Source organism: Shewanella sp. M-Br (assembly GCF_036245925.1).
In the GTDB taxonomy this organism is placed as follows: Bacteria; Pseudomonadota; Gammaproteobacteria; order Enterobacterales; family Shewanellaceae; genus Shewanella; species Shewanella oncorhynchi.
In genome coordinates this window covers 57,672-173,014 of the sequence record NZ_BJBV01000001.1, presented here as the reverse complement: position 1 = coordinate 173,014, position 115,343 = coordinate 57,672, and the positions used below count along the sequence as shown (strand labels likewise).

Annotated in this window: 102 protein-coding genes and 1 pseudogene (2 of these 103 cut by a window edge); 62 read left to right on the top strand and 41 right to left on the bottom strand. The window is 45.6% G+C overall.

All coding sequences use genetic code 11. The features are described 5' to 3' along the window. From AAA952_RS00765 to AAA952_RS00740, 6 genes are all read left to right on the top strand, one after another. Positions 1-203, top strand: partial view of a phosphatase gene (locus tag AAA952_RS00765; protein WP_028760589.1) — the 3' portion only. It extends 562 nt beyond the left edge of the window; the window shows 203 of its 765 coding nt (coding positions 563-765); the start codon falls outside the window, past its left edge; it ends in the stop codon at positions 201-203. Positions 204-209: 6 nt separating this feature from the next. Beyond that, positions 210-1,319, top strand: coding sequence for a dTDP-4-dehydrorhamnose reductase (rfbD, locus tag AAA952_RS00760; protein WP_263165836.1), 1,110 nt, complete (start codon positions 210-212; stop codon positions 1,317-1,319). Positions 1,320-1,675: 356 nt separating this feature from the next. Further along, positions 1,676-2,482 (top strand): 3'(2'),5'-bisphosphate nucleotidase CysQ, encoded by an 807-nt coding sequence (gene cysQ, locus AAA952_RS00755; protein WP_263179491.1) that lies wholly within the window; start codon positions 1,676-1,678, stop codon positions 2,480-2,482. A 61-nt stretch (positions 2,483-2,543) separates the two neighbouring features. Then, entirely contained in the window at positions 2,544-3,461 is a 918-nt protein-coding gene (gene mak, locus AAA952_RS00750; RefSeq protein WP_263165840.1) for a fructokinase, read from the top strand. A gap of 218 nt (positions 3,462-3,679) precedes the next feature. Further along, positions 3,680-4,381, top strand: a complete 702-nt coding sequence (locus AAA952_RS00745; protein ID WP_263166099.1) for a YdcF family protein — start codon at positions 3,680-3,682, stop codon at positions 4,379-4,381. Positions 4,382-4,438: 57 nt separating this feature from the next. Beyond that, on the top strand, positions 4,439-5,122 hold the full coding sequence (locus AAA952_RS00740; RefSeq protein ID WP_212600041.1) for a DUF2982 domain-containing protein: 684 nt from the start codon (positions 4,439-4,441) through the stop codon (positions 5,120-5,122). A 107-nt stretch (positions 5,123-5,229) separates the two neighbouring features. Here the strand turns inward: AAA952_RS00740 and AAA952_RS00735 are convergent, their stop codons facing one another. The 6 genes from AAA952_RS00735 to galU all read right to left on the bottom strand — a co-directional run bounded on the left by AAA952_RS00735 (position 5,230) and on the right by galU (position 12,330). Beyond that, the gene (locus AAA952_RS00735; RefSeq protein WP_338253540.1) at positions 5,230-7,518 is read right to left on the bottom strand and encodes an OmcA/MtrC family decaheme c-type cytochrome; all 2,289 of its coding nucleotides are present in this window, start codon (positions 7,516-7,518) and stop codon (positions 5,230-5,232) included. A 468-nt stretch (positions 7,519-7,986) separates the two neighbouring features. Further along, a complete protein-coding gene (locus tag AAA952_RS00730; RefSeq protein WP_113938944.1) occupies positions 7,987-8,961 on the bottom strand; it encodes a LysR family transcriptional regulator in 975 nt (324 codons plus the stop codon). Between the two features lie 312 nt (positions 8,962-9,273). Continuing rightward, positions 9,274-9,723 (bottom strand): bactofilin family protein, encoded by a 450-nt coding sequence (locus tag AAA952_RS00725; RefSeq protein WP_338253536.1) that lies wholly within the window; start codon positions 9,721-9,723, stop codon positions 9,274-9,276. A 111-nt stretch (positions 9,724-9,834) separates the two neighbouring features. Continuing rightward, the gene (napF, locus tag AAA952_RS00720) at positions 9,835-10,317 is read right to left on the bottom strand and encodes a ferredoxin-type protein NapF (RefSeq protein WP_168823154.1); all 483 of its coding nucleotides are present in this window, start codon (positions 10,315-10,317) and stop codon (positions 9,835-9,837) included. A 91-nt stretch (positions 10,318-10,408) separates the two neighbouring features. Then, on the bottom strand, positions 10,409-11,422 hold the full coding sequence (galE, locus tag AAA952_RS00715) for a UDP-glucose 4-epimerase GalE (RefSeq protein WP_338253534.1): 1,014 nt from the start codon (positions 11,420-11,422) through the stop codon (positions 10,409-10,411). Then, positions 11,422-12,330: a UTP--glucose-1-phosphate uridylyltransferase GalU gene (gene galU, locus AAA952_RS00710; protein ID WP_263179498.1), complete on the bottom strand. Its 909-nt coding sequence runs from the start codon at positions 12,328-12,330 to the stop codon at positions 11,422-11,424. The genes galE and galU overlap by 1 nt, the downstream gene beginning before the upstream one ends. A 321-nt stretch (positions 12,331-12,651) precedes the next feature. Between galU and phhA the strand changes: the two genes are divergently transcribed. From phhA to ompW, 8 genes are all read left to right on the top strand, one after another. Further along, entirely contained in the window at positions 12,652-13,452 is an 801-nt protein-coding gene (phhA, locus tag AAA952_RS00705; RefSeq protein ID WP_219250194.1) for a phenylalanine 4-monooxygenase, read from the top strand. Between the two features lie 131 nt (positions 13,453-13,583). Next, positions 13,584-13,922, top strand: a complete 339-nt coding sequence (locus AAA952_RS00700; protein ID WP_106650051.1) for a 4a-hydroxytetrahydrobiopterin dehydratase — start codon at positions 13,584-13,586, stop codon at positions 13,920-13,922. Between the two features lie 267 nt (positions 13,923-14,189). After that, entirely contained in the window at positions 14,190-15,728 is a 1,539-nt protein-coding gene (tyrR, locus tag AAA952_RS00695; RefSeq protein ID WP_006085271.1) for a transcriptional regulator TyrR, read from the top strand. 386 nt (positions 15,729-16,114) lie between these two features. Then, positions 16,115-17,101, top strand: coding sequence for a fumarylacetoacetate hydrolase family protein (locus AAA952_RS00690; RefSeq protein WP_006085272.1), 987 nt, complete (start codon positions 16,115-16,117; stop codon positions 17,099-17,101). Positions 17,102-17,189: 88 nt separating this feature from the next. Continuing rightward, positions 17,190-17,840, top strand: a complete 651-nt coding sequence (gene maiA, locus AAA952_RS00685) for a maleylacetoacetate isomerase (protein WP_338253523.1) — start codon at positions 17,190-17,192, stop codon at positions 17,838-17,840. A gap of 86 nt (positions 17,841-17,926) precedes the next feature. Next, the gene (locus tag AAA952_RS00680; RefSeq protein WP_028760572.1) at positions 17,927-18,217 is read left to right on the top strand and encodes a hypothetical protein; all 291 of its coding nucleotides are present in this window, start codon (positions 17,927-17,929) and stop codon (positions 18,215-18,217) included. 76 nt (positions 18,218-18,293) lie between these two features. Then, positions 18,294-18,950 carry a nucleotidyltransferase family protein gene (locus AAA952_RS00675; RefSeq protein ID WP_338253898.1) on the top strand — a complete coding sequence of 219 codons (657 nt, stop codon included), beginning with the start codon at positions 18,294-18,296 and terminating at the stop codon, positions 18,948-18,950. Positions 18,951-19,706: 756 nt separating this feature from the next. Beyond that, complete coding sequence (gene ompW, locus AAA952_RS00670; RefSeq protein WP_168823143.1) at positions 19,707-20,369, top strand: outer membrane protein OmpW; 663 nt, start codon at positions 19,707-19,709, stop codon at positions 20,367-20,369. Positions 20,370-20,468: 99 nt separating this feature from the next. Here ompW and AAA952_RS00665 read toward each other — a convergent pair whose 3' ends face one another. Further along, positions 20,469-21,212 (bottom strand): SDR family NAD(P)-dependent oxidoreductase, encoded by a 744-nt coding sequence (locus AAA952_RS00665; protein WP_338253519.1) that lies wholly within the window; start codon positions 21,210-21,212, stop codon positions 20,469-20,471. Positions 21,213-21,329: 117 nt separating this feature from the next. On the opposite strand from AAA952_RS00665, the gene AAA952_RS00660 reads away from it, so the two are divergent. From AAA952_RS00660 to AAA952_RS00610, 11 genes are all read left to right on the top strand, one after another. Next, entirely contained in the window at positions 21,330-21,749 is a 420-nt protein-coding gene (locus AAA952_RS00660) for a YbaY family lipoprotein (RefSeq protein ID WP_338253517.1), read from the top strand. 70 nt (positions 21,750-21,819) lie between these two features. Next, positions 21,820-22,761: a homoserine O-acetyltransferase MetA gene (metA, locus tag AAA952_RS00655; protein WP_198573591.1), complete on the top strand. Its 942-nt coding sequence runs from the start codon at positions 21,820-21,822 to the stop codon at positions 22,759-22,761. Positions 22,762-23,052: 291 nt separating this feature from the next. Further along, entirely contained in the window at positions 23,053-24,243 is a 1,191-nt protein-coding gene (locus tag AAA952_RS00650) for a thiolase family protein (RefSeq protein WP_338253513.1), read from the top strand. Between the two features lie 132 nt (positions 24,244-24,375). After that, a complete protein-coding gene (locus tag AAA952_RS00645; RefSeq protein WP_338253511.1) occupies positions 24,376-25,875 on the top strand; it encodes a CoA-acylating methylmalonate-semialdehyde dehydrogenase in 1,500 nt (499 codons plus the stop codon). A 79-nt stretch (positions 25,876-25,954) separates the two neighbouring features. After that, on the top strand, positions 25,955-27,112 hold the full coding sequence (locus AAA952_RS00640; protein ID WP_338253509.1) for an acyl-CoA dehydrogenase family protein: 1,158 nt from the start codon (positions 25,955-25,957) through the stop codon (positions 27,110-27,112). Between the two features lie 59 nt (positions 27,113-27,171). Beyond that, complete coding sequence (locus AAA952_RS00635) at positions 27,172-27,945, top strand: enoyl-CoA hydratase (protein WP_173245775.1); 774 nt, start codon at positions 27,172-27,174, stop codon at positions 27,943-27,945. Further along, complete coding sequence (locus tag AAA952_RS00630; protein WP_028760562.1) at positions 27,945-29,114, top strand: enoyl-CoA hydratase/isomerase family protein; 1,170 nt, start codon at positions 27,945-27,947, stop codon at positions 29,112-29,114. The genes AAA952_RS00635 and AAA952_RS00630 overlap by 1 nt, the downstream gene beginning before the upstream one ends. 134 nt (positions 29,115-29,248) lie before the next feature. Further along, positions 29,249-30,151 (top strand): 3-hydroxyisobutyrate dehydrogenase, encoded by a 903-nt coding sequence (mmsB, locus tag AAA952_RS00625; protein WP_338253505.1) that lies wholly within the window; start codon positions 29,249-29,251, stop codon positions 30,149-30,151. 24 nt (positions 30,152-30,175) lie between these two features. Continuing rightward, a complete protein-coding gene (locus AAA952_RS00620; protein ID WP_011846385.1) occupies positions 30,176-30,934 on the top strand; it encodes an SDR family oxidoreductase in 759 nt (252 codons plus the stop codon). Positions 30,935-31,149: 215 nt separating this feature from the next. Then, a complete protein-coding gene (locus AAA952_RS00615; RefSeq protein WP_028760560.1) occupies positions 31,150-31,392 on the top strand; it encodes a hypothetical protein in 243 nt (80 codons plus the stop codon). Between the two features lie 78 nt (positions 31,393-31,470). Continuing rightward, entirely contained in the window at positions 31,471-33,519 is a 2,049-nt protein-coding gene (locus tag AAA952_RS00610; protein WP_028760559.1) for an alpha/beta hydrolase family protein, read from the top strand. 33 nt (positions 33,520-33,552) lie between these two features. On the opposite strand, the gene AAA952_RS00605 is transcribed toward AAA952_RS00610, so the two are convergent. After that, the gene (locus AAA952_RS00605) at positions 33,553-34,014 is read right to left on the bottom strand and encodes a Cu(I)-responsive transcriptional regulator (protein WP_338253500.1); all 462 of its coding nucleotides are present in this window, start codon (positions 34,012-34,014) and stop codon (positions 33,553-33,555) included. Between the two features lie 155 nt (positions 34,015-34,169). On the opposite strand from AAA952_RS00605, the gene AAA952_RS00600 reads away from it, so the two are divergent. Together AAA952_RS00600 and AAA952_RS00595 are read left to right on the top strand one after the other, a co-directional pair. Then, the gene (locus AAA952_RS00600; protein WP_173497117.1) at positions 34,170-36,404 is read left to right on the top strand and encodes a heavy metal translocating P-type ATPase; all 2,235 of its coding nucleotides are present in this window, start codon (positions 34,170-34,172) and stop codon (positions 36,402-36,404) included. 367 nt (positions 36,405-36,771) lie between these two features. Then, entirely contained in the window at positions 36,772-38,364 is a 1,593-nt protein-coding gene (locus AAA952_RS00595) for an ABC-F family ATPase (protein WP_219250205.1), read from the top strand. A 215-nt stretch (positions 38,365-38,579) separates the two neighbouring features. On the opposite strand, the gene AAA952_RS00590 is transcribed toward AAA952_RS00595, so the two are convergent. The 9 genes from AAA952_RS00590 to AAA952_RS00545 all read right to left on the bottom strand — a co-directional run bounded on the left by AAA952_RS00590 (position 38,580) and on the right by AAA952_RS00545 (position 51,983). After that, the gene (locus AAA952_RS00590; protein WP_338253495.1) at positions 38,580-39,104 is read right to left on the bottom strand and encodes a lipocalin family protein; all 525 of its coding nucleotides are present in this window, start codon (positions 39,102-39,104) and stop codon (positions 38,580-38,582) included. Positions 39,105-39,223: 119 nt separating this feature from the next. Then, positions 39,224-40,102 (bottom strand): DMT family transporter, encoded by an 879-nt coding sequence (locus AAA952_RS00585; RefSeq protein ID WP_113938922.1) that lies wholly within the window; start codon positions 40,100-40,102, stop codon positions 39,224-39,226. Positions 40,103-40,208: 106 nt separating this feature from the next. Next, entirely contained in the window at positions 40,209-42,803 is a 2,595-nt protein-coding gene (locus AAA952_RS00580) for an FAD-binding protein (protein ID WP_338253492.1), read from the bottom strand. A gap of 206 nt (positions 42,804-43,009) precedes the next feature. Then, a complete protein-coding gene (locus AAA952_RS00575; protein WP_105249692.1) occupies positions 43,010-44,038 on the bottom strand; it encodes a sensor domain-containing diguanylate cyclase in 1,029 nt (342 codons plus the stop codon). A gap of 583 nt (positions 44,039-44,621) precedes the next feature. Beyond that, positions 44,622-45,353, bottom strand: coding sequence for a DP-EP family protein (locus tag AAA952_RS00565; protein ID WP_338253489.1), 732 nt, complete (start codon positions 45,351-45,353; stop codon positions 44,622-44,624). A gap of 352 nt (positions 45,354-45,705) precedes the next feature. Continuing rightward, positions 45,706-46,083 (bottom strand): DP-EP family protein, encoded by a 378-nt coding sequence (locus AAA952_RS00560; RefSeq protein WP_219256172.1) that lies wholly within the window; start codon positions 46,081-46,083, stop codon positions 45,706-45,708. Positions 46,084-46,102: 19 nt separating this feature from the next. Then, positions 46,103-49,351 (bottom strand): nSTAND1 domain-containing NTPase, encoded by a 3,249-nt coding sequence (locus AAA952_RS00555; RefSeq protein WP_338253484.1) that lies wholly within the window; start codon positions 49,349-49,351, stop codon positions 46,103-46,105. A 434-nt stretch (positions 49,352-49,785) separates the two neighbouring features. Beyond that, entirely contained in the window at positions 49,786-51,114 is a 1,329-nt protein-coding gene (locus AAA952_RS00550; RefSeq protein ID WP_338253482.1) for a DUF4785 domain-containing protein, read from the bottom strand. Between the two features lie 11 nt (positions 51,115-51,125). After that, on the bottom strand, positions 51,126-51,983 hold the full coding sequence (locus AAA952_RS00545; RefSeq protein WP_338253480.1) for a hypothetical protein: 858 nt from the start codon (positions 51,981-51,983) through the stop codon (positions 51,126-51,128). A 790-nt stretch (positions 51,984-52,773) separates the two neighbouring features. Between AAA952_RS00545 and AAA952_RS00540 the strand changes: the two genes are divergently transcribed. From AAA952_RS00540 to AAA952_RS00505, 8 genes are all read left to right on the top strand, one after another. Continuing rightward, positions 52,774-53,121, top strand: coding sequence for a hypothetical protein (locus AAA952_RS00540; protein WP_338253896.1), 348 nt, complete (start codon positions 52,774-52,776; stop codon positions 53,119-53,121). Between the two features lie 185 nt (positions 53,122-53,306). Then, positions 53,307-54,008 (top strand): TetR/AcrR family transcriptional regulator, encoded by a 702-nt coding sequence (locus tag AAA952_RS00535; RefSeq protein WP_338253478.1) that lies wholly within the window; start codon positions 53,307-53,309, stop codon positions 54,006-54,008. Continuing rightward, complete coding sequence (locus tag AAA952_RS00530; protein ID WP_338253476.1) at positions 54,008-55,018, top strand: HlyD family secretion protein; 1,011 nt, start codon at positions 54,008-54,010, stop codon at positions 55,016-55,018. Before AAA952_RS00535 ends, AAA952_RS00530 begins: the two co-directional genes overlap by 1 nt. Beyond that, positions 55,015-55,971, top strand: a complete 957-nt coding sequence (locus tag AAA952_RS00525) for an ABC transporter ATP-binding protein (RefSeq protein WP_105249684.1) — start codon at positions 55,015-55,017, stop codon at positions 55,969-55,971. The genes AAA952_RS00530 and AAA952_RS00525 overlap by 4 nt, the downstream gene beginning before the upstream one ends. Continuing rightward, positions 55,961-57,097: an ABC transporter permease gene (locus tag AAA952_RS00520; RefSeq protein WP_338253473.1), complete on the top strand. Its 1,137-nt coding sequence runs from the start codon at positions 55,961-55,963 to the stop codon at positions 57,095-57,097. Before AAA952_RS00525 ends, AAA952_RS00520 begins: the two co-directional genes overlap by 11 nt. A 169-nt stretch (positions 57,098-57,266) precedes the next feature. Then, complete coding sequence (locus AAA952_RS00515) at positions 57,267-58,553, top strand: acetyl-CoA hydrolase/transferase family protein (protein WP_131525689.1); 1,287 nt, start codon at positions 57,267-57,269, stop codon at positions 58,551-58,553. Between the two features lie 185 nt (positions 58,554-58,738). After that, positions 58,739-59,212, top strand: coding sequence for an NTF2 fold immunity protein (locus AAA952_RS00510; protein WP_168823102.1), 474 nt, complete (start codon positions 58,739-58,741; stop codon positions 59,210-59,212). 122 nt (positions 59,213-59,334) lie between these two features. Further along, positions 59,335-59,862, top strand: coding sequence for a DUF4303 domain-containing protein (locus AAA952_RS00505; protein ID WP_263235567.1), 528 nt, complete (start codon positions 59,335-59,337; stop codon positions 59,860-59,862). A gap of 229 nt (positions 59,863-60,091) precedes the next feature. Here the strand turns inward: AAA952_RS00505 and AAA952_RS00500 are convergent, their stop codons facing one another. Both AAA952_RS00500 and AAA952_RS00495 read right to left on the bottom strand, forming a co-directional pair. Beyond that, positions 60,092-60,646, bottom strand: coding sequence for a DUF1415 domain-containing protein (locus AAA952_RS00500; protein ID WP_263184624.1), 555 nt, complete (start codon positions 60,644-60,646; stop codon positions 60,092-60,094). 26 nt (positions 60,647-60,672) lie between these two features. Next, the gene (locus AAA952_RS00495) at positions 60,673-61,266 is read right to left on the bottom strand and encodes a LysE family translocator (protein ID WP_113938904.1); all 594 of its coding nucleotides are present in this window, start codon (positions 61,264-61,266) and stop codon (positions 60,673-60,675) included. A gap of 398 nt (positions 61,267-61,664) precedes the next feature. Here AAA952_RS00495 and AAA952_RS00490 point away from each other — a divergent pair, with 398 nt between their 5' ends. After that, entirely contained in the window at positions 61,665-62,348 is a 684-nt protein-coding gene (locus AAA952_RS00490) for a DUF4136 domain-containing protein (RefSeq protein ID WP_338253463.1), read from the top strand. A gap of 248 nt (positions 62,349-62,596) precedes the next feature. Here the strand turns inward: AAA952_RS00490 and AAA952_RS00485 are convergent, their stop codons facing one another. Further along, positions 62,597-63,418, bottom strand: a complete 822-nt coding sequence (locus tag AAA952_RS00485; RefSeq protein WP_105249677.1) for a DUF2797 domain-containing protein — start codon at positions 63,416-63,418, stop codon at positions 62,597-62,599. Between the two features lie 257 nt (positions 63,419-63,675). Between AAA952_RS00485 and AAA952_RS00480 the strand changes: the two genes are divergently transcribed. After that, positions 63,676-64,830: an alpha/beta hydrolase gene (locus AAA952_RS00480; protein ID WP_338253460.1), complete on the top strand. Its 1,155-nt coding sequence runs from the start codon at positions 63,676-63,678 to the stop codon at positions 64,828-64,830. A 44-nt stretch (positions 64,831-64,874) separates the two neighbouring features. Here the strand turns inward: AAA952_RS00480 and AAA952_RS00475 are convergent. The 3 genes and pseudogenes from AAA952_RS00475 to AAA952_RS00465 form a co-directional block, all read right to left on the bottom strand. Further along, positions 64,875-65,042 (bottom strand): annotated as a pseudogene (locus AAA952_RS00475) (DUF2797 domain-containing protein); the annotation flags it as partial. Positions 65,043-65,142: 100 nt separating this feature from the next. Further along, positions 65,143-65,796: a DedA family protein gene (locus AAA952_RS00470; RefSeq protein WP_338253457.1), complete on the bottom strand. Its 654-nt coding sequence runs from the start codon at positions 65,794-65,796 to the stop codon at positions 65,143-65,145. Positions 65,797-66,255: 459 nt separating this feature from the next. After that, positions 66,256-66,756: a glycine cleavage system protein R gene (locus AAA952_RS00465; RefSeq protein ID WP_028760534.1), complete on the bottom strand. Its 501-nt coding sequence runs from the start codon at positions 66,754-66,756 to the stop codon at positions 66,256-66,258. Between the two features lie 200 nt (positions 66,757-66,956). On the opposite strand from AAA952_RS00465, the gene AAA952_RS00460 reads away from it, so the two are divergent. From AAA952_RS00460 to AAA952_RS00435, 6 genes are all read left to right on the top strand, one after another. Continuing rightward, positions 66,957-69,215, top strand: a complete 2,259-nt coding sequence (locus tag AAA952_RS00460; RefSeq protein WP_338253455.1) for an ABC transporter permease subunit — start codon at positions 66,957-66,959, stop codon at positions 69,213-69,215. Positions 69,216-69,274: 59 nt separating this feature from the next. Then, on the top strand, positions 69,275-70,933 hold the full coding sequence (gene pstA / locus AAA952_RS00455) for a phosphate ABC transporter permease PstA (RefSeq protein WP_028760532.1): 1,659 nt from the start codon (positions 69,275-69,277) through the stop codon (positions 70,931-70,933). Positions 70,934-70,966: 33 nt separating this feature from the next. Further along, positions 70,967-71,785 (top strand): phosphate ABC transporter ATP-binding protein PstB, encoded by an 819-nt coding sequence (gene pstB, locus AAA952_RS00450; RefSeq protein WP_028760531.1) that lies wholly within the window; start codon positions 70,967-70,969, stop codon positions 71,783-71,785. A 70-nt stretch (positions 71,786-71,855) separates the two neighbouring features. Continuing rightward, the gene (gene phoU / locus AAA952_RS00445) at positions 71,856-72,566 is read left to right on the top strand and encodes a phosphate signaling complex protein PhoU (RefSeq protein WP_338253452.1); all 711 of its coding nucleotides are present in this window, start codon (positions 71,856-71,858) and stop codon (positions 72,564-72,566) included. Positions 72,567-73,060: 494 nt separating this feature from the next. Beyond that, complete coding sequence (locus AAA952_RS00440) at positions 73,061-74,143, top strand: DUF3137 domain-containing protein (RefSeq protein ID WP_338253450.1); 1,083 nt, start codon at positions 73,061-73,063, stop codon at positions 74,141-74,143. A gap of 95 nt (positions 74,144-74,238) precedes the next feature. Further along, on the top strand, positions 74,239-74,391 hold the full coding sequence (locus AAA952_RS00435) for a hypothetical protein (protein WP_181800804.1): 153 nt from the start codon (positions 74,239-74,241) through the stop codon (positions 74,389-74,391). A gap of 230 nt (positions 74,392-74,621) precedes the next feature. Here the strand turns inward: AAA952_RS00435 and AAA952_RS00430 are convergent, their stop codons facing one another. The 3 genes from AAA952_RS00430 to AAA952_RS00420 form a co-directional block, all read right to left on the bottom strand. Next, complete coding sequence (locus AAA952_RS00430; protein ID WP_338253448.1) at positions 74,622-75,656, bottom strand: reverse transcriptase family protein; 1,035 nt, start codon at positions 75,654-75,656, stop codon at positions 74,622-74,624. Positions 75,657-75,821: 165 nt separating this feature from the next. After that, a complete protein-coding gene (locus AAA952_RS00425) occupies positions 75,822-76,169 on the bottom strand; it encodes a hypothetical protein (RefSeq protein ID WP_338253446.1) in 348 nt (115 codons plus the stop codon). Positions 76,170-76,172: 3 nt separating this feature from the next. Beyond that, positions 76,173-77,048 carry a phosphoribosyltransferase-like protein gene (locus AAA952_RS00420; protein ID WP_338253444.1) on the bottom strand — a complete coding sequence of 292 codons (876 nt, stop codon included), beginning with the start codon at positions 77,046-77,048 and terminating at the stop codon, positions 76,173-76,175. A 414-nt stretch (positions 77,049-77,462) separates the two neighbouring features. Between AAA952_RS00420 and AAA952_RS00415 the strand changes: the two genes are divergently transcribed. Beyond that, complete coding sequence (locus tag AAA952_RS00415; RefSeq protein WP_212600067.1) at positions 77,463-77,687, top strand: hypothetical protein; 225 nt, start codon at positions 77,463-77,465, stop codon at positions 77,685-77,687. Between the two features lie 221 nt (positions 77,688-77,908). Here the strand turns inward: AAA952_RS00415 and AAA952_RS00410 are convergent, their stop codons facing one another. After that, the gene (locus AAA952_RS00410; protein WP_338253441.1) at positions 77,909-78,304 is read right to left on the bottom strand and encodes a VOC family protein; all 396 of its coding nucleotides are present in this window, start codon (positions 78,302-78,304) and stop codon (positions 77,909-77,911) included. Between the two features lie 187 nt (positions 78,305-78,491). Between AAA952_RS00410 and AAA952_RS00405 the strand changes: the two genes are divergently transcribed. From AAA952_RS00405 to AAA952_RS00395, 3 genes are all read left to right on the top strand, one after another. After that, positions 78,492-79,073, top strand: a complete 582-nt coding sequence (locus tag AAA952_RS00405) for a DUF502 domain-containing protein (RefSeq protein ID WP_028760527.1) — start codon at positions 78,492-78,494, stop codon at positions 79,071-79,073. 398 nt (positions 79,074-79,471) lie between these two features. Then, positions 79,472-81,448 (top strand): BCCT family transporter, encoded by a 1,977-nt coding sequence (locus AAA952_RS00400; protein WP_105249669.1) that lies wholly within the window; start codon positions 79,472-79,474, stop codon positions 81,446-81,448. A gap of 166 nt (positions 81,449-81,614) precedes the next feature. After that, on the top strand, positions 81,615-81,977 hold the full coding sequence (locus AAA952_RS00395) for a YajD family HNH nuclease (RefSeq protein WP_028760525.1): 363 nt from the start codon (positions 81,615-81,617) through the stop codon (positions 81,975-81,977). Between the two features lie 57 nt (positions 81,978-82,034). Here AAA952_RS00395 and AAA952_RS00390 read toward each other — a convergent pair whose 3' ends face one another. Continuing rightward, entirely contained in the window at positions 82,035-82,268 is a 234-nt protein-coding gene (locus AAA952_RS00390; RefSeq protein ID WP_338253434.1) for a DUF1289 domain-containing protein, read from the bottom strand. Between the two features lie 160 nt (positions 82,269-82,428). Between AAA952_RS00390 and AAA952_RS00385 the strand changes: the two genes are divergently transcribed. The 6 genes from AAA952_RS00385 to AAA952_RS00360 all read left to right on the top strand — a co-directional run bounded on the left by AAA952_RS00385 (position 82,429) and on the right by AAA952_RS00360 (position 89,569). Beyond that, positions 82,429-83,775, top strand: coding sequence for a methyltransferase (locus tag AAA952_RS00385; protein WP_338253431.1), 1,347 nt, complete (start codon positions 82,429-82,431; stop codon positions 83,773-83,775). Between the two features lie 253 nt (positions 83,776-84,028). Further along, complete coding sequence (locus AAA952_RS00380; protein ID WP_028760522.1) at positions 84,029-85,078, top strand: 3-oxoacyl-ACP synthase III; 1,050 nt, start codon at positions 84,029-84,031, stop codon at positions 85,076-85,078. 168 nt (positions 85,079-85,246) lie between these two features. Continuing rightward, positions 85,247-86,158: an alpha/beta fold hydrolase gene (locus AAA952_RS00375; protein ID WP_338253428.1), complete on the top strand. Its 912-nt coding sequence runs from the start codon at positions 85,247-85,249 to the stop codon at positions 86,156-86,158. Beyond that, positions 86,158-88,002, top strand: coding sequence for an olefin beta-lactone synthetase (oleC, locus tag AAA952_RS00370; RefSeq protein WP_338253426.1), 1,845 nt, complete (start codon positions 86,158-86,160; stop codon positions 88,000-88,002). Before AAA952_RS00375 ends, oleC begins: the two co-directional genes overlap by 1 nt. 149 nt (positions 88,003-88,151) lie before the next feature. Then, the gene (gene oleD, locus AAA952_RS00365; RefSeq protein ID WP_263172196.1) at positions 88,152-89,297 is read left to right on the top strand and encodes a 2-alkyl-3-oxoalkanoate reductase; all 1,146 of its coding nucleotides are present in this window, start codon (positions 88,152-88,154) and stop codon (positions 89,295-89,297) included. A 35-nt stretch (positions 89,298-89,332) separates the two neighbouring features. Continuing rightward, complete coding sequence (locus tag AAA952_RS00360; protein ID WP_338253422.1) at positions 89,333-89,569, top strand: DUF3624 domain-containing protein; 237 nt, start codon at positions 89,333-89,335, stop codon at positions 89,567-89,569. 25 nt (positions 89,570-89,594) lie between these two features. Here the strand turns inward: AAA952_RS00360 and AAA952_RS00355 are convergent, their stop codons facing one another. Continuing rightward, positions 89,595-91,220 (bottom strand): peptide MFS transporter, encoded by a 1,626-nt coding sequence (locus tag AAA952_RS00355; RefSeq protein ID WP_338253420.1) that lies wholly within the window; start codon positions 91,218-91,220, stop codon positions 89,595-89,597. A gap of 690 nt (positions 91,221-91,910) precedes the next feature. Between AAA952_RS00355 and AAA952_RS00350 the strand changes: the two genes are divergently transcribed. The 8 genes from AAA952_RS00350 (at position 91,911) to AAA952_RS00315 (ending at position 103,145) form a co-directional block, all read left to right on the top strand. Continuing rightward, positions 91,911-92,897, top strand: coding sequence for a TerC family protein (locus AAA952_RS00350; RefSeq protein ID WP_131525740.1), 987 nt, complete (start codon positions 91,911-91,913; stop codon positions 92,895-92,897). A 195-nt stretch (positions 92,898-93,092) separates the two neighbouring features. Next, a complete protein-coding gene (locus AAA952_RS00345) occupies positions 93,093-94,631 on the top strand; it encodes a hypothetical protein (protein WP_338253418.1) in 1,539 nt (512 codons plus the stop codon). A gap of 253 nt (positions 94,632-94,884) precedes the next feature. Then, positions 94,885-95,763, top strand: a complete 879-nt coding sequence (locus tag AAA952_RS00340) for an ABC transporter ATP-binding protein (RefSeq protein WP_028760513.1) — start codon at positions 94,885-94,887, stop codon at positions 95,761-95,763. 12 nt (positions 95,764-95,775) lie between these two features. Beyond that, positions 95,776-99,333, top strand: a complete 3,558-nt coding sequence (locus AAA952_RS00335) for an ABC transporter permease/M1 family aminopeptidase (RefSeq protein ID WP_338253416.1) — start codon at positions 95,776-95,778, stop codon at positions 99,331-99,333. Between the two features lie 172 nt (positions 99,334-99,505). Then, complete coding sequence (locus AAA952_RS00330; RefSeq protein WP_338253413.1) at positions 99,506-101,227, top strand: phospho-sugar mutase; 1,722 nt, start codon at positions 99,506-99,508, stop codon at positions 101,225-101,227. 174 nt (positions 101,228-101,401) lie between these two features. Next, positions 101,402-101,785: a VOC family protein gene (locus AAA952_RS00325; RefSeq protein ID WP_028760505.1), complete on the top strand. Its 384-nt coding sequence runs from the start codon at positions 101,402-101,404 to the stop codon at positions 101,783-101,785. An 87-nt stretch (positions 101,786-101,872) separates the two neighbouring features. Beyond that, on the top strand, positions 101,873-102,322 hold the full coding sequence (locus AAA952_RS00320) for a GyrI-like domain-containing protein (RefSeq protein WP_173248657.1): 450 nt from the start codon (positions 101,873-101,875) through the stop codon (positions 102,320-102,322). A gap of 109 nt (positions 102,323-102,431) precedes the next feature. Then, the gene (locus AAA952_RS00315) at positions 102,432-103,145 is read left to right on the top strand and encodes a helix-turn-helix transcriptional regulator (protein WP_028760503.1); all 714 of its coding nucleotides are present in this window, start codon (positions 102,432-102,434) and stop codon (positions 103,143-103,145) included. 105 nt (positions 103,146-103,250) lie between these two features. On the opposite strand, the gene AAA952_RS00310 is transcribed toward AAA952_RS00315, so the two are convergent. The 9 genes from AAA952_RS00310 to AAA952_RS00270 form a co-directional block, all read right to left on the bottom strand. Then, entirely contained in the window at positions 103,251-104,543 is a 1,293-nt protein-coding gene (locus AAA952_RS00310) for an aerolysin family beta-barrel pore-forming toxin (protein ID WP_338253410.1), read from the bottom strand. A 702-nt stretch (positions 104,544-105,245) separates the two neighbouring features. Further along, the gene (locus tag AAA952_RS00305) at positions 105,246-105,548 is read right to left on the bottom strand and encodes an AzlD domain-containing protein (protein ID WP_219250232.1); all 303 of its coding nucleotides are present in this window, start codon (positions 105,546-105,548) and stop codon (positions 105,246-105,248) included. After that, a complete protein-coding gene (locus AAA952_RS00300) occupies positions 105,545-106,390 on the bottom strand; it encodes an AzlC family ABC transporter permease (RefSeq protein ID WP_263199264.1) in 846 nt (281 codons plus the stop codon). Before AAA952_RS00300 ends, AAA952_RS00305 begins: the two co-directional genes overlap by 4 nt. Before the next feature lie 125 nt (positions 106,391-106,515). Then, positions 106,516-107,352, bottom strand: a complete 837-nt coding sequence (locus AAA952_RS00295; RefSeq protein WP_338253405.1) for an AraC family transcriptional regulator — start codon at positions 107,350-107,352, stop codon at positions 106,516-106,518. A 176-nt stretch (positions 107,353-107,528) separates the two neighbouring features. Continuing rightward, complete coding sequence (locus AAA952_RS00290; protein ID WP_338253403.1) at positions 107,529-108,185, bottom strand: Vat family streptogramin A O-acetyltransferase; 657 nt, start codon at positions 108,183-108,185, stop codon at positions 107,529-107,531. Between the two features lie 30 nt (positions 108,186-108,215). After that, the gene (locus tag AAA952_RS00285) at positions 108,216-108,731 is read right to left on the bottom strand and encodes a ClbS/DfsB family four-helix bundle protein (protein ID WP_198572173.1); all 516 of its coding nucleotides are present in this window, start codon (positions 108,729-108,731) and stop codon (positions 108,216-108,218) included. 57 nt (positions 108,732-108,788) lie between these two features. After that, positions 108,789-109,106: a hypothetical protein gene (locus tag AAA952_RS00280; RefSeq protein ID WP_338253400.1), complete on the bottom strand. Its 318-nt coding sequence runs from the start codon at positions 109,104-109,106 to the stop codon at positions 108,789-108,791. A gap of 830 nt (positions 109,107-109,936) precedes the next feature. After that, on the bottom strand, positions 109,937-110,389 hold the full coding sequence (locus AAA952_RS00275) for a hypothetical protein (RefSeq protein WP_330147194.1): 453 nt from the start codon (positions 110,387-110,389) through the stop codon (positions 109,937-109,939). 137 nt (positions 110,390-110,526) lie between these two features. Then, complete coding sequence (locus AAA952_RS00270; protein ID WP_338253396.1) at positions 110,527-111,030, bottom strand: DUF2938 family protein; 504 nt, start codon at positions 111,028-111,030, stop codon at positions 110,527-110,529. A gap of 90 nt (positions 111,031-111,120) precedes the next feature. Here AAA952_RS00270 and AAA952_RS00265 point away from each other — a divergent pair, with 90 nt between their 5' ends. Further along, positions 111,121-111,510: a helix-turn-helix domain-containing protein gene (locus AAA952_RS00265; RefSeq protein ID WP_198572176.1), complete on the top strand. Its 390-nt coding sequence runs from the start codon at positions 111,121-111,123 to the stop codon at positions 111,508-111,510. A gap of 371 nt (positions 111,511-111,881) precedes the next feature. Here AAA952_RS00265 and AAA952_RS00260 read toward each other — a convergent pair whose 3' ends face one another. The 3 genes from AAA952_RS00260 to AAA952_RS00250 all read right to left on the bottom strand — a co-directional run. Then, a complete protein-coding gene (locus AAA952_RS00260; RefSeq protein WP_263165926.1) occupies positions 111,882-112,085 on the bottom strand; it encodes a hypothetical protein in 204 nt (67 codons plus the stop codon). 636 nt (positions 112,086-112,721) lie between these two features. Next, complete coding sequence (panP, locus tag AAA952_RS00255) at positions 112,722-114,371, bottom strand: pyridoxal-dependent aspartate 1-decarboxylase PanP (protein ID WP_338253392.1); 1,650 nt, start codon at positions 114,369-114,371, stop codon at positions 112,722-112,724. Positions 114,372-114,652: 281 nt separating this feature from the next. After that, positions 114,653-115,343, bottom strand: the 3' portion of a protein-coding gene (locus AAA952_RS00250; RefSeq protein ID WP_338253390.1) for a glycerate kinase. Its footprint extends 524 nt past the window's final position; the window shows 691 of its 1,215 coding nt (coding positions 525-1,215); its start codon lies off the right edge, out of view — the gene reads right to left on this strand; it ends in the stop codon at positions 114,653-114,655.

The following is a 115,343-nucleotide window of genomic DNA, read 5'->3' as shown; positions in this document are numbered from 1 at the left end:
TAGTTATGGGCTCTGATTCTCACGTGGCTTTTAGCTTAGGCGGTTTTGCGCGGGCGCAAGCGATTATCGATGAAGTGGCTTATCCGCCATCACGATTACTCAATCGTAGTCCTTCAGCACTCTTAGCCTTTTTAGCCGCCCGTGGCCATGAAACCGTTGCTGATTTGATCCCCTTATTCAGTGACGATGAGCCATGCTGTTGATTAGTGATGAAAATAGTGGCAACTAAAGTGACGCCACTTCAATGCGGGGCGGCGAGTGCCACAGATGCTAACATTCCTCAAGTGGTGTTAATCACTGGCGCTAAGAGTCAGCTCGCTCAGGCCTTGCTGAGAGTCGCTGCCGATATTGGCGAGCTAGCCCTAAATAGCAGCACAAGTACAAACTCAGTCGCACCAATTAAGCTTTATGCGCTAAGTCGCAGTCAGTTAGACATTACCGATGCCGCCAATATTGCCGCCGTATTTGATCAATATCGACCAAGCTGGGTGATCAATTGTGCGGCCTATAATGCGGTCGACGCAGCTGAGCATGATGCAATCGAAGCTAATCGCGTGAATGCACTCGGCCCTGAGTTATTGGCGCAGCAATGTTGGCTGTCGGGGGCGGGCTTACTGCATGTGTCGAGCGATTATGTGTTTGGTGGTCATGCTGTTCGTGATGTTAGAGAAACTGGCGTTGAGCAGTATCAAAATCCAGACTCAGCTTCAAATCATTTACCAAGGCCATTTGTTGAAATTGATGCTCCCGAGCCGTTGTCTGCTTACGGTACGAGTAAGTTGCTCGGCGAGCAGAAGGTATTGGCGGTTCTGGGCGAGGATGCAACGATTGTGCGTACCTCATGGCTCTACGGTCAAGATGGGCATAATTTTGTCCAAACCATGCTGAACTTGATGCGCACTCAACCAAGCTTGGAGGTGATAGTCGATCAAATCGGCTGTCCGACGTGGAGTGATGCACTCGCTAAGGTGATTTGGCAATTAGTCATGCAACAGTGCTCGGGCGTATTTCATTACAGCGCCCAAGGCCAATGCAGTTGGTATGAATTTGCCTGTGAAATCCAGCGACAAGCCCTAGCGCTCAATCTGTTAAGTCAACCTGTGGTTATCCAGCCGATTACCAGCGCTCACTATGCTAAACAAGCATTAAATCGCGGCGTGAGTTTGGCAAAAAGACCGAGTTATAGCGTGTTGAATAGTGCCAAAGTGCAGTCCACTTTGGCTGTCAATACCTTACTGACCATGCCTGATAACGTCGTATGGCAAGATTGGCGTCAGCAACTGAATTGCATGTTGCGACGCTATTATGACGACAATTAACGTGACTCACATTTGGGGTTAGGCAGCTTTAATCAGGCGTTAAGCGTTTACATCATCGTAGTGATTAACGCTTTCGAAAACAATAAGCCCGCCAATAATCAGATTTAAGCGACGGCTTTAGACTATCAATATGAAACATAGGCTGTGAATACGAATGCAGCTGGACTTAAGCCTCTTCTCAGCGCCAATGGCTTGCCTTAGTATCGTAATCACTTTGTTTATCTGTGGTTTTGTGCACCGCGGTTTAAGCTGCGAGTCTTAGTCTATTTTGCTTGATGTATGATGAATTTGTTCTAAATTCCCCTTGGATGACAATGGCATAATGCCAAGATATTTTACGCATTAAGGAAGTTTCAGTGACAGACAAGACGACAATAGCGCAGACATTAACCAAACAAGATCTACTGCAAGTGGTCGCGATTGCCAAAGCCGCAGGCGATGCCATTATGACGGTTTATGGTCAAGATGACTTTTCGGTGAGCCATAAGGGGGACGATAGCCCTGTGACGGCCGCCGATTTAGCCGCGCACCACGTGATAGTGGCGGCATTGGCAAAGCAGTTTGTCGGTATTCCTATTATGTCTGAGGAAGCGGCGGATATCGCGTGGGACGTGCGTCGTCAATGGCAAACCTATTGGTTGATTGATCCTTTAGATGGCACTAAGGAATTTATTAAACGCAATGGCGAGTTTACCGTCAATATTGCGCTTATCCATCAAGGGGTTGCTATCGCAGGTGTAGTATATGCGCCTGTGCTCGATACGTATTATTACGGCGCTAAACATTTAGGTGCGTGGCGCCAACAAGCGGGTCAAGAGAGTCCCTTATTGGGCGCCAACACGCCACGCGAAATGCCGATGATTGTCGGCAGTCGCTCGCACTTGAGCCCTGACTTAGCGCAATATTTACAACAGTTTGGTGAGCATGACATCTTAAGCGTGGGTAGCTCGCTTAAGTTTTGTATGTTGGCAGAAGGCAGTGCCGATCTGTACCCCAGACTGGGTCCTACCAGTGAGTGGGATACCGCAGCGGCGCAAGCTGTGCTCGAAAGTGCAGGCGGCACAGTTGTCTGTTATGACTCAGGTGAACCATTAACTTATAATCAAAAACCTGACATTTTAAATCCTTACTTTATTGCCACAGCTCCTGGCTGGGTAAAATAACGATTGCCTAGAATCAATCTCACTTGATGAAAGGGCAAGCTAAACACTGGAGTAGTAATTCATGATGCGCATGGGCGTCGATTTAGGCGGAACAAAAATAGAATTAGTCGCACTGAGTGATGAGGGCAATGAGCTATTTCGCAAGCGTGTGACGACGCCACGTGACTATCAGGGCACGCTTGCTGCGGTGGTTGATTTAGTTAAGGAAGCGGAAGCGACTCTTGGCGAAAAAGGCACTGTCGGCGTGGGTATTCCAGGTGTGGTATCGCCCTATTCAGGTTTAGTCAAAAATGCTAACTCGACGTGGATCAATGGTCAGCCCCTCGATGTACATTTAGGGGAATTGTTGCAGCGTGAAGTGCGGGTTGCCAATGATGCAAACTGTTTTGCGGTATCAGAGGCGGTCGATGGGGCAGCCGCTGGCGCTTCTGTGGTGTTTGGCGTGATTATTGGTACTGGCTGCGGCGCGGGTGTGGCAATTAACGGCAAAGTTCACGGTGGTGGTAATGGTATCGGCGGTGAATGGGGTCATAATCCTTTGCCTTGGATGACTAAGGAAGAGTTCAATACCACCCGTTGCTTCTGTGGTAATCCCGATTGTATCGAGACCTTTATCTCTGGCACTGGCTTTGTGCGTGATTATAATGCGGCTTTGACGACGGCGGGTACAGTGCGTGCTCCTGCCAAATCAGGTGCCGATATTATGTTGTTAGTCGATGGAGGTGACGCCATTGCGGTTGCTGCGTTTGATCGTTATATGGATAGACTCTCACGTTCACTCGCCCATGTAATCAATATGCTCGATCCCGATGCCATAGTGTTGGGCGGCGGAATGTCGAATGTCGCGGCGATTTACCCAAGATTACCGGCATTGCTGGCCCATTATGTGGTGGGGCGTGAGTGTCATACGCCTGTTGTGCAGAATCTATACGGTTGTTCATCGGGAGTGCGCGGTGCCGCTTGGTTGTGGGAAAAGTGATCCATTATTGAGGATATAAACTCCACCAGTGAACTCATTACGCTATGAAATCAACGTCTAGTGATATCAGAGTCTTGTAAACAATAGCCCAGTAAAACGCTGGGCTAGTTTTATGTGCGATGTGTTCCCCCCGTATTTTGATGCTATGATTGCGCTCCTTTGGATTGCTTGGCATGGACATCATGTTTTGGGTTAAGAAAGTTGTTTCACAGGGGATGATGCCGATTCCCTTTATCCTATTGTTATTACTGATTTCTTTTCTAGTATGGCGCCGTCGCAGTATGGCGAAATACTTAGTATCCTGCGCTTTTTTTCTCTTACTGTTTTTAAGCAGTCAACTGAGTGTGAATACCTTAGTGCGGCCGTTAGAATCAGCTTACCCGATTAATTCCACGCCCATCGCAGGCGCTTGTTTTGTGATGGTATTAGGTTCAGGGCATGCTGATATAGTAGGAGCGACTGCGGTGCAATCCTTATCAGACGTCGCCCTTACAAGGTTAACTGAAGGAATTCGGCAACTTAAGTTGGGTCAAGAGTGTATGTTGATTGTCAGTGGCTGGGGCGGTGAACTCACTCAATTTTCCCATGCTGAAATGATGGCTAAAGCCGCGGTAGAGCTAGGTGTTGATAAAAGCCGAATTATTCAATTTCCACTGGCGCGCGATACGATAGAAGAAGCGCAATACTTAAAGTGGGAGTTAGGGGAGGAGCCCTTTCGCTTAGTCACATCGGCCACTCATATGCCAAGGGCGATGGCTATTTTCGCCGCTAAAGGCTTACACCCCGATGCTGCCCCAACGGATTTTATTGGCCGAGATGATTTTTGGTGGCGGTTAACCGCCGATAATTTAGTGGCTTCTCAACGGGCGATTCACGAATACATTGGCCGTTTGTGGTTATGGATAAAGGCCGTAAGTTAAAGATGTGGTTTGCCAAGTTCAGTCTAAAGATAGTGAGTTTTAACAGGAAGATGAACAATGACAATTGAGTCAGAAATAGTATCAGTGCGTCCTTTATCGAAACGAAATGGGTTAACCTTAACTTGGCTGGGAGGCTTAAGTCTGGTGCTGGGTTTGGGACTGTTTCTGACGTGGCCGGCCTTGTTTGCTGTTGGTTTGATGTTTTTTAGTTTGGGCGCGATTTCACTCATTCTCGGTTTAGCCAAGGTGTATGAGCCGGAAACGACTCTAGCATTAGATGACAAGGGGCTGACCTATTTTCATCGCCGCGGCAAAGTGGCTATCGATTGGGATAATATTCAGCGGGTCGATATTCCGCGGGTGACTAATGGTTTAGATACTATAGAGTTATCTTATTTAGGCATTAAACTGAAACATTTAAATCCCATTCTCGATAATATTTCCCTGCGTCTAGCAACAGGATTATTAACTGAACAGCGACCTTTGCTGGTGACGGCTGCCTCTCAAGATGCAGACTTAGCGACTTTAGAAACTTATCTCGGCGCTGAGTTTGGCCCTTTAGTGATAGAAGGGGATCGTTATCGTGGCGTATTAGCTATGTTTGGGCATCGCTGCGTGATGTTAGATACGCGTTTAGGGTATCACTTGTATATTCCCCATGATAGTTTAGATAGGGAACCTAAGGACTTTATTAAGTTACTTAGACAACGTATTGCACAATGTAGCCGCTCAGCTGGTTAAATCTACAATCTCAATTGAAGATCATCAGCAATAAAAAAGGGGACCCTAGGGTCCCCAATGAGTTGCAGAGATTAAAGTTTGGGTTGTGCAGGGGCAACCCAAAGGTACTAGTGTGCTACCTCTGCGTGTACCTTATCTACACCGTAGGTTTTACCTTCAGCATGACAAGTTGCGCAAGATTCTACTGGTAAGTTAGGATCTGTCATTGCGTCAGCTTCAACCACAGCACCGTTACTTCTAAAGTGAGCGACAGCCGCTGCATCAGAGTGAGCGTGACAGCTACGGCATGATTCAGCTACTGGGCTAATGTAGTTGCTACCCACTTTGATTGAACGTTTCTCAGAAGCTAAACCACCGTCAGTCGCAAACAGTTTTGCATCATCTTTGTGACATGCAGAACATGCAGTTTCTGGTGATGGATAACCGACTAATTCACCATTGGCATCGCGGAAGATCCCTGCGATAACATCAAAGTTACCACTGTGGAAGCGGTGGGCGACGGTGAATAGGTCTTTGTTATTGAAAGTGACTTCTGGATTAATGACTTTGCTACCGTCTTCACCTTTAGAAACCACTGTTTTATGGCCTGATGCACCCGTTGTATCGTTGTGACAGTTCATACATTGATCAAAAGTGTAAGTTCCGTGTCTGGTGCCCTTGATATAATCTAAGGTGCCGTGACAGGCGTTACATTTTGCTTCTTCTACGGTAATTCGAGCAGGATCTGTCATTCGAGCTTTAACTACTGCAGAAGCATCTAAGCTATAGAATTTAACAGGAGCAGTGTTACCAATTGGATTTGTTGGGCCAAATTCAAGTCCTGTGGCATTACAGCTACTCACTTTACCTGCTTTGATACAGACGTTGGCTTCTGAACTGACGTAGATAGTACCTACAGCTTGGGCATCGGGAATATCTTTTACGAAGGTTAATACACCATCGGCCAGCGTACCATTTTCAAGCTTAAGAGCGATTGCTGTTGGTTTGACATCTCTCCAAGCATAAACAGTACCATCAGTAGTTACGTTACCCAGTAATAAGCCGTTAGCCACAAACATACCAGTAGGGTTAGTTGTCGCGTTATACACTTTTAAATCGGTTCCGTTAGGAATTGCAGCGCCATTCATGGTCACATTGGCTTTTAATGTCAATGTTTTCATTCCAGGTGCTGCTGAAGTCACTACTGCAGCACTGGTAAAGTCAACTTTGAATAGGCTTGCATACTCAGCGCGTTTACCGACACTGTGTACAGCTTCAGGTGTTAAGCTACCGCTGCCATGGCAAGATTTACATTGAGTATCATCAGCTTGGGCTAAACCAAATTCTGAATGGTTTTCGCCAGTGGTGAAGTTCACATTGATATGACAACCCACACAAGCTTGTGCATAAATATTGGTGTTATAACTTGGTGCACCATCATGACAAGATTTACATTCTTTCAAATCAGATGGGAAACCAACTTCACCGAAATATTCTTTTGCTTCGCCACTTAAGCTGTCACTGATGTGATGACCTGCGTGGATCCTATGGATCATGGGAGCAAAATCAAATACCCAACCTTCGGCCAGTTGTGCGTCACTTGGAACGAGATCAGGGTTATGACAAGTTACGCAGTTTTTAACATCTTGGTAGTTATGATGGGCTTCAATCTTCGCGATATGGCCGTCTACTTCACCGTGACAGTTTTTACATGCCGCACTAGATACTGTGTCTTTACCCGATACACCTAATTCATCTGTTGCAGGGATAAAATCAACGGGTACAGACAAAATCTTGTCAGATAGGACGACACCAGTACTATCGGCGATGTTGTAAGCACGTAAAAAGACTCTGTGTACTGCGTTTGGATTATCATTTGGATTAATGATTGGCGCTGCGCCACCATAAGTCCAAGTTGCTGTGTAAGTGCCTGGCGTCGCTGTATCTTCGGTTAAAGTACAAGCGTTTTTAGTTCCGTTCAGGCCGTTTAGAGTACAAGTTAACGAAGTGCCAGCGGCATTTGCCGTGGCATTATTTTGCCACTCAATCGGCGCGCCAGTACCTGAGGTGTTTTCATTTGCTGTTAAAGAATAAATTGCAATTTTATCCAGTCCTTTGAAAGGGACTACTTTGCCTGCATTTTTACCCGTAACAGTAAATTTAACACTGAAGCCTTCACTGCTGGTTACTTTAATGTCAGCAGGACTTAACGTGAATGCCAGATCTGTAATGGATTGAGCTGTCGTTGCGAAGGAACCCGCAGGGGCTCCGGGTGTACCTGGTGTTCCGGGAGTGCCTGGTGTACCTGGTGTGCCAGGTGCCCCATCTTGACCATCGCTTCCGTCCCCGCAGGCGGTAAGACTTAAGGTACTGACGAGAGCCAGTGCCAGTAGAGATTTATTGTAGTTTTTCATCATCGCGTCCCTTTTTCTATCTATAAGACTGCGTGTGCAGTGCCTCTAATATAGGAGGATTCATCTACTTATAAAGTAGTATTTGCAAATTTGTATCTGATATGTGAACGATGATTTAACACCTGTGAATGGTAATTCTAAACTTTGCATTTTGATATTTTAAATAGTGAAATTAAGCTGCTAGCCTATGATGTGTATCACAATTTCAATCTTTAAACTTAGGTCGAAATGATGAATTCATTTTCGGTTAAGCAAAATGAACGATGTTAAGAGAGCCTGAATCTTAAGTCGTTATCTTAAGGTTTTGAGCACAAAAGCAATGGGATAAGAGAGCGAGGATAGGGGGACGATATGGCATTTTAAAGTGATTGAATTGTGCCTTGGATAAATAGAAGCCATAGCCCAGTAAACCCACTTAACATCCATGACGTAAGCTAGGTTGATGAACTTAGTGTGTAATCTATTTTTGTATTAGTGTGCTGGTTCGAGTGCGGCAAGTAAGGAGCGCACGACGAGATCACACTGGCTTTGGCTGTAACGCCGATGAACTGCAGGTTTCTCAATCAGATAATAATGTGGCGCCATCATAGTTTCGTGGAGTCTATTAAGCTCTGTGTCGCTAAGGCGCTCGAGATGTAATCCGGGCATATGTTTAACTGTGTGCATATCAATGCTGGAACAAAAAGCCACACTCTTCATGGTTAATAGATGGGCATACCATTCCTCCCTGTCTATCACTTTCTCTACGGTAGGCAGTAAGATACCTTGGCGTTGGCAAAATAATTCTAAGGGATCGATTTTACTGTTAAAGCCCTTGAGTTCTTGAAATAGAAACGGATGGCGACAAATTTGCTCTAAGGTAATATTTGTCTCAACGTCCCAAAGCGGATGTTGCTTGGCTGCAACGATATAAATGCCATTGATTGAGCCAAGTTTGGTATAACTTAATTCTTTATTTTCAGCACTTTCAAACGTAATCCCAAAATCAAGCGCACCTGCGTGGATCAACTCAGCACTATTTTCCTGCCATTTATGTAAGCGTATTTGTCCTAGCTTTTGGGCAAGTTCAGGAGTGCTTAACTGAGGCGCTAAAAAGCTTAGCAGGCCATTACAAGCAGCGATATGTAGCGGTAAGTCGGTATTGATGGCCGCATTTTGTATCTGGATTGCAGATTGTTCGAGGTGATAAACCGATTCAGTAAACTGGCAAATAGCAACATAGAGACTTTCTGCTAAAGGCGTCGGTTTAAGCCCCTGTTGACGACGATAAAATAGTTCATCATTAAAGGTTAGGCGTAATGCATTGAGGCAGCGGCTTATTTTGGGGGCAGAAACATCTAGCGCTTTGGCCGCGCTATTTGCGTGTCCAGTGTCGAAAATACTTTTAAATACAAGCAAGGTAAAAACATCGAGTTCACAGATCTGTTTTAGTAATAAGTTGCTCATTTTGTATTTTGCCCTGTATGAGTCTTAAATGTTTTTGCGGCGCTATTAGGGGAGTTCTGTGTCCTTGCGATTACCCGAACCACCGCGATCAAATATCATGGATACTAACTGCCAATATTAACATTCAGCATGCGGATTAACTGTGATCCCTCTCGGCAAAATAACAATTATTTAACTATTGTAAAGAGAGGGGGGAGTTAGATGAGTAGGCGCTATGTTTAACATCAGGCGGAAAGGAATGATTGAGCTAAAAGAGTGAGTCAAAGTTAGCTCGCCTAAGGTGGCGAGCAAACGATAGTGATGCATTTAGGATTAGCGAGATTCTATGACGTCGTTTTGCACGGACGGTAAGTTGAGTGGATCTGCTGTTGGTGTATGGCCTATTGCATGGGAATAAATGGTTGGTGCATCTTCTTTAATCCGCATCCCGATAAATTGGCCACCCTCAAGGATTTGCATTGAGGTACTTGCCACTTCGCCGTCGACAACACCATTACGTTGGATCACTAAACGCTCACAAATGAGTCTGCCTTTGAAGTGTCCATCGACGATAAATTCATGGCATTTTACTTCACCTTGAATTATACCGCCTTGTTCTATGGTGATATTGGCCTCAGAAAGCAGCTGACCTTGGATATCACCGCCAACAAGCACGTCGCCTGTTAATTCGATATTTCCCGTGAGTTTAGTGCCTCGAGCAATAAAGCTAAAAGAGGTACTTTTTTTAGGCGGGGAAAACAGTTTTTTTACAAACATCATCATAAATTAACTTAATTCGAGAAGGGATTAACTGAATTCAACAGAGGCGCGATACTAGCTTAAAATCCATGAGAAGCACAGCTCTGCATGTGTTAATGCAATTACAGTGTTCTATCAAGTTGGTCGTTTTATCTCAATGGCTTTGCTAGGGCAAGGAGCTACGCAGGCACCGCATCCAGTACAAAGGTCAAGGTCTATTTTTGGGCTCGGAGCCTGACCAATACTGAGTACAAAACTGATGGCTCTTGGTTCGCAGGCATCCTTACAACTTTGGCACCAGATCCCTTGAAAGGTTAAGCAGCTTTCTTGAATATGGGCTTGGTATTGCCAAGGTGCTTGAGTCAAATCGAAAATATTTTCAGGGCAAGCCTTAGCACACAGAGTACAAAATGTGCACTCATTGTCCTTAAAGGAGACTTCAGGAAATCCGCCATCACCTTTGATGATAATGTGAGTTTCACAAACCTCAAGACAGGCGGAACAACGGGTACACACATCGGTAAACTCGATATCATCACGTACCCAAGGCGGCCTTATCGCATTATCTTTACGCCGGCGAAAGAGGCTGCGACGGCTGTGATTAATACTTTGAGTCATGTTGCTCCTCGGGTGGTTAATGCTGTAAAGCGATGGTATTTAGAGGGTAAAGAAAAATGGCTTGGGAGATTTCCACAAGCCATTCAAGTTATTAGCCGTTATAACCATTGGGATTGGTTGATTGCCAATGCCAGCTACTGTTGGCCATATCTTCTAGGGTATGAGTCGCTTGCCAGCCAAGATCTTCCCTTGCGTGGGTTGGATCGGCGTAGCAGGCGGCAATATCCCCTGGGCGACGTGGCGCAATTTGGTAGGCAATAGTGTTACCACAGGCTTTTTCAAAGGCCATAACCATATCTAATACACTATATCCTTGGCCTGTGCCTAAGTTATAGGTCACCAGACCAGGTTTAGTGGCCAATTTTGCGAGCGCTTTTAAATGGCCATTGGCTAAATCCACGACATGGATATAGTCACGCACGCCGGTACCGTCGTGAGTCGGATAATCATTACCAAACACGCTTAAGGCGGTGCGTTTACCCACGGTAACCTGCGCAATAAAGGGCATTAAGTTGTTAGGGATATCGTTAGGATCTTCGCCGATTAAGCCACTGGCATGGGCGCCAACCGGATTAAAATAGCGCAGACGGGCGATATTCCAGCTCGGATCGGCATTGTGTACATCTGCCAGTATATGTTCAACCATCAACTTAGACTGACCATAAGGGTTTGTTGCCCCAGTGGGGAAGTCTTCGGTGATCGGTAAACTTGCGGGATCGCCATACACAGTTGCCGATGAGCTGAATACGAGATTTTTTACCTTAAATTCTGCCATGACTTGGCAAAGGATAAGCGTACCCGTAACGTTATTCTCATAATACTTCAGGGGTTTTGCGACGGATTCTCCCACCGCTTTTAATCCTGCAAAGTGGATAACTGAATCAATAGCATGATCGTTAAACACTTTCTGCAATAACGCTTTATTGAGAATATCGCCTTGATAGAAAGTAACCGATTTACCAGTGATCCGCTCGACTCGGTTTAAGGCTTCTATGCTTGAATTAGACAAGTTGTCCAATACAATCACATCATTACCAGCATTGAGCAGTTCTACTACTGTGTGGGTGCCAATATAGCCAGCACCACCGGTCACTAAAATCGTCATTACTTAATTCCTTTTACAACGGTTTTTAAATAGTGCGCAAAATCTTCCCCGATTTCGCTGTGGCGCAGGGCATATTCAACATTAGCACGCATATAACCTTGCTTGTTACCACAGTCATGGCTCTTACCTTCCATGTAGTAAGCATTTACGGTTTCTTGCTTCATTAACATCGCAATCGCATCAGTTAATTGAATTTCATCGCCTGCGCCCGCAGGGGTTTTAGCCAGTAGCGGCCAAATGCTGGCTGGTAAAACATAACGGCCTACAACGGCTAAGTTAGAAGGAGCTTCATCTACAGAGGGTTTTTCAACCAGTTCGACTAATGGCTCAGATTCACCCGGTTGTAAATCATGACCATTCACATCGGCAATACCGTATTGGTTGACGACGTTATGTGGCACGCCTTCCACCATGATTTGACCGACTTGGGTTTCATCAAACAGGGCAACCATAGCGGCTAAGTTATCGGTACGAAGGTCACAGCTGGCTTCATCTATGATCACATCCGGTAGCAATACGGCAAATGGTGCATCGCCGACGACAGATTTAGCACACAAAATCGCATGACCTAAGCCTTTAGCTTGAGATTGGCGCACGCTGATCACTGTTACATCTTTAGGACAAATAGATTGTACGGCTTCAAGTAACTGACGTTTAACGCGGCGTTCTAATTGGGCTTCTAATTCGAAACTGGTATCGAAATGGTTTTCGATAGAGTTTTTACTGGCGTGGGTCACGAGTACAATTTCTTTGATCCCAGCTGCGATAGCTTCACTGACTACATATTGAATCAATGGCTTATCGACAACAGGTAACATTTCCTTTGGAATTGCTTTGGTCGCTGGAAGCATACGAGTGCCTAGGCCTGCGACAGGAATAACGGCTTTACGAATTTGATGTTGTTTCATTGCGAACCTTTTAGGTCAAGGAGATGCGGTTAATGGCCAATATTGTAAATGACCTGCACAGAAAAGCTATTTAGAAACGCTGAAAACTTAGGATATTTAAGTATTTTTACAGCGAAGTCGACGTAAGTTTTAGCAAAGGTAGCACAGTGCATCTAATCCAGCATGGGTGATGTGCACTTGCATGGCGTTTTTAATACCCTTGTAATATTTGCTTTACGTTTACGTCACAGTAGTGGTGCAAGAATAAAGTGTGAGGGAGTTAACAAATTTAAAGGCTTAGATCACTATGGTTCCATGAGCGCTAGCCACTAAGTGAAGACTATGACGAAAGGAACAGAGTACATCGCTCACAGAGCTGATGACACAGGGTTTATCAACTACCCGCAAGAAGAACATGAGATTTGGAGCCAGCTTTATGCCCGTCAAGCGATAAACCTGCCTGGCCGTGCCTGCAAGGAGTATTTGCAAGGGCTAGATGCCTTGGCTATGCCAAAGGATCGTATTCCGCAACTTACTGAAATTGATACTGTATTGCAAGCGACCACCGGCTGGAAAACGGCAGCCGTACCTGCGCTTATTTCCTTCGGCCGTTTCTTTGAACTACTGGCCAATAAAGAGTTTCCTGTGGCGACATTCATTCGCCGTAAGGAAGAGTTTGATTACCTGCAAGAGCCTGATATTTTTCATGAAATCTTTGGTCATTGCCCTTTGCTCACCAACCCTTCATTTGCTAATTTTTCACATATGTATGGCCAATTAGGTTTAAATGCCAGCAAAGAAGAAAGGGTGTTTTTAGCGCGTTTATACTGGTTTACGGTTGAGTTTGGCTTGCTACAGCCTAAAGATGGCCCCTTGTGTATCTATGGTGGCGGTATTTTAAGCTCACCTGGTGAAACTTTATATGCAATGGAAAGTGACGTGCCAGAACGTCAACCCTTTGATTTATTGAATGTGCTACGAACCCCATATCGCATCGACATTATGCAGCCGATTTATTATGTGATTGAGCACATTGATATGCTTGATGAAATTGCCAAAATGGACATCATGAGTTATGTCACTAAGGCACGTCAGTTAGGTTTATTTGCTCCTAAATATCCTCCCAAAGCCAAGGCGAGCTAGTCTCGATTCGATGGATGGTTTGATGTTTTATTTGAGTCGCCATCTAATTTAGTCATGTGATTTAAGTAATTAATAAGTAATGAGTAAAGTGCAACTGAATATCCCTATTAATGTTGCCAACAGGAGTATGTATGACTGCGTTATCGAATATGAAATGTGAAGCGTGCCAAGCCGATGCACCAAAAGTGACCGATGAAGAGTTGGCAGAACTTATTCGTATGATCCCTGACTGGGGCGTGCAAGTGCGTGACGGCGTAATGCAGCTTGAGCGCGTCTACAAGTTTAAAAACTTTAAACTGGCGATGGCATTCACAAATAAGCTGGCGGATTTAGCGGAAGAAGAATTCCATCATCCCGGCATTTTCACTGAATGGGGTAAAGTGACTGTCACTTGGTGGTCGCACTCCATTAAGGGGCTACATAAGAATGACTTCATCATGGCCGCCAAGACAGACCAGTTACTAGGTTAATTATTTAATCAATTTAATCAGCATCTTAATGTGTTTTATGATGCTGATTTTTTCTTCCTGTTACAATTCAACTGTAAACTAGGCTTGCCACTTTCTGTTTAACCTTCTAACGTATACGGGCTCTGCTATTTACCCTCATCGCTGACGTTTTCGTTAAGGTAACAACTTGCCTAGCAAGCGTCATTTTTGTTGTAAAGCTTAAGGCGAAAAATAGCTCTGCACGGTTTATCCCCAAAATTCGAATCAAAAAAGGGAATATCAGTCATTATGCGCTTGGAAGTCAGCTGTCAGGATCGTGTTGGTTTAGCCAAAGATATCTTAGTCGTGTTAGAGCGTTATGGTATTAATTTAATTGCTATTGATGCCAGTAACCAAGGATTCCTGTACTTACAATTTGCCGAAATCAGTTTTGAAACCTTAAGTGCCTTGATGCCGCAGATCCGCAAAGTGGAAAGTGTCCATGATGTGCGTACGGTGTCGTTTATGCCCTCAGAGCAGGAACATTACGCCCTTAAAACCTTGCTCAAAACCTTACCCGATTCTGTTTTCTCCATCGATGCTAAAGCGCGTATCCGTATCGTTAACGAGTCCGCCTTGCTCAATATCGGCATGGGGGAGCACGAAGTGCTTGAAGAGTCGCTCAATCATTGGGTGCAAGGTTTTAATTTCAGCCGATGGTTGAGTGAAAGCCAAGTCTTACCGCAAGCGGCGAGGGTACAAATTGGTCCAAACGAATATCTAGCCGAAATGCTGCCGATTTACCTGCCCGATGAGGATGAAAAAACCATCCTAGTTGGCGCTGTGGTGTCGCTAAAATCCCCCGCGCGGGTTGGAAAACAATTTAACGCCCTGCAGAATCAAACCACTGGCTTTGAAAATGTATTAGCCAGCAGTGACAAAATGAAGGAAGTGCTTAAGCAAGCGCGGCGGATGGCCCAGCTCGATGCGCCTTTATTGATCACAGGTGAAACGGGTACTGGCAAAGAATTAATGGCCAGAGCCAGCCACGATGCCAGTATGCGCCGTGAGAAACCCTTTATCGCCATTAACTGCGCTGCTCTGCCCGACAGCGCCGCCGAAGAAGAACTATTCGGTTATGTCAGTCAGGGCAAAGTCGTTAAACGGGGTTTCTTTGAAGAAGCCAAGGGCGGCACAGTATTTCTCGATGAAGTGGCTGAGATGTCCAAGGCCGCCCAAGTTAAGCTGCTTCGGCTATTGCAAGATGGTACCTTTAGACGCATTGGCGGCGATGAAGAAGTCCGTGCCGATGTGCGGATCATCTGCTCAACCCAGAAAAATTTAGCCGAACTGTGCCAAACCGGTGAGTTTAGAGAAGATTTGTACTATCGCATCCATGTGCTGAGTTACCACATTCCGTCACTGCGCGAGCGTAAAGTCGATATCATTCCACTGACGGAAATGTTCCTCGAACATTACAGCCAACAGTTATCTAGCCCAGTGCGACGGATTTCGGCCCAGTGCCGCGATCATTTGCTCACCTACGCTTGGCCAGGTAACGTACGCCAATTAAAGAACGCAGTATTTAGAGCTGTGTCTATGTGGGATGGTTCGGCCGAGTTGACGGTAGAACAATTAAAACTGCCGTCCTACGCCGAAGGTTTTGGTTACTTTGACAATGAGTTTGAAGGCAATCTCGACGATGCAATGAAGCAGTTTGAAGCGAGTCTGTTGCGTCGATTATATCCAGCCTATCCGAGTACTCGTCAGTTAGCGAAAAAGCTCGGGGTGTCGCACACCGCTATTGCCAATAAGCTGCGTGAGTACAAGATAGCCAAGCGTCGTTAAGCCGAGTCTTGCTGGCTTGACGCGATAGATGTAACAGTATCGTTCCACTTAGTTGCCGACTTTTCAGGCATATTGCTTACCGAGATATTGATAAGCGGCAACTAGGTTATAAACGTAATGATTAGTTTACGAAATGTGAAATAATTGACCCAAATGTGATTTAGGTCACGCTATAGGAATCTGCGTCAGCTTCGGGTATTTCTACGCGCAACAAATACGTTAAAGCAAGCAAAAGGGCGTGCCTCTGTTGGCGCGGAGTGCGTAACGTGTGCGCCCTTAATGAGTCAAAGAGTCCGATTAAAATCGCCGAATATAAGCTGAATGACGCCGCGCGTTTTCCAGCACAATAAAATTGTACGCCTAGCCTTAGAAGCACTGGAGCCAATATGAAACTTGCAAGTTATAACAATGGTCGCCGCGATGGTCAGTTGATGTTAGTTAGCCGCGATCTCACTAAAACGGTTGCCGTTCCTGCCATTGCCCACACTATGCAGCAATTACTCGACGGTTGGGATTTACTGAAACCGCAATTGCAAGAATTGTACGACGCGTTAAATGAAGGCATGTTAGATAACGCCCAAGCGTTTGACGAAGCTAAGTGCTTGTCGCCACTACCGCGTGCCTACCAATGGGCCGATGGCAGCGCTTATGTGAATCACGTTGAGTTAGTCCGTAAGGCTCGCGGCGCAGAAATGCCTGAAACCTTCTGGACAGATCCGCTGTTCTATCAAGGTGGGTCAGACAGTTTTATTGCCCCTAAAGCCGATATTCCACTGGCGAGTGAAGACTGGGGTATCGATTTCGAATCTGAAATCGCGATCATTACCGATGATGTGCCTATGGGCGTGAGCAGCGACAATGCGGCTAAGCATATTAAATTGTTGATGTTAGTGAACGATGTGTCACTGCGTAACTTAATCCCAGGTGAGTTGGCGAAAGGCTTTGGTTTCTTCCAATCTAAGCCATCGAGCAGTTTTTCACCTGTAGCAGTGACGCCGGATGAACTGGGCGCACGTTGGGAAGATTCTAAAGTGCATTTACCGCTGATCACCCATTTAAACGGTGAGTTATTTGGTCGTCCGAATGCGGGTGTCGATATGACCTTTAATTTCAGCCAGTTAGTTTCACATGTTGCAAAAACCCGTCCATTGGGCGCTGGTGCTATTATTGGCTCTGGTACTATTTCTAACTATGACCGTAGCGCAGGCTCTAGCTGTTTAGCGGAAAAACGTATGTTAGAAGTGATTGCTGAAGGCAAAGCCACTACGCCATTTATGCGTTTTGGCGACACTGTTCGCATCGAAATGCTTGATGACAACGACGTAACCATTTTTGGTTCTATCGATCAAAAAGTGGTTGAATACAAAGCCTAAGGCTTTCCCTTAAAAGGGGGACATAGACTCAAACTAACGGGGCTTAATTGCCCCGTTTTTATACTGACTTTTATAAGGACATGAAAATATGAAACTTTATGGTTATTGGCGCTCAAGCGCGGCGTACCGTGTTCGCATCGCCCTTAATCTTAAGGGGATTTCAGCCGAGCAGTTGTCAGTGCATCTTGTACGTGATGGCGGTGAGCAACATAAAGCGGCTTATACTGCATTAAATCCGCTCGAGTTAGTGCCAACCTTAACGTTGGATGATGAGTTAGATATGGATGCTTTGTCGCAATCCTTAGCCATTATTGAATATCTCGATGAAATACATCCACAAACCCCATTATTGCCTGCATCGGCTCTTGAACGTGCCCACGTGCGCGCCATGGCGCTCACGGTAGCCTGTGAAATACACCCATTAAACAACTTGCGGGTATTGCAGTATTTAACCCAAACCTTAGGGGTCGATGAAGCGGCTAAAAATACTTGGTATCACCACTGGGTTGCGAGTGGTTTTGCAGCCTTAGAAACCTTGTTGGTAAGGCACTGCGGTCGTTACTGCTTTGGGAATGCCGTGACATTAGCCGACTTATGTTTAGTGCCGCAGGTGTATAACGCCCAGCGTTTTAATGTGGATTTAACGCCTTATCCCAATATCATGCGCGTGTGGGCTGAGTGTAATCAGCTTGAAGCCTTTGTCGATGCTGCGCCAGAGCGCCAAGCGGATGCGGTGTAACGAATTGCGCGGATACGGTTTTTACGAATAGAAAGAATGGATGATGAGACTTGCTTTGCGAGTCTAATCTCAGCGATGGAGTTTAAATGCTTTTCAGTAAAAAATGTCCGTATTGCAAAGGTAAACTCGGCGCTAAGGATGTGCCGATTAAGGAAGGACGCTGCTGCCATTGTGATAAGCCGATACTGTACAAACTCAATGTAATAAAATGGATGCTACTGTTCATGCCCATCTTTACTGTTAGCGTTAATCTGCTAGACAAAGATGTCTATGGGTTTTGGATTTGTTTTGCGGTAATGGCACCGATTTATAGTCTCGTTTATTTACTCTGTCATGAGGTCGTAAAGTGCTCAGAAACCGATGGCGAAGTGGAGTAAGCTTAATGTCTTTCCCGTGTTTTTATCTGATATTGAAGCGGGCGATACTGTTATGAGTGGTGCTAGGGGTAATGTCATGAGTGTTGCTACGAATAATGTTATGAATGATGCAATGAGGGAAGCAGCGCTAGAGCATCAATTACTTGAATGGATAGCTCAAGACTGCGAGCGGGTGAGGGCGCTTGAACTCGCGCTTCAATGTGCCAAAGTACACTCAATGCCGCAGTGGTGTCTGGCGGCGGGATTTGTCCGTAATTTAGTCTGGGATCGCTTGCACGAATTTGAGTTGAGTCCACTGAATGATATCGATCTGATCTATTTTTGCCCTTTAGATATTAGCCCTGAGCGGGATCTGGCGACTGAAGCCTATCTTCATCAGCTTGCCCCTGAGTTACCTTGGTCGGTTAAGAATCAGGCGCGCATGCATAGTCGCAATCAAGACATGGCTTACACATCTTGTATTGATGCTATGGCACATTGGCCAGAGTTAGAAACTGCGGTTGGGGTGTGTTTAAAATCTCATGTTGAGACAGATACTCAGGTAGATGCAGAGACTGCTCATCATTGCACGCATTACGGTATTGAGCTGGTGGTTCCCTTTGGGCTGAACTCCCTGTTTGCCCTCAAATTGAGCGCCAATCCAAAGCGATCATTACCACTGTTTGAGCACAGAGTTGCGACTAAGAGCTGGCTAACTCGCTATCCTTTGCTGACGTGTTGTTACTCAAGCTAATCTTCTCACTTTCTTATTCGTTCAGTCTAAAACTGACTTAACTGCCTCACACTGTCATTCCATGCAATCTAGTTATCTAACATGATAGGTATCATCCTCAAGCCGTTTTTATTTGTCCATTTTCTGTTTTTATCCTAATACCAATCGTATTAAATATCTGTTCATTCAGCGGGAGTTCAACGCGCTTTAGACAAGGCTAAGGCTTGAAGGCATAGTGGTGCTCTGTCGAAAGCCTTAAACGCAGTATAAAGCGCGTTGCCATGCAGTGAACATCAGCCGCCCTTCGGGAGGCATACAGGCATCCCACTCCTGTGTTGCATTGACTTAAAAGGGAATAACCATTTTTGCGTCAATGCGCCTTGGATTGAGATGCCTGTGAGGCTCTGAACTGATTAGATATTTAATGTGATTGGTATCATTTAACCCGCCTCTATAATTTGAAATTAATGTTCAAATAACCTCTTAGTTAAGTGCTTTTTATTGTTACTAAAATGTTTATGGTGTTATTGGTCACTACCTCTTGCGGAAGTTATTAGTGATGGCTAATACAGCACTTAGCTCACAGAAAACAAAGGGGTATTATCAATAAATGTTTGAATTTCGTGATTAAGCTCCCATGTGTAGTACCTATAAGTGAGTATTGCTCACTCACTTTGATTTGGATCAATAAATCAGCCGCATATCTCTGGCAGTGTAGGCGTCAATTGTTAAGGATGTAATACAAAACAAAAACCTATGTTGTACATATGGAGTGTGATGATGAATAAAAACACTGTTTCTACACTGGTCGCTGCCACCCTTTTAGCTGCTGGTTTTTCTGCCTCTGTATCGGCTCACCAAGCGGGTGACATTATCGTTCGTGCGGGTGCTGTGGTTGTTGCGCCAAATGAATCAAGCCAAGATGTAGTTATACCTGGTGTAGGCAATCTTGGTGAATTCCAAGTGAGTAATAATACTCAAGTGGGTTTGAACTTCGGTTATATGTTGACTGATAACTTCGGGGTTGAGTTATTAGCAGCAACGCCTTTTAGCCACGATGTCTCTTTGGCTGGCGTAGGTAAGATTGCTGAAACTAAGCATTTACCACCCACTTTAGTGGCGCAGTACTACTTTGGTGATGCACAGTCTAAATTACGCCCATACGTGGGTGTTGGTGTGAACTATACTAATTTCTTCGACAATGAGTTTACTAATGATTTAGGTGGTGCGTTAACGGATTTAAGCATGAGCACTTCTTGGGGCTTAGCGGCACAAGCGGGTGTTGATTATCAAGTTAACAAAAACTGGTTAGTGAACGCTTCCGTGTGGTACGCCAAAATTGATAGTGACGTTAAATTTAAATACCAAGGTACCCCAGTTACCATCGAAACCGATATTGATCCATGGGTTTATATGGTCAGCGTGGGTTACACTTTCTAATCCACTGATTAGATAAGCGTAAAAAAGGAGCCTTAGGCTCCTTTTTCGTTTGTGCCCTTTTTATCACGCCATGTTCTGTTCCACTTAGGCTAAGCCGATTTAGTGCTTTGGCTTTTTAGCTTTCCAGTGGCGAGTGTTATAGATAAATTCGGGTAATAACACAGTAAGCCAAGCGACGAGGCGCCAGCGTTTGGTCACATAGACGCGGCGTTTGCCTTGTTTCATCGCCTTGATGATTTGCGCTGCGACTTGTGGCAATGGTGCAAGCCACATTGCACTTTGCTGCATAGCGGCTTTATCGAGCAAACCAAGTTGGATATCGGTAATCGTAATCGGTAACTTAAGGCGCTGAGCATGCATACTTAAGCCCTCAAGGTAATTCTGGCCAAAGGCTTTTGAGGCGTGATAGGCCACACTCGGCCCGCCGCGCAGGCCCGCAATCGAGTTGATTGCCGCCAGTTGTCCATAACCTTGCTCGCGAAATAGTCTAAATGCCGTATTGCAGATGGCAGCAAAACCTCGCACATTGACATCGATAATGTCTTGCTCCGGTAGCCAAGGCAACTCGGGGTCATAGCTATTGAGGCCTGTATTGACTAAGACTAAGTGCGCGCCGCCAAGACTTTGCCAGACTGATTCAAGTTGGTTGATGATGGCTTGAGGTTGTTCAATTTGAAGTGCAAAAACTTGTACTTTTGTTGGCAAGGATAAGGCAAAATCGCGCAGTGATTCTGGATCTTGGGCGAATAAGACTAATTCAACCTGCTGATCTGCCAATTGCTTTGCAAGTTCACGACTTAATTGTGAGCTAGCTCCCACAATGATTGCAGTTGCTTGGGTCATAGATTTTTCGGCAACGAAATGGTGGCTTATGATAGAAAGTTATGTTCACCAAGACAAGATTTATAGCTTGGGCGTATGGACATCTAGAAGTCTTTATGTATGATTAGGAGAAACAAAATGAACAAATGGTTGCGTTTAAGCGCGTTGAGATTAACCGCTTTAGCATTAATGGCGCTAATGGGTGTGTTATCGGGTTGTGCTACACCGAATGCTATCGTGGAGATAAAAGGCGAGACCTTGTATCGCGAACGGATTGCTCTGCCCGCCGAGGCTAAGGTCGTAGTGCAACTGCTCGATGTCTCAAAAATGGATGTGCCAGCCATAGTGATGGCGGAGCGCGTGCAACAAGGTGCTGCGACACCGGCGCCATTCAGTTTTGCGATTGGTAGCGATCAGTTCCAACCCGGTCACACTTATGCCATAGGTGCCCGGATTATGTTGGGTGATAAGTTATTGTTTATTAATACTCAAGCCTATCATATTGATCTCAACTCCACTGAGCCAATGACGATACTGCTAGAGAAAGTCGGTGGCTAGTTAGCCCGCTCAGAAGTGAGCTGACATACGCGCCGAATCCGTTAGTATTTACGAACAGAAGAGGCGCGGTATGCCGGTTAGAATTCCAGATCATCTGCCCGCAGCAGGGGTGTTAGAGTCAGAAAATATTTTCGTTATGTCCGAGACGCGGGCGGCGAATCAAGATATCAGGCCGATGAAGGTGCTGATTTTGAACTTGATGCCGAACAAAATCGAGACCGAAACCCAGTTACTGCGCTTACTGGGCAACACGCCTTTACAAGTCGATGTGGATTTACTGCGCATTCACGACAAAGAATCCAAGCATACTTCCATCGACCACATGAATACTTTTTACCGTGATTTTGAAGCCGTTCGCCATAAAAATTACGACGGTCTTATCATCACAGGCGCGCCGCTTGGGCAAATCGATTTCGAAGATGTGGTTTATTGGGATCATATCCGTGAAATCATCGACTGGTCCCAAGAGCATGTCACCTCAGTGTTGTTTTTATGTTGGGCAGCCCATGCGGGCTTGTATCATCTCTATGGTTTAAATCGAAAAATATTGCAACAGAAGCGTTCTGGCGTATTTTTACATAGGCGCACTTGTCAGCATTTCCCACTACTACGTGGTTTTGATGATGAGTTCTTTGCACCCCATTCGCGTTTTGCCGAGATGGATGTGGAAGAAATTAGGCAACATCCGCAGTTGCAAGTGTTAGCGCAGTCCGATGAGGCCGGGGCCTATTTAGTATTAAGTCGCAATAACCGTAACTTGTTTGTAATGGGGCACCCTGAATATCAAAAATCGACCTTAAACGATGAATACCATAGGGATTTAGCCCAAGGCTTAACGCCAAATGTGCCACAAAACTATTATCGAAATAATAATCCAGAAGCCGAAGCCATTGCCCGCTGGCACAGCCACGGTAGTTTGTTGGTCAGTAATTGGCTCAATTATTACGTTTACCAGTTAACGCCTTATGACTTAAGTGATATGACGGCGATGACACCGTGGGAATCGCGCTAAGGTTTTGTTTAGCCTTTTATGGTGATGTGGTCACATGGATGTGACCTAAGCTGATACCCAAAAGCCCTTAATTTATCTCTCCCTTAGATGCTGTTGTCCACGCTTGACTGTGCTTAATCCCTGCCTCGCTGTAAATCCTTACTGACAATTTTCACCTGATAAAATCGACACATTAGACCAAGGAATACTTGCTTTACGTTCGCGTAAACGTCAGAGTGGTTTTATTGTCGATTTTATTAAACGTCCCAAGGCTAGCACTAGGCCTTGTGGTCAATTTGGGTTGGAGCCTGCATGAGTACTGAACCGTTAAATCAAGATATCGTTATTGTTGCCGCTAAACGCACCCCTATGGGTGGTTTTCAAGGCAGTTTGTCATCTGTTGCATCACCGACTCTAGCCGCGACAGCCATTAAGGGCTTGTTGGCGGAGACTCAATTAGCGGGTGAGCATGTTGATGAAGTCTTGATGGGCTGCGTATTACCCGCTGGTTTAGGTCAAGCGCCTGCACGTCAAGCCACTTTAGGTGCGGGATTACCCTTATCCGTTGGTGCGACCACAGTGAACAAAGTCTGTGGCTCAGGCATGAAGACGGTAATGTTAGCCCACGATTTGATTAAAGCGGGCAGTGCAAAAGTCGTGATCGCTGGCGGTATGGAAAGTATGAGCCAAGCGCCGTATCTTTTGGATAAAGCTCGCGGCGGCATGCGCATGGGCCACGGCAAAGTGCTCGATCATATGTTTTTAGATGGTCTTGAGGATGCTTATACTGGCGGCGCCATGGGAACGTTTGCCCAGAAAACCGCCGATGAATTTGGTATCACCCGCGAGCAGATGGACGCCTTTGCGCTAAGTTCGCTCGAAAAAGCCAATGCTGCGATTAACTCGGGCGCCTTTAAGACCGAAATCACGCCTGTCACAGTCAGTGATCGTCGCGGTGATGTTACTGTCGACACCGACGAGCAACCCGGTAATGCCCGCCCTGAAAAAATTCCTACGCTGCGACCAGCCTTTACCAAAGATGGCACTATCACAGCGGCTAACTCTAGCTCTATTTCCGATGGCGCAGCGGCATTGATGCTGACCTCTCGCGGCGAAGCTGAGCGTTTAGGCTTAACAGTATTAGCCACCATTAAAGGCCACACGACCCACGCCCAAGAGCCTTCACTCTTTACCACTGCACCTGTCGGCGCTATGGCGAAATTACTTGCCAATGTGGGTTGGTCAACGGATGAAGTCGATTTATTCGAAATCAACGAAGCCTTCGCCATGGTGACTATGCTTGCCGTGTCTGAACTGGGTTTAGATGTGGCTAAAGTTAACGTCAATGGCGGCGCCTGCGCCTTAGGTCATCCTATTGGTTGCTCGGGTTCACGTTTGCTGGTGACCTTAATTCATGCTTTAAAAGCCCGCGGTCTTAAGCGCGGTGTTGCCTCGCTGTGTATCGGCGGTGGAGAAGCGACGGCGATGGCCATCGAGGTTTAATCGCAAAGGTTTTTGTCAAATCAGGTTTTAGTTAAATCAACAAGACGGGGCTGGCAAGGGCAATCACTTCCCTTGAGGATAATCATAATATCGCACCGCCAGTCCATCACTCTACAAGGAAAGGATTGCAACATGACCACACAAGTAAAGCATTACATTGACGGCGAGTTTATCCAAGGTACGGGCACATCACAGATTATTGTCACCAATCCCGCGAATAACTCGCCGATTGCTGTGATTAATGCTGCCACTAGCGAAGAAGTTCACGCTGCCATTGCCAGCGCCAAAGCGGCCTTTAAAACCTGGAAAGAAGTGCCAGTGTCTGAACGCGCGCGTGTCATGTTGCGTTATCAACATCTGCTAAAAGAACATCACGACGAACTGGCGACCATTCTTGCAAAGGAAACCGGTAAAACCTTTGAAGATGCCAAGGGCGATGTATGGCGTGGTATCGAAGTTGCTGAACATGCTTGTAATGTGGCGTCATTATTGATGGGTGAAACCGTCGAGAACGTCGCGCGTTCAATTGATACTTACAGCTACACTCAACCACTCGGTGTGTGTGCCGGTATTACGCCATTTAACTTCCCTGCGATGATCCCGTTATGGATGTTCCCATTGTCGATTGCCTGCGGTAACACTTTCATTTTAAAGCCTTCTGAACAAGACCCTATGACGCCGCAGCGCCTAGTTGAGCTGTTTGTTGAGGCGGGCGCACCTAAAGGCGTATTGCAATTAGTGCATGGTGATAAAGCAGCCGTAGATATCCTGCTGGCAGACCCTGCGATTAAAGCCATTTCCTTTGTCGGTTCTGTGGCTGTGGGTCAATATATTTATAAAACGGGTACCGATAACTTAAAACGCGTGCAAGCCTTTGCGGGCGCGAAAAACCACTGCGTTATCATGCCAGATGCAAACAAACAGCAAGTGATCAACAACTTAGTCGGCGCTTCTGTGGGCGCGGCGGGTCAGCGTTGTATGGCGATTTCGGTTGCCGTGTTTGTTGGTGCCGCTAAAGAGTGGATCCCAGAATTAAAAGAAGCGTTAGCCAAAGTTCGTCCAGGTTTATGGGACGATAAAGAAGCGGGTTATGGCCCGGTTATCAGCCCAGCCGCTAAGGCGCGGGTGCTTAAACTTATCGCCCAAGGTAAAGCCGAAGGCGCCGAGTGTTTACTCGATGGCAGCGATTTTACCGTAGAAGGTTATGAATCTGGTAATTGGATTGGCCCAACTATGTTCAATAAAGTCTCCACTGAGATGAGCATCTACAAGGAAGAAATCTTTGGCCCTGTACTGTGTTGTATGGAATCAGACTCCTTAGAAGCCGCCATCGAATTAGTCAACGCCAGCCCTTATGGCAATGGCACGTCTATCTTTACTGCTAGTGGTGCTGCTGCCCGTAAATATCAACATGAAATCGAAGTCGGCCAAGTGGGGATTAACGTGCCTATTCCTGTGCCATTACCTTTCTTCTCATTTACCGGTTGGAAGGGTAGTTTCTACGGCGATCAACATGCCTACGGTAAGCAAGCGGTGCGTTTCTATACCGAGACCAAGACTATTACTTCCCGCTGGTTTGAGTCTGATATTGCCGTAGCTTCAACGCCAAATATGAGCATTAACCTACGCTAAGCTCGGTTATAAACCACGGCGTCTTTATGGCGCCCAATTTATTAAATAAAAAGTGACCATAGAGTCATAGGAGAGACCAATGGATTTTAATTTCAACGATGACCAACGTCAGTTTGCCGATCTTGCGCGCCAGTTCGCCGCGGAAGAATTAACCCCGTTCGCCGCCAAGTGGGATGAAGAACATCATTTCCCCAAAGACGTGATCCAAAAAGCCGGTGAGCTGGGTTTTTGCTCTCTGTATTCTCCAGAATCTGAAGGTGGCATGGGCTTATCGCGCCTCGATGCGTCGATTATTTTTGAAGAGCTCGCCAAGGGCTGCACAGCGACCACGGCCATGCTGACCATTCACAATATGGCGACTTGGATGGTGACGACTTGGGGCACTGAAACCCTGCGTCAGACTTGGTCTGAGTCGTTAACCACAGGGCAAATGTTAGCGTCCTATTGTTTAACTGAGCCGGGCGCAGGTTCTGACGCCGCATCTTTGCAAACCAAAGCGGTGCGTGACGGTGATGAGTATGTGATTTCAGGCTCGAAGATGTTTATCTCAGGAGCGGGCGCCACTGAGCTTTTAGTTGTGATGTGCCGCACGGGTCAAGCTGGGCCTAAGGGGATTTCTGCCATTGCCATTCCGGCGGATGCCGCTGGCGTTATTTATGGTAAAGCTGAAGATAAAATGGGCTGGAATGCCCAGCCGACCCGTCAAATCACCTTTGAAAACGTGCGCGTGCCAGTAGCGAACTTGCTCGGTGAAGAAGGCCAAGGTTTTGCTTTCGCGATGAAAGGCTTAGACGGCGGTCGCATCAATATCGCTACCTGTTCTGTGGGGACGGCGCAGTCGGCTTTAGAGCGCGCAACTCAGTATATGAATGAGCGTCAGCAATTTGGTAAACCGTTAGCGGCTTTCCAAGCGCTGCAATTTAAGCTTGCCGATATGGCGACAGAATTAGTCGCAGCCCGCCAAATGGTGCGTCTTGCGGCATTTAAACTCGATAGTGGCGATCCTGAAGCCACGGCTTATTGCGCTATGGCGAAACGCTTTGCCACCGATGTGGGTTTTCAAGTCTGCGATGCGGCGCTGCAAATTCATGGTGGATATGGTTATATAAGGGAGTACCCGCTGGAACGTCATTTCCGTGATGTGCGTGTACACCAGATTTTAGAAGGCACTAACGAAATTATGCGCTTAATTATCGCCCGTCGTTTACTCGATGAAAATGCAGGACAAATCCTGTAATTCAACTCGCAATATGCGTGACTTACAGGTCGGCGATAACTGAAAAGGAGTCTATAAAGATGGAATATTTAGTTGAACGTATCGAAGGCCACACGGCGATTCTGACCATGAACAATCCGCCAGCCAACACTTGGACCGCCGAGAGTTTGCAGGCGCTTAAAGCCAAAGTGCTTGAGCTGAATGCCAATAAAGATATTTATGCCTTAGTGTTAACGGGTCAAGGGCAAAAGTTCTTCTCCGCTGGCGCCGATTTAAAACTGTTTAGCGATGGTGACAAAGGTAATGCGGCAACGATGGCAAAGCATTTTGGTGAAGCCTTTGAAACCTTAAGCCAATTCCGCGGTGTGTCGATTGCCGCGATTAATGGCTATGCCATGGGCGGCGGCTTAGAAGTCGCGTTGGCCTGCGATATTCGTATCGCCGAAATTCAAGCTGTAATGGCATTACCCGAAGCGACGGTCGGTTTATTACCCTGTGCGGGTGGCACTCAAAATCTGACCGCATTAGTCGGTGAAGGGTGGGCTAAACGGATGATTTTATGCGGCGAGCGTATCGATGCAACTCAAGCATTGAATCTACGTTTAGTGGAAGAAGTGGTTGATACTGGCGAAGCGCTTAATGCGGCAATCGCGTTGGCCGTTAAAGTCGCTAACCAAAGCCCAAGCAGCGTCACAGCGTGCAAGACACTTATTCAAGCGGGGCGCACTATGGCTCGTAGCCAAGCGCTACCGATTGAGCGTGAGTTATTTGTCGGATTATTTGATACTGAAGATCAGGCCGAAGGCGTGAATGCGTTTTTAGGGAAACGTAAAGCTGAGTGGAGAAACCGCTAATGACGAATGTAGTAGATAATGACGTGGTCGAGCATGTCGCAAATCAGGTCACGACCACACAAAATGTGGTTTTTCAAACCTTAGCCACTGCTTCTGGCAAATTGGTTGGTGTGGTCACACTCAATGTGGAAAAAGCCCTCAATGCCTTAGATTTAGGCATGGTGCGAGCTATGACGGCGCAGCTTAATCTGTGGAAGAAAGATCCCCTTATCGCTTGCATCGTATTAGATGGCAGCGGTGAGAAGGCATTTTGTGCCGGGGGTGATGTGCGCGCTTTATACCATGCTTCCATTGCCGCTAATGGGCAAGTGACTGAGGAAGCAAAGGTTTTCTTCGAAGAGGAATATCGCCTCGATTATCTACTGCATACCTTTGGCAAACCTGTGTTGGTGTGGGGCGATGGCATTGTCATGGGCGGCGGTCTCGGTTTGATGGCGGGCGCAAGCCACAGAGTTGTTACCGAAACCTCGCGTATCGCTATGCCTGAGGTGACTATCGGCCTGTATCCCGATGTGGGCGGCAGTTATTTCCTTAATCGTATGCAGGGCAAGATGGGATTGTTTTTGGGATTGACCGCCTATCAACTCAATGCCGCCGATGCCTGTTATGTGGGCCTTGCGGATCATTACCTGAACCGCGACGACAAAGAGCTGATGTTTGATGCCATGGCAACCTTAGATTGGAGCGATACGCCGGCTCTTAATCATCAACGTTTAGATAGCATGATCAACGAGCTGTCTAATCAAGTGGATATTCCTAAGGGCGACAGTGTATTAGCCGAAAGCCAAGACATAATCGACAGGCTTATGGCGGGCAGTCTGCAGGATATTGCAGCACGCATGTCAACTTTGGTATCGGAAGAAAAGTGGTTAATGAAAGCGCGGGACACCTTCCTTGCGGGTAGCCCTATCAGCTGGCACTTGGTCTATATCCAAGGGCAGTTAGGGACTAAGCTTAGCTTAGCTCAATGTTTCAAATGGGAATTAACCGCGAGTGTTAACGTGTGCGCCCACGGTGATTTCTGCGAAGGCGTTCGTGCACTCTTGATTGATAAAGACAAGAAACCGCAATGGCGTTTTAAGGATGTTAACTCAGTACCCACAGCGGTACTTGAGCAAATATTGGCTTCCCCATGGGGCGAGGCGCATCCCTTTAACCAACTGAGTTAAGCGTTTAAGGGCCGAGTTGGCTAAGCGCTGTGTTTATCTGCTTAGCCAAGCTCGCTTTACTCTGTGATAAAGTCAGCATAATCAATTTGATAGTATTATCACAACACTAAAAAGAACAACACAGGAGTGATGGCATGAGTACAGTAGCCTTTATCGGTTTAGGTAATATGGGCGGCCCAATGGCGGCCAATTTATTAAAAGCAGGCATGACGGTTCGCGTCTTTGATTTAGTCCCAGAAGCTATGCAGCAATTGGCCGAAAAAGGCGCCTTAGTATCAAGTACCGCCTGCGGCGCGGCAGCGGGTGCAAGTGTGGTGATTACTATGTTGCCTGCGGGCAAGCATGTGAAAAGTTTATATTTAGGCAATGGAACAGACAAAGGACTCCTAGAAGTAGTTGCAGGTGATACCTTGCTCATCGATTGTTCAACCATCGATGCACAAAGCGCACAATTAGTGGCAGCTGAAGCGGCTAAAAGTGGCATCGAGTTTATGGATGCACCGGTTTCTGGCGGCACGGCAGGCGCGGCAGCGGGTACTTTAACTTTTATTTGTGGTGGCTCGGATAACGCTTTTGAACGTGCGCAGCCCGTACTTAAGGCTATGGGTGTGAATATCTTCCACGCAGGCGGTCCAGGTGCGGGGCAAGTCGCAAAAATCTGCAATAACATGCTGTTATCTGTGCTGATGGTCGGTACTTCCGAAGCACTGCAAATGGGGATTGATCACGGTCTTGATCCTAAAGTGCTATCCGACATTATGAAGGTCAGCAGTGGCGGAAACTGGACGCTAGAGAAGTACAATCCCTGCCCAGGCGTGATGGAAACAGTGCCTTCTTCTAAGGGCTATCAGGGTGGCTTTATGGTAGATTTGATGGTCAAAGATCTCGGTCTGTCACAAGAAGCTGCATTATTGAGCAACTCTAGCACGCCAATGGGTGCTTTAGCCCGCAGCTTGTATGTTAATCATGCAAGACAAGGCAATGGTCGCCGAGATTTTTCCAGTATATTTGAACAATTTGCACCACTTAAAAAATAGACACAGATAACAAGGGATCACCAGATGGATTTAAAAGATAAGGTTGTCGTCATTACTGGCGGCGCGGGTGGCTTAGGCTTAGCAATGGCGCAAAATTTTGCGCAGGCGGGTGCTAAGATAGCGCTTATCGATGTGGACCAAGAAAAACTCGAGCGAGCCTGCGCTGAGCTTGGATCGGACACTGAAGTCCAAGGTTATGCCTTAGACATTACCGACGAAGAAGATGTCGTCGCGGGTTTTGCCTATATTCTCGAAGATTTTGGTCAAGTGAACGTGTTAGTGAACAACGCCGGTATTTTGCGTGATGGCATGTTAGTCAAAGCCAAAGACGGCAAGGTCACTGATCGTATGTCTTACGAGCAATTCCAATCGGTGATCAATGTGAACCTGACCGGCAGTTTCCTCTGTGGCCGTGAGGCCGCAGCGGCCATGATTGAATCGGGTCAAGCGGGGGTGATTGTTAACATCTCTAGCCTTGCTAAGGCGGGTAATATGGGCCAATCAAATTACGCGGCCTCAAAAGCGGGTGTTGCGGCTATGTCCGTCGGTTGGGCTAAGGAGTTAGCGCGCTACAATATCCGTAGTGCAGCCGTAGCACCAGGTGTGATTGCGACCGAGATGACGGCGGCAATGAAGCCAGAAGCGTTGGAGCGTTTAGAGAAACTCGTGCCAGTTGGCCGCTTAGGTCATGCCGACGAGATAGCTTCTACCGTACGTTTTATTATTGAAAACGATTATGTTAACGGTCGTGTGTTTGAAATCGATGGTGGTATTCGTCTTTAGAGCGATATCTTATTGATTTGCATAAAAACCGAGCTTAGGCTCGGTTTTTTTATAGGGTAAATAAAGATAATGGTTCTTATACTCTAGCTTTCGGATTTATTTAGATTTCACTGTTGGAGTTGACATTTAGTTGTTAACCTTCAACAATCGCTCTCCCGTTTTTTTACATAACTTTACAAACATGTTGATCACATGTAATGGAGCTTGAAATCCGGATGTCTTGGCAGGAAAAAGCCCACTGGCTTGAGAAAATCACTAAGCGCATGATGTTGATCGTGGGTATCTTAGGGTTGGTTGTGATTTATTGCGGTTTCTTTTTTCTGCTCTTTAGTGGCCGCTCTGTGGCCGTGATCCCATGGTTTTTTCTTATCTCACCTTGGGTGTGTATTTATTTTGGTTTAACGCAAGTACAACAAGTGCAAGTGGTAAATTGGTTCTTAAAAAAATTTAAAAAATAACTAATTTACACATAACTCATTTCTGCAAGTTCATATTTTGTTTCGGTTTGTGCAGTTGGCAAACATTGGGGAGAAACAATGAAGCTACATGGATATTTATGGATGCTGGGGGGCTTATTTTGTTTAGGTGCTTGCGAGCGCTCGAACAAAGAGACGCCGCATCTTAGTGATAATGGCGCGCGCATAGTTGCGCCCTATGGTAGTTGGCAGTCTCCGCTATCGGCGACTGAAGTTTTTGAGCAGGCCGATAATGTGGCTGAGTTGCAAAGCGTTGATGGTGCTATTTATTTCTCTGAATCTGATGGTGAAAAACAAGGCCAAGTCGGGATCAAACGCCTCGATCAACGTGGAAAAATTACCGACATAGTGCCGCCTGCGTTTAATGTTAAATCCGCCGTTCATGAATACGGTGGTGCCGCCTTTTTGGGGATTGGTCAGAGTCTGTTTGCCACTAAGGCACAGGACCAACTGTTTTATCGTTTTGCCCCTAATCAACCCCCTTTGCCTTTAACGCCAAATGGTACTCGCCATGCAGATTGTATTGCTTACCCCAAAGGGTCGAGGATTATCTGTGTGCGCGAAGATCATCGTCAAGCGGGTGAGCCTAAGGCGAGTCTTGTTACCATTAATCTTAATTTTGCAGGTGAAGGCGATACCTTTGTTTCGGGCCATGACTTTATTTCTTCGCCAGCCATCTCGCCCGATAACAGCCAACTGGCGTGGATCACGTGGGAACATCCCTATATGCCATGGGATAATAGCGTGCTCTGGCTTGGGGATCTGGACCGTAAAGGGCAATTACACAATATTCGTAAGGTAAACACGCCCGCAGATTCTTCGGTGTCGCAGCCGTTATTTAGCCCCGATGGACAATTGTATGTCGTATCGGATATCAGTAACTGGTGGAATATCTATCGAGTCACGGCACAAAATACCTTAGACCCAGTGCTAAAGAAAAAGGCCGAGTTTGCGGTGGCTGATTGGTATTTAGGCAATCATAACTATGCCTTTGAATCCGAAAAAACGATTATTGCCAGTTATATGCTTGGTAGTCAGGCCGTTTTAATTCGACTGCATCTAGATTCAGGCCTGACCGAATCTTTGGCCGTCGACTTTGGTGAAATCACCCAAGTGATCCGAGGGGAAGATGCTGTTTATTTTGTCGGCGCTAAGGCGACGCCAGAGAAGGGCATTTATAAAGTGATCGGTCGTGGTACTGAGTTGGTGTATACCCCTAACTTACCAAAACTTAATCCCAACTATATCTCCCGTGCTAAAAATATTACTTTTAAAACAGGTGCTAACCAGCAAGCTTACGGTTATTTTTATGGTCCGGTTAACCCCAACTATACTGCGCCTAATGATACCCGTCCGCCCTTGATTGTAATGTTACACGGCGGTCCTACGGCGCGGGCGAGTCTGGCTTATCGCAGTGATATTCAATTTTGGACCAGCCGAGGCTTTGCGGTTCTCGATGTTAATTTCCGTGGCAGCAGTGGTTTTGGCCGTGCTTATCGTCAAAGTATCTACGGAAAATGGGGCCAAGTTGATGTGGAGGATGCGGTCAATGCGGCCCGTTATTTAGTCGATAAGGGCTGGGTTGATGGACAAAAGCTGGCGATTCGAGGTGTCAGCGCTGGTGGGTTAACTGTGATGTCGTCATTGGCATTTTATGATGTATTTCAAGCGGGGGTGAGCTATGCGGGGATCAGTGACTTTGAACAGCTCGCCAAGAGTACCCATAAATTCGAGACTGGCTACTTAGATCTGCTCATCGGCCCCTATGGTGAAAATCAAGCCCGCTATAGGGAACTGTCGCCCCTGCATCACCTTGAAGGATTGAATGAGCCTTTATTAATTTTTCAAGGATTACGCGACCAAATCGTACCACCACAGCAGTCGCGGCAGATTTATGAGGCGTTAAAAGTGAGAGGCGTACCCACGGCTTATATCGCTTATCAGGATGAACCCCACGGCGGTTGGAAACCTGAGCACAAGGCCGCAGGATTAGAAACTGAGCTGGCATTTTATGGGCAAGTGTTTAACTTTACCCCTGCGGGTAAGCTTGCAACACTGGTATTGGATAACGCCGCGGCGCTAAAGCCAACTATAGTGAGAAGTCAATAACGCGGTATTTACCGTTATTGAACTTGGCCATCACTATTGCGATTGGCTTTTACTGCAACACTCAGAGCCAGCATTTTGCTGGCTCTTGTGATTTTTATGGCTGCCATGAGTCTCGTGACTTAGGCTGTCGATAATGGCGCAGTGGGGCTGATCGCCGCCTTGGCATTGGGTCACCATGTGCTGTAATTGCGCCCTAAGCTGCTGTAACTTATTGATTTGCTCTTCGACATAGGCAAGGTGCGTTTGGGTAAGCTGCTTAACGTCCTCGGCATTACGGCTTTCATTGCCCTTAAGACCAAGCAAGGATTTGCAATCCTCTAGGCTAAAACCTAAGTCGCGGCATTGATGCACAAACTTAAGTCCTTCAATATCTTGATGGCGATAAACTCGATAACCCGCCTCATTGCGCTCGCCGCACACTAAGCCAATATCATGATAATAACGGATACTCTTAACACTTAAGCCCGTTTGTTTCGCTACTTCACCTATCTTCATTTTGACCTCTATTTTTTCAACTGAATGGTATCACCCATTTCGCCCAGCAATTAATTGTCGATGTGATCACATTGAGCAAATTCATCCTTGACTCTCCAGTGATGGGAGACTTTATCTTAGACCTATAGTGTGAAACATCAAGTGAGGGATCTCCCATGTCTATGACCAGACTCTATGTCGCCAATATGAATTGCGCTGGCTGCGTCGCAAAAATTGAAAAGGCGTTTGCCGCCCAAGAGGGCGTCGAAGCGCGTGTGAATCTCGCCGATAAGCAAGTGACGGTAGAAGGCAAGATGAGCGCAGATACCGCCTTGACTGTGATGGCGAATGCGGGTTATCCGGCGCAGGTCGTTATTGATGCTAAAGTCGCCGCCGAAGAAAAACGCCTTGAAGATGCCGCCGAGTATCGACTGCGGATGCGCCAAGCTATAGCCGCGCTCGTTGTGGGTGTGCCTATGATGCTGTGGGGATTACTGGGCGGTGAAATGATGATCAACAGCCCAAATCTGCAGTTAGGTTGGGGCATCATGGGACTGGTCACTTTGGCTTTACTCATCACCACAGGTGGCCATTTTTATCAAGGAATGTGGCGGGCGCTCAAAGCCAAAACCACTAACATGGATACGCTGATTGTGCTGGGTACCAGTACCGCGTGGGCCTATTCCATGTTGGTAGTCATTATGCCGAGCGCATTCCCTATGGATACCCGCCATGTGTACTTTGAGGCGAGTGTGATGATTCTAGGTTTAATTAACTTAGGTCATGGACTCGAGCTTAAAGCGCGGGGCAAAACCAGCGAAGCGGTGCAGCGACTGCTCGGGTTGCAATCCACTACTGCGATTCGTATCACGGATAAGGGTGATGAAAAGGTTGAGATAAGTCAGTTGAAACTGGGTGATAAGCTGCGTTTGCGCCCCGGTGACAGAGTTGCCCTTGATGGTGAGGTCGAAACAGGACAATCCCTACTTGATGAAGCCATGCTCACAGGTGAGCCTATTCCCGTGCTTAAAAATCGCGGAGACAGTGTGAGTGCGGGCACAGTCAACGGCAATGGCAGCCTAGTTTACCGAGTGACGGCGGGACAACAAGATACTAAGCTCGCCAAAATCATTGCATTGGTGCAACAGGCACAAACCTCAAAATTACCCATAGGTCGATTGGCCGATAAGATCTCCGCGGTATTTGTCCCGACTGTGGTGGCGATAGCGCTGCTGGCGGCGGCTATTTGGTATTTTGCAGGTCCAGCGCCCGCCTTAAGCCATGCGTTAGTGGTGCTGACGAGTGTGCTCATCATAGCGTGTCCCTGTGCGTTGGGGCTGGCTACGCCTATGTCTATCATGGTGGCTGTGGGCCGCGCCGCCCAAATGGGCGTGTTAGTCAAAAATGGCGAAGCGTTGCAAACCGCCAGTAAAGTTGATTGTGTGGTGCTGGATAAAACCGGCACTGTCACCTTAGGTAAGCCGCAAGTCACTGACTTTGTATTAGTACAAACACTGAGTGATGCCGACAAAGAAACCTTGCTGGGCGAAATTGCAAGCCTTGAGCAGCACTCTGAGCATCCGTTAGCGGGGGCGATTGTCAGTTATGCCAAGGAATCACTGACGCAATTGCCCGATACACAGGCGTTTACGAACCATCAAGGTAAGGGGATTGAGGGCAAGGTCGATGGCGTATCGCTGGCGATAGGTAATCTCGCCTTGATGACGGCATTGAATATTGTCAATTCCGATGGCAGTGCCTTAGATCCTAACGCGACATTAAGTTTTGCGAACCAAGGTAAAACCCCAATTTATATCGCTAAAGCGGGCAAGTTAGTGGCCACTATCGCACTTGCCGATCCGATTAAACCCGATGCCAAAGAAGCCATTGCGGCCATGCTGCAAAGGGGCATTCGCGTGGTGCTGTTAACGGGGGATAACCCACAAACGGCGCAGGCGGTGGCCGACCAAGTGGGTATCACCGAAGTGATTGCTGGTGTATTGCCCGAGCAAAAACAACAGTATGTGCTGGATTTACAAAAGCAAGGGCATGTGGTGGCTATGGTAGGGGATGGTATTAATGATGCGCCAGCTCTGATGAGTGCCGATGTGGGGATCGCGATGGGATCGGGCACTGAGGTGGCGATTGAAAGTGCGGATATCACCTTACTGTCGCAGCAATTGATAGTGATTGCTAACTTATTGGCATTGTCGCGGGCGACGATTACCAATATTAAGCAGAATCTGTTCGGCGCCTTTGTGTATAACAGTTTGGGTATTCCGGTTGCGGCGGGCGTGCTTTATCCACTTACTGGCATGTTATTAAGCCCTGTGATTGCGGGTGCGGCCATGGCTTTGTCTTCACTTACTGTCGTCACGAACGCCAACCGCTTAAGACGGCAGAAGTTATAAGTTGTCGATACCTAAGCTAACTTAAAATGTTGAAACGGGTATCTTGAGTTAGCTTAGGGCTATGTCCACATTAGCCTTTGGCGTTGGCAAGCTTTGCGACGCTAAGGGTCATCAGATTGTCATTCTGCTCGAATACATTGAAAGCTAAGCCAATAGGGTAAAATTAATTACGCTTCTCACGCAGGCATTGTGCGGCGATTTCGGCATTCCCTCTGGCTTTTGATCAGCCTTGGTAGTTGATAATTTAGCCCAAACTGCTATAGTGCCACGTTTATTTTTACCCCTTCGGCATAGCGTTATTTGGTTTATGCTTATTTAAAGCGGCGCCAGCTGGCTCGGCCAACATTACTCGATTTGGAAGTTCATTTTGATCACAACAGCAAATATCACCATGCAGTTCGGCGCTAAGCCACTGTTTGAAAACATCTCAGTTAAATTTGGCGGTGGTAACCGTTACGGTCTTATCGGCGCGAATGGCTGTGGTAAATCGACCTTCATGAAGATCCTGTGTGGTGATCTAGATCCTAGCAGCGGTAACGTCTCGTTAGATGTGAATGAGCGTCTGGGTAAATTAAGCCAGAACCAGTTCGGTTATGAAGAATTCAACCTGATCGACACAGTGATCATGGGCCACCGCGAACTGTGGAAGGTAAAGCAAGAGCGTGACCGTATTTATTCTTTACCAGAAATGAGTGAAGAAGACGGCATTACCGTTGCCAACCTAGAGATGGATTTTGCTGAGATGGACGGTTATACCGCCGAATCTCGCGCCGGTGAATTGCTGTTAGGTGTAGGTATCGGTATCGACAGCCATTTTGGTTTGATGTCTGAAATCGCACCGGGTTTAAAACTGCGTGTACTATTAGCGCAAGCCCTGTTCTCTGATCCAGACGTGCTGTTGCTCGACGAACCTACCAACAACTTGGACATCGACACAATCCGTTGGTTACAAGACATGTTGAACCAACGTAGCAGTACTATGGTTATTATTTCGCATGATAGATATTTCTTAAACTCAGTTTGTACTCACATGGCTGACTTAGACTACGGCGAACTGCGCGTTTATCCAGGTAACTACGACGAATACATGCAAGCGGCTACTCAAGCTCGCGAGCGTTTATTGTCTGATAATGCGAAGAAAAAAGCTCAGATCTCTGAACTGCAAACCTTCGTCGCACGCTTCTCGGCTAACGCTTCTAAAGCGAAACAAGCCACATCACGTGCCCGTCAAATCGACAAGATTAAGTTAGATGAAGTAAAAGCCTCTAGCCGTGTGAACCCCTTCATTCGTTTCGAGCAAGAGAAGAAATTGTTCCGTAATGCCTTAGTGATTGAAAACCTAACTAAAGGCTACGACACTCCGTTATTCAAAGACTTAAACTTAATTGTTGAAGTGGGCGAGCGCATTGCGGTATTGGGTGAAAACGGCGTCGGTAAAACAACCCTGTTACGTACCCTGATCCACGATATTCCGCAGGATGCAGGTACTATCCAATGGTCTGAAAACGCTAACATTGGTTACTATGCACAGGACCATGAGTCTGATTTCGCTAACGAAATGACGCTGTTCGAGTGGATGAGCCAATGGCGCAAGCCAGAAGATGACGACCAATCGGTACGTGGCATCTTAGGCCGTATGTTGTTTGGCTCTGACGACATTAAAAAGTCAGTCAAAGTGCTGTCTGGTGGTGAGAAAGGTCGTATGTTATTCGGCAAGCTCATCATGCAAAAAGCCAATATTTTAGTGCTCGACGAACCGACCAACCACATGGATATGGAATCGATTGAATCACTGAACAACGCGCTGGAAATGTACGAAGGGACCTTGATTTTCGTGAGTCATGACCGTGCATTCGTATCGTCTCTGGCAAACCGTATCCTTGAAGTCACTCACTCAGGTGTGAATGATTTCAGAGGCACTTATGATGAGTTCCTTGCCAGCAAAGGCATTGAAGTCTAACGCTATTTGTTATTTAGCTGCATGTGTAAATACATGCATTTAAATACATGCATTTAAATACATGCATTTAAATACATGCATTCAAATACAGTGCAGCTAAATGCAGCATCAATAAAAACGCCGCGATTCATTGCGGCGTTTTTGTATCCATTTGCTGTCTTTTATCTAGCGATTAGCTTTTCGCGCACTCGATTTTAGCGCATTGGCGGCACTCGTTAGGGCGCTGACTCTTGCTGCACATAAATCAAATTGTCGGTATCAAAGCCGCGGGCTTTAGACATTTCAACAAACTTTTGCAGCACCTCGGGTGGCACAGTCGGGGTTTTAGCCAATAGCCACAAATAATCCGTGTCGGGTCCTGATATAAAAGCGTATTGATAGTTTTTATGGTCTAATTCGAAGACCACATACGATCCATAAAATGGCCCAAAGAAGGAGACTTTCAAATAGCCTTCTGAGTCCCCATTCACAAAATAGGCTTTTCCTTCGGCTTCTTTCCATTCGTTTTTAGCCGCTGAAAATCCACGGTTAATGACCCTAACACCGCCATCCTCTTTCAGGCTGTATTCTGCGCTAATTTGGCTTAAGCCTCTTTCGAATGAATGATCTAATCGTGCAATTTCGTACCATTTACCTAAGTATTTATTTAGCTCAAAATCATTCACGGGTTGAACCAGTTTAGGCATGCCTAAGCAACCGCTGAGCAAAAATATACTAATGACTAACAGTAGCTTTCTCAATTAGACCTCCAGATCTTAAGTTTTAGTCGCACGTCTTAAGTGCAATGTTCAATCAATCCTCTGTCGAGCTTACACTATTTTCTTCACATTATTTCAGCAACTTGGCAAAGTATTGTTGGTTAGCCGCTCGTAATCAATGCGTTGCGCTGACTGATAAAGCCTTGGCTAATGCCGGCCAGAATAATCAAGCCGACACCGCTTAATTGCATGGGACTCAAGCTTTCACCAAATATCCACCATGCCAGCGTCACTACGATAACCGGTTCCACATAGGCGAGGGTGCCAAAGGTGACTGCAGGCAATTGCCGCAGGGCTTTTACCGCCAGTAATATTGCTAAAAATCCGGGGAAGAATCCAATCGCGATCAACCAAACAATTTGCGGCAAACTTGGCGTCAGCGGTGCATTTATCACTAAGGGCAGCAGACATAAAGCGCCGACACAAAGCTGCACTAAAGTGCTTTGATAGGGCGAACTCAGGCTAGGTTTTCGGTTGATTAACATAAAACCGCAGTAGGTTAATAAGGCGAGTAGGGAATAAAAATAGCCTAATAATTCAGTGTGATTGCTCGCTTGCTGCGGCCCTGTTGGGATCATTAACATAAAGCCCATCAGCGCGACCACTACGCTTGCCATGCTTAAGCGGGTGAGTTTCTCGGCAAAGAAATAATGGGCGAAAATAGCCGACACCACAGGGGCTAAGTAAATAATCATGATCACATTGGCCATTTGGGTGTACTGAATGGCTTCAATGTAAAACGCCATAAAACCCGCGAGCATAATGCCATTCACTAAGGTACGTTTACTGGGTCTATGGCGAATCTGATGGCCTTTACCTGTAAGCAGCATATAAGCCAATAGAAATAGGGCACCGAGCAGTAAGCGGTAGAAGGTAATGTGTTCGGCGGGCAGGGCGGCAAAGCGCGCTAATACACCGATTGTGCCCATAAGAATGGCCGCCAATAGGGCAAAAATGATAGCTAAAGCTGAGCTGGGCATAGATAACCTACAACAGAGTGAATAGAGAGTTAAGGGGCGACACCGTCCTGTGGACGGCGTCGATTTTGCCTTAAAAACTCACCCTAGGCTATGCCGATGTATTAACTTAAATAATGCTTTTACGTGAACGGAAATGGTTAAAGCTATCTTGGCTGTAGGCCGCCTTAATCCGTTTTAACGCGGCGTAATTGTGGTCAAAGTACACATCTGTAGGGATGCCCTTATCTTTGAAACCGATAAAAGCGCCCGAGGTGTTGGGGATGTCATAGTTTCGGCTGGCATCAATCCAATCGAGCGCACGATTAATGCGGGTAAACACTTGTCTATCCTGCAATTGTTGTTTCTCTTGCAGGGCGTTATTCCACCAAGTTTGATATTGAATCGTGTATTGTCTGTCCTTGTAGGGGAAGGCGCTGCGACTCTTTTGCTCTTCGCCCATAGTGCGATAATAATCACCTGCAATGGCGCCAAGGGTGACATAGGTAAATAGCCCCAATTGGCGATTACCTTCAAGTACATAGCGAGAGGTTAAGCTTTCAAGCAGTGGCTTATAACCGTCCCTGAGCCCCGTTTGATTCACTAAGCGTGAGGTGACTTTATGGGGCGCGGGTTCATCCACATCGGTTGGATTAGGTGAGCGGCTTATGCCTTGTAAGTCAGCTTGCAGATGATGAAAAGATTCCCTTTCCCAACTGGGCATTAAGTTTTCACCGTAGGCTTTGGTGAGTCCGCCCATACCCTCAATGCGAATATCATTGGGGACTAGGCCAAATTCATTAAATTGTGTCTGGATAAAGTGGTTTAGGCTGGCGGAATTGCCCTCCCAAAAACCATACATCAAGCAGTTATGCGTAATTGAGTCAGTGTCTATGTCGAGTGTTTTGTGTTGTTCTACGGGTAAATGTTTGGCATTAATCTTGAGATTAGTGCCAATCAAACAGCCAGTGCTGTCGGCATTTATGATGGCTTCCCAGCGCTGTAAAATGTCTTTAGTTGGGGTGTGCTCAATGAGTTCATGGGTTTGTTTATCGTAGCAATTCCATTCTAATTCAAACTTGATAAGGCCAGGTGGTAGTGGAAAGGTTTGCACAAAAAAGCGGGTCACTATGCCGTAACTTAACCCACCGCCACCCTTGAGCGCCCAGAGTAACTCAGGTTTATTGGCAACAGAGACGACTTGAGTTTCACCAATGCCGAGGACAATTTCTGCCTGTAATAGGGATTCGCAGCACATGCCGTGTTTGCGGGTCCAAGGTCCTGAGCCGCCGCCCATAATAAATCCCGCTAAGGCAACACTGCCACAGGAGCTATGGGGGATCATCACGCCTTTTTTCGCAAGCGCAGTGGTGAGATTGATAAAGCGATTGCCTGGGCCAATGGCCGCAATACCTGTGATGGGATCTAAAGTGAGGCTATCCATCTTCAGCAGATCTAACACTATGGTATTCGTTTCAGTGCTTTCACCTTCGTGATCATTCCCACCCGAGCGCACGCTGATCGGCAAGTTATAATCGATGGCCGCCTTATAGGCGATTTTGACTTCTTCAGTTGACGTGCATTTGATGATCGCCAGAGGCTTTTTTTGTAACCGGCGGTTGAACAGTTGGCAAGCCTGTTGGTAGGCGATCATTTGCTTACCCGTGCTGACCGAGAGTTGTTGCTCACTATAATAATGGCCACTGGTAATAATATTTTCGGCCGGAATGTGTGCGCGAACTTCATTGATGAAATTAACAAAGTTTTTGGCTTGAGTGATCACTAAGTTTTCACTAATACGCACTTCAGCACTTAATTCTTCTTCGGTCGATTGAATAATCAAACAATCCCGTTCGAGTTCATTTGCAACGGTGACTTTAATATTAGAGCGATAGGCTGTCAGCGATTTAAACACTTCAACATTGAGTGTAATATCCGCTTGATTACTCGCCGTGTAATTAACTAAATAACTAAAATTAGGCCAAGTGTTATAGTTACATTCAATAATATAGGCTCGGCGTTCGTGGGGTGGAATAATCTTAGGCAGTTGTTGATTATAAGTGTTGCTATCCGCAGTGGTTTTTATGAATTGATATTCAGTGTCATTAAATATGACCAGCAGCACTTTTTGTCTTTTAAGTGGGATAAAGTTTTCACCACGAATATTATGTGCATCTTGATGCTGATAAATGTAGAGGTTATTTTCGCTAATCGATTTTTGTTGCGCTGGATTACGGTAATAGTCAACGATTTCAGTTCGGGTTAATAATCGATTGAGCAAGGTGATGCCAAATATTTCACCATCGAAATGTGTATCGCGATGATTCGGTAATGACACGTTTTCAATTAAAAACTCATTGTCGGCAACCAGTGACAGGTTATTGAGTTGTGTATGGGTAATTTCACCATCCACATAACAATTGATTTCATGGTATTCATGGCAGATAGACAATAAGTGCCACTGGCCATCGTTGAGTCCACCTAAGGTTGAAATTGCCTCAACCCGCAGTAAGGTGGTATTAATCACGCATTCAATATGCCCAAGTGAATTAATATCCACCGCAAAATAGGTATCTTCTCGATCGGTTTTATAATGGAACACACGCCCACCCGCGCTGGTTTTTACCCAACACTGGTAAGTAAATATGGCAAGGGGTGACGTGCTCACGGGTAAGCTTTTTTCAATCACTGCCCGTATATTTCTTGATGCCTCAAGCTTGTCCATATTCATGAGTCCTTTCGTGTGCTTTGCGTGTTTTCCTCAATGCGGTAAAGCGCTACTGAGGTCATTCATCCCGTTGTTGATCCATCGCGGATAACTAAGCCGCGGGTAACTATGTTTTGGGTAAATCAGTTTTGGGTCAATCAGTTTTGGGTCAATCAGTTTTGGGTAAATCAGTTGCGGGCAAACAAGTCGCCAATTAATAGGTATTAAAGCGATGTATTGATCCTGTCACGGCCATCAGCTTTGGCGCGATACAATGCGGTATCGGCCGCGCACAGCATGGCGAGTGAGGTACGGAATTGGCCATTGATTTCACTCGCAATTCCTTGGCTCGCACTCACAGAGACATAGTCGCGCAGGCCTTGCTCAGTAAAGCGCAGGTCATTAATCCCTTGCTGCACTTTTTGGGCAATCGTCAGTGCCATTTTGGCATTGTGGCTTGGCAGAATTAGCGCGAACTCTTCGCCGCCGTAACGCGCTGCCAGGCCAATTTCTATCGGCACTATGTCAGCAATCACTTTGGCAATCTTACGTAGGCATTCATCCCCTTGGATATGGCCGAATTGGTCGTTGAACACTTTGAAGTAATCCACATCGATAATCACCACGCTGATAGGGCGCAACTTACCTGTGCATTCTTCCCAGTAGTGATGCAGCATTTCATCAAAATATCGGCGGTTCGCCAGTCCTGTCAGTGAATCTGTGGCGGCCAATTTACGTAGCTTTTGATTTTCCGCTTTGTGCTGCGTTAAATCGTGCATCATCATCACAAACAGAGGTTCATGGCTGGGGATGTAGGAAATGGAGAGCTCAACATCTTTTGCTTTGCCTGAGGCAGTAATGAGGGTGATTTCTTCGGCTGAGTGCTGCACTGGAATACCGCAATTTTTGCCTAATTTAATATCATTGCTCAGCAGATTGTCGTAGCGAGCTTGATGGTGTTCGGTCAAAAAGTTGCGCCAATCTTGTCCCTTCAAACTGGCCTGCGGGCACGTCAGTAAGTCAGCACCTTTGCTATTGCTAAAGTAAATGTAACCTTGGGCATTGACGATAATCACCGGTTCAGTCAGATGCTGAATAAACTGTTGAATCGTTTCAATCGAGGCATGTTCGAAGAAGGTTAACGGCAATGCGGGCTCGACCAAGCCTTGCTGCGCAGTGCACTGTGAACCATTGCCTTCACCCACAAGTGATAATGGATGTTGTGAACGTGTCAGTTTAGGTGAGCTTGTCATTGTTATCATTCTCCGTGAACCTAATGTCATCTGCGCTAAGCGCTTTTCTGATGATGACTTTATTCTTCGCAAAGAAAAGATACCTTCTGCTTACCTTCCGATTTAATCTATTGTTTATAAAGGTTTTAAATTTAATCTTCTCACGGTAAATTCTCCGATTTAGCTGAAACGTGCGAGGTTTTGGGGCATGGCTAAGTTAAAAAAGTGGCACCCATGAGTGGATTTTTGGGTATTAAGCGTCAAGCGCAAAGGATTTTAGTGTCTAAAGATGGTGGATAATGCTTTGATTTTATCGACAATCCAGTCACGTCTATGCTCATAACTGCGGCCTGTGAGTTTATCCTCACCGCACAGAAAAGCCCTTCTGACACAGCGATTTATCACATGATAGAAGGGCGTTGTATTAGCATCGATAAGCATTCTTCTGGCCGGGGTCATCATCTGCTCCAAACAGACGCAATCAAGATAATGTAAAGGCTAGTATAAGAGGGGACAAAGCACAAAAAGACATGGCTGTCCCCGCTTTTCCCCTTTTCTTCGGGTGTAGAAACTGCCCAGCCCGATTAAAGGTTGGGCATTTCGATTAGTTTTGAGGACGATTGATAATTTCTGGATCTGGGCTTACCAGCAGTAAATCATTTTCATCCGTAGCAAAAATAAACTGGTATTTGCTGACGCCAGTATTTTGAATATTGTTTTGCAGTTGAATAGTTTGCCCATCAGAGCTGACGCTCACTGTTTCAATATGACCATCGAAGGGATTGGTAAATCCAGCGCCAGTTAAGCGCAGTCCCTTAGGTGATGTTGGCTGTGGGACTAACTGGTAAGTGATGGTGGCATTTTCAGTGAGTTCCACATTGCCATCACATTCAATACCCGATTGTGCGTAACCGAAATGTGCTTGTTTTTGAGTATCGAGCGTGACAGATAATTCAATAGGATTGGCTGCATTACAAACCGGTAGTGCCGTAGTATTTAATAGCAGTCTATCGGTATCAGTAACTATGGCGGCACCTTGGTATTGCGCTATCGTAGTTTGCTGACCAAATAGGGCGAGAATATTATAAACTTCAGTTGCGGTGAGGTTATTTATTAATATCTCTTTGTCGAAACTCACCTGTTGGTCAACGGTCATGCTATTGATGAACTGAGGTAAGTTGTCACCGAGTGCGTCGAGCGCTGAAGGGGTATTTAATACCACTTGTAAGTCAGCGCTGTTTTTTATTTTAGCCAGTGCCAAGTCAATGTCTTGTTGAGTGGCGGCTTGGGTGGATAACGATGCCGTCAGAGCAAGCAAAAGTAGTGTTTTTTTCACGATAATTCCTTTTAATTATTACTTGGGTTCTTTAATGTGATTGTAGCGTTTTTTGATAAGCAGAAAAGGGGAGTAAATATATAACAATGTTGTCATTTTTAAAACTAAATAGCGTAATGGAATTGTTTTTTGTGCTGTTTTATTCGTTAGCCTTAGCCTGTATTTTACGGGATTCAGCGTTACTAGCAACCAAAGACAGTGCTGCTATGGGAAAACGGAGTATAAGCGGATGTGTTGTGAGAAATGCTCTGCCGTAGCAGCAGAGCATTTTGAGCTCATTTCAGGAGGCGTTTATCTAGAAAAGATATGGCTGTCCTGAGAGAAATCATGAGAAAAATCCAATCCACAGACCCTAGTTTTTAGGATGGTTGATAACTTCTGGATCTGGACTTAACACCAGTAAGGTATTAGTTGTATTGCTCAGTACAAATTGGAACTTAGTAGTCCCTGGTGTTCTATCGAGGTCTACTAGCTGTACTAACATACCATCGCTGCTGATGGTGACCGCATCGATAATTTTATCGAATGGGGTAACAAAACCCACACCCACAAATTTTAGCCCTTTACCGGTTTGGTCATTCAGCAGGTAAGTTATTGTGCCAGCTTGAGTGACATTGACGTCACCTTGACACTGTTGGCCATTGGCATCCGTATAAATAAATACAGGTTCACCATTTTCTAGGGTGACATTCACTTTTACAAATTGAGCTAAGCCTTGTGGTGCAGTCATCTTTATGTTCCTTGTGTGGTTAGAATCGAATATTTCTAATATCGTTTTTTTCTAAAAAAAGAATAAGCTCTTTATGTGTATCAAGTACTCCTAAACAATCGAGCGATTTTGCATAGGAAATCGTAAATATTGGGTCTTTGTTTTTTTCAGTAAAAGGCGTTATTTTGTTTCTAACACTTTTACATAACTCAATGTAAAATGGCTCGCCCAGTTTTTTATAGATATTAGCTTGTAGTAATTCACTTATTGCAAGGTTTGCTATATAGGTTATTTCTTGATTGAAATCATTTGCTAGTTCTCGATATGATTCGGTTGCTAATTTTGCGAATTTTAAACTCTCTTTTAATTCTCCAATGTTTAGCATGAGTTTTGCCTTGGACAAATAGATTTTTGCAGAGATATCTTTGTATGTTGAGGACTTGATTAGTGAAGATTTATCATCAAAATTCATGTTCGTTGATTTTTCAAGTGCTAAATATTGGCTTTCACTAGTGACGAACTCAATTACTTGTGAATATGAATAATATTTTAACCTTTTCCAACGTTCATTTTCAGGGTCTTGTTTAAATGCATTCTCAATAGTAGCAAGCCCCAAAGAGGCTTTGTTCAAAGCTTCTTTTCGGCGGCCTTGATAACTTAAAAGTGTGGTGATGTTTTGATAACTTCCTGTAAGTCTATCGAGTAAATAAGGCTGTTTTTCAAGATTTTTAGTTACCAAGGCTTTCTGTATTTCTTCATGGATTTGGATAGCGGTATTTATATCCCCTTGTGATACAGCAGCGCTCGCTAGCCAAGAGCGTGCATTGGCCACGTCAGCAATTAATTGGCTATCCTCTGGCGCTTTTGCCAAGGCGAGCAATTTAAGCCGTAATGATTCTTCAAAATCTTGCTTTGCTTTAGCAAACTCCTGCTGGTTCATTGATATGGAACCGAGTGAGTTATGGGCATAGGACAGCTCCATCAGCGCATCTTTATCCTCTGGCGCAATGGCATACATGGCTTGACTGTATTGTAAATATTGCTCCCAAAAAGGGCGTGATGCTGCCCAATCACTCACATCATACTTAAGCTGTCCTAACCAAAAGGCATTGGCACCTAAGGTTTTCAGTAGGGCTAAGTTTTCCGGCAGTAATTCGAGCAGTGGCAGCATTTTTTCCTGTGCCGCGAGTAATGCGCTGCGAGCTTCATCGATTTTATTGCGCGAATAGGCGACTTCGCCCATGGCCTCTAAGGTTTGGCCGTGTTGGAAGCGGGCGTCGAAGCTTAAGTGTGCATCATCCTCTTTATTGGAAAAATCAGTGAAATATTCCAGTGCCTTATTGCTGATCCCGTCGAGTAAGTCCATACGGCCGATGCCGCGCATCTTGTCGGCGAAGTCACCCACCATAAAGCCGAGCAAATCTTCGGCGGCGAGGCGTTTTTGCAGGGCAAGTTTTTCGGCCTCTATGCTGCGCACGCTCATAATGACGGAGGTTAAGGTGAGGACGCACAGCAGGGCGACGGTTAGGCGCCTCGTCCAGCGCAGCATATTGGCGCGTTTGCTGGAGGCTGCGATAAAGGCGGTTTCGGGATCGTCTAAATCGAATAACGGATTTTGGCTGAGGCTTTGGGCCTCTTTTAACGGCTTGCCTTCGGCGAGCAGATAAGCGCTGTGTTTGGCTTCGCTGAGCCAACGCTTAGATAAATGCTGTAGGCGACTCTTAATACTCAAACTGTCGCTATGTTCGCTAATCCAAGCGGTTGCCCGCGGCCAACGGCGTAAAAGTGCTTCGTGGGCGATGCTAAAACAGGGTTCGCCATTTTGCAGATGCGACACGAATAAGCGGCTATCAACCATGGCTTGCACTAGGGCTGTTTCAGCGGTGCTTTGCAGCTGTGACCAGCGAGCGGTGCGGCTGGTGATGGACTTTTCATCTTCGCGCAGGGTCACTAGCAGGGATAAAATCCGTGGTAGGCTGGCTTTTTCAGCATCGCTTAAATGGGAAATCGCCTGCTCGGCATTTTTGCCAATCGCCCCTTCAATACCGCCCAGTGCATGATAAACAGAGACTAACAACTTATCGTCGGCGCTGCGTTGCAAATACAAGGCCTGCAGAGTGTATTGCAACATGGGCAGCGCATCTGGGTTACTGGCGGCATCGCTGCAGAGCATTTCATCGAGCGGCATCGCGGTGTCGCTGTCAACTTCCCAGCTTAAGTTGGCAGCCACTGCGGGAAGGCGGATCATTTGTAATAGCTCAGTGCGTGTTGGCGGCGCTAAGTCAAAGTGGGCGCCGCGGGCTTTACCCGCCATTAAGCTTGGGTAATTGACCAATAAAGGATAAAAATCGTTGCGACAGGCACTGATGATAATCACGGCTTTTGAGGTGGCGAGTTGCTCCAATAATTCTATGAACTGGGTTCGTTCGGTATCGCTAAATAGCGGTGATGAGAGCAACACTTCTAATCGGTCGATAAACAAGGCAAAAAACGGATTGGAAAAGGGTTTAGCCTTGAGCGCTTGGGTACACTGGTTGATCACGCTTTGGATATCTTCGACGAGTTGAATCGCCAGAGTCTCAGCGCTCATGCCTTCGAATACTGGGATGTCGTTGATTTCCCAGTCGAGCATAGCACTGGCAAGATCGGTGAGTAGTTGTCCTTTACTCACATCGGCAAAATCTAAGCTGCTGAATGACGCGACACCAATGCCGTTATAGCCGTCGCCCTTCATTAAATTGGGCACCACACCCGCATTAATCAGGGAGGATTTACCGCTGCCACTTGGACCTAAGATCAGGCAGAAGGCACGGCCAAACAGGATTTGTTGGCTTATCCGGTTAAGCAAAGTGCTGATTTGTTCACTGCGGCCAAAAAACACCTCGGCATAATTAGCGCTATAGGCTTGCAGTCCCGGAAAGGGCGAGCCGCCTTGCCAACTCTGTGGGCTGGCGGTGGCTTGGTGTCCGATAGGAAAACGCACTTCGGCTAAGGTGCGATAGCCGCGTTTGCGTATGGTTTCTATATAGGTGGGTTCTGTGGCGCTATCGCCTAATGCTCGACGTAACTGATTGATAATTTTGTGTAGTGGATTGTCGCCGGTATCTACACCTGGCCAGCAGTGGCTGACTATTTCATCACTGCTGACGACTTCGCCCGCCCGTTGACAGAGAAATAGCAGCACATCCATCGCCTTGGGCTCAAGTTGTTTGACTTGTTTGCCAAGGAGCAGACTATTGGCGCTGGGATTGATTTGCCATTCACCAAAGAAAAATGTGCTGTCACTCATAACGATGTCCATTTATTGAGTATTGACCATGGCACGGTAAAAACTTGCGCTGTGAGTCACTCTTATTGTTATACGTATTGTTATAAAGAACCGTATGCTTGTCATTCAAAGGTCTGACGTCAAGACGTTGACATTATGCCGTTGATGATTGTTATTTAAAAGGAATAACCCTTGATAATCAATGTAAATTTTATCAGGGTGTGGTGTGGTAAATAGTCTTTAGCTTGTCATTTTTCTGTCAACAGTTTGTGCTTTACGCTAGATGTTAAATAAGGTGATGGCTTTTAGGTGTCGATTGCAAAAGATCAACAATAAAAAAGTGCCCGTGATTGGGCACTTTGTATTAGAGAGGAACTTAAGGCTAACAAGCCTGACTTATCAGCACGTTAAGCTAAGTATCTTAACGTTAGCCCCTTAACATTGGTCCCTTTGAATTAGCGCGTTAAGGTTAGTGCCTTGGCTTGATAGCTTAATCTGGCCATTTGACCTTGATCTTGCAGTTCTAATTCATTGAGTTCGAAGGGCGGCTGTAAACCCGAGGCTTGGATGAGCTTAGGATCTAACATCAGCTTTAACCTCGGCGACTCTGGGGTCAGCCAATTGGCCGCTTGGGTGCGTAGAATCGCTACCTTTTGACCTTCGGCATTGGTGCCCGTTAACGTACCACTTAAGCCAAAACGTCCCGCCTCGGCGACCGATAACTCAAAGTTGATTTGGTTAGGCAAGCCTTTATCCCAAACCGTGAGCACTTCGGGCTTGATGCTCGCCGAATTGACATAGGACTTAAAGACAGATTTGACCGTGCGCTGCACAGGTCGGCCATCGACTTGGGTTTGCACTGTGACTTCAATTTCACTGAAACCAGCATTGCTGCTCGAAAGTGCGACGCCCGCGGGGATCACCGCTTGCCATGTCTCCCCTTGTTTTACCATCGTCAGCGGTTGCATATTGCCATCGGCTTGCTTGAGTTTTGCCTGTGGCACAAAGGTGTTATCACTTTGGCTGAGTGCGAGTTCAAGCCCAAGGGTTTGTGCATCCGCCGCGATGGCAGTGGGGGCTTTGACGCTTAGTTGATAGGGCGAGCCTTTTTCCTTCACATTGACTAAGTAGCTGGCGCTCGGTGTTAACGGCTGGCTGACCTGCAGGCGATATTCGCCCGGTGTGGCCTTCGCCGACATTTGCAGTGCACTGGAATCATCGGTTAACCCTGCGCTAGCCAAAGCATCGGCGTTGACCATTGATTTAACCAGTGACTCATTGGTGTTTATCCCACTGCTGTTGGCTGCTTTGCCTTGGGGTGACTGATTAGGGGTAACGCGCTGAATTTGTACGCGCTCAGGGGCAATAGCCTCTGCATGCATTAAGGCGCCAGAGCGGGTATCGCCCCGAGGTGCAATGCGCACTAAGCTCGACGCTTGGCTCATGGTGAGGCCCACGCCCGCATTAAGCTGTGCGCCTGTTACATTGACCCAATACTCGTCACTTTGGCTGGCTTGCTCAAGCTTAAGCATACTCGCTTGATACTCACCGTACAGCGGGGTGATAAAGCTAATGTAATCCGTACTGGTGTTGATGGGCGTGAGTGTTGGGCTGGCAATATTGCTATCGACTAAATCGGTATCGCTCGGCGCGGCTAGGGTTAACCCTTTGGCGTACATTGGGCTGGCATTGGTTTTGGGATCTATGGGTGTGGCTTCATCTTGGCAGGCTGCAAGCAGTCCGCTTAGCGCCAAGACACTGGCAAGTTTGCTGAGTGTGTGCATCTTAGTGCTCCTTAAATGTGGTTGCGGATCAGCGTGTCTAAGTTGAAACACGTACGACGGCTCTGCTGATGGCTTAAGGGCTCTTGGCCACGGGTCTTTTGTTTATCAGTAAACCAGACAGTGCCAGCCGCCTTTTGTGAGCTGCAATTTAAGAAGCCGTCGGAGCAGCTATCGAGCCAGTTTTGGGTGGTTTCGAGCGCGACTTGGTATTGATAACCCGCGCAGTAACTGTCGCTGTCCCAAATGGCGGAATCAACATCTGAGCCCACCACGACTTCGAAGGGTTTACCCAGCGATGGGCGACCCGCTGTGCCATTAAGCCAAGCGTTGTTGTAGTTTTCCATCCAACCGACTTGCTGTTGTTTCACCGCATTGCTGCCATAGCCTAAGAGCCAGCCTAAGCTGGTTTCGAACACATTACCTTGGTTCACCGCATCGGCCAGCGGCGTACCAGCACTGGAAGGCGCGATGGCGATAACCTTTGAGGTGGCGTTGATCACTGCAGGATAACGGCTGTCCCACGTAGGGTTAGATAAAATCCACCGCACTACGTTGCCACCATTGGAGTGGGTCAGCAGAATTAAGTCGTCGATATTTTTGGCTTGGATAAAGCTATTAAGCTGCGTCGCCAGACAACCTGCGGCGCTTTCTTCCCACATATATTGGTCAAAGTCGCAGTTGATCACTGTGTAATTGTTTGGCACTGGGATGCCTTGGCGCACTGAGTTAACAAATTCGGGCGTCCAGTAATCGGCTAAGGCATTGGTCTGGTGACCCGTACCGTGGATAAAGGCGACTCCGGTTGCGGCTAACGTTACAGGGCTGACAGCGAACAGACCCAAGAGCATGAGGGCTTTTTTGATCTTCATGGCTATATCTCGTGTTGTTGGTCTTGTTGATTGTGGCCGCCAGTCCGATGCGATAGTTTAGGGCAAGTCAGTTAATGCAGGATTTGCCGTAAATAAGCTTGAAATCGGCTGGCATGGCTCGGTTTATAGGCGCTTAAGCGCGGGTTACTCACTTTGGGTAAAACATGACTTAAGGCCTGAATACGACGGGATAGCGTGAATGCGCTAGTTTAGGTTGGCATCAAATGTGATTGCCGTAACTTAGCTATTATCAACAGGACTTAACTCAAGCTTATTAACCTAGACGCAACATTTTAAGCTGGCAAGTAAAACAATCATTATAAAATGCAATCGCAGGGTCGCATTTTGAACGGTTCGTTTTAATGTCAAACTAAAGGCTGATAACCTGATGATAAGTAATGCCTAATAAACTAAGTTGTGTTTTATCGTGTTTGAAATAGCGATTTGCTTACACAAAAGAATTTTCTGTGACACCAGCTTAGCGTTTGAGTTAATAGGTTTATCGTTCTGTATATAAAGGTTTTTTGTGATAAATAATTCAAACTCGTCCATTTACTCTGGGATATGGGTATCACTTTAGTGCATTTAAAGACTAAACCGATTAGGCTGAGCTGGGGTAAAGTGGGATAAACGGAATAAACCAACATTGCCAAGATGATATTCTTCTTATCTTAATCAGTCATCTGAGCCATGGATTGACTGGGAGTAGAAAAGTAGCGCGATATGGGCAGGTTTAATCTAAATAGACAACAAACACGGGAGAATAAGTTTGGCGATAGAACATAATGAGATGGTGAGCTGCTTAAGTGGACTGCAATGTCGCACTAATTTCACCATAAAAAACATTACCGAATACATGCTCCCAGACACCAAAGAGGCTTTCTATTTACACCTCGACGGTAAATCTCCGAACTTGATTATTCGGCCCGCGTTTGAGGTTTTTTCTGGAGAACTCGCCACCATTGCAGGCGTGCATGCCAAATACGATTATTTCCACAATGCGGAGATGACCCGTTTTCCAAAGCGTTTGCATAAGAGTCTCACCGAAACCCACTATGGCCTTGCCTTTAGTTTTGACACAGTTGAAGCCGTACAGCAATTCATTACCCGTTTGAGTGCGATAGTGAAAGGCACATAAGCTTTTACTGTATAAATCTTTAATAGAAGGCCGCTTAATTTTTCGATTGAACGGTATCTAAATTTTAACCATGCAGTCCTAGGGTTAAATTCCTCAATATCAATGAAAATGAGGAATTTAACTGCTGCCTTTTTACGCGGCTTTTCAGTATATTCATCAATAGATGAATTTTGCTGGAGCTTGCCATGTCGCTTATTCCCGGTCGCCCAAAGGGGGTTGTGCCATTTATCGCCCAAACTGAATCACAGCCGCAGACTCCTGGTCGTCCTAAAGGGGATTCCGATGCCCGCCAACGCTTAATTATCGCAGCCCTAAGTCTCTTCAGTCATCGCAGTTATCCCAGCGTTTCTACCCGTGAAATTGCCCGCGAAGCCGAGGTTGATGCCGCACTTATTCGTTATTATTTTGGTTCAAAAGCGGGCTTGTTCGAACAAATGGTGCGGGAAACCTTTGAGCCCGTATTAGCGCGTTTTCGCGAAATATCCGCTGCGGATGCTCCTAATAACTTGGGTGAACTTATGCAGACATATTATCGCGTTATGGCACCTAACCTGGGATTGCCACGGTTGATTATACGGGTGTTACAGGAAGGCGATGGCTCAGAACCCTATCGCATTATGTTGTCTGTTTTTGAGCAAATTTTATCCCTCTCGCGGCAATGGCTCGAATCCACATTAGTCAATGCGGGGCTATTGAAGGAGGGATTAGATCCCGATTTAGTACGCCTCAGTTTCGTGAGTCTGATGGTTTTTCCGCTTATTGCGCCACCGGTGTTAATGCGTCAGTTCGGTTTTTTTAGTGCCGATGCTGATGGTTTACAGCGTTTAGCGCTGCACAATATGCAGGTTTTTACCCAAGGTGTACTGCGTGAACCGAGGAAGTCGTAATGGGTGTGAATTTTAAAATTCTGACGCACGTGAGTGTGGGTTGTGTGATCTTGCTATTAGTCGGCTGCACCGAAGCGCCGCCCAGAGTGCTTGGCACTGTCGAGCGGGACAGGCTGACGCTTACCGCGCCCGTAGGTGAGTTGATTACTCAAGTGAATGTGGTTGAAGGTCAACAGGTTAAGGCGGGTGAGGTGTTAATTCAGCTCGATACAACCTCAGCCAATGCGCGCCTCGCCCTGCGCCAAGCCGAGCTTGAACAGGCTAAAGCTAAACTTTCTGAGGCGGTCACCGGTGCGCGTTTAGAGGATATAGAACGCGCCAAGGCCGTGCTCGACGGGGCAAATGCCAGCGTGAAAGAGGCTCAGCGAGCCTTTGAACGAACAAACCGTTTATTTGCCACTAAAGTACTTAGCCAAGCGGATTTAGATACGGCCCGTGCGGCGCGGGATACCAGTTTCGCTAAACAAGCTGAAGCGCTGCAAAGCCTGCGATTGCTAGAAAATGGCACCCGTAGTGAGCAGCTTGAACAAGCTAAAGCCGCGGTGACTGCAGCTCGCGCCAGTGTCGAACTCGAACAAAAAGCATTAGCAGACTTGAGCTTGGTAGCGGCGCGTGATGCCGTTGTCGATACGTTGCCTTGGCGAGTCGGCGATCGCATTGCCGCAGGCACCCAGTTGATTGGTTTGCTGGCGAGCGAGGATCCCTATGTGCGGGTTTACCTGCCCGCGACTTGGTTAGACAGAGTGAAGGCGGGCGATGGCGTCAATATTCTTGTGGATGGCCGCGAGATACCGATTGCTGGCACTGTGCGAAATATTCGCAGTCAACCTGCTTACACGCCATTTTATGCGCTAAATGAACGTGATCGAGCGCGGCTGATGTATTTGACCGATATCACCATTTCCGCCACAGATCAGGACCTACCTACTGGCATGGCATTAGAAGTTGAACTCGATGTGCTGCAACTCGATGTGCTGCAAGGAGTGCAGCAAAAAGTGGAGCAGCCATGAAAAGCGCTGATTTTGCTATCGAGACCCAAGGGATGACCCGCGCCTTTGGTGGTGTTAATGCGGTGGAAAACCTCGACCTCGCCATTCCCAAGGGCACAATTTATGGGTTTCTCGGCCCCAATGGCTGCGGAAAATCGACTTCAATTCGTATGTTGACTGGGTTACTGAGTCCCACATCGGGGAATATCCGCGTATTGGGTGAAACCTTACCCGGCGCCGAGGAAAAACTGCGTCGCCGTATTGGCTATATGACGCAAAAATTCTCCCTGTACGACAATCTTTCGGTGCGGGAAAACTTAGAGTTTGTCGCGCAAATTTATGGCCTTAACCGCCGAGCATCAAAGCTGCGAATAGCCGAGTTAGTCACGCTATACGATTTAGTCGGCCGCGAGAAACAAATGGCGGGCTCCATGAGTGGCGGCCAGAAACAGCGTTTGGCCTTAGCGGCAGCGACCTTACATCACCCCGAATTATTGTTTCTCGATGAGCCGACATCGGCGGTCGATCCTGAAAATCGACGCGAGTTTTGGGAGCGCTTATTCGATCTCTGTGCCCAAGGCACCACGATTCTTGTGTCGACTCACTATATGGATGAAGCCGAGCGTTGCCATGGTCTTGCGATTTTAGAGCGCGGGATAAAACGCGCCGACGGTTCACCCCAGCAGCTGATGGCGGCGATGGGGGCTCGGGTGGTTGAGATCTCAGGGGATGATTTACGCACTTTAAAACAATCATTGATCAGCGAGTCTGCGGTATTGTCGGCGGCGCAAATCGGCAGTCGTTTGCGGGTGTTAGTGCGCAGCAATATTGAAGATCCGCTTGCTTGGCTTAAGCCAAGAGTTGCCAGCCGGACGATGGAAGAAGTGCGCGCTAGCTTAGAAGATGTGTTTGTCACTTGCACCGGCGAGCGCTTGGCTGGGGTTTCCAAGGGAGAGACTGACCATGTGGCGTAGGATTTTTGCGATTGTGGTCAAAGAGCTGCGGCAGTTGTCGCGGGATCGCATGACCTTTGGCATGATAGTCATGATCCCGCTGGTGCAACTGATGTTGTTTGGTTATGCGATCAATACTGATGCTCGCCATCTGCCTGCTGGGTTAGTTAATTTAAGTGATTCAGCCTACAGTCGCGGACTGGTTAAGGCGGTGGAAGCAACGCAGGTGGTGGATTTCAAACAACGTTATTTAAGTGCCGCGGAGGCTGAGGCGGCGATCACTCGCGGCGAAGTCAAAGCCGTGCTGTATTTGCCCGCCGATCTCGATGAGCGTTTAGTGCGTCACCCAAGCTTTGTGGGTCAGCAATATTTAACCCAGTCCTATATCGCACAACCCGCTGGCCAATGGCTGGTGGATGGTTCAGATACGGTTGTCGCTTCAACTATTCGTAGCCTAAGGCAAATGCCACTGGATGAAGTCGCAGGAAGAGCACTAAAAACGGCGATACCTAGTTTTGAAGTGGTGCAATATTTCAACCCAGAACAACGTTCTGTGGTCAACATAGTGCCCGGTCTGTTGGGGGTAATTTTGACTATGACCATGGTGATGTTTACTTCCGCCGCCATAGTGCGTGAGCGCGAGCAGGGCAATATGGAGTTTTTGATCACTACGCCAGTGCGGCCGCTGGAGTTGATGCTGGGTAAAATCGTGCCCTATGTGATCGTCGGCTTTGTGCAAGTGACCATTATCCTGAGCGCAGGGCATTTGTTGTTTGATGTGCCCATTCGCGGCGGGCTTGATTCTATCGCCCTTGCCGCTATGTTATTCATTTGCGCCAGTTTAACCTTAGGATTAGTGATTTCGACCATAGCTAAAACCCAGCTGCAATCGATGCAGATGACGGTATTTATCCTGCTGCCATCAATTCTCTTGTCGGGGTTTATGTTCCCCTACGAAGCCATGCCCATCGCGGCGCAATGGATTGCCGAAGCCTTACCCGCAACCCATTTTATGCGCATGTCACGGGCCATAGTGCTGCGCGATGCCCAAGTGATAGATCTGCAATTTGATGCCCTGTGGATGATAGGTTTTACTTGTATTGGGTTATTGATTGCCAGTATGAGATTTTCGAAGCGCTTGGATTAGCCCTGTATTGAGTTTCATCATCAAGGGCAAAGTGCCGAGTTTTGATATAGCGCAAATTATCAGTAAACAGTCGCGCTAAGCCATTGAAATCGATGTTGCTTAATTAGGATATCCCTTACACTGCCGCTAGGGCGATTGCCGCCATCATGCTTAGCGAAGGGAATTCATTATGCCTCCAATCATTTGTCATAGCGCGCTCGATGCGGTTGCTTTAATTCAAAGCGGCGAGACGCTGTGGACTCATTCCATGGGCGCCACTCCGCGCATTTTATTAGATGCGTTGGCGCAGCATGCACTCACCAAAGAAAATCTCACCCTGTTACAGTTACATACTGAAGGCGCCGAATCCTTAAGCCATCCGAGTTTACAGGGGCATTTACGCCATCGATGTTTTTTCGGTGGGCTGCCAACGCGGGCATTACTGCAAAGTGGTGACGCGGATTATGTGCCGATTTTCCTGTCTGAAGTGCCTAAGTTATTTCGTTCCGGCGAGCAAAAAATTGATACCGCAATTATCCAAGTGTCGCCACCCGATAAGCATGGCATGTGTTCCTTAGGCATTTCGGTTGAAGCAACGCTCGCAGCTTGCCAAGTCGCGGGTAAGATCATCGCTCATATTAATCCACAAATGCCACGCACCCATGGTGACAGCTTTATCCATATCGACCGTTTTGCCGCTGTGTATGAGCAGAGCGCGGCGTTGCCTATTCATTCCTTCGCGACGGGGGATGCGGTGAGTTTGGCGATCGGTAAAAATGTTGCCCAATTGGTGCGTAATGGCGATTGTTTGCAAATGGGTATAGGTGCGATCCCCGATGCCGTGCTGTCTTGCTTAACCGAACATAAAGACTTAGGCGTCCACACTGAGCTATTTTCTGACGGTATATTGCAACTGGTTGAAAAGGGTGTGATTAACAACAGCAAGAAGCGTTTTTATCCGGGAAAACTCGTCACAGGTTTCGCCCTGGGTAGCCAGAAATTATACGACTATGTTGATGATAATCCTGCGGTCATCTTTATGGACATAGAGCAAGTTAACGACACGGCCATTATCCGTAAAAATCCCAATGTGATGGCGATTAACTCGGCGTTGCAGGTCGACCTTTCAGGCCAAGTGTGTGCCGATTCCATTGGCACTAAAATCTATTCCGGTGTCGGCGGCCAGATGGATTTCATCCGCGGAGCAGGGTTATCTGAAGGTGGTCGTTCTGTGATTGCGCTGCCCAGCACTGCCGCGGGGGGAACGCTTTCTCGCATTGCCAGCGTGTTATCACCTGGCGCAGGGGTTGTCACCACTCGGGCCCATGTGCATTACATTGTGACCGAATACGGCGCCGCTAATCTACGCGGCCGTTCACTGCGCGAACGGGCACAAGCGCTGATCGCCATCGCTCACCCAGATTTTAGGGAACAATTAAGTCGTGATGCCTTTGATGTGTGGGGATTAAATCTATAGACTTGTAAATCATGGTGTTATGGCTTGCTGCCTAGTTTGCAGTGGTGCAAGCTCGTTTAAGCGTAAAGGGTTGGTTTTAATACGTCGTTTAATAGCGGTAAAGAGTCATTCGTCTGTCCCGATATGGTATAAACTCTTGGCGGTTTTGACCGACAGACTTATAAAGAAAGGAGTCAATGATTTAAATGGATGAGATTGAATTAAAAGCATATTTAACAGAGAGGGTGTTATCTTTTTGTACACGCTGGAACAGTATCGAAAATACCCTCTATACCGAAAGAACTGCCGAAGAAGATAAGCTACGGCAGGAATTGCCAGTGGCTGAATTCCATTATGCGAAGCAAACCGATTGGTTTGCTTTACTGAATGAGCAAATAGCGCCGTTATTTGACGATTTTTGCACCGATAAGCCCCGTGTTTACGGCGGAAAAGTGCGTAATTCCTTCGGGTTTCCTTCAAAATTTAATGGTTGCGATCATCCTCTTGAAGTGCAAATTACTTTAAAAAATAAAAGCAGAGCCGAAATCTATATTAAAACCAACACTAACTTCGAAGATGAGTATTTGTTTATTGCTCTTAAAAAAGCCGATGAATGGCGTATCGATAGCTATAAAAATCGTCGCTATGGCAATGAGAAATGGAGCGTACAAATCCTTTAATTCAGCTTAATCTCAATGCTTGACGTCAGTAAAAAATGACTAAAGCATTGAGTTTAGTAACGTCGGTTTAATTTAAGTGACGCACTGAGGCACAAAAAATATTGTGTAAATGGAACATTTTTATGCCATTAGATAATGCTCTTATTGCTCGAATCAAAGCCGAGATATTGCGGTTTACAACGGTTGAGGTTGAGCAATTTTTATTAGCTCATCCAGATAAAACCTTTTATGCCTTTGCTTTTGACACCCATGCCGAATACGCAGAATTAAATCTTTGTTTTAATACCGAGGCAGATTTTCAGCAGCGATTGACCTATTACCAGTCTGGGGAATGGGCTGCGTCATACCAAAGCCCTGAGGCCATCCAAGAACTTAAATTCAATACAGGTGACTGGGAGTATCAATGTTTTAGTACATGTTATGTGCTTTCAGAGGATGAGTTGCAGACGATTCAACAGAGCTTACCCGAGGATGACTTTAGTGAGTGGGAGGAGATAGTGCGGCAAATACGCGCAGTGTTTAACGAATGCCTAGTGCAGTTTACCCAAACTGAAGTCTATCAAGCGATTCCTAAAACCGATGGTTTTATGGCCTTTAGTATCGACCATGATGAAGATGTTGCTGATATGCTGGCTGATAGATTTTTATAAAAATTGATTTTAAACACTTTAAAATCATTAACATCCACGTTAATTAGTAGGCCCTGATTTCCAATTGCTCGATTATCTTGTTGCCTTGCTCAAGCCCTACATGGTTAACAATCATCGCTTTAATTAGCTCAACATAGGTTGGCTGGATATTGACGTTATCATCGAAAAGGGCTTCATCCGCTTCAGTGATAAGGGCCGCAATTTCATTAAAGCTGCCGTATTTGGGCTGTTATGAGGATTTCCCCATGCATTCTGCTAACAGTTTGACGAAAAAGTCGCTGCCTTTGCGTTCGCAAAAGGCGATATTGCGCTCTGGGATGGTTTCGGGATCGTTGTAGTTAGCAAGGGCTAACTCCATGCTGGCTTCGCGGATAATATGCAGGGTTGGGTAGGGCGCGCGGTTGGTGAAGTTGGCTGCCCCGTCCTGTGGTTCGCCATCGAAACAATAGTCTGGGTGGAAGGTGGCGAGTTGGTAAGTGCCTTCGTACTCGTGTTCGATAAGCGTATCGGTTGCCATGTCGATGAGGTCGAGATAGGCATAAAACCCCTCAAAACCACGGGGTAGAATAAACAGTGTGGTTTCGGCTTCGGGGTGGGCGTCGAGGTATTGGCATTCTTCGATCAATGCCTTAAGCACTTGTTTGACTTTAGTTTGTTCCACTACCAGATACCGAATACTGCCGCGTTCGACTTCTTGTCTGGCGAAGGGGCAAATATTGTATTTCATGATCACTTTTTTCACCCAGTCGTCGGTTTGTTGAGTGATCATGTCAATTTCGTTCATGGCGGTCGTTTGCTCGTGCTTAAAAATTAGGGGGCGATCATAGGGATGATAGACGCCACAAGCAAGAGCGCCATGCTGATATTAAAAATCTTCTGTTGGCGCTCATTTTTTAAAATGCGTTTAAGGGCCACACCAAAGCCGAGCCAGACGATAGCGCAGGGAAAGGCGACGCACAAAAATACCGTTGCAATAGTGATGACCTGCGGGGTCAAATCCTGCTGTACTGACGTGAATGTCGCAATCGCGCCCACGGCCATGATCCAGCCCTTAGGGTTGACCCATTGAAAGGCCGCGGCTTGGATAAAACTGAAGGGTTTAGCAATGGCTTTGCCTTCCATCTTGCTACTGCTGTTGGCAATCAACCAAGACAGATACAAAAGGTAACCTATGCCGACGACTTTAATCACTTGATGGATGATAGGATAGCTTTGGAATAGGGCGCTCAAGCCCAAACCTATCGCGAGGATCATGGTCGGGAAGCCAAGGCTTATTCCCATAAGATGCGGAATACTGCGTTTTACGCCAAAGTTTACCCCTGAGGTCATCAGCATAATATTGTTAGGCCCTGGGGTGATCCCCGATGAAAAGGCAAACAACGCGATAGCGAGTATTAACTCCATAGATAGATCCACACCTTTATTTTAGTTTTATGGCATTGTGATTATTTGCGGCATTGAGCCTGCGATTTACTCATCGGCCGGTACGCAATACTGTGTTGCTATTATTTAAAATTGCGACATTTGATTGCAACGCAGGCGAGGCATTCTAGCGATTAAATGTTGCCGCGCCTATACGACATAGCGAGTTTATAAACTAAAAAGAATAACAAAATATGTACATGCCTCGATGGGATTAATGGCGTGAGAATAGGGCTAGCGAGTTTGATGGTTTTCTGTGTTAGTACGAATATCAAGATATATTGGAATATGCTGATTTAACACTATGATGGATATCAGCTTTCAGTTTTAGTAATAGTAACTATCCTTAGACAGCATTTTATAGATTGAGGTAACAGGGCATGATGAATCCATCATTACATAGTGAGCTAAGTGGAGTGCTAAATCGACAGCTCAGTCGAGTTCCTTGCTGGGCTCCCGACCGAGTGTTAAGTCGGTATTTGAGAGTGTTAATACTGCTTTTTAGCAGCGTTTTAGGTCTTACTGGGTGCGTGACTGTGACGGATAACGCGGCGCAGTCGTTGCGAACCACAATCGTGATGTCTGGCGATCTCAGTGAATTACCGTCAACGGCAATGACATTTACTTGGCATCCTAAATTTCAAAAAATCATCACAGATAAACGCTTAGATCCGCAGCCAGTGTTGCAACACATGCAAGCCGTATTAAAGCAAACTTTGCAGAGTAAGGGATATCGCTGGGTCGAAGATCCACTACTGGCGGATTTTCAGGTTGGCTTTGGCGTCGCTATGGGAACTGAAATGAGTGATGAACAAATTTTGGCAGTGACAGGGTTAGTCGCTGGGCTGTCAACCGACGGTGTGAATACCCAAAAGTATGATAAAGGTACCGTGGTGATAGCGCTCTTTAAACCCACTAAAATACAGGGCGTTGATGAGCCAATTTGGCGAGTGCTTGCCCAAGGTTTTGGCAACATTAAAAAGATGGATGAGCTAACCGAAAATTTCGACAGTCTCATTGCCAGTATGTTGGCCAATATGCCGTCGGTTAATGTGGCTCCTTAGCCAGCGTTTGAGCTTTAGTTCAGTTCTAAGTGAATTGAGTCAGCATTTTGGTTGGAGCATTCGCCAGATAAACGGGATTAGTGCTTAATTGAGGTGTCTTGGTCCCATGTTTGTGGTGCTAGCTCCCATTTTTGAACTGTGGGACATGGTACTTTAGTGACAGCCATCTCAATAAAGGGCGCGACAGTGAAAACTGCCGCGCTTTTTCATTTTAATGGAGGGAAGTTCCATTTTGATTTCAGACTGTTTCAGTCGTGCTCGACTGTGATCTCGTAGGATGAAAACTTACGAATGTTAATCACGCCCGTATCAAACATTAAATACTGCCCTTTGATCCCCTGCAAAATTCCGCTGACGACCACATCTTTATCGAAATTGTGCGAAGTGATCTTCTTCGGAAAGGTGTCAATTGGATAATGAATTGGCTGAATCGTTTCGTGCAAACGCTCGATACTGTAATCGCCTTTTTGCATGCCGATTTCGTGTAACTTAGCCTCAATTTGTGGGATCAGTTCCGCAGCCTTAGCATTTAAATCAATATCGTCGGCATGGCCTTTTAACATGGCTTGCCAATGGGTTTTATCATTAACCAGTTTTGCCAATTCTACTTCGACTAAGCCTGAGAGCTGTCTTGTTGAGACTTTAAAAATCGGTAAACCTTGGGTAGCACCTTGGTCAATCCAACGGGTGGGCAGTTGAGTGTGGCGGGTAATGCCGACTTTAACGCCCGAAGTATTCGACAGATATACATAATGCGGCACAAAACAGTGGCTCTGGGCCCACTCTGGTTCGCGGCAAGTGCCTTGGTCGTAATGACAAGTTTCCGGCTTCATGATGCACATATCGCAACTCGCCAGCTTTTGCATACAGACAAAACAATGGCCCTGCGAGTAACTCTTCTTGCTCTTTTTACCGCAGTTGCAGCAGAAGATATTGCCCGTGTGGGTCAAGGTTAATTGCTTGCCTATCAATGGATTGAGCGGGAGTAACTCATCACCGACAACGAGTTGATATTGCACTTGTTGCGCGTCATCTAACTGCACGCGCATCTTTTTTAGCGTTCCTAACATGGTCATCCTAATGTGTTGCGTTCTGGTGCAGCTTAGTCGCTCATCATGCGTTCTAGTGCACGCTTTCGTTATATCGTCATTGCGTGGCCGTCAGTATACAAGATTATCCAAGTCAGTTTAGATAGGATTTTTTGCTAAGTGAGTTTTTGTAAACTGCGCTTAACCCCATAGGCTTAGACGGACTTTTTGAGGGTAATGATTTGAGTCTTATGATGAAAACCAGTAAGTTACCCAGCATTACAAATGGAGGTGTACTTATGCGGTTGGTTTTAGTGCTGATATTTTTCTTTTCGACGGGTGTCTTCGCACAGATGGATAAGACGGTAATTCATTCAGAAATCTTGAATGATGACATCAACTTACAAATCCATTTGCCAGATACCTATGCGCATTCCAACAATTTTAACTATCCGGTATTAATCGTATTAGATGGCTCTAGCCAATTTGAGCATGTGGCTGCGAATGTCGGTTTTTTAAGTACTTATGCCATTATTCCGGAAATGATTACCGTTGGCGTGAGTTCGGATCAACGGATGAAGTATTTCACGCCGACTCAAATCGATAAATTTAAAGACAGCTCCGGTGGTGCTGAAAGGTTCAGGCAGTTTTTAGAGCAAGAGCTGCTCAGTGAATTAGGCAAAAAATACCGCACCTCAGATTACCAAATACTCACGGGTCACTCCTTCGCGGGGCTGTTTAGCAGTTATGTCGCCTTGACGCCAAATAGCCAATTTGATGCGGTGATTTCAATCAGTCCCAGTTTATGGTGGGACAGTGATTGGCTAGTGTTTAAGTCGGCCGAGTTATTACAAGCTAAGCGTGCGAAACCACTGCGCTGGTTTTTGAGTATGGCAAGTGAGCCCAATGAGATGGCGAGCGCGTTTGCGGCACAAATTAAGCAGTTGCAAGACGGCTTAGGTACAAGCCCCACGGATAACACATCAAAGCAATTACATTGGTTTTACAAGCATTTCCCCGATGAAACTCACGACAGTACGCCGCTTGTAGGCAATATTGAGGCGTTAAAGACACTTTTTGCCGATTGGAATGCCGTGCCTGAAATTGCCATTATGCCACTTAAGGATATAAAACAGTTCTATCGGCAAAAGAGCGCTGAGTTTGGCTATGAATTTCCACTCTTTGCTCAGCAATATAATGTTTATGGGCTCAAGGCCACTTATGAACAAAAAACGGCTTGGGGCGTTGAAATTCTCGCAGAGGGGACGCGTGCGTTTCCTCATTCAGAGGTGTTATGGGACAGTTTAGCGACCGCCTATGATCTGGATGGACAACTTGAACAGGCGATAAGAGCCTCCGACAAAGCCGTGCTATTAGCAAAACAAACAGATTCAGTGTTTTTGAATGAGATCCTCAGTCAAGCTAAGCGCTTGCAGTTGCAAGGGAAAAAATAATCGTTCTCAGAGAGGGTTTAATTACATAGTTGCAACATGTTTGGGCAAGTCTCACGCGGCTGGGTAATATTGCTCTTTTTACCGCAGTTGCAGCAGAAGATATTGCCCGTGTGGGTCAAGGTTAATTGCTTGCCTATCAATGGATTGAGCGGGAGTAACTCATCACCAACAACGAGTTGATATTGCACTTGTTGCGCGTCATCTAACTGCACGCTTTCGTTATATCGTCATTGCGTGGCCGTCAGTATACAAGATTATCCAAGTCAGTTTAGATAGGAATTTTTGCTAAGTGAGTCGATTGACTGAGTGCACCTAAACCTCTTTTGTTTTACTTAACCATTTGTACACTAAGGCAATAATACCGAAAGTAAGCAAGACTACTGGCAAGTAAATGATTATGCTCATAAATTGTGTTTGGTATTTTGTTGCTAATTGGGTATGGCTAATGAGATACCCAAAACCAACAACGGAAAAAATCCACACCATTGAACTGATGAAGTTAATGAGTAAAAAACGACGGGAAGAAATACCCGTTGCACCTAAAATATAGGGGTAAACGGTACGAACAAAAGGAATATAACGTGCGAGTAGCAGGGTTATCACTCCATAGTTATCAATAAGGTGGGTCGCTTTTTCCTGATGTTTGATATCAATATTCGACAGCAGTTTTTGGTAAATTTGGGTATGCCCTAAAAATCGCCCCTGTAAATAACCTATAGCTGTACCTGTAAAGGTTGCTAGAACCAATAACGGCATAATACCGATATGAAGAATATCTTGATAAATCAGCACTCCAGTGAGAAAGAGTAGGCTATCTCCGGGTAAAAATGCGGTGGGAATAAAGCCATTTTCTAACACTAAAAAGCCACAAATTAATGCGCTGACCATGAGGGCGATTTTAGGATTGGCTAAAACCGCCAGATCATTGTGTATCATGGCTTGGGCCAGTTCGTATAACTGCTCCATACGTACTACTCCCTAAAATAATTGATAAAACATAAAGATGGAAATGCTCGAAAGCGGCAATTTTGAACCTGAGCTATGGTGTTTCGTGGGTTATTCTACCAAGGGAGCATGAATCGAAAGGCAGTTACAACATTAAATTTTGTTGGTGTTAGTGTGTTTATGGTTCAGTAATCGGGTTTTGTGGGCTTTTTATTGTAAAAATATTAAGCATTATTATAGGGTTAATAAATTTTAAATGATGACATCAACTTACAAACCCACTTGCCAGATTCCTATGCGCATTCCAACTATCCAGTATTGATTGCACTGGCTTAACTTAATTTGAACACCTTGCCGCGAATATCGGTTTTTAAGCATTGTTTTAAGCGCTCTTAAAGTGCTGTTTGAAAGTGCCATTGCGAGTGCACTCTCTAAATATATTGGTGTGCTAAGTGTTAGCTCGCCGTAAAAGTAACAAGATTAACGGCTTAATCTATCGAGCACGAGATCATCCCCAAGAGCATAGAGGGATTCAACTAATTGATCTTCTTGGGCGAGATCTGTGAGTCCAAGGCCAATGGTTGCCCGAAACAAAGCTATACCTGTGTGGCCTGCGGTTTCATATTGACTACTAAACTGCTCGATATTGATGCCAATTGCATTGATTTTATTGGATATATCGAGCACGAGTCCGGGTCTGTCATAGGCCACTAGGTTGTAACTTAAGCGTTTGATGGGCTTAAGGGCGACCGAGGTTTTGGAGTAGGTGAGGGACAGGCTATCGATGCATTCTAGGGCCTCAATGAGCTCGTCCATGCGCAGTGACGGCACTTCGAGTAACAATATCGCGGCAAAGACACCGTCAATATGGCGTAATTCTGAGTCGAGCCAGTTGCCGCCATGACGACTCACAGCATGGGCGATTTGTTCTACTAATCCTTTTCTATCAGGTGCTTGTAGTGTGATTAAGTATCGTAGCATAGTGACTGACTCCTATTTTTTGTAAAAGGCACCTGTTTTAAAACGGGGTGTAACACAACTGTCATCTTTGCGTCATATAATCCAACGCACTTAGAATAAAGGATGTTGTTATTGCTCAGTTTACGTTCAAACAGTGTAAGCATAGCACTCGGCAAATCCTAGCGAAAAAACTCGCTAGCTATTAATAATAGAGGTTCTTAATGGAAAGTCAGGTCACTCAACCTGGTTCTGCATCGCACAGTATGCTTAAAGGCGGACGCTCGAATCGCAGGGCATTTAAGGATAAAGCGGCGCAAATCAGCGTCACTATCGGCGGCACTATGGTATTTGTCGCCTTATTGTTGATCTTCTTTTATCTGTTGTATGTGATTAAACCCATTTTCGACAGTGCTGATGTCACACCCGTTAAGAGTGTGAGCTATCAACACGCGGATGTGCCGACCTTAATGGTGGGTGCTGAAGAGCAAAATGAGGTGATGTACCGTGTGAGCATTCATGGTCAAGTGGACTTCTATACTGTTGCCGACGGTAGCTTACTTTCTAGCTTTACCCCGACGTTACCAGCGGGTGTTACCGTCACCAGCGCCGCCGTTGCTGTACCGAGCGAACAACGTTTTGCGCTGGGATTAAGTAATGGTCAGGTCATAGTGGCGGGCCTAGAGTTTGGTTTAACGTACCCCAATAACAAACGTTTAATCACACCTAAACTGCGTTATCCCGCAGGTGAAACCCCCATTACAGTCGATGAGACAGGCAGCGCGATTCATAAGCTGACCTTCACTTATAGCTCAGACAAAATGAGTTTTGCTTATCAAGATGAGAGTGGTGTTTGGCGCCTCACTCGTCTCGAAGGGCAAGAGAACATGATGACTGAAGAAGTGGAGTGGGTTTCTACGACGTCACAAATTCAAGATGCGCCGAAGAAAGTCTCCCACGAGCTGATGACGCCCGATCAACGTCAGTTGATGTTGCAAACTGGCAATAAAATTTTCGTGTATGACATCCGTGATACTGACAGCTTAGATCTGCTGCAGGTGATTGATGTTGAACGTGCTAAGGCACAAGTCAATAACGTGGCTTTGCTGGCGGGAGCGAGTTCATTACTGGTCAGTTATGACACAGGTATTGTGGCGCAGTACTTCCAAGTTAATGGTGAAAAAGGACGTTTATATCAAGAGATTCGTCAGTTTGATGACTTACCGCCCATCAGCTCGATTACCTCTGAATTCTACCGTAAGAGTTTTGCGACTGTGAGCCCTGAGGGTGAGCTAACACTACTCTATACCACGAGTCATCGTGAACTGTTTGATGCAAAGTTTGACCTTAAAAACCCCGGTAAAATGGGCTTTACCCCACGCTCAAACGGCATAGTCGTTGAGGCGGACAAAAAGCTGCATATCTTCAGTGTGGAAAACTCCCACCCAGAAGTGTCATGGAGCGCTATGTGGGACAAGGTGTGGTATGAAGGTTATCCAGAGCCTAAATATGTATGGCAATCGACCTCAGGTTCTGACGATTTCGAAGCTAAGCTGAGCTTAATGCCATTGGCATACGGCACAATGAAAGCGGCATTTTATGCCATGTTATTTGCCGTGCCTTTATCCGTTGCTGGTGCGATTTACACGGCTTACTTTATGTCGCCTAAGGTGCGCGGTTTCGTGAAACCGACCATTGAAATCATGGAAGCATTACCAACGGTGATTTTAGGCTTCTTGGCGGGTCTGTGGTTAGCGCCACTGATTGAAGAGCATCTCCCCGGCATTTTAATTCTACTGATCTTATTGCCGACCTCGATACTCACGTCTGCCTATGGCTGGAGCAGGTTGCCGGGTAAGTGGAAACAACGTTTACCCGAAGTGTACCAAGAGCTGATGTTAATCCCAGTGGTCTGTTTCGTGGGGTGGTTCTCTTTTGCGGTCAGCCCAATCATCGAAGTGGCGCTGTTTGATGGTAATACCCGTCAATTCATCACTAACGAACTGGGGATCACTTTCGACCAACGTAACGCGCTGGTGGTCGGTATTGCCATGGGCTTTGCGGTGATCCCAACGATTTTCTCCATCGCTGAAGATGCCATTTTCTCTGTACCGCGTCATTTATCTAACGGTAGCTTAGCCTTAGGTGCGACGCCTTGGCAGACATTGACACGCGTGGTGTTGTTAACCGCCAGTCCGGGTATTTTCTCGGCCATTATGATGGGCCTTGGCCGCGCCGTTGGCGAGACCATGATCGTACTGATGGCCACTGGTAACACTGCCATCATGGAATGGAGCGTGTTCGAAGGGATGCGAACCTTGGCGGCAAACATTGCGGTTGAAATGCCTGAATCGGCTATCGGTAGCTCGCATTATCGTGTGCTCTTCCTTGCTGCCTTCGTACTATTCATCTTTACATTCTTCTTTAACACCATTGCAGAAGTGGTGAGACAGCGTCTACGTGAACGCTATAGCTCGCTGTAACGGGGATAAGACAATGACATTAAATACTATTTCGCCAGTGACCTTGAGAGGTTTGTGCAATGGGTAAGTGGGTAAAATCAGGCTCGCCATGGATATGGATGACGGGCGGTGCTGTGAGCATCAGTTTGATTGCCGTCTTAGGCTTATTATTGTTAATCGCATGGCGTGGCTTAAGTTACTTTTGGCCTGCAACCGTTTACCAGTGGGAGCTTGAAGATAACACGGGTGTACGTTCGACCTTAATTGGTGAGGTTTACGATAGGGAAGAAGTACCGACTGAGCGTTTGATTGCTGCTGGCCATGTGTTTAAGCAACATCCGGGCGAGTTTGTGACCCGTTACTTAGTGAAAACCGGTAACCGTGAATTTGTGGGTTTGGATTTCCGCTGGATATTAGGTACGGACATTGTTAGTCGTTCTGTGCCAAGCGAGGTCGCACTGATCGAGCGGGCTAAAAACGGTAACTTCTACGGTTATCCGATAGCCGTGATTGAAAATGGCAAGCGTCTTGATTTAGTGAATGATGCGATTGAATCTTCCTTAATGGAGCATATCGAACGCGCAGTTGCCTTATCGGACAAAGCGGTTGATTTGCAGAAGCAAGATATTGGCTCGATTAACTACGCCATTGAAAAATTGCGTTTGCAGGAGCGTCGTTTCGAGCTAGATGGGGAACTGACCGACAGTATTAAAGCTGAGTTGGTCGCCAAGAGAGCTCAACTGCAAGAAGATTACTTAGTGCTTGAAAAAGCGTTATTTGCCCTGCGTGATGATGCGGCGCGTGACTCGGTTATCGTCCGAGATATGCGCGGCGAAGAAGTTGAACTGAAGCTCGATACTGTTCTGGATGTGACCTATGTGAATCACTTAGGACTCATAGGCAAAATTGGTAAGTGGTTTGTCGGTATTGGACGCTTTATGAGTGACGATCCGCGTGAAGCCAACACTGAGGGCGGCGTGTTCCCCGCGATTTTCGGCACTGTATTTATGGTGATGTTGATGGCGGTGATCGTGACGCCATTTGGCGTGGTCGCGGCGGTTTATCTACATGAATATGCTAAGAAAGGCCCTATTACTAAGATGATCCGTATTGCGGTAATCAACTTAGCGGGTGTGCCCTCGATTGTGTATGGTGTATTCGGTTTAGGTTTCTTCGTGTACATGATGGGCGGTTCCATCGACCAATTGTTTTACGCTGAAGCTTTGCCGGCTCCTACCTTTGGTTCACCAGGGGTGATTTGGTCGGCATTAACCCTCGCGATTTTGACACTGCCAGTGGTTATAGTGTCGACTGAAGAAGGGTTAAGTCGTATTCCAAGCGCGGTGCGTCAAGGTAGTTTGGCACTGGGCGCGACTAAGGCTGAAACCCTGTGGCGGATTGTGATCCCGATGGCGAGTCCAGCGATCATGACGGGTTTGATTTTAGCGGTCGCTCGTGCTGCCGGTGAAGTGGCACCGCTGATGTTGGTGGGTGTCGTTAAATTAGCGCCAACATTACCACTGGACTTTAACTTCCCGTTTGTGCATTTAGAACGTAAGTTCATGCACTTAGGGTTCCATATATATGATGTGGGTTTCCAGAGTCCTAACGTTGAAGCGGCACGTCCTCTGGTGTATGCGACCTCTTTCTTGCTGGTGTCTGTGATTGTGGCACTCAACTTGACGGCCATTAGCGTGCGTAACCACTTACGTGAAAAATATCGTTCGCTTGAGCACTAATCAGCGATTATCCTGAAAGTATTAGGACTAAATATGATTTCTATAGATTCGACAGCAATGAAAACCAATAACTTTGATTTAGCTAACTTAAGCCAGAACGACACCGCGTTGGAGATCCGTAACTTAGATTTGCGCTATGGCGATAAGCAAGCGCTGTTTAATGTATCGATGAAGATCCCCAAGAAGCAAGTCACTGCCTTTATCGGCCCCAGTGGTTGTGGTAAATCGACACTATTGCGCTGTATTAACCGCATGAATGACTTAGTTGATAATTGTCATATTGGCGGCGAGATATTGCTGCACGGCCAGAATATCTACGACAAAAAGATTGATGTCGCGGCTTTGCGCCGTAATGTCGGTATGGTGTTCCAACGCCCAAATCCTTTCCCTAAGTCGATTTACGAAAACGTTGTTTATGGCTTGAGATTGCAAGGGCTCAATAACCGTCGTGAACTCGACGAAGCGGCTGAGCGTTCATTGCGCGGTGCGGCGATTTGGGACGAAGTTAAAGACAGATTGCACGATAACGCCTTTGGTTTGTCTGGCGGTCAACAGCAACGTCTGGTGATTGCCCGTGCGATAGCCATTGAGCCAGAAGTGTTATTACTCGACGAACCAACATCGGCACTCGATCCGATTTCGACGCTGACGATTGAAGAGTTAATCACTGAGCTTAAGACGAAATACACTGTGGTTATCGTGACTCACAACATGCAACAGGCGGCGCGGGTATCGGATCAAACGGCCTTTATGTATATGGGTGAATTAGTTGAATATGCTGATACTAATACGATTTTCACCACGCCGAAAAAACGTAAGACTGAAGATTACATCACAGGACGTTACGGTTAATCGCTTGAGTATCGGATAAGGCCACCACGGCTTGGTATGGGTCAACAGTTAAGTAACAGGTTGGAACGCAATGGAAAACATGAATTTAAGTAAGCACATTTCGGGTCAGTTCACCGCTGAGCTGGATGATATCCGTAATCGAGTGCTCGCCATGGGTGGCTTGGTTGAACGTCAGCTAGAGCAAGCGATTGATGCCTTAAGTGCCCTCGATGCCGAGTTAGCTCAGCGGGTGATTGCTGGCGATCATAAAGTCAATGCGATGGAAGTTTCCATTGATGAAGAATGCACACGTATTATTGCTAAGCGTCAACCTGCGGCCAGTGATTTACGCTTGATTATCGCTATTTCAAAAACCATCGCAGATCTTGAGCGTATTGGTGATGCCTGTGTGCGGATTGCAAAAGCGGCATTAGATAAACGTTTGAATAATCAGCAGCCTTTGTTAGTTAGCATTGAAAATATGGGGCGTCATGCGACTCGGATGTTGCATGCGACTTTAGATGCCTTAGCACGTATGGATGCTGATACTGCCTTAGAGCTGCACAAAGAAGATGCCAAGCTTGACCGCGAATACGAAGGGATTATCCGTCAGTTAATGACCTATATGATGGAAGATCCGCGTTCTATCCCAGACGTTTTAGATGTACTGTGGGCAGCGCGTGCGGTTGAACGTGTTGGCGACCGTTGTAAAAATATCTGTGAATACATCATCTACTATGTGAAAGGCAAAGACGTTCGCCATACTTCCTACGAAGATATGGAAAAGGACATGAAAGGCTAACACACGCATTAATCTGCGGTTTTAATGCCTGAATACAACGCTCCGCAGCCTCTGTGGAGCGTTTTGCTTTTAGGATGCTGAGCTAGGATCGTTGATTAGGATAGTGAGTTAGGATCGTGAGATAGAGAGGCGAGCTAGGATTTGGGCTATGGATTGTGAAATAGGGATAGCTAAATTGGATAGTTAAATTAGATTATGAACTGGCATTCTGGATCGGTACCGCGAATAAAGAAGGTCATTTTTGTATTTACAATAAATTAACCTTTGTTTAATCTGATGCTTGCAATAAGTTTTAGCTGCTGGAAAAGGGCGGTAGACCTAGATAGTGAAAGCAGTCGAAGCCTAAGTGCTAGCGTTTTTGTGTTTAGCTGTGGATTGATATCACAGCACGTTAATCTCAGAATTTAACCGCCACCCCTATTTGTTACCACTAAGGTTTGGGGTTAGCAGCGCAACGGAATGGGCGCTGTGTCGGCGATAACATGGATAAGTTGATGAGCCCATTATTGTATTCTTTAAAGCAAGGTTTCGAAGCTCTTAAAAGTATTCGAAATCATATTTCTGAAGCGAATTTACCCGCTGATTTCCCCCGTGCTGAATTACCGCCACTGTCCGAGAACGCTAAAGCCGAGCTATTGCAGCTATTAGCGCCGTTAGAAGCCTATCGAATTGAAAAGCTTGAAACTAAACTCTCCCGTAAAAAATGGGCGAAGCGTCTAGGTTGGCTATTGTGCCTGCCCGCACTGGCCTTTGATTTAATCTCGTTAGCCTCTAACCATGACCCAACCATTTTGAGCCTGATCGTCCTCGCCGGCATTTTGATGTGGGTTCATCTGCCTGAAATGCAATATAAGCGCCATTACAAATATAAAATATTGCCTGTTTTACTCAAAAAACTAGGGGACTACCGTTATAGCCCCGACTCCTGTGTCAACCTTGATTCAGTGGCAGATTTCGAACTTATGCCCCGTTTTAGCAAGCAACAATCAGAGGATCATATTCGCGGCAAGGTAGAGGATATCAGCTTCGAATTTTGCGAATTAACCTTAAAATCCCGCGGCAGTAAGTCAGACAAGATCCAATTTAAAGGTGGGGTAGTGATCATGACGATGCCCTTTAGCTTTGAATCCCATACTGTTGTCAGCCAAGACTATGGCTCCCTTGGTAACACCATGGCAGGCATAAAGAAACCCAGAGTGAAACTCGAAAGCGTGACCTTTGAGGCGACGTTTGAAGTGTATTCCCACGACCAACATTACGCGCGATATCTATTGTCTCCCGCCGTAATGGAACGCCTCGTTGAACTGGAACAGTTATTCCGTAAAACGGCGCGCGGGTCGGGGCTGAGTATCGAATTTAAAGCTAATAAAGTGCTGATCATGGCGAGCTATTTTGGCAATTTATTTGATACCGTCGATATCAACTTACCCACCCATGATATGTCGAAAATTCCGCAGTTACAGCAGGAGTTAGTTTTGATTACTGGCATCATCAAACAGCTAAAATTGGATTATCTAGCAGCGCAAAATCTGGCGACACAGCAGACACTTGAGAGGATTAAGACGTTAGCGGGTTAACTTGAGCTGTTCTTTTCTCTGTATTTTGAACTGTACTTTGAGCAGGTTTTTATTCGTCGAGAGAAGAGGTTGCTCAGATCTTGAAGGCTTAGCGTTTGTTGGTATCCACTCATAAAGGCTTGCCATGGCATTTACTCACCGACGCGCAGCAAGTCCGTCCTTGGATGCTCGACCGCCCCGTCCATGGGGCGGACGGTCGTCTCGCTAATCACCATGGCACACCTTTCGAGCATTCGCGTAATCTGTAGATTTAAAAGACATACGCAACATGCTTTGGGACAGAAATAAGTTATTTATTTCGCTAAATTAGAAATTAATGGATAACTTCAAGTATATGACTCTGAAAAAGATGGCTAAAGTTAAAATCACGATGCAGCTACTACAAAAAAGCCTATTACTACCAAGAATCCGATATATTCGTCAAAGCAGTTAACGAATCCTTAAGATAAATACCCGTAAAAACAAGCTGACAAAGGTTCTATACATTCGAAAACAATCGACTCTTAAGTTTTGATAGTTCTCGAAGCGTATTCCGCACATAGTCGTTCTCAGGCTCCACTTGTAATATATAACTTCCTTTACCAATTACTTCATCTAAGTATAGAGGTTTCAGAGGTTTAGTCGTCCCATCAAACTGATTTTCTCCATTCTTAATTAGATAGTAACTTTCTTGACGATATGCTCGCCTCATTTGTTTGGAAACACGAAGAGAGTTATCTGTCACGATCAAACCTGTAACGATCTTTTTGTCTTTTGGTTTTAGCAAATGAACTTTATCCTCATTTACAGGTAACCCAAATCTCTCTATATACTGTATAACTTCATTGCAAACATCTTCTGAGATAGAGTTTCCAGAGAAAGTAATATCGTCCGCGTAGCGGGTAAAAATAAGAGAATACCTTTCTGCAATGTGTTGAAGATCATAATCTAACTTTTTCAGGATAATATTGCTCAGAATTGGGCTTGTAGATGCTCCTTGAGGTAATACACCGTAATAGGAACAAAGATTCGAAAGAACAGATGCTACATTATCGGTATACCCACAGTTGAGAAACACTTGTTTAATTAACAATATTTTGATTTTATTGAAGAAATCCTTAACATCTATCTTCAAGAGTTCTCTAGCACCAATATGAGCACGTGCGTTTTGGATATGGGAACGCCCTTTTGTGTATGCATACGCATTATCACTAATTGGTAAACGCTCTAGTATATTTCCTTTGATCCAAAGCTGAACATATGCAAGTTTTGGGTATGGAGAGTAAATTTCACGAACCCCACCCCGCCTCTTAGGAATGCAAAAATCACGATAAAAAAGTGACGATGCTCCCGACATTCGGCTTAGTAGACTAAGCTCGATACCTAGCAAATTAGAAAGGTGCTCAATCTCAAATATAACTGGGAGATTGGATTTAACGAGGTTATCAGCATACTCAGCAAGAATAGATGCTTGTTTTTTTTGCACGCCATTAGAACTGAGGTAATCTAACCACCTGTTGTATTCTGGACTCAAATCTGGCTCCGTGAGATAGGTGGCTATCCAGTATCACAACATCTTTAGAAATTATAAGAACGAAGTGAGGTTAAAAAAAACCTCAACGGCATAGGCGAATCACCCATGGGAGCTAGGCTCCAACACTAATACTGGATAGCACTTGACTATTTTATGCTAAATTGACTACTCGTCAACAAGTAATTTTTCATCTAACCTTTTAAAATTAGGCATTACTAAAGCATTAATACTTAAAGCCTTGTTCTTATATTCATCAATGACATCACGCTCTAAATATAATGACCGATAACAAATAGTTCGATATAAATACACTAGTTGCTCTTTGGTTATCTGTTTTTTTAATTTAAAACTATCTCCTGTAAGTTCAAGAACACCAATCTCAGACAAACTTTCAATAACCTCTTTCGCTTGAGTATAAGAGAAACGATATAATTGATTTAGCTCGAAAAGGCTATGAACTGTACCATCGGCTACAAGTTTTATTACAGATGAAACATTCGATTTACTAACCATGCATTACAACCTATAAAAAAGTGTGTTTCGAAATCTACCTTTACCTCTAGGAGCCATCCAAAATATTGGGAACACATTGTTAGCACAGTTTGTAAACTGAACTTGATACAACGCTTCAGATTTCTTGAAGCCCAAGCTATAAACGCCAATGAATGAACTCGATTGATACCTTTCTTTTAGGGAATTTTCCATTCGCAACATTACTTGGATTTCATCGTTTATTTGTTGTTCATTCAGTTCTTGTTCAGATATCCCCTTTTTAACCAATACGGGGCAAACAACATTTCTATTTAATTTATCCTCTATATACCTAACTCCAAACTCCATACCTGCAAGAGCAAAAATGTGAATCTCAGGTACTTTTATTTTACGCTGGTTTAAGTTGCTAGAGAACTCATTAACTTTTTTGACCATTGTTTCCCCTGAGCCTATAAAATCATCAAAAATAATGACATTTTCGTAAGCTCTTTCATTTAACTTTTGATAACTAGACTCTAGGGAAGAAACCAAAGAATGTTCATTCCAAGTTCTGTGTTGAGCTAGGAAAAACTTAAAGAAATACTGCCATGCCTTAGAGCCATCAGACTCTGACTCTTTTGCTGTAGCGACTATTAGCGTTTTCATGGGGTCTAATTGTAATTTCTCTATTTCTTTTACCAAGAGAGCAATGCCATTAACCCTATCTGAAATCTGAAAATGCTGTACTCGGCTCAGGAGCTTCAGTATCAGCTGACGCTCTGGTTCGTTCTGAAATTCTGTAAGTAAAGTGGTTAAACCAGAGTCATAGCACTCATCACGGAGCCACTCTACTTCATCTTTGTATCTTCCGATGGCATAAAAGTCATCGGCACTGTGTGCCTTTGGTTGATAAAGATCCATACATTTAAACTTTCCATAGCGTGATATTTGGCGAAAGGGTTATGAGATTACACCAGTTAACTTATGAGTTGATGATAATGGAAGAAAAACCTCCGCTTTTATCTATGGCTCTATACCAGTACCATTACAGCGCTGGCATTCTATAGGCTCATAGTCATCCTTGGTGAGGTGCTTCTTAAAGAGGCGCTTGATGATACTAATATTTATCTTCTTACCTTTACACTTTTTGCAAATTTCTTTACTCATACGCGACCCTCTTTTTAGACTGAGACAATACAGTGATGTTACCTCGCTCCTATAGACACTTTACTGGCATTAAGAAAAGTAAGTCAAATGACTCATAGGTGAAGTGAGAAGCCAATCTATCGTAACTTTCAATGGGGCAATAGCTTTTTAGCTAAACGAACAGCAGAAGTGTTAGTTAAGATTGGCATTGTTGCAACTGTGACCGTTGGCGGCATGGATGCCGTCGTCGAGCCCTCAGGGACGAGTTTATGGCGAGTCACAGGGGAAACAATGACAATGAATACTGCACAACTGACGATAAAATTATCTTGCTTTGGTGCAAATATCTTTTTAGCTAAACGAACAGCTGAAGGGTTAATGAGGATTGGCATTGTTGCACCAGTGACCTTCTAAAACATGGATATTTTATTAGAGCCCTTAGGGATGCTTCTTGTTAAATAAAGAGACGACGAGTCACTGGGGAAGTAATGACAATAAATGCCACTCAACTGTCGAGAGTCTTATCGCAAACAACAGTGAACCAGTATAACGTCAGCTGCAGTTCTGCTCGCCGCGTGCTAGCAGAACTGACCGATTACACTTTCCTAACTTCGCTTACCTTTACCCAAATTCGCTCACCCTGTGCAGGCGGGCAAATATTCTGATAACTCAAGCAGGTTATAATCTGGGTCGCGGATATAGACGGAGTTTATCCGGCCTGTGGCGCCGGTTCGTAGCACTGGGCCTTCAATGATTTCAATCTGAAGAGCGTTTAAATGCGCGATCACTTCTTCTATGTTATGGCTGACTACAAAACATAGATCGGCACTGCCGGGCGTGGCTACCGCGGCCTTAGGTTCAAATTCGGCGCCCGCTTGGTGCAAGTTAATCTTTTGATCGCCAAAACTTAACGCAATACGCTGATTGCCAAATACCACTTTCTTCATCCCGAGCACGGTTTGATAAAATTCGACGCTGACGGCGATGTCTTTTACGGTTAAGACCAAATGATCTAAGCGGGTTACGCGCATTTTACTTTCCTTAGAATGGCTCAGAGTGGGCTCTGATTTTGAACGCTATCTCTACACTTGAGACGAATAAGAGTCAGATACCTTACATCATGTGCTGGTGCAAAAGTGACTCTGTGGTAGCATTTGTGGCGTTTTTTTGCGTAAATATTTTGTGCCTACTATATCCCTATGACTGAATGAGAGAGTTATGAAGAAAACCTTAGCCCGCGGCTTAATGAATCTATTACCTATGGCCTTGAGTTTGTGGCTGTTTTGGTCGCTGTTTGTATCGTTAGATGGTTTAGGAATTGTGATTTTAGAGTTGGTAGGGATTAACCAACACTTTGTTGGCGCCGGTTTTATGCTGGTGGTGGCATTAGTTTTTGCGGTGGGCCTGTTGTTTTCTGTCAGCCCGATTGTGTGGCTTTATGGTTGGCTTGAGCGCCAGTTGATGCGTTTCCCACTGTTTAAATCGGTTTATGGCAGTATCCGTGATATCGCCTCTTTGATGAATCGTGACGGTAAGCCAACAAGCCAAAAGACAGTGTTAGTGAAACAGGCGAATGGCAGTTTTGTGGTGGGCTTTATTATGACAGATACGCCGCCGCAGCCATTGTTAGATGCGTTGCCTGAGGGCGATTGGGTGCCTGTGTTGTTCCAATTGAGTTACCAAATGGCAGGCGTGACGAGCTTAGTTAAGCGGGATGATTTAATTATGGTTGATTGGTCGTTTGAAGAGGCGATGCGCTTCAATTTAACTGCTGGTATCTCGCAGTCACCGACTAAGTAATCAGATAAAGGTTTGTGCGTTTTAGCGTTTAAAATTAAATTTGATGATTTTTGTGGTATAATTTTTTGGCGACCAACATGGTCGCCATTTTTTATGCTGAATATTCTAGTAATATATTTGTTTTATGCTAAAGGTGGGCGTTAGCTGCCTTAGTGGTGTTAATTCTGTTTATCCATCAATCATTGGCTTAAAAAAGTCGTGTGTTGTTAATCCCGTTTTTCAGATCCTGTCACGTTTAGTCATAGCGAGTCGTTGCATTGATCTTTGGGATTTCCCCCATACTGGTCATAGATGAGCCCCGCAGCATTAAGCATATTTTGAGTATAAGTTTTGTTCTATCTCTCCGTTGGTATGTTGAGATATTTGGAGTGTGAACCCGCTAGAAATAGGGAGAGTCAATGTCAATCAAGTCTAGTATTAATCCGCCGGTATTTTATTCGTCGGTCTTTTTCATCATCTTGATGGTGATGATTTGCGCAGTATGGCCCACAGAGGCAAACACCTTTTTTAGATCAATGCAGTCATGGATAGAAATGAAAGCCGGCTGGCTTTACATTCTAAGTGTGGCGTTTTTCCTGATTTTTATCATATTTGTCATGGTTAGTCGCTTCGGCGATATCAAACTAGGACCAGATCATTCAGTGCCTGACTACAGCTATAAAAGCTGGATCGCCATGTTGTTTTCGGCGGGTATGGGCATAGGTTTGATGTTTTTTGGGGTCGCTGAACCTGTGATGCACTATCTGGCGCCGCCGGATGCAACCCCTGAGAGTCTTATTGCCGCAAAAGAGGCAATGAAGATTACTTTCTTCCATTGGGGACTGCATGCTTGGGCGATTTACGCTGTGGTGGCATTGAGTCTGGCCTATTTCTCTTATCGACATAAGTTACCGTTATTGCCGCGAAGTGCGCTTTATCCCTTAATTGGTGAACGCATCTATGGTCCTATTGGCCATACAGTGGATACCTTTGCTGTGCTTGGCACTATGTTTGGGGTGGCGACATCACTGGGCTTTGGGGTATTGCAGGTCAATTCTGGGTTGAGTTATCTATTTGAAGGTTTACCTAATAATGCTGTGGTGCAGGTGTGTTTGATTATCGGCATTACTTTATTGGCGACATTATCGGTATTTTCTGGTCTCGATAAAGGCGTGAAACGCTTAAGCGAACTTAATCTGGGTCTCGCGATTATTTTATTGCTTATCGTCTTGATCCTTGGCCCTACGGTTATGCTGTTGCAGGCTTTTGTGCAGAATACCGGTAGTTACTTAAGTGATTTAGTGGGTAAAACCTTTAACTTGTACGCTTATGAACATAAGGAAGATTGGCTCGGAGGCTGGACCTTGCTCTATTGGGGCTGGTGGATTTCCTGGTCTCCTTTTGTCGGTACCTTTATTGCACGTGTAAGCCGCGGCCGTACCATCCGTGAGTTTTTGATTGGTGTGTTATTTGTGCCATCGGCGTTGACCTTTCTGTGGATGACGGTATTTGGTAATACGGCGATTGATTCGATTATGAATCACGGCGCGACCTATCTTGCCGAGGCGGTGAATACCGATGTGTCAGTGGCCTTGTTTGTGTTTTTCGAGCACATGCCGTTCCCGACCTTACTCTCAGGGATTGCGATTTGTTTAGTCGTGACCTTCTTTGTGACCTCGTCGGATTCGGGATCCTTAGTGATTGATAATCTAACCTCGGGCGGTGATAACAATGCCCCCGTATGGCAGAGGATCTTTTGGGCACTGTTGCAAGGGGTCGTTGCGTCGGTATTGTTGTTAGCGGGTGGGTTACAGGCGCTGCAAACGGCGGCAATCGCTAGTGCTATGCCGTTCTTAGTGGTGATGCTATTCATGTGTCTGGGCCTATTTAAAGCCCTGAAAAATGATTGGCTTAAGATTAATAGCGTGCAGTTACACAATACCAGTGTGCAATACGCCAAAACTAATATGAGCTGGGAAGAGCGTATTGGGGTTTTAGTCTCGCATCCTACCCATGAAGAAGCGCAAGTGTTCTTGAATAATGTGGCTACGCCAGCTTTGTCTAAGGTGTGCCAACACTTTATGGCTAAAGGCATTGTGGCCGATCTTGAATATTTAGATGGCCGCGTGCGATTAGTGATCAGCAATGAGGTGAATTTGCCCTTTGTTTACGGTGTACGAACGCGTTGTTTTGACATCACTAACCCAATAGGGACTGAAATCGAGCAGGGCAATACCTTGTATTACCGCGCCGAAGTGTACCTTGAACAAGGTGGTCAGCATTACGATGTGATGGGTTATACCGAAGAGCAAATCCTCGCGGATGTGGTGACTCAGTATGAAAAATACTTACATTATTTGCATCTGTCGAATGCCGATCATGCCCACGTAAGCTAAGTAACGTAAGTTAAGTAAACTAAGCCAGTAACCTAGGTCGGCTTAACCATTTACGTCTACAAATCGCGCACCATTAACCCGCAAAGTGCGGGAGATATTGCCCCAAGTGATAACTCGGATTATCCTTGGGGGCAATTTTTTTAGGGTTTGTTTTAGGGATTACACTATGTCATCAGTGCCAGGCCAGAGTAAGTTAGATAAAGTATTAGCCGATGCGCGGGAGTACAAAGCTAAGCGTGAGAGCGGTTACCGTGAGCAAGCGTTAAAACTCTATCCTTGGGTGTGTGGCCGCTGTACCCGCGAATTTACCCCAAAAAACTTAAGTGAACTGACTGTACATCATAGGGATCATAACCACGATAACAACCCGTCAGACGGTTCAAACTGGGAATTATTATGTCTTTATTGCCATGACAACGAACATTCTCGCTTTGAAGAATTGATCCGTTACGGTAGCACCACAGAAACCAAGCAAGCGGCGGCGACCTACAATCCCTTTGCTGACTTAAAATCAATGCTGAAAAAATAGTCTTGTGGGCTGTTAGCAGGATGAGCTTGCGCAGAGGGTGGCGTTAGCAGGCGGCGTTTAGTCTTTGTCGGTTAAACGCGCTTCGGCAGCTAACCATTTATCACGACTTAAAATATGCTGGTTTTCACTGCCTTCAAATAAAGCTTTACGGGCGGTAAGTTGCTGACAAATGGCTGCCTGTTGCGCTTCGCTACTCGTACGCCAACTGACAATTTCATCGATATGTCGAAAGCAGCCCATGCAGTAGTCTTCGTCATTTAAACCGCAGCGTGCGACGCAAGGTGAAAGCATGTGTGTCCTCTTCAGGGTATTGCTGACCATGGTTTGTAGTTAACAGTCAGGTTGAGTGCTTTTAACGGGCGCGATACTAACATTTTTTCGCGTAAAGTCATCCGTAGGGCAGATTTACTCAGCCTAATACGAGACAAGTATTTTTTACACTGGGCATGACGTGAACCAAGATAATCTGCAGCAACAATTCACTTACTCACAGCGATTTAGCAAGCTTAATCAATTGCTTGAAAAGAGTGCTGCCCTGTGGCAAGTGCGTGCATTTGAAGTGAACGCTTTGCCTTGGGCACAGGATTTTCCGCAGTTGGCCGAAGCTGTGTGGGCGCTGGCTGATGATGAGCTTGATGGACTTGATGCCGAGCAATCTTTACTGGTTAAGGCGCTGTCACCGGCATTAAACCGCGATCTTAGGGCATTATGCCAAGATTGGGACTTGTCATTGCTTACCACTGCCATTGCTGATATTGCAATTACCGATACCACAAAGGTAGATAAAGCGCAGGACCGCGGTTTGTCCTTTGATGATGAGGCGCACTTTAGTGCTCACATTAAAGGCCGAAAATGGCAGCAAATTACCGCCTTTGTGCAGCATTTACCCCAGCTTAATTTACCTGTGCTGGAATGGTGTGCGGGTAAAGGGCATTTGGGCCGCTTGATCGCTAAAGCTCGCGGCGCCGAAGTGGTGAGTTTAGAATGGCAAGCGCCGCTGTGTGAAGCAGGGCAGGCCTTTGCTGATAAGTTGCAGTTATCGCAGACTTTTATTTGCGCCGATGCCTTTGCTATTGGTACAGAACATGCTGTGACAAACACATCTACAACTACAGTTGAAGCACAAGCTGAACATGCCTCAAATGCCAATCCGTTAACTGCACGGCAGCAAGCGGTTGCTTTGCATGCCTGCGGAGATTTGCATGTTCGGCTGTTAACATTGGCGACCGAGGCGGGCACGCAGGCATTGGCGATTTCTCCTTGTTGCTATCATTTAATTCAAGCGAGCCATTATCAGCCGTTATCCATTCTTGCTCAGCAGAGCAGCCTAAAGCTCAGTCGCCATGATTTACAGTTACCGCTACAGCAGAGTGTGATCGCTAATCCCAAACAGCAGGCGCTACGCCATCAAGAAATTGCGTGGCGCTTAGGCTTTGATGCACTGCAACGTGAATGTCGACAAATCGACGAATATTTGCCTTTACCCTCGTTAAAACAGAGTCAATTGAGCGGCAGTTTTACGGATTTTTGCCTGTGGGCAGCCGAGACTAAGGCCGTTAATCTTGCAAAAAACAGGGATTTTGAAGCTTGGCTTGACGTTGGGCGACAAAGACAACAATTAACTCGCCGTATTGATTTAGTCGCGCATTTATTCCGCAGCGCGCTGGAGCAGTGGCTCATCTTAGATCGCGCTTGTTTTTTGCAGGAACAAGGATATGGTGTTTGCGTGGGTGAATTTTGTGCAAACAGCGTCACACCAAGAAATACGCTGATTTTAGCGCAAAAAATGGCGGTATAATTTTGCGCGTCTAAAAATATGCTGTACTGTGATGTTTTTTATGAATTATTTCTATATTAGCGCATTTAAGTTTAGTGATAGTGAATTCAGGGCCGTCGTGTTTGGAACCTGCGCTGTGAGACAAGTCTTACACTCAAGATGGTTTTTTATTGAATCATCGGGCTTTTCTTGTTCAAATGTCGCATTAATGACGAATAACAACTGAAAGCTGACCTGCTGGTCAGTCATTCTAGTGAGCGAATAAAACAGTTTCATGAAATATTCCCGCGTATTTATTAATAGCCTGGCCTATGAACTGGCGCCTGTTGTGGTTTCCAGTAGTGAGCTAGAGTCTCGTCTTGCTCCTTTGTATCAAAAGTTCCGTATTCCTATGGGACAGCTTGCCGCATTGACTGGGATTACCGAACGCCGCTGGTGGCCAAAAGGACATCAATTGTCCGACGGTGCGATTAAAGCTGCCCGTAAAGCCATGGTTGAAACTGGGATTGATGTCGCCGATTTAGGTGCTGTTGTCTATACCGGCGTGTGCCGCGATCAACATGAGCCCGCAACCGCGTGTCGTATTGCTGCCGAATTGGGTGTGTCAAAAGACACTGCGATTTACGATATCAGCAACGCTTGCCTTGGGGTGTTATCGGGCATTTTAGATATCGCGAACCGTATTGAGTTGGGTCAAATCAAGGCGGGTATGGTGGTGTCCTGTGAGTCGGCGCGGGATATTGTCGATGTCACTATCGATAACATGTTGGCCGATCCGACCATGCAGAATTTTGCCCAGTCACTGGCGACCTTAACCGGTGGCTCTGGTGCCGTGGCGGTGATCCTTACCGATGGCAGCTTGCCGCTGACAAATGTGCGTCAGCATCAATTGCTGGGTGCATCGCACTTATCGGCGCCTGAGCATCATCAGTTGTGTCAATGGGGTCTGCAGGAAGTGGGGCATAACCTGTATCGCGAGTTTATGCGTACCGATGCCGTTACCTTGCTTAAAGAAGGCGTTGAATTGGCGAAGCACACTTGGGAGCATTTCCTTGAGCAGCGTAATTGGCTGGTTGAGCAAGTGGACAAAGTGATTTGCCATCAAGTAGGCGCTTCAAATCGTAAGCAAGTACTGAGTGCGCTCAATATTCCCCCCGAAAAAGAATTTCCAACGTATCAGCTACTGGGCAATATGGGCACAGTGTCGTTACCTGTGACCGCTGCGATGGCGCACGATCAAGGCTTTTTACAAGCGGGCGATCAAGTGAGCTTTTTAGGAATAGGCAGTGGATTGAATTGCATGATGTTAGGCATTAAGTGGTAGGGTGCATTGCACCTTTTCACGCCTTTGCTTGATGGCTGGCATACATTCGAGTCAACCCAGTAAGTCCATGATTCAGTTGATAGCTTAGTCTTTAGTTCTGTCGATAAGCTAAGCCAGCTGTACATAACCCGTTATTCGCTCTCATAAAGAATCAAGATAGGAAGCGTCATGTTAGACACTCTGTTGCCTTTTAAACGTCATTTTCTGAGCCGTAATGGCAACAAGCTACATTATATCAACGAGGGGCAAGGCGAGCCTGTGGTGATGGTTCACGGTAATCCTAGCTGGTCGTTTTACTACCGCAATCTTGTTAGCGCCTTAAAAGACACTCACCAATGCATAGTGCCGGATCATATCGGCTGTGGCCTGTCGGATAAGCCAGACGACAGTGGTTATGACTATACCCTTAAGAACCGTATCGATGATCTCGAAGCCCTGCTCGATAGCCTGAATGTGAAAGAAAACATTACCTTAGTCGTACACGACTGGGGCGGCATGATAGGTATGGGTTATGCGGCGCGTTATCCTGATCGCATTAAACGCCTAGTGATATTGAACACGGGTGCTTTCCATTTGCCCGAGACTAAATCATTCCCTTGGCCGCTGTGGATTTGTCGTAATACCCTGTTAGGTACAGTGTTGGTACGCGGTTTCAATGCCTTTTCGTCTATTGCTTCCTATGTGGGTGTTAAGCGCCAACCGATGTCGAAATACATTCGCGAGGCGTATGTCGCGCCGTTTAACTCTTGGGCCAATCGCATTTCGACGCTGCGTTTTGTGCAGGATATTCCACTGCGTGAAGGCGATAGAAATTATCAATTAGTCTCTGATATTGCTGCGAGTTTACCTAAATTTGCTAAAGTGCCGACCCTGATTTGCTGGGGCCTCAAGGACTTTGTATTCGATAAGCACTTTTTAGCGAAATGGCGCCAACACATGCCCCATGCGACAGTGCATGAATTTGCCGATTGTGGTCACTACATTTTGGAAGATGCCAGCGATGAAGTGATTGCCCATATCAAAGGCTTTATGGCTGACGACCACGTAGAAGCGGCGCAGTCCGAACAGGCTGCAGGTTAATGTCGACCTTGCTTGAGATTGAAGTTGCTCCTTTAGTGACGCAGTTGGAAAAGTCACTTTTAAGTGGCACTTCTGCGTCAGCAACAATCAATGATGCCAATATTTGTTGTCATCTCAAGCAAGCCGCCCATGCCATTCCCCATCATCTTGCGGTCGCTGTACAAAGCGCTCAGGGCGCTTCTGTGGCGAATTTGCGTTACAGCGAGTTGGACTTCCTTAACCTGGATAGACAAAGCGATGCGATAGCCTTTGCGCTGAACGCCCATGGCATTAAGCGCGGCATGAAGGCTGTGCTTATGGTCACGCCGAGTTTGGATTTTTTTGCACTTACTTTTGCGCTGTTTAAAGCGGGGATTATTCCTATCCTAGTTGATCCCGGCATGGGGATCCGCAATCTTAAACAGTGTTTTGCTGAAGCCGCGCCCGATGCCTTTATCGGTATTCCCAAGGCTCATATTGCTAGACGTTTATTTGGTTGGGGTAAGGGCAGTATTAAGTCATTACTCAATGTCGATGACGGCAAAACAGGCTTAGCGGCAAAGTTAATCCGCATCGCTACTGGTGCGATAAGTTTATCGACTCTGCTGCAAAGCACCTTAGTGCAATCTTTTGCTCCAAAGTCTGAATATCCCATGGTGATGCTTAAATCTGATGAGATAGCGGCGATTTTATTTACCAGTGGCAGCACTGGCACGCCTAAGGGGGTGGTGTATAGCCATGGTATGTTTGAGGCACAAATCCAAGCATTAAAAAACGATTATGGCATTTGCCATGGCGAGCGCGATCTCGCCACGTTTCCACTGTTTTCACTCTTTGGTCCCGCACTGGGTATGGCGTCTATTGTTCCTGAAATGGATGCCAGCAAGCCCATTACCGCCAATCCTGAATTCCTGTTTGCCGCGATTGAGAAATATCAATGCAGTAATATTTTTGTTAATCCCGCTTTGCTCGAACGTTTAGGCCGTGCGGGGGAACAAAAACAGCATAAATTGCCTAGCGTACAGCGGGTGATTTCCGCGGGTGCGCCAGCCACCATTGCCTCCATCGCCCGTTTTAGTAAGATGCTGAGCCAAGGTGTGCCGATTTTAAATTCCTACGGCGCAACCGAATCTTTGCCTATTAGTATGATTGCCAGCGATGCGTTATTTGCCACGACTGACATCACAGATAACGGCGGTGGTATCTGTGTCGGTCGCGCTATCGATGGCGTGACGATTCGCATTATTGCTATCAGCGAAGAGGTTATTCCCGAGTGGGATGATGCCTTACAGTTGAATAACGGTGAAATCGGCGAGATAGTCGTGCAGGGACCTATGGTGAGTCAGTCCTATTATCTAAACAATAGTCAGCACGCTAGCCAAAACGAAAGCCAAGGCAAACGCGCGACTGCGGCGGCCAAGATTTGGGACTCGGCAAACAATACCGTTAGACACCGCATGGGCGATTTGGGGTATCTTGATGATCAAGGTCTTCTGTGGATGTGTGGTCGTAAGGCCCACAGAGTCGACGCTACCCTTAACGGATTGTTTGCTAAACGTTATTATTCCATTCCCTGCGAGCGCATTTTTAATATGCATCCCAATGTGAAGCGCTCCGCTTTAGTGGGAGTGAAAGTGGCGAACGAGATAGAGCCATTAATTTGTATCGAACTCGACCAGTCATTGGTGTGCAATAAGAGTCAGCAGTTGTACCAAGATTTGATCGCCATCGCCGAGCAATTTACGCAGACTCAGGGCATAAGGCGGTTTCTTATTCATCCTGATTTCCCTGTGGATGTGCGGCATAATGCCAAGATTTTTAGAGAAAAATTAGCCGTTTGGGCACAATTACAAACGAAAGGTTGATTTAAACCTCTACGACTTTTTCCTGCATTTTTTACGTTATATTCTGTGTTCATTTGAACAAACTCGCTTATTTTTAAGCCCTTGTGCTTATTTTAAACTTATTACACCGACTTTAAGTTCATGTAAATGTGCTGAAATGGATACCCTTAATGACGAAAGACCCAATTAAGAGCACGACGCTTGCCCAATTTGATGCGGCTGAACAAACGGCACTCGCGCAGCTCGCGCTTAAGGTGCAACACGCCTTTGTCACGGGGGCGGGGGGATTTTTAGGTAAAGCGATTTGCCTGAGATTGTTAGCTGCGGGCATTAAGGTCACAGGTTTTGCGCGTGGGCATTATCCCGAACTTGAAGCACTGGGCGTAGTCATGTTGCAAGGGGATTTAGTCAATAAAGATCTGCTGCAACAGGCGATGCAAGGCTGCGATATCGTATTTCATGTGGCGTCTAAAGCGGGTGTTTGGGGTGACAGAGACAGCTATTTTTGTCCGAATGTGAAGGGTGCTGCCAATGTGATTGCCGCTTGTAAGGCATTAAAAATAGATAAGTTAGTTTATACCAGTACCCCGAGTGTGACCTTTGCAGGGCAGGATGAATCGGGTATTGATGAGTCTACTCCCTATGCTACAAGATTCCTGAATCATTATGCCCACTCTAAAGCCATCGCTGAAAAGATGATGCTCGATGCCAATCAAGTGGGTGACATGCCACTTGAAAATCCTGATGTGACCCAAGTATCTAGCCAAGTGACGACTCAAGCCACTGCACCCTATGCGTTAAAAACCGTCGCACTCAGGCCGCATCTGATATGGGGGCCTGGCGATCCCCATCTAGTGCCACGGGTATTGTCGCGCGGGCGTTTAGGTAAGCTTAAACTGGTTGGCCGCGAAGATAAGCTGGTCGATACCATCTACATCGACAATGCTGCCTATGCCCATGTGCTGGCGGCACTGGAACTTTGCCAAGCAAAGCCTAAGTGTCAAGGGAAAGCTTATTTTCTGAGTAATGATGAACCCATCACTATGGCCGAGATGATCAATCTGATTTTGGCCTGCGATGCTTTACCGCCAGTGACTAAGCGTGTGCCTCAATTTGTGGCCTATGTAGTAGGCGCAGTATTGGAAAGTGTACATTACCTCCTAAAGAAGCAAGAAGAGCCCATGATGACCCGTTTTGTCGCACGGCAGTTATCCTGCAGCCATTATTTTGATATCAGCGCAGCTAAACGAGATTTAGGTTATCGTGCGCTCGTCTCTATTAATCAAGGGATGGCAAGGCTTAAAGTGTCGCTTTAGTTTTAGATATACTGCCATCATGGTATTGGGGGTTTATGAGTTGCGGTGATTGTAAAACGTCAATTTTCAGGCAACAGATTGGTCGCTGCAAACGATGTATGTGGCAGCTTACGGCTTTGTCGGCTATCGGTTGGCCGCTGTGGTGGCTTTATTATGATGCGCCTAGGGATGTAAACTCGATTGCATTACTGTTTTTCTGCGCGGCTTTTACGGGGTTACTTGCTTTGCACCTTATCGTATTGGCTTACCGTCGCCTCAGAGGGCGAGAGTAAGCCAACTGACTTTCTGTTTGTATGCTTAAACTGAGTTAGTTGCCATTTTCTCGTGCATCATTTTTTTCATTAATGGCGCAAGGGCAAAGAAGACTAATGCCATCACCACGCCAATTTGCGCCGAGAAGATAAACAGTTGTTCGTATAGCGCCATCGCACTCGGTACGTCACTTATCACGCCGCCTTGGGTATCAATCGCGGCGAGTTTGTTTAATTCGGCGGCTAAGATTTCAGAGTATGAAGTGCCGAGGAACCAAGCACCCATCATCAGGCTGACTACGCGTTTTACCGAAAGCTGAGTCACGGCAGATAAGCCTATGGGCGACAACAATAACTCCCCGATTTCTAATACAAAATAAGCCGCGACTAAGAACCAAATACTCACTAAGCCACTGCTTAGCGGCATCTGGATCCCGAGCACAAGCACCATAAAGGATAAACCCGCGAACAAAATACCGAGTGCGGTTTTAACCGGTTTGCTTAGGTCGCAATTTTTACGGGCGAGGGCTGGCCACAGCCAAGCGAAGATAGGCGACAAACTGATCACAAAGAAGGCACCGAGGAAGGTCAATTGTCCCGCGCTCCATTCGAGACCGAGCATGTTACGGTCCATCACACGGTCCGAAAATGCTACCCAAGAGCCATAGGTCTGCTCATATAAACCAAAGAAGACCAAACCCGCAACGATGAAAAGCAGCAAAGCCGACATCTGTTGACGTTCAATCGGATTACAATGTTTCACCATGAACCAGCCAATCCCGAGGGCGAGCACTAGTGATACTGAGTGCAAGAACCAAATCACTGGGCTCACAGCGGGTAATAAACTGCTAATCGAAAGTACGAGGGAGTGGGTTTGAATCAACCCCCAGACTATGATTACGCTGCCAATTGCGCTTAAGTAAATCCATTGTTCTGTCGTTATGCCAGCGGTTTTCTTTAAAATCCGCGCAGGATCTCTGGGTTCGGCGAAGCCTTGCAGATGTTTTTTGCCACGAATAAACACCAACAAACCTGCTAACATCCCTAAACCTGCCAAACCAAAACCGTACTTCCAGCCATAGGTTTCACCTAAATAAGCGCAAATTAGCGGGGCTAAGGTGGCGCCTAAGTTGATGCCCGCGTAGAAAATGGTAAAACCAGAATCTCGCTTAGCGGATGATTTAGGATAAAGCTGACCGACTATGGTGGAAATATTGGGTTTTAAAAAACCCACACCGACAATGATTAAGGCGAGGGATAAATAGAATACTTGCAGCGCTTGTTCATCCCGTTGAATTTCACCTGCAACGATAACCGCTTGATGGCCTTCAAAGGCCATACCTAAGTGGCCGAGCACCAATAAAACACCACCAAAGATCACCGCTTTACGCATGCCGATATAGCGGTCGGCCAATAAGCCACCCACTACGGGCATGGCATACACTAAGGCACCGTAAGCACCAATCACGTTGTAACCAAATTCATCGGTAAATAGATGATATTTAATCAGGTAAAGAAACAGTAATGCTTTCATACCGTAGAAAGAGAAGCGTTCCCACATTTCGGTAAAAAAGCAGACAAATAAGCCCTTAGGATGCCCAAATAGCATTTCAGTTGGGGGCGAGCCTTGTGGGCCCTGCATTGTGTGCGGCAGGTTTTGTTCTATTGACACTTAAGACTCCCATTGCTGGCACTTTATGCGCCGAGCAGCTAATGATTCATTTTATCGTAATGAATTTTATTAATTATTTTTCATTATTTGTGATTATCGCGGCGCTTTTGATCGCTAAAAAACGGCGCTGTTGCAGCAGTTAATCACACTCGGATGATATGGAACAGCCAAGGGTCTTGAAAGTGATGAATATTTTGTATAACTAACATTTTTAGCCGTTCTTTAAGGCTCGCTATAGCAATACTAAGCGGTTAAATTAATTCATTTTCAGTTAAGAAATGAGTGCTAAATAGTGGCCATAATTCAACTGTGGCTGTTTTATCTTAGCCGCTTTAGCCTTGATTTAGCTGTAGCTCGTCGTTTAATGGATGGTATAAGTTTTATGTTTGATAGCGATTTTGCATTATTGGTAGAGCATCTACGCGCTTGTTCGAGGCTGCTATCTAAATGAATGTCACAAATGGGTGGGTTAGATGATTTTCTCAGGGAAGCGCAGTGATTGAGAAGTGAACTTATTCGAGGCATAAGTATAAATAAGCACCATAATCATATTGATTATAAAAGAATTTTAATCTTGATAGTTGCATTTTTCATATAAGATTTCACAGTTTATATTTCTACAATGAGTTAATGTCTATCTGCTCAACTTTACTGATTTAGATCAGTCGTTATGTGTTACTAAGGAGACTTATGGAGTTTTTTACCACCCTATTTGTGGGTTACCCGCTTTGGGTTTGGTTAATGTTTTTCGGTTTTGTGCTGGCGTTATTAGCTTTTGACCTTGGCGTATTGCACAAGGAGCAGCATGAAATTACCGTGGCTGAAAGTTTAAAGCTTTCAGCCTTTTATATCTGTATGGGCTTATTGTTTGGGGCCTGGCTCTGGTGGTACAAGGGTTCAACCGCCGGTATGGAATACCTAACGGGCTATCTGATTGAAAAATCACTGTCTATGGATAACGTATTTGTTATCGCGTTAATCTTCAGTAGCTTAGGTATCCCACGTTTATACCAACATAGAGTGCTCTTCTGGGGCATTATGGGCGTAATAGTGTTGCGCGCCATTATGATCGGTCTTGGTGCTGTGCTTGTTGCCCAGTATCAAGGTGTACTTGTGTTATTTGGACTCTTCTTGATTTTCACTGGCGTGAAAATGCTCTTCTCAAACGATGAGCACGGTGATATCCAAGACAATAAGTTTTATAAATGGTTACGCACTAAGATGCGTTTTACGCCAACGCTGCATAAAGAAAAATTCTGGGTTCGTGGCGAAGATCATCAGTTAACAAAAGGATGGTGGGCGACGCCGTTATTCTTGGCGTTGATCTTAGTGGAAACCGCGGATTTGGTGTTTGCAGTCGACAGTATTCCAGCTATTTTTGCGATTACCCAAGATCCTTTCATCGTCTATACCTCGAATATCTTCGCGATTCTGGGGCTACGTGCTTTGTATTTTGCGTTGGCTGCTATGGTGCATCGTTTTGAATACCTTAAATACGCGCTGTCAGTAGTATTAGTGTTTATTGGGGTGAAAGTGGGTTTAGTGTATTTCAACCACGAGGGAATCGTGGACTTTACTATCCCTACGGCCGTGTCCCTTGGTGTGACTTTTGGTCTGTTAGTTTTAGGTGTCCTGTATTCGCTGTGGAAGACGCGCGGGCAAGAAGTTGAGAAATAGCTTGGACGGCTAGTCCAATAAGTAATATGTTTCGGCCGTTTAGTCATACTAAACGGCCTTTTTTATATCCTTAATATGTGAATCGTTAAGCTTTACAGAAGATGTTAAAAATTAGTCTATGCTTAATTCGAGCCGTTGTTAGTTTTGGGCTCACAAAGGGAGTTTTTAGGACTAATACTCTTCAAGGACGATATTATGAAACTCAACATTACCGCCATACTTCTGCTCACCGTTTGTTCATTGACCACAGTCAACGCAAAAGCTGCAGATAAGCAATCGCCCAACACTAGATCTAACGCAAATTCAACCTGTACTGGAGCCTATCCAAGTTACTTCCAAGATCCTGCTTTTACAAAAACAGGTATGTGGGATAATCAGGTCACCATTAATCAAGCCTATTCTGGCTGGAAGGGGCCTATTTTTAGCCTCAGTGATGCTTATTCGAGTGCCAAACCAGATAGCGCTGCACCTTGGCTTAAATTCAATCCCTTTGATAAAAATCTGAGTGAAAGTGATAAAAATACCCAAGCTGAGCAATACCTCTGGGCTGTGATGAAGTACATCCAAGAGGGAAACATCGACAAAGGCGATGTCAGTAAAGACTGGGATCTGTGTAACAACAAGGTGCGCTCTTGGTACCATATTCCCTATCAGACCTATGATCCCATGAGTGGGCGGGAATTTATCCATGGCTTGACCCGAGAAGCCCCCGTCACTATGGAGATAAAAGGCCAAGGCTCCCTTAAAACCACTATGTGGGCGGTGGGTTTTTATAATCCTCAGGCGGCAAACAGCATTGGCAAGGTATGGACGGGGGCACCATCACCTGTGATGCCCCAGCAAAATTTTGCATTTAATGAAGGCAGTGTGATTGGCAAGTTATTGTTTACTACTGCAACGCCTAATAACTATCCTTTCCTTGAAAATGTACCTGTTTGGCAAGCCAATATCAGTGCCAGTGATTTCTGTGTATGTAAAAACGCCGATGGCAGTGCCTGTAGTTTCCAACAGGAAACAGAGCAATGCCCGCGCTCTGTCGCCGATGTGTACTTATTGCAGTTTGATATTGCAGTGCGCGACAGCCGTTCACCCGTGGGCTGGGCCTATGGCACTTTTGTCGCCGATGGTCAGTTTAAAGCGAAAGAGAAAAATCCTTGGGATCGTATCTCACCTCTGGGATTAATGTGGGGGAATGACACGCCGCCAGCAACAGTGGGAGCGGCAGCATTCCCTCAAAACCCAATCACAGGGCTTAAGGATAGCGCCGTATTTCAAGAGGTCGTTGGCCGTTTGAATGAGCACACCAATGCGGGACACTTAGGGTGTAATGGGCGTTTAAATGGCCCTGCGGATAATGCATTAAGTAGCTGTTTATCTTGTCATCAAACTGCTTCAGTTCCCGATAGTACCAATAATACACCGGCAATCCTGTACCAATTTGCCTCGTATCAAGAGCCGGGCAGTGGTCAATGTTTAACATCGCCCAGCGCCCTCGATTTATCGATTGACCAAGTGTATTTCAAAACCTTTATGTGTTCTGCGTCCTTCGTTGGACCCAGTAACATAGTCCCTGCACCTAAATATACTCAAGGGCAAAAACAGTGGATTTCTACTGATTTTTCATTGCAGCTCAGTATCAGTCTCACCCAGTGGCAAGAATGGCAACAAGACCAAGATAACCTGAAAAAGAACATCAAAGTGCGCGTATTTGATGGCACTTTACCCTCTCGTTAATGTTGGTGTTTATGTAACTAATTGTATTTAGTCCGCTATATTTTAATTCGTGGCATATTTTTACTTTTATATTGTATTTCAATAGCAAGGGATTCAAATAGAGTCCCTTTTGCTATTTTAGGGATTAAGAATATGTAGTTTGTTTTGCTGGCTAGCATTCTGTAAGTACATGAATATCTTGATAACTACTGTAAAGGTTAATTTTATGTGATAGTTTGTTGGTATTTTGAACTCACAGACGCAAGAGGGAAGCATGCTGACTATTTCTAATCTCACTAAAACCTATGATAACGGTGTTAAAGCACTCGATGGTGTTGATTTAACGATTTCCAAAGGGATGTTTGGTTTACTCGGACCCAATGGTGCGGGAAAGTCATCACTCATGCGTACTATTGCCGCCCTGCAAAGCGCCGATAGTGGCAGCATAGTGTTTGACGGTATTGATGTATTAGCCGATCCTCAAGCGCTGCGTAAAACCTTGGGATATTTGCCCCAGGACTTTAATGTTTATCCGCGTATTAGCGCCTATGACCTGTTAGATCATTTAGCCATTCTTAAAGGCATTAATCAAAGCAAGCTGCGTAAAGAAGCAGTTGAAGGATTGCTGGCACACACCAATCTTTATCAGCATAAAAATAAAGCCGTGAGTGGTTTCTCTGGCGGTATGCGTCAGCGTTTTGGTATTGCTCAGGCCTTGCTTGGGGATCCTAAATTATTGATTGTGGATGAGCCTACCGCGGGTCTCGATCCCGAAGAACGTAACCGTTTCCATAACTTGCTGGTGAGTTTAGGCGAGGAAAAAGTGGTAATCCTCTCGACTCACATTGTCGAAGATGTGTCTGAACTCTGCGCTAATATGGCGGTTTTGGCATCGGGTAAAATTCTGCTTCAAGGCAATCCACATCAATTGGTGGGTGAATTAACGGAAAAAATTTGGACTAAGACTGTGAGTCAAGCACAGGCACAGGAGCTTGAAGCGCAATTACCTGTGATTTCTAAGCGTTTATTAGCGGGACGCACAGTACTGAATGTGATGGCTGAAACTTGTCCTGAAGGATTTACCCCTGCGACTGCTGGGCTTGAAGATCTGTATTTTTCGACTTTACTCAGTCACCGCCGTCAGGCTGCCTAAGGAGATATCAATATGTTGTTATCAATGCTTAGGTTTGAGTGGCGTTATTATTTGCGTCAGCCATCCTTTTATGTTGTTTCTTTTCTATTGTTTTTAATGAGTTTTCTATCAGTCGTCTCTAACAATATTCAAATTGGTAGCGGCGGTGAGGTGATGAAAAACAGCCCATTTGGGATTACTCAAACCATGTTGATCATGGGACTTATTTCCATGTTTGCCGTGGTGAATTTTGTGGGTAGCACGGCTATTCGCAATCATCAGCATTTGATGGAAGAGCTGATTTATAGCAAACCCCTATCACCATTTGCATACCAATTTGGTCGATTTCTCGGCAGTTTTGTTGTGGTGATGATGGTATTTGCCTTTATCCCCATAGGGTTAATGCTCGGCTCTTTTATGCCATGGGTCGATGCTAGCCGTTTTGGACCTTTTGCGTTATCGAATTATCTTGTGCCGTATTTTTTACTCGCCATGCCGACTTTGCTGCTGATCTCGACTCTATTCTATGCGATGGCAAGTCATTTTCGTTCCTTAATGGCGCTCTATCTGACCGCTGTAGCCATGTTGGTGCTTTATACCTTGACGGGCGAAATGGCGAGTCAGCCACAATATCGTACTATTGCTGCTTTGCTTGATCCCTTTGCGCTGCGCACCTTTGCCGAAGTGACCCGTTACTGGACCATTAGCGAGAAGAATAGCCAGTTAATTGAATTCTCAGGACTCGTGCTGCAAAACAGGGCGATATGGTTTGGAATTGCCTGTGTATTACTGGCCGTTTCAGGGATTTTCCGTCAGCCGAGTTTGACTAAGAAACGTGAGAAAAAATCCGATAAAGCAGGAAAAGTTCCTAGCTTAGTGCCTTTGGCACAATTGGCTATGGCAACTGAGCCTAATGGTCGCCAGCAATTTTGGACGCGGGTTAAATTTGAAGTACGGCAAGTACTATTTACCGCGCCATTTGTGGTGTTAGGTGTGCTGACTATTTTCAATTTAGTCGGCCCCATGTTCGATGATTTTGGTTGGTACGGCACATCTAATTGGCCATTAACCCAAGATATGGTGAATAACATTGCCGGCGCGACGGGGCTATTGATGGTGATAGTGCTGATTTATTACAGCGCAGAAATCGTCTGGCGTGAACGCAGTTCAGGAATGGGAGATATCGTCGATAGCGTTCCTGTATCAAACTTAAGCTTTTGGGGCTCAAAGTTAGTGTCTGTGGTCATAGTGATGACCTTGCTCTATGTGCTTGCAATGTGTACCACAATTGTATTTCAATTGATAAAAGGTCAAGCCAATCTTGAGATTGCTCAGTACCTTATTCGACTGGGATTTTATTACCTCCTTCCGCTGTTGATGACCGCTGTGCTGGCGTTTTTCCTGCAAGTGCTTAGCCCAAATAAGTACGCAGGTATGGGACTATTTGTTGCTTATTATCTAACGACATTTGTTATGGCAAGCTGGGGATTTGGCCATAGCTTATATAACTTTGGTCAATCACCGACCTTAATTTACTCGGATATGAACGGCTACGGTTGGGGTTTATTAAGTCATGCACTCTATATGATTTACTGGGGGGCTTTTAGCCTTATCCTGTTTGTTTTAGGTTATGGCTTGTACCATCGCGGACCGCAGCAAAGCCTTAAAACCCGTATGGGATTACTGAGTTATCAGCTTGGTTTTAGTGGCAAAGCTATTGTGAGCGTTGCTTTGGTGGTGTTTTTGGGTATGGGCAGTTATTTGTTCTACCAAACAAAAGTGTTGAATCATTATTTAACCCAAGATGAAACCACAGATCTGCAAGCCGATTATGAGAAGGCCTTCAAACAATACCAAAGCATGCCGATTTTAGTGGCCACTAAGGTCAACGCGAATATTGATATTTTCCCTGAAGAGCGAAAAATTGTTGCTAAGGTGATATTCGAATGGCAAAACAAGTCAGATAAACCAATCGAAAGGATGTTAGTGCAGTGGCCCGAGCATACTGAGGCCGAAACGGTAAAAATCAATATCCCGAATACAAACTTAGGTGAGTTAGATAGCCGCTATCGCAATGCTTGGTTGACCTTTTCGACACCTGTGCAGCCTGGGCAGGTGGTGCAAGGGGACATTCAATTAGTACGTCAGTCTGTGGGTATTGCTGAAGCTGGCTTTGATATGTCTGTGGTTGAAAATGGCACCTTCATCAACAACTTCGAACTATTGCCCCTCTTTGGTTATCAAGACGGCTATGAGCTGATGGATCGCCACGAGCGCGAAAAGCGCGATTTAGCCGAAAAAGCTCGAGCGAACAAGCTTGAAGACAGCCGTTACTACACGCAAAACTTCTTTGGTGTCGATGGTGATTTCATTCAGTTTGAAGCCACTATTTCGACAAGTGCAGATCAAATTGCATTAGCGCCAGGGTATTTGCAAAAACAGTGGCAGCAGGATGGGCGTGAGTATTTCCATTATTCGATGGATAGCCCTATGGTGAATTTCTACGCCATTATTTCGGGCCGTTATCAGGTGGAAAAAACTGAGCACAATGGTGTTGCGGTTGAGGTTTACTACCATGCGGAGCATCCTTGGAACGTTGCGCGCATGATAGAGTCCGTTAAAGATTCTATCGATTACTACACACAAGCATTTGGGCCTTATCAGCATAAGCAAATGCGAATTATGGAGTTTCCGGGTTACCGTAGTTTTGCACAAAGTTTTGCTAATACAGTGCCTTACTCAGAGCGTATTGGTTTTATTACTGATTTACGCAATGAGGATAATATCGATCCTGTGTATTACGTTACAGCCCATGAAGTGGCACATCAATGGTGGGGACACCAAGTGGGCGCTGCCGATGTGCAGGGCAGTGCTGTGATATCCGAAAGCTTGTCGCAGTATTCGGCGTTGATGGTGCTGGAGAAAAAGTATGGCGATAAAATGATCCGTAAATTCTTGAAATACGAATTAGATAGATATTTACGCGGCCGTTCATCCGAGTCCATAAAGGAGATGCCTTTGCTGCGCAGTGAAAATCAGCAGTACATTCATTATCAGAAAGGCTCAGTGGTGATGATGGCGATTAAAGATGTGTTAGGTGAAGCGAAACTCAACGCTAATCTCAAGGCATTCTTAGCACGTTATCAGTATCGTAACGATCCTTTCCCAACCACATTGGATTTAGTTAGTTACCTTGAGCAAGGCATAGATGAAGCGCAAGCCCGCTTTATCGATGAGTCTTTTAATTACATCACACTCTACGACCTCAGGTTAACCAATGCGGTCATGACCACTCTGCCTGATGGTAAGACGCAAGTTGACTTGAGCATTTATGCCAGTCGCAAAGTCGCGAGTGGTAAAGGTGAAGAAACCGAACAACCTTTAGATGCCATCATCGATATCGGTGCCTTTAGTGCCGATCCCGATAAGCTAAAGGATGACAAACAGGTGTTATTGATTGAGAAGCACAGGCTGGTGAGTGGTGAAAACAAGCTGACGATCACTTTGGCTGAAAAACCCAGTTATGTGGGGGTCGATCCCTTTGTGAAGCTCATCGACAGAGATACGAAGGACAATATCTTTAAACTCTAAATCCGTTTTGAAACCAGTTTGTTAAAACCAACGCACTATCTGGCATGACCTGTTAGATAGTGCGTTTTTTATGGCAAAACCCTGGGCTCATTTTGAAATTAATGCAAATTAGCTTGTTCTTCTACGTGCTTTTTCCTAAGGTGATTGCAAATGATTTTCAATGAGGCGTGATATGAATACCCATCTGCAGTTACAGGTAAACCATTGGCTTGAAAATGATCCTGACCCTCGCACTCAAGCCCAGTTACAAACCCTAATTGATAGCGGCAATGAAGCTGAACTCGCAGCGTGCTTTGCGGGTCGCTTGGAATTTGGCACCGCAGGATTACGCGGTGTCGTTGGCGCTGGGCCTATGGGGATGAACCGTTTGGTGATTCGCCAAACCTCTGCTGGCCTTGGTGCTTATCTACTTGATCAGATTAAAGATGCAGCCGAGCGTGGCGTGGTGATTGGTTATGATGGCCGCCACGATTCATTTAATTTTGCCCATGATGCGGCGAGTGTGCTCACCGCTATGGGGATTAAGGTACGCTTAACGTCCAAAGTAGCGCCAACGCCGTTGGTGGCCTTTGGGGTGAAACATTTTAATGCGGCAGCAGGCATTGTAGTGACCGCGAGTCATAACCCGCCGCAATACAATGGCTATAAAGTGTATTGGGAGAATGGCGCGCAGATTATTCCGCCCCACGATTCTGGCATTGCCGCGCAAATTGAGCGCGCCGCGAATCAAGTGATTCCGTTTTTAGAACATGATGAGGCGGTAAAACAAGGTAAGTTAATTATTCTGCAGGACGATTTTTACCAAAGCTATCGCCATGGCGTGCAGCAAGCTGAGGTGCTGCAAAACCATACGGCTCCAGAAAAGGTCAGTTTAGCCTATACCGCCATGCACGGCGTGGGCGCTGAAATGGCTGAAACCGTATTGAAAGATGCGGGTTTCACCCAAGTGTATTCGGTAGCCTCCCAGCGCGAACCCGATGGGGATTTCCCGACGGTGAACTTCCCCAATCCGGAAGAAAAGGGCGCGATGGATTTAGTGATCGTCGAGGCGAAAAAACACGGCGCTATGCTCGCCTGTGCCAACGATCCCGATGCCGACCGTTTTGCGGTCGCAGTGCGCCGCGATGATGGCGAATACCAGATGCTAACGGGCGATCAAGTCGGTGTGCTCTTTGGGCATTACTTGTTATCTCACGCTAAAGATAATCAGCGACTTACGGGCACCACGATAGTGTCATCGAGTCTGTTATCTAAGATTGCTCAAGGTTTTGGCACGCAAAGCTTTACCACGCTCACCGGCTTTAAGTGGTTGATGAATGTGGGTATCGCGAAAACGTCCCCTGAGGATCAGTTCCTGTTTGCCTATGAAGAAGCCCTTGGTTACACAGTTGGCAGCATGGTGTGGGATAAAGATGGCTTGTCGGCGCTGGTGGCATTTGCCCAATTAACTGCCGAGCTGGTGGCGAAGGGGCAAACGATTTGGGACAGACTCGAGCAAATTTACCGTGAGCATGGCTTCCATCTCAATGCGCAGGTGAGCATTGCGCTAAAACCTGACACGCCCAATATTGGCGCCTATTTGCGCGAGCATCCACCGGTGAAGATTGGTGAGTTAGATGTGCTCTCAACCGATGATTTAAAGGCGCTTGAGCGTCGTTTTGCCGATGGAAATATTGAGAAAATCGACTTACCACCGAGCGATGTATTGACTTACTGCTTAGCGGGCGGGGCTCGGGTGATCGTCAGACCATCTGGCACTGAACCTAAAATTAAGTGCTACTACGAAGTGGTAGAAACTATGGTTGATACAGATACCTTAGCCAGCGTCCAAGCGAGGGCGAGCAAAGCCATGGATGATTTTATTCAGGCACATCAAACCAGTTTGCCAAAATAATCTTGGTTGCTGGTTAAGTTAAAACGCCAAAATTCACTTTTATTAAAAGGCTACTGACATCATGCTGTCAGTAGCCTTGTTTTATTCTTGTTGTCGCCCGTTAATGATTCTGTCCTGAATTGTACGAATAAGGTTTTGAATCATTGATATTTTTTCAACAAGGAGAAAGTGAAAATGTTATCTATTGCACCGTTAGTTTGGGGTGAAATTCCTGTCAGTGACATGAACCGTGCCATTGCTTTTTATCAACAGCATTTTGGGGTTGAGTTTAAACGTGACGATATGGAAGACATGGAATATGCGAGCATAGTCACTGAGGATGCGAGTGCGGCGAGCATAGGGCTAGTCAAGTGCAGTATGAGTCAGCCGTCAATGCAGGGCAGCACAGTGTATTTGCATTTCAGCACCCACTTACAACCGCTAGTGGATAAACTCGCTGCCGCCAATGTGAATATTTTGCTGCCAGTGACGCCGATTAATGGTGGAGAGTGTGGTTACATCGCGTTATTTGCCGATAGTGAAGGCAATAAAGTCGGTCTGTGGTCTAAGGATAAGTAGTTTCGAGTGTTAAATTGTTAGCGTCGTGCCCTTAGGCACGACGCTAACATTAACCTATTGGTTTAGATTTCTATGGAAGAAACAAAGATGGATGTGGTTTATATTGATGCTCGACCGTTACTTGGACTAAGCACCCGCACGAATAATCGGGCAGAAATGTCTGTCGATAGCGCGAGAATAGGTAGTCTGTGGCAAGCCTTTTTTGAATCATCCCAGCTCACCGCTATGCTCAATTCGCCCATGTATGGCGTGTATTATGACTATGAGTCAGACATGAATGGCGAGTTTTCTGTGCTGGTGGGTAAGGCAATTGATGCCCCTGTTGATGCAAGTCATTTTACGCCATTGGAGCTTAACGCGGGCAAGTACCTAAAATTCACCGCTCAGGGTGATATGCCCCAGTGTGTTATCGATCTTTGGGGGCAAGTGTGGGGTTATTTTAGCGCGGCTGATTGCTCTCATCAGCGACGCTATCAAACGGATTTTGAAGTCTATCTTAGTGCTACTGAGGTTGAGATCTATATCGGGATTTTATGATTCAAATCGTAAAAACACTCAAGTGTGTATTCAAAGACATACCAGCGATTGATCTAGGATAATAATACTTAATCAACTGATTGATAGATAAAGGGTTAAACCAGAGCTAATGCGCCGCGCTGACCGCCTATTTCAAATAGTGCAAATTCTCAAACATAAACGCTTAACCACAGCCCAAGAGTTGGCTGAACGGTTAGAGGTTTCTACACGCACGATTTACCGTGATGTGCAGGACCTGTGTTTAAGTGGCATTCCTATTGAAGGGGAAGCGGGTGTCGGCTATTTGTTGCGCCACGAGGTTAATGTTCCGCCCTTGATGTTTAACGAAGCCGAACTCGAAGCGATTCAAGTTGGCATGCGTATGGTGCAAACTTGGGGTGGTAAGGAGCTTGGTAGCGCCGCGAGGCAGGCGATGATTAAAGTCGAAGCTGTGTTGCCTAAACGATTACAAGCCTATCAATCCTTAATGTTTTCACCGGATTTTTACCTCGATTCCAATGAGTTTCAATTCCTCGATCCCTTGCGTAATGCGGCTCAGCGCCGCGAATACGTCAAACTCTTCTATCAAGACGTCAAACTGGATGTCACCGAGCGGGAAGTTAGGCCGCTCGCCATCTATTTTTGGCGTGGTACTTGGACCTTACTGACATGGTGTGAGCTACGTGCTGATTTTCGTAATTTCAGGGTCGATCGCATCACAGGTCTTGTGCGGTTAAACCGTCATTTTGATCTCACTCTCGGGCAAGAGCTTGAAGATTATATTTGCCTGATGGATGAGCAATCAAAGGCGCGAGCAGAAGCGAAAGAAAAGCCACTCGAATGAGTGGCTTTGTATTACATTTTTAATTTGCTAGTAACGGGCTAGTTGTATCGAGATCTCTCTGATACTAGTGTCATCGCTGTTATTGAGAGTCTAAGCTCACCGTTTTTAATTGTTTAACATGACTTCGTTTGATTGCGAAATATTCAGTTTTTTGATTAAACCATCTTCATCATTGTTTTGGATCTCGCCGACGGCAACCTGAATATTGCGACTCAGTCCTAATTTTTGAGCGCTTTTAGGACGATTAGCAATGTCTTCATCCGTTAGTGGATAGGATTCACTGGCATCGATATTAAATTGACTTGAATCTATTGCAGTAAATTTACCGCTGATAGGTGCGCCATGTTGTCTAACAATATTCGCCAATTGCCACTCAAACCCACTTTTTGACTGTGCCGAATTAATCGCAGCAGGCCAATCCCATACACCATAACCGTTTATATCTTGATGAAGATATTGATCGACTAAGGCTTCTGGTCCATTCAGATTATTCGCATTCGCTCCGCCAAAGGTGTAAGGGAAGTTAGGTCTATTTGTCGGATGATTAATATGCGCATTACCACCCCATTTTAAGAAGTTCTCATATTTTATATCGTACATCATATATAAACTTGAGGTGTATGGGACATCTGCCTTTTGTTTAAATAGGGTGATTGAGATATAACGTTTGCTGCGAGGCGGCATAATTGCGCGGTACTGCGCCTGACTCGAAATCGTTGTACTTTTGCCGTCGGTTTCACTCCAACCTTGGCTGGCAGAAAATTCGGCGCTGATTTCAGAACTCGCTCCACCTATTCCTGGAATACCCACTTCATATTTATTGGTTACGCCAATTTTCTCGGAGAAAGAGAAATTATCGGTTTTGGCCCAGCTAGTGGTGTAATCATAGTTAAGAGTGGCGACACCGGTATCTTCGGTATCGCCCCAGTTATAGATAACCACAGGAGCAGTATAAATAGCCTCACGATCATAAACTTGAGGTGAACCTAACTTTAGACTTTGAGGATTAGTGACGAAATGAATATTTTGTAAATTTACCTTCAAACGTTCATTCGCTCTGTAGCCGCTTGCATAAGGATCATTACCGTTATAGCGGGCTTTAAGACTGTATTCGTTGCTCGATTCTCTTCTGACTTCGATGTCTTCACCAACATACTGGGATGCTGTACCGCCAGCCCATGCATATCCGAGATGGTGTCCTAAGGAGAATAACGAGCTGATAAACGAGGGGTCGTTAATTGCATCATTTTTAAGCGAATCAAGATCAGGGGCTGCGTGTTCTACCATTGACAGTTTTGGAATAGTATTCGGAATAGCAGCTTCGGCCAACAAAGAAACAGTTCCAAGTGCGGTTAAACAGGATAAAGTTAATATACCCAGGCTAGATTTTGTTCTCATGATTGTTCCTTTATTTTAATAAAATACGTCCTTTCATTGAGAGCGCCGATGGCAATTATATGTAGTCCTGAATCATATAAATAATCATTACTGCTAGGCACATCTAAAAAGCTAACACTTTTATTTTTATTAAACAAAATAAAAATGAATTAATTTTAGGCGTGTTTTAATCTGGTTAAAAATGTTAATCACTTTATTTTTAAACGGTATTTAGAACTTTATAATATAGTGTATTTACTTTAATTTTTGGTTGGTTGGTTTTTGAATGTGGATTAATATTTATGCGGCATTTTATTATGTAAAACTTTTTAAATGGACTCTTCATTCCGAGAACTATACTGAGATGAGTGCTGTAATAGATGCTGTAAATAACATTTCTGAATGGACGTTTTAGAGACTAAATAGTTTGAATATGGTTAGGTTAAGTATTTTTTTTATTGTTTGAGCCTTTGTTATTGCTGATAAATATCATCACTCTTCCATTATCGTCGATGTGTGAAATACCGTTAAAGCCGATACTGTTAGTTGCACAGACATAAGAGTCTAAATATATGAAGATTGTGGAAAATCAAGATAACGTGGAAGTAATTTTCTAGGGGGCGATGTCTCAGAGGGGTTAGGCTGTGTAAAAGAGTGGTAGGGACAGTGTAAGTGATTGATGCAAGAGTCAGTGCCGTTGCTGAACACTGACTCTTTGTTGACTTAGTGGATAAAGAAAAACAGTCCCATACTCAGCACTGTTGTCAGTAAGGTATTACGGGTGACGAGCGCCAACACTGTAGCGACTAAGGCGCAGATGAGATAGCTGTTGTCTAGGCTCAGATCGAGCTGACCTTCCTGCACAAATACTATGGGCGCAAAGATCGCAGTGAGTACCGCAGGGGCCGAGTAACTTAAAAAGGTTTGGGTGCCCTTACTTAATCGCAGCGGTAGTTTAGGCTCAAGTAGTAAATGACGACTGATAAACACAACCGCCGCCATTGAAAAGATCATTAACCAAATCATGCTTTTTCTCCTGACAATGTTTTTGTCTTAATGTCAGTCCCAACTCCAGTATCCACTTCTGTTTTGGTCTGTGCGCTTGCTAGCTGACTGTGACTGGCGGATTGTTCTGCGCGTTCCGCTTCCTTGGTCACTTTGGCGTAAAGTACACCTGCCGTCATTCCCGCAATGGCGGCAATGAGCAGTCCCGCTTGAATTTTAAAAACGGCGCATACTACTGCTAGGGTGAGCGAGACTAATACACAGACGAGAATCGATGGCTTTTTTATGGTAGGAACGACCAGAGCGATGAAGGTGGCTGCGATGGCAAAATCTAATCCCATCTCATCTAAATTCTCGATCGCATTGCCCGCCACTATGCCAAGTAGTGTGGCTATGTTCCAACCGATATAGAAACTCAAACCGCCGCCAAGGGCGTACCAAGGGTCGAACTTATGTAACTTGCCTTGATTAGCGATGGCAAACAGTTCATCTGTGAGCAAAAAGCCCAATGTCAGGCGCCACTTTAACGGCAAAGGACTGATTTGACTGCGCATCGCCATTGCATATAACAGATGGCGTGAGGTGATGAGTAACGTCGTAATTAAGATACTCCACAGACCAATACCGGCTTTCACCATGCCGAGTGCCACTAATTGAGCCGCGCCCGCAAAGATAATCGCCGACATAGCTTGGCTCTCAATGGGCGTTAGCCCAACCTCAATGGCGAAGGAGCCCGCTAAAATTCCCCAAGGTACAACCGCTATTGTCAACGGCATCATGGCTAATGTACCTTTTAAAAATGCCTTGGATTTCGATGGATGCACAGGATAAACATTAGGTTCTATAAGCTTGTCGGTGGTCACTTTGGCTCCTAAAAATAGCGGCGACGGGGTTGCTGTTAAACAATAAATGCTTGGATAAGCTTGCTTGCTTAGTCAATCGAGGAGAAAGCAAGAATGAGCATGGCAGATTAACTTAAAGTGATTGTTTAGGCTTGGATAATATTGCGGCCTATTTCTTTGGCAAATTGCCCCGGGGTAACACCGACTGTCTTCTTAAAATGTCGATTCAAGTGACTTTGATCGTGAAAACCACAATCGAGGGCGACATCGAGCAGCCGTGTGCCTTGTTTGATTTTTCCTTTGGCGAGTCTCACTCTTGCTTGAATTTGGTAAGCGTGGGGCGGTAAGCCGTAATAACGCTGAAATTGCTTCAGCAAATAATAGGGGCTTAATCCCGCGAGTGTTGCCAGCTCTTCAAGGGAGATGTCGGCTGCAGGATGATCGTCGATAAAGGATTTCACCAGTGCTAACGCAGGCTTAGCGATTACAGCGAGGTCATCGCTTGGGCGATTCTTGCCATGGCGTGTCATCAACTGTGTCAAGCTTGAATAGACCAAGCTTTCGCGCAGTAAGCGATTGTCCGATGTATCTAAGGTAGTAAAGGTGAGGCGCAGCAGTTCGGCTAATTCAGGATCGTACACTACGGGCTCAGGGAAATAGGGCGCACCGCGGTTTGATGCTAGCTCACTGTTAATATTGGCAAACTGCGCGGGTACTGGATACATGGCACGATAGGACCAACCGCCCTCGGTGGCGCTACAGCCATTATGGACTTCGTCGGCGTTGACGAGAATGATGCTGTGCTTTGGCGCCACATGGTTGCCACCTGTGCGATAAAAACGCTGCGCCCCCGTTTCAATCACGCCGACTGTATAACCTTCATGGGTGTGCCGACTAAAGTTTTGTTTATGGTAGTGGGCATTGAGTAACTCGAGGCCACCTAATTCATCGGCAATCTGGTAGGCCGCATGTTCTGTGTTCACACTAGGCCTTCGTGTTTAGTGTATGAATGGGCGGGTTGTGCCTGATAGTAACCCAGAAACCCTCAGTGCTTTTGTACAAAATTGCGCATATTGGATTTTGTTTGCGTTTAATGGCGTTTTTTTTAATGTGTGTTGCTTAATGCTTGTCGTTCAGTCTTGCTCGCGATAGGCGTTATTTAGGTTGCCTGCTGTAATGTTGTGAGTTCTGCCCCCGCGATAGCCCCAAGGTGTTGAGTGATTTTCTCTATCGGCCAATCCCACCAAGCGATGGCAACAAGCTCATCTATCACAGTTTGCTCGAATCTCAGCTTGATCACTGTGGCAGGATTACCGCCAACCACAGCGTAGGGCGGTACATCTTTTGTCACTACGGATTGGCTGGCAACAATGGCGCCGTGGCCAATTTTCACCCCAGGCATGATAGTGGCGTTATAACCAATCCATACGTCGTTACCGATACAGGTGTCGCCCTTAAAAGGTAAATCTTCGGGCTTGGGCGCCGCTTTCTCCCAGCCATTGCCGAAGATATAAAAAGGATAAGTCGAGAAGCCAGATACTTGATGATTGGCGCCATTCATAATGAATTTCACGTCTTTCGCAATGGCACAGAATTTACCGATATTCAGTTTATCGCCAATAAAGTCAAAGTGATAAAGTACATTCGACTCGAACCTTTCAGGACCAGCTGGATCGTCATAATAAGTGTAATCACCGACAATAATGTTCTCGCGAGTGATAAAATTTTTAAGAAAGCCAACCTGAGGAAAGCCTTTCATCGGCGCTTTATCGTTGGGATTTGGACCTAACTGCGGGTGAGTGTGGGTACTTGGCATGAATACCTCCGTGCTTAAAAGAGTTGTTTACTAGGGTAATGCATTGTCTTTTTTGAATCGTCGTACTTTGGTACGCATATTCTTCATCGGGGAGTAAGTATTGAACTGGATCATACGGCCCAGAGTCCATTTATCGTACCAAGTTATGCCGTATAGTTGCTGATCACTGAGACTCGCAATCAGCGTTGACAATTTTTCCATTGTCATTTCATATTCATCAAGTAAATCAGTATATTGCCATTGGCTATATTCATGATGAAATCGCTCTGCTAATAATCCCAGTTGATTCCATTTATAACCCGTATCGGGAAAATCAACGGGGAGTGCTTGCGATGTTAACTCGTACCATTTGAGCACTAATTTACCCCAGCCAATAAGGTAAGCGACTGTATCACTTACACTCATTTGTGTACCTTTGATGTTTCCTTCTATGCTGCACACACGGGACATTTGGGCTGGGATTGAACGATAGTCAGCTATCAATTTGGGGAAAACTGAATAAATAGCCAATTCAAGTTCTTGTTTTGATTGGGGGATAGATGACATCACTACCTCGTTTACATTAGATGCTTAGGCTGAGTTTAACATCATCTATTGGGCTATTTAGTATTCACCTGTCACAATAAGCTCTTGTTCAATAGATTCAACAACTAAGGCAAGTGTACTATTTTCTTGCTTAAAGCCGACAGAGCAAATTGCCATCGCGCCGTTACCACAGGTTATTTCAGGGTAATCTTTTGTCATTGGCGTTTCATCTTCTGCTACGGGGGCTAATACCCAGCCAGCAGCCAATAAACTCGATTTCACCTCAGCGTATTTTTTACCCCATAACGCGCTGGTGTCCTGTGCTGGAGCATATAGAGGCAATGCGCCAAGACTTAGCATGATCAGTGGGAGAATGATTTTTTGCATGGAAAACATCTCAGTTCCTATGTGATTTTGGGGATGATTGATGGTTAATTTTTAAAGGCTAAATCAACGTCGTGGGGCTTCATCCCACACCTGAATCCCATTAAGCCTTTGGTATGGCTGATAGTCTGTTACTCACAATTAGTGCATTCAAACTATTTATCAATGAGTGTCTCGTTAAATATTTCTTCGTTAAATAATTTAAAAGCAAAGTCAAAGTCGTGGGGCTTCACCCCACACCCGACCAAGGAGGACTGCTCGTCCTATCCTCCTTGGATGCTCCAAGACGCCCCAACGGAGTTGAAAGCCCCTTGTGCTCATTGCCAAATTTGCTATCGCTTCCGAAGGATGCGTCCCTGCACCTGCGAAAGCTACCTTGCCATCCATGGCAAGACTCACGCAATTTGTCTATTCGCCCAGCGGCAACTCCGAGGGGAAGTGTATTCTGTTACTTCGGAGTTAACTGTGAATTCTAAAAGATTCAAGCCAGTCCTGTCTTTCTTACTATGTGGTTTCGGTTGGTCGCTTAGCGCTTATGAGCGTGTTAACAGCATATATTATTCATGGTCCCTCTGCGTATTATCCCTATGTGCATTAGTTGGGGGAATTATGGCTGTTCTTGTTTCTTCGTTTTACTGAATATTTTTTCATACAGTATCTGTGTCGATATAAAAATAACAACGAACACACCCGTATCAATAATAAATTTCAATGGTTCAAAAGGATCGCTAAAAATATCGTAGTGAAAATCGAAGTATTTGAATAATAATTTTGAGCCAATAAAAGCAAAAATAAAAGAGGTAAAGAACTTCAATGGTTTTTCCTCAAAATATGTTGATAAATTAACCATTCTCTTTGGCGCGTTTGTACTCTTGTTGGGATTGATAAATTCCCAGAATGATCAGGCCAAATACGAAATAGAACAATTTTTGCGCTGAAAACTCGATTGTCAACGTAGGATGTTCTAGGTGGCGGTATAGAATACTGTGAGAAATTGCCTCTGTTATCGTCAGAATAAATGGATAGCTAATTAATGCAATAGACGATATTTTCGCGAATTTGTACGTTTGAGGTTGTTTAATGAATTTTGCAATAAATAGTAACGCAAATGATAGCGTCAGATTGCTTATCCATAAAATAGCCGCCGTAATTCGTACTTGAGTATGACTGGCTTGTTCCGCATCGGGATAAACCTCTAATATCTCCTGCAAGTAGCTTGCTGGGCTCACTAATCCCCAAACTGGGTAAAGGCATAGCAGCACGGCAGTGAGCATTAAAATATATCTGATAAACATCCTTTTTCTCCGACAGATTCTGCTTAGAAAGCTATACTTTTTATACGAATCATTACATTAGCATTGTTTTTTACAAGTGGCGATTGCTTTGGCTAAACTAAATTATTGTGACAAAAGTTTTTAATGGATAGCTAAGTTTAAACATGAACTAAATATTTCAGGCTTAAAGCAGCAAAAAATAGCCTTAGGCCATAGACGCTATGTGTCAGTAAACTTAGCCACCGAGCTTTCCATGGTGAAGGTGTTTTATTTGCTGCAATCCCAAATCCAAGACAAGATTGAATGACATAGAAAGGAAACACTATGGTAACAAAACCAGTCATTAGTGCAGGTGTCAACGTTGGCTCAAATAACCACATCTCCCCAAAGATTAATACATGAATTAAAGCAATAATAATACCGATAAAATAATGCAGAAACCAACCCAGAAAGGTTTCTTCTTTAACAGATGGGGTTGCCATAATAGGCCGATGAACCAGCTGACCTCTGTAAATAAACCAACGTCCCACAAATGTATAGTCAAGAGTTGGATTATGAAGTATGTTTTTTTGCCACCATGACCATGACCATGACCATGAATCCATTATTAATGTGGCACCAATACCCACTAATATTGACTGTAGCCAAATAGAAATCTCCATTCAGTTTTCCCTCTTGGTATTCTTTCCTGATATTGATATAGTTCAGGCATGGTACAACTTGAAGTCAACTTTAAGTCAAGAGTGAATGTTATGGATATTGCAGAGGTATCACGCGAATCAGGATTAGCTCCTTCAACATTGAGATTTTATGAAAAAATTGGACTTATCCAATCCATTGGCAGAAAAGGACTTAGACGCCAATATGCCCCTAAAATCATTAATAAATTGAATGTTATCTCACTTGGACGTATTGCAGGTTTATCATTAAACGAAATCACTACGATGTTTAATGAATCGAATCAATTGACCATTGATCGTAATTTACTGGCGCAAAAAGAATCTGATATTGATCTCAACATTAAGCGGTTAAAAGCAATACGAGATAGTCTTAACCATGTAGCAAGTTGCCCACAATCAGATCACTTAGAATGTCCATCATTCCAAAAACTAATGAAATCGGTAAAGTCTTTTGAATCTTAATCAGTGATAGAAATCAATCACTCGCTATGCGTATAAGGAATATTGTGGTTACTTAAATTTAGCAATTGAATTCGACACACAAAGGAGTGAATGATCAGTACTTAATCTTGGCAATAACGTTTAACTTATTTTGTGCTAATCAAACTTATTTAAAATAGATGGTGCTTTAAAACAATGGGTGCTACAAGATCTGATGTGCTTATCGTCGAACACCCACCATGTCAACCTTGTGTGATGGAAAACAAATTTATTCTGAAAAGTATTTAACCCAAATCCAACCAGATACTGCCCAATAAATGGATAAGTTTCATATTAAGTCTAAGCTAATTAATTTTAGCCTTAGTCCATCATATATAGATAGTATTAGATTGTTAATTCTTTCTCGAAGAAAAATAAGCCATCACAGCTATCATGCTCCCAATTACAATACCTGTAATTCCAAAAAATAAGCCAGCTTCTTGTCCATATATAGCACCTGATTGTAGCAGTGAATAGACAGGTGAAAGACCGAAGTATCCCCCAATCACACAACCAGTTACAGAAAGTAAAAGACCAACCTTAGTTCCAATGTTCATTTTATAAAATCCTTTTTTGGTAAAAATTTACTGGTACATAGACATTACTATTCTCGGTGCAAATGTCTGCCTCCGTGTTTTTCGTGAATTAGTTAAACTAAAGTCTGAACTTCCCGTCAAGCCGCAAACAAGCACTGGAGCAACGTAACATATATAAAAATAAAATAAAACTAACAAACTTTGGTTTGATTTGTTCAAAGGGAAAGACCATAGACACTTAGCCTTAGTGGCGCGTAAGCTAATCTCACTAAAGAGTGATCCACCTACACCCTTGGTGTTTTTCAAGCTAGTTTTCACTCTTATGTGTCGAGTATGACTGCCTATGTGATAGTGGTATGTATTTTTCCATATGCAGCAGATTACGCAGAAATTAGCAAAGGCGAATTCAATTGTTGACGTGACCTTCGATGACATGGATGTCATCGCAGAGCCGCCATGGATGGCTTCACGGCGAGTCACGGAAGCAGTTGAATTCGGCGTACAAATGACAATGAATAAGCGCTTAATTTTGTCTCTTTAACGTGCAGCTAATTCATTGTCTAATAGCAAAACAGCCGCAAAAATCTTTGCGGCTGTTTTGCTATTAGAAACTTTTTATCTGAAAGCCGCTATTTGAAACTCATCATCCCAAACTTGCTAATCAGCAATCATCGCCATGAGTGCGGGTAAAAACTCGTTATCTAGTGTGGCTATTTCACTTTGCTCAACAAGCACTTGATTGAGGATGTCATGGCTGGTGAGGGGATTTGCGAGTACTACGCGAAACACCACGGTCGCTTGTCTAAAATAGCGGGCTGGCTGAATGCGGGTGCGAGAGACGAAGGATTTACCCTGTTCGCGTTGGTGCTTTTGAATAAACTGGGTGAGGCCATCGAGCAGCTCGTTAAAGCGGGCGAGTTTTACTGTGTCTGCTTGCTCACAGGCAAGCTGCATGGCAGCTTGGACGCTGGCGGGCACATAACGGTAAGTCAGCAGACAAAGTTCTGGCTCAGTGATTAGCTCAAAATCCTCATGGGCTTTGATTTGTTCGGCAAAATAGCGGGCTTTTTCAAGGCTGTTATTGATTAAGATTTCATAACCATCACGGCCGATGATCTGTAAGCAAGCGTGCACTAACATCGCCATACCGGGGCGAGAGCCTTCCAGCGTTTGGCTGCCGAGATCCTTTGAACCACGGCGCAGAATATATTCGGCGTGATGGGCAATGGCGTGGGCAAACTCAGGGTCTTTAAATAACACCATGCCTGCGCCCATAGGCACGTACATTTGTTTGTGGGCATCGATAGTGACTGAGTCCGCAAGTTCGATACCTGCAAGTAAGTGGCGGTATTTATTGGATAATAAACTTGCACCGCCCCACGCTGCATCCACATGGAAATGGCAATTTAACTCTTTTGCCAGCGCCGCTAATTCTGTCAGTGGGTCAACATTACCCGTCTCTGTGGTGCCAGCTACGCCAACAATCGCCAACACTTTGATGTTCTTGCTAGCAAGTTCAAGGGCGGCTTGGCGCATTTTCGCGACATCGACCTTGTTATCGCTGCCCGTGGGAATGCTGATGATATTATCGCGGCCAATGCCAAGCAGATCGACGGCTTTACCCAGCGAATAGTGGCCTCGCTCCGACACTAAAATCGCTAAATCATCATAGCCGTAGTGGCGCAGTGCCTTGAGTAAGCCTTCGCGGCTGACGCCTTTAAACTCACCCTCGGCTTTCAATAATTGGTTACGGGCAATCCACAGCGCCGTGATGTTGGCCACTGTGCCGCCGGAGCAAAATGCCCCGAGGGAATGATTGGCGCTGTGCATCCAGCTTTGATAAAAATCCGTATCTTGGGCATAAATCAAATGGTGCATCATGCCGAGCACTTGGCGTTCAAGCGGCGTAAATGCCTTAGAGGTTTCGATTTTGACCAGATTTTGATTGAGTCCCACCATCATTTTTGACAGTGGCAACACAAAGTAGGGCAGTGCCGAAGTCATGTGGCCGATAAAACTTGGCGCCGCTGTGTGTACCGAATGCGCCACCAAATTTTGCATAATTTCGTCGGTGTAATCGGAGACAAAACGCGGCTGAGTTGGGATCTCAAAAGCTTGAAAATCGGTTTCGATTTCAGACAAGGGTTTTTCGAGCGCGGCGATACTGTCACCCAAAAAGCCTGCTAAGTCCTCGGAGAGCTTTTGCTCAATAATACTCAGCGTTGAGCTTGCATCTTCCGGTGCAGTAAAAATGCGGAGCAAACTTGCTTCGGATGCGGTGGCTTGGCGAGGGAGTTTCTGGGTCATGGGGCTTGCCGTCTATTAATTTTTATAGTGAAACCGCAAATTGGCTCGAAGAGTATAACGGACCAGTGATTCTCGACCAGTGATGCGCGATCATTGACTCTCAAATGTTCAATCAGCGGAATACCAAAAAGGGAGCTCACTTTACTGCAAGGCCTTTTAGGCATCAAGCACTAAAATTTGGTATTACCAAAGCGTTGCGGCCTAAATAAGCAAAGGCGCCGTTATGGCGCCTTTCTTCAAATCATTAAACAGAGGGAATTACTTAAGTATTAGTTCTAGTATTAGCGCTGGCCTAACATGAGTACCGCGCCGATATTTCGGGCGGTATTGCAAAGGTTTAGCTTGGCATTGGCCAGCACATCATCAAGTGGACTTAAGTGCGGGATGATAGGGAAGATAGCCGTCATACCGTGATCCAATATGGCATTGGCGTTTTCACCGAGGCAGCCCGCGATACCGATAGTGGGAATGCCCTGCAGTTTGGCTTGCTTTAACACGCCCATTGGGGTTTTACCAAACACGGTTTGACCATCGATGCGGCCTTCACCTGTGATCACTAAATCGGCGCCACGGATTTTGTCCGCAAGGCCAACGGTTTGCATCACAATCTCAACCCCAGGTTTAAGCTCGGCATTTAAAAAAGCCATCACGCCAAGACCCATACCGCCAGCAGCGCCAGCCCCGGCATGATCGCGGTGATCGCTAATGCCATTGAGGGCAATCACATCGGCATAATGGGCAAGAGCGGCATCTAGCTGCTTAACCATCTCGGGTGTCGCACCTTTTTGCGGACCAAAAATTGCCGATGCACCGCGTTCACCGCACAGTGGGTTATCAACATCGCAGGCAACTTCGAAGCTGCACTCACGTAAAAGTGGATGAGCGTTTGATACATCGATTTGAGCAAGGTTCGCCAGCGCTGCGCCGCCAGAAGGTAGCGTTTTACCTTGGCCATCGAGCAATAAAATATCC

What these genes read in the sequence shown, in the direction of transcription:
- AAA952_RS00340 (WP_028760513.1), top strand. Translation starts at nt 94,885, where the DNA reads ATGCTGACTATTTCTAATCTCACTAAAACCTATGATAACGGTGTTAAA.
- phoU (WP_338253452.1), top strand. Translation starts at nt 71,856, where the DNA reads ATGGAAAACATGAATTTAAGTAAGCACATTTCGGGTCAGTTCACCGCT.
- AAA952_RS00560 (WP_219256172.1), bottom strand. Translation starts at nt 46,083, where the DNA reads ATGACTGCACCACAAGGCTTAGCTCAATTTGTAAAAGTGAATGTCACC.
- AAA952_RS00500 (WP_263184624.1), bottom strand. Translation starts at nt 60,646, where the DNA reads ATGAACGAAATTGACATGATCACTCAACAAACCGACGACTGGGTGAAA.
- AAA952_RS00660 (WP_338253517.1), top strand. Translation starts at nt 21,330, where the DNA reads ATGAACAAATGGTTGCGTTTAAGCGCGTTGAGATTAACCGCTTTAGCA.
- mmsB (WP_338253505.1), top strand. Translation starts at nt 29,249, where the DNA reads ATGAGTACAGTAGCCTTTATCGGTTTAGGTAATATGGGCGGCCCAATG.
- AAA952_RS00440 (WP_338253450.1), top strand. Translation starts at nt 73,061, where the DNA reads ATGAGCCCATTATTGTATTCTTTAAAGCAAGGTTTCGAAGCTCTTAAA.
- AAA952_RS00425 (WP_338253446.1), bottom strand. Translation starts at nt 76,169, where the DNA reads ATGGTTAGTAAATCGAATGTTTCATCTGTAATAAAACTTGTAGCCGAT.
- AAA952_RS00335 (WP_338253416.1), top strand. Translation starts at nt 95,776, where the DNA reads ATGTTGTTATCAATGCTTAGGTTTGAGTGGCGTTATTATTTGCGTCAG.
- AAA952_RS00640 (WP_338253509.1), top strand. Translation starts at nt 25,955, where the DNA reads ATGGATTTTAATTTCAACGATGACCAACGTCAGTTTGCCGATCTTGCG.
- AAA952_RS00580 (WP_338253492.1), bottom strand. Translation starts at nt 42,803, where the DNA reads ATGGACAAGCTTGAGGCATCAAGAAATATACGGGCAGTGATTGAAAAA.
- pstB (WP_028760531.1), top strand. Translation starts at nt 70,967, where the DNA reads ATGATTTCTATAGATTCGACAGCAATGAAAACCAATAACTTTGATTTA.
- AAA952_RS00630 (WP_028760562.1), top strand. Translation starts at nt 27,945, where the DNA reads ATGACGAATGTAGTAGATAATGACGTGGTCGAGCATGTCGCAAATCAG.
- AAA952_RS00575 (WP_105249692.1), bottom strand. Translation starts at nt 44,038, where the DNA reads ATGACAAGCTCACCTAAACTGACACGTTCACAACATCCATTATCACTT.
- AAA952_RS00600 (WP_173497117.1), top strand. Translation starts at nt 34,170, where the DNA reads ATGTCTATGACCAGACTCTATGTCGCCAATATGAATTGCGCTGGCTGC.
- AAA952_RS00360 (WP_338253422.1), top strand. Translation starts at nt 89,333, where the DNA reads ATGAGTTGCGGTGATTGTAAAACGTCAATTTTCAGGCAACAGATTGGT.
- AAA952_RS00535 (WP_338253478.1), top strand. Translation starts at nt 53,307, where the DNA reads ATGTCGCTTATTCCCGGTCGCCCAAAGGGGGTTGTGCCATTTATCGCC.
- AAA952_RS00585 (WP_113938922.1), bottom strand. Translation starts at nt 40,102, where the DNA reads ATGCCCAGCTCAGCTTTAGCTATCATTTTTGCCCTATTGGCGGCCATT.
- AAA952_RS00270 (WP_338253396.1), bottom strand. Translation starts at nt 111,030, where the DNA reads ATGGAGATTTCTATTTGGCTACAGTCAATATTAGTGGGTATTGGTGCC.
- AAA952_RS00650 (WP_338253513.1), top strand. Translation starts at nt 23,053, where the DNA reads ATGAGTACTGAACCGTTAAATCAAGATATCGTTATTGTTGCCGCTAAA.
- AAA952_RS00480 (WP_338253460.1), top strand. Translation starts at nt 63,676, where the DNA reads ATGCGGTTGGTTTTAGTGCTGATATTTTTCTTTTCGACGGGTGTCTTC.
- AAA952_RS00690 (WP_006085272.1), top strand. Translation starts at nt 16,115, where the DNA reads ATGAAACTTGCAAGTTATAACAATGGTCGCCGCGATGGTCAGTTGATG.
- AAA952_RS00700 (WP_106650051.1), top strand. Translation starts at nt 13,584, where the DNA reads ATGACTGCGTTATCGAATATGAAATGTGAAGCGTGCCAAGCCGATGCA.
- AAA952_RS00635 (WP_173245775.1), top strand. Translation starts at nt 27,172, where the DNA reads ATGGAATATTTAGTTGAACGTATCGAAGGCCACACGGCGATTCTGACC.
- AAA952_RS00550 (WP_338253482.1), bottom strand. Translation starts at nt 51,114, where the DNA reads ATGCACACACTCAGCAAACTTGCCAGTGTCTTGGCGCTAAGCGGACTG.
- AAA952_RS00275 (WP_330147194.1), bottom strand. Translation starts at nt 110,389, where the DNA reads ATGTTTATCAGATATATTTTAATGCTCACTGCCGTGCTGCTATGCCTT.
- AAA952_RS00740 (WP_212600041.1), top strand. Translation starts at nt 4,439, where the DNA reads ATGACAATTGAGTCAGAAATAGTATCAGTGCGTCCTTTATCGAAACGA.
- panP (WP_338253392.1), bottom strand. Translation starts at nt 114,371, where the DNA reads ATGACCCAGAAACTCCCTCGCCAAGCCACCGCATCCGAAGCAAGTTTG.
- AAA952_RS00645 (WP_338253511.1), top strand. Translation starts at nt 24,376, where the DNA reads ATGACCACACAAGTAAAGCATTACATTGACGGCGAGTTTATCCAAGGT.
- AAA952_RS00730 (WP_113938944.1), bottom strand. Translation starts at nt 8,961, where the DNA reads ATGAGCAACTTATTACTAAAACAGATCTGTGAACTCGATGTTTTTACC.
- AAA952_RS00350 (WP_131525740.1), top strand. Translation starts at nt 91,911, where the DNA reads ATGGAGTTTTTTACCACCCTATTTGTGGGTTACCCGCTTTGGGTTTGG.
- AAA952_RS00280 (WP_338253400.1), bottom strand. Translation starts at nt 109,106, where the DNA reads ATGTTTTCCATGCAAAAAATCATTCTCCCACTGATCATGCTAAGTCTT.
- AAA952_RS00305 (WP_219250232.1), bottom strand. Translation starts at nt 105,548, where the DNA reads ATGATTTGGTTAATGATCTTTTCAATGGCGGCGGTTGTGTTTATCAGT.
- AAA952_RS00735 (WP_338253540.1), bottom strand. Translation starts at nt 7,518, where the DNA reads ATGATGAAAAACTACAATAAATCTCTACTGGCACTGGCTCTCGTCAGT.
- AAA952_RS00745 (WP_263166099.1), top strand. Translation starts at nt 3,680, where the DNA reads ATGCCGATTCCCTTTATCCTATTGTTATTACTGATTTCTTTTCTAGTA.
- pstA (WP_028760532.1), top strand. Translation starts at nt 69,275, where the DNA reads ATGGGTAAGTGGGTAAAATCAGGCTCGCCATGGATATGGATGACGGGC.
- AAA952_RS00610 (WP_028760559.1), top strand. Translation starts at nt 31,471, where the DNA reads ATGAAGCTACATGGATATTTATGGATGCTGGGGGGCTTATTTTGTTTA.
- oleD (WP_263172196.1), top strand. Translation starts at nt 88,152, where the DNA reads ATGACGAAAGACCCAATTAAGAGCACGACGCTTGCCCAATTTGATGCG.
- AAA952_RS00310 (WP_338253410.1), bottom strand. Translation starts at nt 104,543, where the DNA reads ATGAGAACAAAATCTAGCCTGGGTATATTAACTTTATCCTGTTTAACC.
- AAA952_RS00465 (WP_028760534.1), bottom strand. Translation starts at nt 66,756, where the DNA reads ATGCTACGATACTTAATCACACTACAAGCACCTGATAGAAAAGGATTA.
- AAA952_RS00515 (WP_131525689.1), top strand. Translation starts at nt 57,267, where the DNA reads ATGCCTCCAATCATTTGTCATAGCGCGCTCGATGCGGTTGCTTTAATT.
- AAA952_RS00375 (WP_338253428.1), top strand. Translation starts at nt 85,247, where the DNA reads ATGTTAGACACTCTGTTGCCTTTTAAACGTCATTTTCTGAGCCGTAAT.
- AAA952_RS00520 (WP_338253473.1), top strand. Translation starts at nt 55,961, where the DNA reads ATGTGGCGTAGGATTTTTGCGATTGTGGTCAAAGAGCTGCGGCAGTTG.
- AAA952_RS00495 (WP_113938904.1), bottom strand. Translation starts at nt 61,266, where the DNA reads ATGGAGTTAATACTCGCTATCGCGTTGTTTGCCTTTTCATCGGGGATC.
- AAA952_RS00420 (WP_338253444.1), bottom strand. Translation starts at nt 77,048, where the DNA reads ATGGATCTTTATCAACCAAAGGCACACAGTGCCGATGACTTTTATGCC.
- AAA952_RS00290 (WP_338253403.1), bottom strand. Translation starts at nt 108,185, where the DNA reads ATGCCAAGTACCCACACTCACCCGCAGTTAGGTCCAAATCCCAACGAT.
- AAA952_RS00320 (WP_173248657.1), top strand. Translation starts at nt 101,873, where the DNA reads ATGGATGTGGTTTATATTGATGCTCGACCGTTACTTGGACTAAGCACC.
- AAA952_RS00390 (WP_338253434.1), bottom strand. Translation starts at nt 82,268, where the DNA reads ATGCTTTCACCTTGCGTCGCACGCTGCGGTTTAAATGACGAAGACTAC.
- AAA952_RS00510 (WP_168823102.1), top strand. Translation starts at nt 58,739, where the DNA reads ATGGATGAGATTGAATTAAAAGCATATTTAACAGAGAGGGTGTTATCT.
- AAA952_RS00530 (WP_338253476.1), top strand. Translation starts at nt 54,008, where the DNA reads ATGGGTGTGAATTTTAAAATTCTGACGCACGTGAGTGTGGGTTGTGTG.
- AAA952_RS00325 (WP_028760505.1), top strand. Translation starts at nt 101,402, where the DNA reads ATGTTATCTATTGCACCGTTAGTTTGGGGTGAAATTCCTGTCAGTGAC.
- AAA952_RS00460 (WP_338253455.1), top strand. Translation starts at nt 66,957, where the DNA reads ATGGAAAGTCAGGTCACTCAACCTGGTTCTGCATCGCACAGTATGCTT.
- AAA952_RS00545 (WP_338253480.1), bottom strand. Translation starts at nt 51,983, where the DNA reads ATGAAGATCAAAAAAGCCCTCATGCTCTTGGGTCTGTTCGCTGTCAGC.
- AAA952_RS00315 (WP_028760503.1), top strand. Translation starts at nt 102,432, where the DNA reads ATGCGCCGCGCTGACCGCCTATTTCAAATAGTGCAAATTCTCAAACAT.
- AAA952_RS00490 (WP_338253463.1), top strand. Translation starts at nt 61,665, where the DNA reads ATGATGAATCCATCATTACATAGTGAGCTAAGTGGAGTGCTAAATCGA.
- AAA952_RS00680 (WP_028760572.1), top strand. Translation starts at nt 17,927, where the DNA reads ATGCTTTTCAGTAAAAAATGTCCGTATTGCAAAGGTAAACTCGGCGCT.
- maiA (WP_338253523.1), top strand. Translation starts at nt 17,190, where the DNA reads ATGAAACTTTATGGTTATTGGCGCTCAAGCGCGGCGTACCGTGTTCGC.
- AAA952_RS00605 (WP_338253500.1), bottom strand. Translation starts at nt 34,014, where the DNA reads ATGAAGATAGGTGAAGTAGCGAAACAAACGGGCTTAAGTGTTAAGAGT.
- AAA952_RS00285 (WP_198572173.1), bottom strand. Translation starts at nt 108,731, where the DNA reads ATGTCATCTATCCCCCAATCAAAACAAGAACTTGAATTGGCTATTTAT.
- metA (WP_198573591.1), top strand. Translation starts at nt 21,820, where the DNA reads ATGCCGGTTAGAATTCCAGATCATCTGCCCGCAGCAGGGGTGTTAGAG.
- AAA952_RS00485 (WP_105249677.1), bottom strand. Translation starts at nt 63,418, where the DNA reads ATGTTAGGAACGCTAAAAAAGATGCGCGTGCAGTTAGATGACGCGCAA.
- galE (WP_338253534.1), bottom strand. Translation starts at nt 11,422, where the DNA reads ATGACGATTTTAGTGACCGGTGGTGCTGGCTATATTGGCACCCACACA.
- AAA952_RS00410 (WP_338253441.1), bottom strand. Translation starts at nt 78,304, where the DNA reads ATGCGCGTAACCCGCTTAGATCATTTGGTCTTAACCGTAAAAGACATC.
- AAA952_RS00405 (WP_028760527.1), top strand. Translation starts at nt 78,492, where the DNA reads ATGAAGAAAACCTTAGCCCGCGGCTTAATGAATCTATTACCTATGGCC.
- AAA952_RS00395 (WP_028760525.1), top strand. Translation starts at nt 81,615, where the DNA reads ATGTCATCAGTGCCAGGCCAGAGTAAGTTAGATAAAGTATTAGCCGAT.
- AAA952_RS00665 (WP_338253519.1), bottom strand. Translation starts at nt 21,212, where the DNA reads ATGACCCAAGCAACTGCAATCATTGTGGGAGCTAGCTCACAATTAAGT.
- AAA952_RS00470 (WP_338253457.1), bottom strand. Translation starts at nt 65,796, where the DNA reads ATGGAGCAGTTATACGAACTGGCCCAAGCCATGATACACAATGATCTG.
- AAA952_RS00400 (WP_105249669.1), top strand. Translation starts at nt 79,472, where the DNA reads ATGTCAATCAAGTCTAGTATTAATCCGCCGGTATTTTATTCGTCGGTC.
- AAA952_RS00675 (WP_338253898.1), top strand. Translation starts at nt 18,294, where the DNA reads ATGAGTGTTGCTACGAATAATGTTATGAATGATGCAATGAGGGAAGCA.
- AAA952_RS00615 (WP_028760560.1), top strand. Translation starts at nt 31,150, where the DNA reads ATGTCTTGGCAGGAAAAAGCCCACTGGCTTGAGAAAATCACTAAGCGC.
- AAA952_RS00265 (WP_198572176.1), top strand. Translation starts at nt 111,121, where the DNA reads ATGGATATTGCAGAGGTATCACGCGAATCAGGATTAGCTCCTTCAACA.
- oleC (WP_338253426.1), top strand. Translation starts at nt 86,158, where the DNA reads ATGTCGACCTTGCTTGAGATTGAAGTTGCTCCTTTAGTGACGCAGTTG.
- AAA952_RS00330 (WP_338253413.1), top strand. Translation starts at nt 99,506, where the DNA reads ATGAATACCCATCTGCAGTTACAGGTAAACCATTGGCTTGAAAATGAT.
- galU (WP_263179498.1), bottom strand. Translation starts at nt 12,330, where the DNA reads ATGAAACAACATCAAATTCGTAAAGCCGTTATTCCTGTCGCAGGCCTA.
- mak (WP_263165840.1), top strand. Translation starts at nt 2,544, where the DNA reads ATGATGCGCATGGGCGTCGATTTAGGCGGAACAAAAATAGAATTAGTC.
- napF (WP_168823154.1), bottom strand. Translation starts at nt 10,317, where the DNA reads ATGACTCAAAGTATTAATCACAGCCGTCGCAGCCTCTTTCGCCGGCGT.
- AAA952_RS00345 (WP_338253418.1), top strand. Translation starts at nt 93,093, where the DNA reads ATGAAACTCAACATTACCGCCATACTTCTGCTCACCGTTTGTTCATTG.
- AAA952_RS00525 (WP_105249684.1), top strand. Translation starts at nt 55,015, where the DNA reads ATGAAAAGCGCTGATTTTGCTATCGAGACCCAAGGGATGACCCGCGCC.
- AAA952_RS00620 (WP_011846385.1), top strand. Translation starts at nt 30,176, where the DNA reads ATGGATTTAAAAGATAAGGTTGTCGTCATTACTGGCGGCGCGGGTGGC.
- AAA952_RS00505 (WP_263235567.1), top strand. Translation starts at nt 59,335, where the DNA reads ATGCCATTAGATAATGCTCTTATTGCTCGAATCAAAGCCGAGATATTG.
- phhA (WP_219250194.1), top strand. Translation starts at nt 12,652, where the DNA reads ATGACGAAAGGAACAGAGTACATCGCTCACAGAGCTGATGACACAGGG.
- rfbD (WP_263165836.1), top strand. Translation starts at nt 210, where the DNA reads ATGAAAATAGTGGCAACTAAAGTGACGCCACTTCAATGCGGGGCGGCG.
- AAA952_RS00260 (WP_263165926.1), bottom strand. Translation starts at nt 112,085, where the DNA reads ATGAACATTGGAACTAAGGTTGGTCTTTTACTTTCTGTAACTGGTTGT.
- ompW (WP_168823143.1), top strand. Translation starts at nt 19,707, where the DNA reads ATGATGAATAAAAACACTGTTTCTACACTGGTCGCTGCCACCCTTTTA.
- AAA952_RS00555 (WP_338253484.1), bottom strand. Translation starts at nt 49,351, where the DNA reads ATGAGTGACAGCACATTTTTCTTTGGTGAATGGCAAATCAATCCCAGC.
- AAA952_RS00725 (WP_338253536.1), bottom strand. Translation starts at nt 9,723, where the DNA reads ATGATGATGTTTGTAAAAAAACTGTTTTCCCCGCCTAAAAAAAGTACC.
- tyrR (WP_006085271.1), top strand. Translation starts at nt 14,190, where the DNA reads ATGCGCTTGGAAGTCAGCTGTCAGGATCGTGTTGGTTTAGCCAAAGAT.
- AAA952_RS00380 (WP_028760522.1), top strand. Translation starts at nt 84,029, where the DNA reads ATGAAATATTCCCGCGTATTTATTAATAGCCTGGCCTATGAACTGGCG.
- AAA952_RS00540 (WP_338253896.1), top strand. Translation starts at nt 52,774, where the DNA reads ATGGTGAGCTGCTTAAGTGGACTGCAATGTCGCACTAATTTCACCATA.